Below are 114325 nucleotides of genomic sequence, written 5' to 3'. Positions count from 1 at the left end.
GCCGAGATGCAGGCTGATCTCATCGGCGAACGGCTGATTGCCGAGCTCTCCACTCCCTATCCCTTTGAGGGGCAGTCGCTACACATCGGTGCCAGCGTCGGCATCACCCTGTTCCCGGGGCGGGATCAGTCGGTCGATGATCTGCTCAAGCAGGCCGATACCGCCATGTATCAGGCCAAGTCGGCTGGACGGCGAACCCTGCGCTTTTTCGACAGCTCGATGCAGTTGCAGGCCGATCGCCGCCTGCTTATCAACAATGAGCTGCGCTCGGCCCTCGATAACAATGAGTTGCTGCTTTATTACCAGCCGCAGCAGATGGTCGAGGGGGGGGAGCTCATCGGCGTTGAGGCGCTGCTGCGCTGGCAATCGCCAGGACGGGGGATGATCTCGCCGGCCGAGTTCATCCCGATCGCCGAGGAGACCGATCTCATCGTCGACATCGGCTACTGGGTTCTGTTGCAAGCCTGCCACCAGTTTGTGGCCTGGCAGGAGGCCGGGCTGCACATTCCGCAACTGTCGGTCAACGTGAGTGCCAAGCAGTTCCATGCGCCTGATTTTGTGGAGCGGGTATACGAGGCGCTGGCGATCACCGGCATGGAGCCCACCTGTCTTAATCTGGAGATCACCGAGTCGGTGGTGCTGGGTCATGCCGAAGACACCATCCAGAAGATGGCGGAGCTCAAGGCGCTGGGCATCAGCTTTGCCATCGATGACTTTGGGGCGGGCTACTCGTCACTCAGTTACCTCAAGCGCCTGCCGGCCGACGAGCTCAAGATCGATCGCTCCTTCATCCAAGACATCCCCCACGATGCGGACAACATGGCGATCGTCGAGGCGGTGCTGGCGATGGCCCGCCACATGGGATTTAGCGTGACGGCGGAAGGGGTGGAGTCGCGCCAGCAGTTGGCCTTTTTGCAGGCGCAGGGGTGTAACTTCTATCAGGGGTTCCTGGCCTCCAAGCCGTTACCGGAGGCCAACCTCAGGCACTATGTTGGCCGCCTTGCCGAGCGGCGTGCGGCGCTGCTCGATACCTAATGCGAAATCTGTTCATCCCAAGTCAGGGAGTTGGATAGAATAATGCGACCTTTTACGTTTGTTGGTGGCAGCAGGATGCTGTCGCCCCTGCCGGAGTGCTCTCGTTGAAAGCTGTGGTCGCCTTTACGCTCTGTGTCCTGGCCTTGCCGGCCCTGGGTCAAACTCTGGAGCAGTCGCTGTATCGTCAAGCGCACGATGCGGTGCGTGCCAATGACATGGATCGCTTCTACCAATTGCGCTCCCGTCTGACTCACTACCCGCTGCTGCCCTATCTCGACTACTACCGCTTGGCGTTTCGTCCCGGTCAGGCCGATTACGGCGAAGTGACCGGTTTTATCCGCCAGCACGGGGATACTCCCCAATCCAATCGGCTCGAGCGCAGCTACCTGCAATATCTGGCCGATAGCGGCCAGTGGAGCACCTTCCTGCATTTCTATCCCAAGGAGCCGAGCTCGACTGGGCTGCGCTGCCTGCATTACGAGGCCAAGTATCACACCGGGCAGCGCAATGAGGCGCTGCGCGCCGCAGGCCAGATCTGGATGAGCGGTGAGTCACGTCCCGATGCCTGTGACAGCCTGTTCAAGCTCTGGCAACAGGCGGGGCTGCGCAGTACCGACAAGGTGTGGCAGCGCATGACCCTGGCCTTTGCCGAGGGGAACGGCAACCTGATCCGCCATCTGATGCCGGCGCTGGGCAGCAGCCAGGGGGATGGACAGTTGCTGCTCGACACCTTCGAGCGCCCCGCCAAGGTCAGCAATCCGGCCAGCTATGGCAGCGCTGGCAAGGGGCGCCAGGCACTGCTGCTCGGCCTGACCCGCTATGCCAATGAGGATGCGGAGCGGGCTATCTCGCTGCTGACCGATTATCGCAGCCGTTATCACTTGAGCGCGGCCGAGACGGCGCCGGTTGAGCGGGCTGCCGCCCGCCGATTGCTGCTCGATCGCGCCCTGTTCCAACGCGATTGGGTCGATGCGACGGTGCGCCGGCTCAAAGAGCCTGAGCTGCTCGAGCTGCGCGCCCGCTTGGCGCTGTGGGAGCTCAACTGGGCCCAGCTCGGTGAGTGGGTCAAGTTGATGCCGATGGAGCTGCAAAAGAGCGACCGCTGGCGTTATTGGCAGGCGCGCGCATTGGCCGAGCGGGGCCAGCAGCAGCCGGCCCATGCTCTGTTCCAGGAGACCGCCAACCTGCGCGGCTTTTATGGCTTCATGGCGGCGCAGCGCATCGGGGTGCCCTACCGGCTCAAAAATGAGCAGGTGGGGGCCGTGCCGGCTTGGCCATCGGCGGTGAAGCAGTGGCCTTTCCTGGCCCGGGTGCGCGAACTCAAGGCGATGCAGGATCTCACCGGGGCGCGCGCCGAGTGGGTGCACAACCTCGATCGCAGCAGCTATCAACAGAAACTCACCTTCGCCGCCCTGGCCGAACAGCAGGGGTGGCATGACCTTGGCATTCTGGCCACCATCCGCGCCGAGGCGTGGGACGCGCTCGATCTGCGCTTCCCCATGCCGCTGCGGCCCACCTTTGACCGGGTGGCGCGCGAACACGGCATGGAGTCGACCCTGCTCTACGCCATCTCGCGTCAGGAGAGCGCCATGTATCCGCTGGCCCAGTCGCCGGTCGGCGCACGCGGTCTGATGCAACTGATGCCGGCTACCGCCCGCCACACCGCTGGCAAGGTGGGTTACCCCTATCGCAATGAGCAGCAGCTGTTTGATCCCGAGGTGAACATTCAGCTCGGCAGCGCCTACTTGAGGGGGCTGCTCGACAACTACAACGGCAACCGGGTCTTTGCCGCCGCCGCCTACAATGCGGGGCCGGGACGGGTCGCCCGCTGGCGGGCCCAGAGTTCGGGCAAGCCTATCGATGTGTGGGTGGAGGGGATCCCGTTTCGGGAGACCCGCAACTATGTGCAGAATGTGCTCTCGTTCAATCTGATCTATCAACACAAGAGCAACCGGGCACCCCAGCTGTTTAGCCAGCAGGAATTGCAAGGACGATATTGAGCAAGAGACGCTCTGGGGGCAGTAAGAAGCGACGGATCAAGCCGCGAGCATGTTCTGATAATCATTTTTTCAGTGCATTCATGGCGTTGAGATGATCTTGACCAGACTTGTCGCTGCCGGTTCAGGTATACTGGCCCCCATGACGGATCCCAGATAAGGATTTGAGTGTGGCAACGATCAAAGATGTTTCCCGATTGGCCAATGTGTCGATCTCGACCGTATCCCGGGTTATCAACAACACGGCTCAGGTGGCGCCAGAGAAGCGAGAAGCTGTGCTGGCCGCCATGAAGGAGCTGAATTTCCGTCCCAACAGCTTTGCCCAGGCGCTGGTGAGCAAACGTTCCAATTGCGTCGGCGTGCTGGTGGGCGATCTCTGTGGTGGCCCCTTCTTCGCCCAGATGATGCGCGGTGTGGAGCGGGTGGTGGATGCCAGCAACAAGTTCACCATCGTCATGTCCGGCAACCATGAAGAGGATCGTGAGCGCCATGCCATTCAGGCGCTGCAACAGCGGCAGTGTGATGCGCTGATCCTGCACAGCAAGGCGTTGCCGGATGAAGAGTTGGCCGAGTTGGCCGCCGGCGACACCCCGGTGGTGTTCATCAACCGCCTGATCCCTGGCGTTGAGGATCGCTGCGTCTGGTTCGATAACCGGGCCGGCATCATGACCGCCTGCCAGCATCTGATCGACAAGGGGCATCGCCGTATCGCCTTCATCACCTCGGATGACGAGATCTTCGTCGATGGTCAGCAGCGGATGCGCGGCTATCGCGAGACCCTGGCCAACGCGGGCATCGACTATGACGAGGCGCTGGTGGGCAAGGGGTATGCCGACGAGCAAGGGGGCTATGTCGCCATGGCCTCGCTGCTGGAGCGGGGAGTCGACTTCACCGCCGTGCTGGGGTTCAACGATGGTATGGTGGCCGGCGCCATCTCCTGCCTGCTGGAGCATGGCTACCAGATCCCGAGCCAGGTATCGGTGGTCGGGTTCGATGATATTCCCTATGCCCGCTACACCTACCCCAAGCTGACCACCGTCAGGTATCCCATCGAAGAGATGGGCGAGCGCGCCGCCGATTTGGCCATGGCATTGCTTGATGGGCGTGGTGAGGAGCGGCTTGAGCGCAAGTTTGAGCCAGAACTCATCGTGCGCGAATCGGTCGCCTGATCCGAAGGCGCTTTCGGGCGCCTTATTTCTGCGCTTAAATTTGAAAGCGATTTCAGAAATCATTTTCAAACGTGATCGGCTTCAAAGCTTTTTATAGGCAGGGGCTCTAGGATAGGCTCCACGAATTAGGAGCTTGTGCTCCCGATTTTCCCGCTGTGGGAAGTATCTGGATGTCCAGCTATTTCCTTCGTTACTTTCGACGGTCATCATGGATGACCGTTTTTTTTTGCCTGGAGTCAGAGATGGGACGTATTGGCATCGTGGGGGCCGGCTGGCTGGGGGAGCCCCTGGCGCACACCTTGCTGGCGCGGGGAGAGACGGTGGTGGCAACCACGACCGACCCCAGCAAACAGGCCAGGCTGGCCGGGGAGGGGATAGAGACCCACCTGCTGCACGCCGATGAGGCGGGCGCATGGCCGCTCGGCCAGTGCGATTCCCTGGTTATTACCCTGCCTCCGAGCCGGGTGGCCGATTACCCGCAGGCGATCGCCCGCCTGTGCGCGCAGGCGCGCCAGCATGGGGTGACGCGGCTACTGCTCATCGGGGCCACCTCGGTCTATCGCCCTGGGCAGAGCGAGGAGGACGCGCCTGCCGGCGAGGGGGAGCGGGCTTTGCGTCTGCTGCGTGCCGAACAGGCGGCGCGGGGGAGTGGCATAGCGCAGGTGGTGGTGCTGCGCGCGGCTGGGCTCTATGGGCCAGGACGCCATCCCGGCCGTTTCCTCGCCGGGCGCGAATGTCATGGCGGCGCCCAGGCCGTGAATCTGGTGCACCTCGATGATGTGGTGGCGGCCTGCATACTGCTGCTTGAGTCCACGGCGCGCCGATTTGCCTATGTAGTGAGCGCCCCGGTCCATCCTTGCCGCGCGGACTTCTATGAGCAGGCGGCCCGGGTGCTGGGCCTTGCGCCGCCACGTTTCGTTGCGCCACAGGGGGAGTACCTGCCGTTGAGCGGAAAGGCACTGTGCGATGAGCTCGGTTTTGTGTATCGCTGGCCGGATCCGCAGGCTTGGCTTGGGTACGATGCGGTTTGCCAAGGGGGCTAGCGGCCTCTATCATGCCGCCCATCCATCCTAGCGGAGCAGTAAGAATGGTTGATGCAGTACGATACCCGGACGGCGATCTGCTGTTGCGGACCCTGGCCATGCCGGCCGACACCAATGCCAACGGCGATATCTTCGGCGGTTGGATCATGTCCCAGATGGATATAGGGGGCGGTATTTTGGCCAAGGAGCTGGCGCGGGGGCGGATCTGCACCGTCTCGATAGAAGGGATGACCTTCCACCACCCCATCAAGGTCGGCGACGTGGTCTGCTGTTATGGGCGCTGCCAGCGTATTGGTCGCAGCTCGATGCAGATCAAGCTGGAGGTGTGGGTCAAGCCGGTGCTGCGCGAGAACGAGGCGCAGCGCTACTGCGTCACCGAAGGGGTCTTCAACTATGTGGCCATCGACGAGCTGGGGCGCCCGCGGGCTGTGCCGCAGGCCGTCGCCTAGAGGGGATGGGCGCTGATGATGGAGATCGCTTCATCGAACCCGCCCTTTTGCCGTATCATGAGCTCCAGCATCTGCTCTGAGCCGATGCAGCGCTGCTGATCAAACAGACAGAGATCGCCCTGAACGTCACGCATGATGAGATAGGGCAGAGTCAGCTCGATATGCTGGTTGATGCCATATCGGTTGAGATAGTGAATCCGGTAGTGGTAGGCCATGGGGCATCTCCCTGTGCTGTCACAAAGCTATGAGCCTAGCCGTTTTTTTGCCCTCTTCCTGCCCATGGCGGGCAGAAAGAACAGAGATGGTTGTCCGCTAATGAAAAAAAGCTATCGCATCGTAGGAACGTCCCTGCTCGCTCTGGGGCTGGTGGGGTGTTTTGAGGTGCCCGAGCAGGGCTACTTCGTGACTGCAACCGGGGTCGTGGATGGCGTTGAGTGCGCCCGTCCTCCCTTGGTGGCGTTGGCGAACCGGGCGCTGCCGCAAGAGTTCAGCCTCACGGTGTGGAACCTGTTCAAGGGGCAGCGCAAGGATTGGCTGGAGGGGATGGATCGCTTCGTCAAGGAGCGGGATCTGGTGCTGCTGCAAGAGACGCGCACCAGCCCTGAGCTGTTGCAGTGGCTGCGCCAGGATAACTACGAGTGGCAGCAGTTGCAGGCCTTCACCCAGGGCAGCAGTTCGTTCGGGGTGATGACGGCCTCCAAGACGCCCCAAGCGTTCGTCTGTGGCGTGCGCTCACCCGAGCCCTTCATCCGTATCCCCAAGTCGGGGCTGGTCAGCCTCTATCCGCTACAGGGAGACCCTGACGGAGTCATGGTGATCAACCTGCACGCGGTGAACTTCGAGCTCGGCATGGCCGGTTTTCGCGAGCAACTGCGCGAGCTGACCGCGCTGGTGCACCAGCATCAGGGGCCGGTGATCCTGGCCGGTGACTTCAATACCTGGAGTGACAAGCGTCAGCGCTGGGTAGATGATCTGGTGAGCGATCTCTCCCTTAGCGAGGCCATTCCTGTGCCGGATCTGCGCCGTACCGCCTTTGGCCGCCCGCTCGATCACCTCTATTACCGCAACCTCGATCTGGTCGAGGTGAGCGCCCCGCAGACCACGGCGTCGGATCACAACCCGATCCTGGCGCGCTTTCGGGCGCAGAAGCTGACCCCCTGAGGGGCATCATCCATTCGCACATAAAAAAAGCCGACGCATTGCGTCGGCTTTTTGCATCAGATGACCTTAGGCGGTCACGGCCTCGGCCTGCTCGCTCACCGGTGCCGGGGTGCGGATCAGGTAGTCAAAGGCGCTCAGGGCGGCGGTGGCGCCGGAGCCCATGGAGATGATGATCTGCTTGTAGGGGGCCGTGGTGGCGTCCCCTGCGGCAAACACGCCCGGCATAGAGGTGGTGCCCTTGGCATCGATCTCAATCTCACCGAAGCGGGTCAGGGTGACGTCGGTGCCCTTGAGGAACTCGGTGTTGGGCACCAAGCCAATCTGGACGAAGATACCGGCCAGTTCGACCTGCTTGATGTCGCCCGTGGTGCGATCTTCGTAAGTCAGTCCGGTCACCTTGTTGCCATCCCCCAGTACCTCGGTGGTACGGGCGCTCATGATGATGTCGACGTTGGGCAGGGAGCGGGCCTTCTGTTGCAACACCTCGTCGGCGCGCAGGGTATCGGCGAACTCCAGCACGGTGACGTGCTCGACGATACCGGCCAAGTCGATGGCCGCCTCGATACCGGAGTTACCGCCACCCACCACGGCCACTCGCTTGCCCTTGAAGAAGGGACCGTCGCAATGGGGGCAATACGCCACGCCCTTGGTGCGGTACTCCACTTCGCCCGGCACGTTCAGATCGCGCCAGCGGGCACCGGTGGCCAGGATCACCGAACGGCTCTTGAGGGTGGCACCGGAGGCCAGATCCACCTCGACGTAGTCGCCCTTCTTCACGGTAGCGGCACGCTGCTCGGTGATGATATCAACGCCATACTGCTTGACGTGCTGCTCGAGGCTGGCAGCCAGCTTGGGGCCCTCGGTATAGGGTACGGAGATGAAGTTCTCAATGCCCATGGTATCCATCACTTGGCCCCCGAAACGTTCGGCCAGAATGGCGGTACGGATCCCCTTGCGGGCGGCGTAGACGGCCGCAGCAGCACCGGCCGGGCCACCGCCCACTACCAGCACGTCATAGGGCTCGCGCTCGCTCAGCTCGGCTGCTTTACGCTCGGCGGCGCCGCTGTCGACCTTGGCGAGGATCTCTTCCAACGTGATGCGCCCTTGGCTGAACGGCTGACCGTTCAGGTAGACGTTCGGCACGGCCATGATCTGGCGCTCGTTAACCTCATCTTGGAACAGGGCGCCGTCGATCATCACGTGGCTGATGTTCGGGTTGAGGGTCGCCATCAGGTTCAGGGCCTGCACCACGTCCGGGCAGTTGTGGCAGGAGAGCGAGATATAGGTCTCGAAGTGGAACTCACCCTTGAGGTTCTTGATCTGCTCCAGCACGGCCGGATCGGTCTTGGAGGGGTGACCGCCGTTTTGCAGCAGGGCCAGCACCAGTGAGGTGAACTCATGACCCATGGGAATGCCGGCAAAGTGAACGCGCGGCGCCTGCCCTTGGGGGGCGATGCTCATGGAAGGCTTGCGATCGGCATTACCCTGGGTCAGGGAAATTTTGGGCGACATCTCGCTGATCTCGCGGGCCAGGGCCTGCAGTTCGGCGGACTTGTCGCTGTCGTTGCCGGACACGCTGATCTCAATCGGATGGACTATGTACTGCAGATAGGTGTTCAGCTGTTGCTTGAGGTTGGTATCCAACATCTTCAAAGTTCCTTATATCAAGATTCAGTGAGCCGGAAATGGAACCGGCCCATATTCGGGCCGGTCACATGGGATGCAGGGAGACTTAAATCTTGCCTACCAGATCCAGGGACGGGGCCAGAGTGGCTTCGCCTTCCTTCCACTTGGCCGGGCAAACTTCACCCGGGTGGGAGGCAACGTACTGGGCAGCCTTGACCTTGCGCAGCAGCTCCAGAGCGTCACGGCCGATACCGCCGGCGTTGATTTCAACGATCTGGATGACACCTTGCGGGTCGATGACGAAGGTACCACGGTCAGCCAGGCCGGCCTCTTCGATCATCACGCCGAAGTTGCGGGTGATGGCGCCGGTCGGGTCACCGATCATCGGATACTGGATCTTCTGGATGGTGTCAGAAGTGTCGTGCCAGGCCTTGTGGGTGAAGTGAGTGTCGGTAGAGACGGAGTAGATCTCGACGCCCAGCTTCTGGAATTCAGCGTAGTTGTCGGCGAGATCGCCCAGCTCGGTCGGGCAGACGAAGGTGAAGTCAGCCGGGTAGAAGAAGACGACGGACCACTTGCCCTTCAGGTCGGCATCAGAGACGTCGATGAACTTGCCATTGTGGTAGGCGGTGGCGTTGAACGGCTTGATTTCGGTGTTGATGTAGGTGGACATTCGCGATGCTCCTTGGTCAATGTCTCTCGGTGATTTCTGCTCTTGGTTGGCATTGCTGCCTAACTGGTTGTCACTATAGCGACTTCAGATAATCGATTAAAGCGCTAAAACTCTATCGATTAAATCAGTTTTTTAGATTAACCCATCATGCGTGTATGCAGTATGAATGAATCAAGGCCTCTTATACCCCTGTCCAGCCAGAGACTCAACCGGATGAGAGGGGAGCGCTCGTTTTCCGTGAGTCAGTCGGCTAGCGAGCCTCCTCAGCCCGGCGAATGGTGTGAAAGCCGTAGTAGACTCGCCCCGCCGTGGTGAGCAAACACAGGGCGCCAAAGCCCCAGGCGAGCGGGGCAAAACCAGCCGGCCACAGGCACATGGCGGCGAACAGGGCCATGGTCTCGCTCCCCTCCGTCAGCCCCCCCAGGTAGTAGAGCGACTTGTTGCGATAGACCGGGCTCTGTAGCCCATATCTGGCCGCCATGACGGCGAAGGCGAGAAAACTGGCCCCCGTGCCCATGAAGCAAAACAGCAGGAAGGCCGCTGGCAGGGCGTTGTTGACCGGATCGGCGAGGGCAAACCCCAGTACCACGGCGGCGTAGAAGATAAAGTCGCAGACGATGTCGAGAAAGCCACCGCTGTCGCTGCCGCCACTAAGTCGCGCCAGGGCGCCATCGAGCCCGTCACACAGGCGGTTGAGGGCGATCAGCAGCAGCGCCGCCCCATAACAGCCGAAGGCCAGCAGGGGCACGGCCAGCAGGCCGATGGCAAAACCGGCCAGGGTGAGCTGGTTGGGCGAGAGGTGGCACCGGGCCAGTGGCGCGGCCAGGGCCGCCAGCGGGCGGCGTACCAGAGGGATGAGGTGGCGATCAAACATGGGGGCTCTCGGGGGTGAGGTTCACTATCTCGCCCGGTGCATCGGCTGGATCATGGGTCACCAGCAGCACTGGGATGGTGCGGGTCTGGGTAAATACCCAGTCGCGAAACACGGCGCGCAGGGGGTGATCGAGGCGGGAGAAGGGCTCGTCGAGCAGCAGGGCGCGCGGGCGGGCCAGCAGGGTGCGCAGCAGGCTTACCCGGGCGCGCTGGCCGCCGGAGAGCTGATGGGGCAGGCGGGCCCCCAGCTCTCCGAGCTGGGCGCTGGCCAGGGCATGGGCGACCGCGGCGCGGCGCTCGGCCTGCGGGCCGGCCGGCACGGCGAACAGTAGGTTCTCGGCCACATTCAGGTGACCAAACAGCAGATCATCTTGAAACAAGATGCCGATCCCGCGCGCCTCGATAGGCTGGTGGCGCAGTGGCTGCCCCGCAAGGCTCAGACTGCCCTCCCAGGTGAGGGGGGCATGGCGCGGTGCCTGTTCCCGGTGCGGCAGCGCCCCCATGATGGCGCCGAGCAGGCTGCTCTTGCCGCAGCCGCTGGGCCCCATCAGGGTCAGCGGCGCCCCAGGGAGAACATCAAGGTCGGGCACCCGTAGCAGAGGGTGGGCCCCCTGATAGAGGGTGACAGCGTGGAGAGTCAGCATGAGGATCGCTCCAGGGGGTTGAGGCGCCGTGGCAGCCAGATGGCCACGGCGAAGGCGGCCAGCGGTATCGCCAGTTGCAACAGGCCGTAGAGACCGGCCAGACGGCGGTCGAGGCCGCTCCCGATGGTGACCGCCTCGGTGGTGAGGGTCACCACCCGACCGCCACCCAACAATAGGGTGGGCAGGTATTGGGCCAGGCTCACCGCCACCCCGACCGCCAGCGCCGCCAGCAGGGGGCGTGCCAGCAGGGGCAGCTTGATGCGCCACCAGGCCCGAATGGGCGAGGCGCCGAGGCTGCGGGCGGCGATCAGCAGCCGCTCATCGAAGGCCCGCCAGGGGCCGCGCAACGTGAGGTAGAGATAGGGAAAGACATACAGCAGTTGCCCCCACACCACCCACAGCAGGCTCGGCTCGGCGCCAAACTGCGCCAGGGCACGCTCCAATCCGAGCAGTAGGCTGGCCTGGGGCAGCAGCAGCGGCAGGCAGAGCAGCCACAGAGGCCAGATAGGCGAGGCGCGCCCTGTTTCCAGCAGCAGCAAGGCCCAGAGGGCACCAAGCAGGGTTACCAGCAGGGCGATGGTAGCGGTGACGCCGAGCAGGGGCAGGGCGCTGGGCAGCGCCTCGTGCCATTGGCTCAGGGTGAACTCGGTGGGCCACAGAGCGGGAAAGCGCCAGCGCCGGGTCAGTGACCAGAGCAGCAGGGCCAGCAGTACCAAGGCGTTGAGGGCGATCAGGAGGTTGACCAAGGCGCCGGGCCAGCCGCGATGACGGGCAGGGCGGCGCCGGCCATCGAGCTGGCGGGCGCGCAGCCCCCGGCAGCAGAGCCACTCGATGGCGCGCAGCAGCGCCAGCACGAGCAGGCTGAGGGCGAGCAGCAGCAGGGCTCCTAGGTGAGCCAGCGGGTGCAGGGCGAGATCGGCATCCTGGCTCCACAGCCAGATGCGCTGGGCCAGCACGGGCGGTGCATCGGGGCCGAGCAGCAGCGGCAGATCGACCACCCCGCAGCCATAGGCGGCGATGGCAAGCAGGGGCAGCCGGAGGCGCGGCCACAGGGCCGGCAGCAGCAGGCGCCACCACAGTTGGGCCGGGGCGTAACCCAGGCTCTGGCCCAGGGTCAGTTGGGCCATCACCTCATGGCGGCGCAGGGCGGCCAGCGCCATCAGTAGCAGGAAGGGGAGCTCCTTGGCCAGCAGCGCCAGCAGCAGCCCCATGCCGAGGGGATCGCGCAGGGTCTGCCAGTCCGGCGGCAAAGACCAGCCGAGCAGGGCCGCCGGCAGGCGCAATAGCCAGCCGGAGGGGGTGAGCAGAAACGCCAGCCCCACGGCAAAGGCCACATGGGGCAGGGCCAGCAGGGGGGAGAGGGCCCGCTCGAGGCGGCGCAATGCCGGCTGCTGCCAGCCGTGGGCCAGCAGGGCGAAGGTGAGCAGCAGCACCAGCAGGGTGGAGAGCAGCGCCAGCGCGGCGCTGAGCCAGAGCGAGTGCCACAGGCTTGGCACCGCCAGCAATTGCTGCCAGAGCCCCTTATCCAGGGCCAGCGGCAGCAGGGCACCGAGGCCGGCCAGCAGGGGCAGGCCGAGCAAGAGTAGGGTCACGGCATGGGCGGTGGCGCGCAACATGGTCAGGGGCCGTAGCGACGCAGCCATTCGGCCTCAAGGCGGGTCTGCCAGCTAGGGTGTGGCTCGGATTGGGCCGGGAAGCGCAGTGAGGGGGGAGTCCCGGCCGGCAGGGCGTTTTGGCGCAAGACGCTGGGATCGCCCCAGATCTCGGGATCTGCCTTACGCGCCTGGGCCTCGGGGCTTAGCAGGAAGTTCACCACCACCATGGCCCCCTCGCGGGCGCGGGCGTTGAAGGGAATGGCCAGAAAGTGGGCGTTGGTGAGGGCTCCTTTTTCCATCGCCACGGCCTGCACCGAGGGGGGCAGGGCACCGCTGTGCACCGCAAAGGCAGCCTCCTGCGGGTTGAAGCTGATGGCCATGTCGAGCTCGCCGTCATCGAGCAGTTGCCGGGTCTCGGCGGCGCCGGTGGGAAAGAGCTTGCCGGCGCGCCACAGGGCCGGGTGCAGGGCATCGAGCCATGCCCATAGCGGCGCGCTCAGGCGGGCAAAGGTGGCCGCATCGGCCGGCTGGTAGAGGGGGGCTGAGGTGGGCGTGAGCTCGAGCAGGATCTGCTTGAGAAAGCTCGAGCCGTGAAACTGGGGCGGTTTGGGATAGGTAAAGCGGCCGGGATGGGCCTTGGCCCACTCAAGCAGCGCCGCCGCATCACGGGGGGGATGAGGTACCCGGTCGCGGTCAACCATCAGGTTGAGCTGGCCTATGCCCCAGGGGGCCTCGAGCCCCTCCACCGGCACGGTAAAATCCTCGTGCACCGGCAAGGCCGTATCGACCAGCGCCATGTTGGGCAGTTCGGCACTAAACGGCGCCCCCAGCAAGTGCTGCGCCTTCATCGACTTGAAGTTCTCGCCGTTGACCCAGAGCAGGTCGATGCTGCCCCCTTGCTCCTTGCCGGCGCGGCGCTGGGTTTGCAGAGCCGCAATGCTGGGGGCGATGTCGGCCACCTTGACCGGTACCAGGGTGACCTCGAAGCGGCGTTTGAGCTCGGTGGCCGCCCAGCCGAGGTAGCGGTTGACCTCCTGGCTGCCGCCCCAGGCATGCAGGTAGACCTGCTGGCCGCGCGCCGCGCGCAGGGTCTGCTGCCAGGACGGATCGGCCTCGGTCACGGCCAGGGCAGGCAGGGTGAGCAGGGTGAGCAGCAGGGCGCTGAGCCGTCTGTGCATGGTCATGCCTCCGGGTGGGACGGCGCGCCGCGGCGCCAACGGTGAAAACGGCCGGCCAGCGTCAGCAGGCGGGCCGATGTGTGGGTGCGGCGCCACAGGCCCGCCACCTGCCGGTTGCCCTCCATCCGCGTTGGGTAGGGGTGGACAGTGGCGAGGATCTGGTTAAGCCCGAGCCCGTGTTGCAGGGCCAGGGTGAAGGGGACGATGCGCTCGGCGGCCTCGGCCCCTATCAGGGTGGCGCCGAGCAGCCGATCGCTGCCGGGGACGGTGAGCACCTCGACAAAGCCGTGTGGCTCGCCATCGCACAGCGCCCGATCGAGCTCGGCGAAGGCAAAGCGGGTGCGCTCGAACGGGACGCCTCGGGCGGCAGCCTCCATGGTGGTGAGCCCGACCCGCGCCAGCTGCGGCTCGGTGTAGATGGCATGGGGGATGGCGCGATAATCGATGCGCAGGGGATAGAGATCGCCAAACAGGGCGTTGAGGGCGGCATAGCTCCCTTGATGAGCCGCCGCGTGGGTCAGTTGATAGGGGCCGGCCACATCGCCAACGGCCAGCACAGAGGGGAGCGAAGTGGTGAGCGTCTCATCGACTTGGATGAACCCTTGCTCGGTCAGGGCCACGCCCAGTGCCTCAAGCCCCAGCCCCTCCACGTTGGGTTGGCGCCCCAGCGTCAGCAGCAGCCGATCCCCGGTAATGGTGTGGCGCCGCTCCCCTTGCCGCAGGGTGAGGGTGATGCCGGTTTCCTCCTGCGTGGCCGCCAGACATTCGGCGCCGAGCATCAGGGTGACGCCGCAGTGGCCTAGCTGCTCTGCCAGCAAGGTGCTGGCATCGGGCTCTTCGCACGGCAGCAGCCGCTCGGCCTGTTCAATGAGCGTGACCGGTACCCCGAGCAGGGCGAAGGCTTGGGCCAGCTCGCAGCCGGCGGCGCCACCGCCGAGGATCAGCAGGTGTGCCGGAGGCTGGCGCAGTGACCAGAGGGTGTCTGAAGTCAGATAGTCAACCTTATCGAGCCCCGCTATCGCCGGCACCCGGGGCCGGGCGCCGGTGGCGATGACGATGCGCCGGGCGCTCAAGCGCTGGGTGCCGACCTCCACCTGCCAGGGGGAGGTGAGGCGGGCACGCCCTTGGATGCACTCCACGCCGAGGGCGCGGTAGCGCTCGAGTGAATCGTGAGGCGCCACTTGGCTTATCACCTGCTGCACTCGCTCCATCACGGCGGCAAAGTTGCACTGGGCATCGGCGCGAAAGCCCAGCTCGGCGACGCGGCGCAGCTCAAGGCCAACGCGGGCCGAGCGAAGCAGCGCCTTGGAAGGAACGCAGCCGTGGTGGAGGCAATCCCCCCCCATCTGTGCGGCCTCGATGAGCGCGACGCGGGCCTTGGCCTGCGCCCCGATATAGCTGGTGACTAGCCCCCCTGCGCCGGCGCCGATCACCAACAGGTTGTAGTCAAAGCGGCGCGGCTTGCCCCAGCGCCTAGCAAGACGCAGGGCCGTCAGACGGCGCGCCAGGGCTCGTCCCAGCCAGGGCAGGGCACCGAGCAAGCAGAGCGCTCCAATTAGCCCGGGCGTGAGCACCTGGCCTGTGCTCGCCAAGGCCGCCAGCTCGCGCCCCGCCAGCACATAGACCAAGGTGGCCGGCAGCATGCCAAGCTGGCTCACCCAGGCATAGGTGCGCAGGGGCATGCGGGTCAGCCCCATCAATAGGTTCACCAGAAAGAAGGGAAAGAGCGGCACTAGGCGCAGGGTCAGCAGGTAGTGTACGCCCTGGGCGTCGAGCCCTTTGTCGATGGCGGCCAGAGGCTTGGCAAAGCGCCGGGCTACCCAGCCGCGCAGCAAGAAGCGGGCGCACAGGAAGGCAAGACAGGCGCCGAGTGTGCTGGCAAACGAGACCAGCAACAGCCCCCACGCCACCCCGAACAGGGCGCTGCCCGCCAGGGTGAGCAGGGTGGCGCCGGGCAGCGAGAGGGCGGTACTGGCTACATAGAGCAGGAAATAGGCCAGCGCTGCCTGAATGAAGTGGGCATCGACCCAGCCTTGCAGCTCTTTTTGATGGTGCTGCAAGGTGGCGAGATGGAGCCACTGGCCCAGATCGAAGGCGAGATAGCCACCCACCATGACCAGCAGCAGGGCCAATAGCAGCAGGCGCTTCACCGCGGCGGCTCCTGGCGCTCTGGCTGTACCGGTAGCTGACAAAAGCCCTGGGGCGGCACATCCAGCGCCGCATTGAACTTGGCCGACAGGTTTTGAAAGGCGATCAGCCCGGTCAGCTCGACGATGCCATCGTCATCAAACCACTGGCGCAGGCGTGCCGCCTGCTCATCGCTCACCCCGTCGAGACCAGTCATCGCCTCGGTGTAGTCGAGCACGGCTCGCTCGCGCTCATCGAACAGGGGGGAGTCGCGCCACTGGGCCAGCGCCTCGACCTTGGCACTCGAGCCGGCCCGCTGAGTCAGGGTCATGGCGTTGATGTCGACGCAAAAGCGGCACCAGTTGAGCTGGGAGACCCGCACCGTCACCAAGGAGCGCAACACCGGATCGATGGGGGAGCGGCGCCGGTTGATGACGCCGTAGAGGGTGGCGACGGCGGCGAACAGGCGCGGTGAGCGCCCCCAGCACTTGCCTGGGATCAACACCTGGCCGTAGTTGCGTTTTTGCAGCCAGAAGAAGGGGCGGATGAACCAGGCGTACTCCCGATCCGGTTTGAGTTCGATGCGCATGGTCGCTCCTAATGGCGTGTGGTGGCGGCCGCTGGGGCCTCTTTGGCCAGCTCGCGGGCCAGCTCCTGCATGAAATCCACGACTCGCTCCCGGTTAACACCGAGATCCGAGCGCCCGACCCGGGAGGCCGAGCGCAGGTCGACCCGCACCTCACGGCCGATACGCAGGCGCAGGGCAATGTCATCTTCAAAGCCAAACCAGGGGCTGGTGGCCACGGCCTGTAGGCCGTCTGGGGTGCGAATGGTGCGCCAGCCCTTAGCCTGCATCAGGCGTTCGGCACTGCCGATCACCTCTTCGGGTAAGGCGCTGGTGTAGAGGGGGCCGGGGTTGTCGGCCAATCCTTTGAGCGGCCCCTCGCTGACCGGCAAATCTTGGCTTGAGCGCAGCTGCTTGGCCCAGATGAGGGCGGGGGGATCTTGCGGATCGGTGCTGATGTCGTTGTGGGGCGGCGCACTGATGGCTTTGGTGAGAAACCAGAGCAGGGGGAGTAGCGGCAGCGCTCCGAACAGGGCGCTCTTTTTGTGGCGGCGCCAGGGCAGGCGCAGTAGCAGAAACAGGCCGCACAAGCTACCTGCGGCACAACTTAGAAAACCCATCCACCAAGGCCAGATGGCAAAACGGGTCAGCAGGGGGCCGGCCAGCATCAGAGTCCATGAGAGGAGAGGAAGCAACAGGGAGGACACGGGAAAACCTTGTTTGCACAAAGTGTTAAGAATAACGCGCTGGGCGAGGGGAGAACAGGGTTTCACGTCCAATCGGGGTGAGAAACGCCGGCTGGAGCCGGCGTTGTGACCATCATTGACCGGAGAAGACCCCTTGCGTTGCCGCCAGACTGACCCGCCCCGAGCTCTCGAGCCAGCTCTTGACCCGCTTGGCATCGGCGATCCGAGCATCTGTGGTATCGGCATTGAGCAGCACCATGATCACCGGCTCATGGCGCACCTTGGTCTCCATCACCAGACAGCGTCCCGCCTCGCGAATGTAACCTGTCTTGGAGACGTTGAGATCCCACAGCCCCTCGCGTACCAGACGGTTGGAGTTGCGATAGTGGAGCTGGCGCTTGCCGGCGTTGACCAGGCTCTGCTCGTCGGTCGAATATTGGCGGATCAGCGGATAGCTGGAGGCGGCGGCCACCATCTTGGCCAGATCGTGGGCCGTGGAGACATTGCGCGGGGTGAGCCCCGTGCTGTCGTGGAAGCGAGTGTTCCACATGCCGAGCATTCTCGCCTTGGCGTTCATCGCCTCGATGAAGGCGCGTCTTCCCCCCGGGTAGTGGCGGGCCAGGGCCGAGGCGGCTCGGTTTTCCGAAGACATCAAGGCCAGGTGCAGCATCTGGGCACGGCTCAACCGGGTGCCGAGCGCCAGCCGGGAGCCGGTGCCCTTGAGTCGATCCACATCGGCATCGCCAATGGTGAGGGTCTCGTTCAATCGCAGGCCCGCATCCAGCACCACCATGGCCGTCATCAGCTTGGTGATGGAGGCGATCGGCATCACCCGATCCGCATTGCGTTCGGAGAGCACCTCGCCGGTGCGGTGATTGGCGACCACAAACGAGGCCGAATTAAGGGCCGGCTGCTGGTCGCGATGTTGCAGCCACTGTCCCCCTGCTGCGTTGGCGGTGACGGGCAGGGCGCCGATAGGGAGCAGTGCTGCTCCTAACAACCAGGAAAGAAGAGTTCGCTTCATGATGTCAGTTACACGAATGGCCAAGAGAGCTGGTTTAGTTATAAGTCGATTACTGTCGTATCACAATGGTACTTGCTTGTGATTGTGCTGCAAGTGTGATCTTGGGTGATGGGGGCAGCCAGGTACGGCGCAGCGCGGGGATGATGCCACCACAGGGCAGTCGGGGTCTAGCAACAATGCTTGGTCGCGGTGAGAAACAAAAAGGGCAAGGCGGATGCCTTGCCCTTGGCAGGAGAAGATCAGCCTGGATCGCCGACAAACAGGGTGAGAGTTTGCCCGGGTTGCAGATGGTTACGACGATCAAGTTGATTCCAGCGCACCACGTCCACCACGGCGACCTGGAACTTGGCTGCAATGGAGGAGAGAGAGTCTCCACGCCGCACCTGATAGCTGACCGAGCTCGAGGAGGCCGTTGCGCTCTTGCCTGAGACGATCAGACGAGAGCCCGGTTTAATCGTGGCCTTGGCCGAAAGGCCGTTCCACTTGAGCAGGCTCTGCTGGCTGATGCCGTGCTTGCGGCTGATGCTCCAGAGGGTGTCACCACTCTTGACTGTGTATTGAGCCACATTGGTGGCGGGGCGGCTACGTTTGGCTACGGCCGGCTCGGCATCGGTAAAGGCCTGGCCGCTACTCACGCCGCTACCGGGAATACGCAGTGACTGACCGGTACGCAGGGCATGACCACTGAGGTTGTTGGCCATCTTCAGCTCATTCACGCTGACGCCGTGGCGGCTGGCAATGAGAGAGAGGGTATCACCGCGGTTCACCCGGTAGTCGCGTCCGGTCACCCGGTTATTGCGGGGCAGGTCAGCCAGGGCCAGCTCCAGCGCATCGGCATACTCCACCGGCACCAGGAGGCGATGGGGGCCGCTTGGGGAGGTGACGCCGCGAACCAGCGCTGGATTGAGCTCCTTGAGCTGGCTGGCTCGCACCCCGGCCAGGTTGGCGGCCGTGGCGATATCGAGTTGCCCCTCGATCTCAACGGCCCTGAGCTTGGGCTCGTTGGCGAGCGCAGGCATGCTGACGCCGTACTGATCCATGTTACTGATCACATCGGCCATGGCCAGGATCTTGGGCACGTATTGCAGGGTTTCGCGCGGTAAATCCAGCGACCAGTAGTCGGTGGGGCGCCCCCGCTTTTGGTTGCGGACGATGGCATTGCGTACCCGACCTTCGCCTGCGTTATAGGCAGCCATGGTATTGAGCCAGTCGCCATCGAAGAAGCGGTTGAGGTACTCAAGGTAATCGAGAGCGGCGCGGGTGGAGGCCAGCACGTCTTTGCGTCCGTCATACCAGCGATCGTGACGCAGGCCGAAGTTGCGGCCCGTCTGTGGCACAAACTGCCACAAGCCGACGGCATTGCTGCGTGAGCGGGCGGTCGGATCGAACATGCTCTCGATCATGGGGATGGTCACCAGCTCCATTGGCAGCCCGCGCCGTTCAATCTCCTCGACCATCAGGTAGAGGTAGGGTTCAGCACGGCTGGCAATGGTCGCCATATGGCTATCACTGCGCAGAATGGCGGCGCGTTGTCGTCGCACGCGATCGTTGTCGGGCACATCCAGCTGCATATCGTTGCTGATACGCACCCACAGATCGTCGCTCTCCTCTGCCGCATCCAGCTGATCGTCGCCGAACAGGGAGGGAGCAGGGTGACGTTTGTGCGCTTTTTTATTGACTTGGGGGGACTTACTCGGCTCGATTGCCGCTAGCGCCCGGTCATCCTGATGGCTCAGGTTTTGGCAGCCACTGAGAAACAGCGCCGCCAATAAGGCCGTTCGAACCTTCATCACTCACAGGTCATCCAATGGAAAAACAGCCGCAATAGTAAGCGGCTATCGCCTCGTGATCAAGGTTTGTTCAAAAAACATCCTTCCAAAGGCGTAGTGTATGGAACACTTTTTGCGGAGTATCTAGTTGAGATAACGCGTGTTTTTCAGCAGAAAATCGCACTGAGTCGAGGTGGCACCGCAGGAACACGTTCACGTCCCGCTCCCGCCCCAGCGTGGTGGGCAGGCTGGGCAGGCCTTGCTGGCGCAACTTGCTGATCTCTTTGATGATCTCGGCAATCTTCCGGTTCTGTGGTTCGACCGCATGGGCAAACCTCAGGTTGGAGAGGGTGTATTCGTGAGCCGGGTAGACGCGAGTCTCGTCTGGCAATGCCAGCAGGCGTTGCAGGGAGCCATACATCTCCTCTGCGCTGCCTTCGAACAGGCGGCCACATCCTGCTGAAAAAAGCGTGTCGCCGCAGAACAACATGCCGCCCCCATGATAGGCCACATGGCCCCGGGTGTGTCCCGGCACATGCAGCACCGACAGGGTCAGGTCATGCCAGCGGATCTGATCCCCCTCTTCGACACGGGTGCCATCAAAGTGCAGTTGTGTCTCGTGGCGTGGCTGATAGAGGCGGGCGTTGGGGTAGGCGGTCAGGAGTTCGGTGACCCCGCCAGTATGATCCTGATGGTGGTGAGTCAGCAAAATGGCATCGAGCGTCAACCCCAGTGAATCGAGGCGCTCCAGCACCGGGCCGGCACTGCCAGGGTCGACCACAAGGCAGTGTTTTTCTTGCCGAATCAACCAGATATAGTTGTCTTGAAAGGCCGGGATGGTCAGTACTGAGTACATAGGTTGGCTTCTCTTTGGGCTGGGTATCTTATATAAAGGAGGAAAGCTCCTCTGCGGAAGTATGCCCATTATGCCGTTGCGTCGCAGCGAACCTCAAATCAGGAGTCCAGCCAGCTGGCACGAGTTGCCAATGGGAGACTGGATCGCCGGCGAGCTGCAACATCGTCTCGATGTCTGGTGTCCGCACCTGTTCGGTTATCACCTGCTCAAGCTTGGAGCGTTAAGCGGGGAGCTCTCCTGCACCATGTCGACCATCCGCCACCAGTTGGTGGTGGCGCCGGAGGGGCGCCTTGCGACAGTGCGGGCCGATCTGGATGCCCTGCCGATCCGCTGCGGCAGTGTCGATGCCTGCCTGCTGGCGCACACTCTGGATTTCAGTCGCGATCCGCATCAGGTGCTGCGCGAAGTGGAGCGGGTGCTGACCGATGATGGCTGGGTCATTATCAGCGGCAGTAATCCCCTGAGCCTGCTCGGCATGGGACGTTCCATGCCCTGGTTGCGACGCCGTCTGCCCTGGTCGGGGCGTATGTTTACGCCGCGGCGCATCATCGACTGGCTGAAGTTGCTGGGGTTCGAGGTGATGTTTGACGAACGCTTCGGCTATGGATGGGGCGGCGGTGGTGGCTGGTGGTACGAGAGCCTGGGACATGACTACTGCCGCCACCTGGCCTCGACGTATATCATCGCCGCCCGCAAGCGACGGGCTCCCCTGCTGCCTATCCAAAAACGCTGGGCGCTGCCCCGCTCGTTGGCCACGCCGGGCATGGCCAGGGTGTTTGAGGATCAGGGGCGATAGCCGCTGTCTTCAATCAATGCCGTGCCACTGGCGGCATCACGGGCCAGCTCATCGCAGCGCTCGTTCTCCGGGTGACCCGAGTGACCCTTGACCCACAACCACTCGACCTGATGACGTGCCACCTCGGCATCGAGCTGTTTCCACAGATCCACGTTCTTCACGGGCTCCTTGCTGGCGGTGAGCCACCCTTTGCGCTTCCAGCCGGTGATCCACTGGGTGATCCCCTGGCGTACATATTGACTGTCGGTCGTCAGGCGGACCTGGCAAGGCTCGCTTAGGGTGCGCAAGCCGACAATGGCGGCCATCAGCTCCATGCGGTTGTTGGTGGTGAGGCGAAATCCACCGGCGAGCTCCTTGCGGTGCTGGCCGTAAATGAGGACTGCACCATAACCACCGGGACCTGGGTTGCCGAGGCAGGAACCATCCGTATACAAATCAATCTGTTTTAGCATGCACATTGGGGTAAACTGGGAAAAATCAGAGTTTGACACAGATTGCACCATGAACACACCCCAAGCCAGCCGCCAGATCATCCTCGATACCGAAACTACGGGTATGAATATGAGCGGCGGACCTCACTATCTGAACCACCGCATCATCGAAATCGGCTGCGTTGAGGTCATCAACCGCAAGCTGACCGGCAACCACTTCCACGTCTATATCAAGCCGGATCGGATGGTGGATCCCGAAGCCATCCAGGTTCACGGCATTACCGATGAGTTTTTGCGCGACAAGCCGTCGTTTGACAAGATCGCCGATGACTTCATCGAGTACATCCGTGGTGCCGAGCTCATCGCCCACAACGCCCCCTTTGACGTGGGCTTCATGGATTACGAGTTCAGCAAGCTAGGGCTGACCCTCAAGACGACCGATATCTGCACCGTTACCGATACCCTGGTGATGGCCCGCGAGCTCTTCCCTGGCAAGCGCAACAACTTGGATGTGTTGTGCGATCGCTACGGTATCGACAACTCTCACCGTACCCTGCACGGGGCCTTGCTCGATGCGGAGATCCTGGCCGACGTCTATCTGATGATGACCGGTGGCCAGACCAAGTTGAATCTGGCCACCGAGAGTGCCGAGGCCAACAATGCCTCTATGGACACGGGGATCCGCCGGCTGGCGGCCGATCGCCCCCCTCTCAAGGTGCTGCGTGCCGAGGGGGAGGTACTGACCGCCCACGAGGCGCGTCTCGATCTGGTACAGAAGAAGGGCGGCAGCTGCCTGTGGCGCCAATAAGGAAGAGTCTCATGCAAGGAATGCTGCGGCACTGTGTGCCAGTGATGGTGGGGGCGGCCGCGCTGCTCTCGGGCTCGGTTGGGGCGGCAGACAGTGTTGGCGCGGCGGATGTGCCCTTGCTGGCCAACCGTTTTCGCATCGACTATGGGGTGAAGGAGGTGACCTTCATCATCCACCGCAAGCCGGATTCGGCGCCCGTAGTGCTGGTGCAGCCCGATGGCAGCAAGCTCTACAGCATCCGCCATCCGGCCGGACAGGTGGGGTGGCAGGTCACTCCCCGGGCCGATCTCATCACCATTCGCGATCCCATGCCGGGCCCCTGGCAGGCGATTGGCGATACCGATCCTGACAACCGGATCCGCCTGCTGACCGACGTGCAGCTGGCCTATGATCCCATTCCCCTGCGCCTCTACCAGAACGAGGTGGTCAAGCTGACCAGCCGTCTGGTGATCGAGGGGGCCATCAGCCGCGATCCCGCCTATCTGGACAACCTGGCGATGACGGCGCGGTTACAGCGTTTCCATGAGGGGCAGGGAAGCGATGGCGAGCCCCTTGAGGATATCGAGATCGGCCGCTACCTCGACGATGGCAAGGGGCTCGACGAGGTGCCGCATGACGGTGTGTTGACGGCGGAGACGACGTTGCTGGCTCCTCCCGGCAAATATCGCGCCGTGATCACCACAGGCAACGAGATCTTCACCCGGGCTCGTCATCAGGAGATCCTGCTCTATCCCCTGCCGTTTCGTTATGAGTTGTTGGCGCCGAGTGAGGGGCAGCCTCCCAAGCTGACCTTCATCATCGATAAAGAGGAGCTCGATCCTGCCAGCGTGGTGCTGGCCGGCGTGCTCACTGACAGCACAGGCCACCCGCTTTCATTTCGCGGCAATGCCGTCAACGCGACCATGACGGTGACCCTGCCGCTGCCGAGTGCGGTGGGGCAGTACCGGGTGAGTGGCACCCTTTATGGCACCAGCGTGAGCGGGCGAGAGGTTCGCATTACCCTGCCGGAGAAGAGTTTCAACATCTATCCGCCGCCACCGCCTCCCGAGCCCGTGGTCAGCCAGAGCCTGCCGGCCCCGGCGCCCGTTGCCGAGCCGGAGGCCAGCTCATGGTGGCCATGGGTGGCGGGGGGCGTAGCGGTACTGCTTACGTTGGCGGCGGCGGCCGGTATGCTGGTGTTGCAAAAACGCAAGGCATTGCGCCGGGCCCTGGCGGCCCAGCAGGAGGGCAAGGCATCCGCCAAGGCCCCTGCTACCGAGGTCGATCTGAACCAGATGGAGCAGTAAAACAGAAAGGAGCCCGAGGGCTCCTTTTTACATGGTGCTGCGTTTGCCGCTCAATGGTCGCCCAGGTAGTGGTCGCGATATTGGTCGCGAATGGCGAGGAAGTCGTCGAGGTGCGCCATCATGAGATCGACCAGGGTCGGGTCGAAATGGTGGCCACGCTCCTTGCTGATGAGGGCGAGCACCTGGTCGAGCGGCCACGCCTTCTTGTAGCAGCGATCCGATCCTAAGGCATCGAACACGTCGGCGAGTGCCACGATGCGCCCTTCCAAGGGAATGCTCTCACCGACGAGGCCGCGCGGATAGCCGGAGCCGTCCCACTTCTCATGGTGATAACCGGCGATGGTGGCGCCGATCTGGAACAGCTCGAGCTGGCTGCCCGAGAGCATGTCCTGACCGAGCTGGGCGTGGGTCTTCATGATCTCCCACTCCTCCGGGGTGAGCTTGCCCGGCTTGTGCAGGATGGAGTCGGGAATGCCCACCTTGCCGATGTCATGCAGGGGGGAGGCGCGCTTGATGAGTTCGCAGCGATCCTCTTCCATGCCGAGCAGTTGGCAGAACAGCTCGGTGTAGAGGGCCACCCGTTTGACGTGCAGGCCCGACTCTTTGGAGCGGGTCTCCACCAGCTCGCCGATGCGGTAGATGATCTCGCGCTGGTTGTCGGCGATCACCTCGTTGAGCCGGATGTTCTCCAGCGCCACTATGATGTTTTCGGTAAACAGGCTGAGCAGGCCGGTGTCGACCTCGCTCAGGTGCTGGTTTCCCTCGACATGGAACAGCAGGTGGTGACGGCTGTTCTTGCAGTAGAGCACCAGCTCCTTTTGGCCATAGATATTGCTTTGTGCCTGCATGGCTTGCTGGACAATGGGCGGGGCAAGGGCGAGATCGACGCTATCGGGTAAGGCATCGAGCGTCTGCAACTGGTTATCCTGCACCTCATACGCGCTCTGCTTGAGATCGTAGAGCACCGAATCTTCCAGATTGAGCAGGGCACTGAGCTGCTCGCGCGCCCCCTCGATGAAGGTACGCAGCGCGCGTTTTTCGAAGATGCCGCGCGAGGCTTCGATCACCTTCTGCAGGCCACGCCGGTTGCGCTCAAGGGTTCGAATGTCGCGATAGGAGCGCAGGCTGGCCCGCAGCAGGGTCCGCAGCTTCTGCGAGGTGAGTTCGGTCTTGTCTTTGTAGTCGTTGATGTCGAAGTTGCTGACCACATCGTCTTCCGGCGCCTGACCGGGCTGACCGGTGCGCAGCACGATGCGCACCATGTTGTTTTGCAGCGTCTCGCGCACGAAGCGCACCACCTCGAGACCGGCGTTGTCGGTCTCCATCACTACATCGAGCAGCAGCAGGGCGATGTCACCTTGTTGCTCCATCAGGCTCATGGCCTCACGGGCGCTGTAGGCGTGCAGCAGATCCAGTCCCTTGCCGTCGAACTCGAACTGGGAGAGGGTGACGCGGGTGACGCGGTGCACTTCGGGCTCATCGTCGACGATCAGCACTTTCCAGTAGCGTCTGGGTTCGTCGGCGGGGGTTGCCTCGTCATCAATGATCAGGATGTCGTCATCCATATGCCAATCCTGTTGGGCCTCTCTGGTAACAATACCGGTTTACCCAAGCTTAGGAAACTTGCAGGGATATAAAAAAGCAAAAAATGCTGGTACATCAATGAACAACGCCTCCCGAAGGAGGCGTTCCATATCACAACATCAGGCGGCGTGGTGCAGGCTGGCACTCTGATAGAGCGTTTTATCCGCCGCCAGCGCCGAGGGCTCGAAGTCATCGACGTTGATGGTGCGAAGTCGCCCTTGCTCGGCCCGGCGCAGTTGCTCCGCTTCGGCCTGGGTGAGCACGCCGGCCGCCACTCCCTCGTCGGCCACCTGATCCAGCGCCATGAAGGGGCGGCGCACGCCTGCGGCCTTGCACACCTTGTCAAACAGCGGCTCGGCGGCGAGCACGTCGTCGAGCGCTTGCTCGAGCAGGCCGAAGGGGTTGCCCTCTTCGCGGGTGAGGTACTGCCCCTGGGCCAGACGGCTGCGGGTGGCGTTCGGGCTTTGCAGCAGGCGGGCGACCTGGCTGTCGAGCTTGTCGCAAGGCTTTTGCATGTCACGGCCAAGCGGCAGCACGACCAGGCGCAGGGCCAGCCCCAGCCAGCGGTTGGGGAAGTTGCGCAGCAGCTCGTCGATGGCCAGCTGGGCCTTGTAGAGGGCATCTTGCACCGACCAGTGCAGCAGCGGCAGATCCTCTTTCAAGCGCCCCTCGTCGTTGAAGCGCTTGAGGGCGGCCGAGGCCAGGTAGAGCTGGCTCAACACGTCACCCAGGCGCGCCGAGATGCGCTCCTTGCGCTTGAGTTCGCCACCCAGCGTGCCCATGGCCACGTCCGAGAGGAAGGCCAGGTTGGCCGACAGACGGCTGAGCTGCTGGTAGTAGCGGCGGGTCTCGTCCTTGAACGGGGCCTTGGCAAAGCGGGCGCCGGTCAGCCCCAGCCAGAAGCTGCGCAACTTGTTGCTGATGGCAAAGCCGACGTGACGGAACAGGGCCTGGTCGAAGTCTTTGAGCCCCTGCTCGGCATCCGGGTGGCCGGCGGCCAGCATTTCGGCCAGCACGTACGGGTGGCAGCGGATCGCCCCCTGGCCGTAGATGATCATGCTACGGGTCAGGATGTTGGCCCCTTCCACCGTGATGGCGATGGGGGAGCCCTGGTAGGCGCGCGCCAGGTAGTTGTTCGGCCCCATGCAGATGGCCTTGCCGCCGTGGATGTCCATGGCATCGATGACGCACTTCTGGGCCCGGTCGGTGAGGTGGTACTTGACGATGGCGGAGATGACCGACGGCTTCTCGCCGAGATCGATGCCGGCCACGGTCAGATCGGCGGCGGCCCCCATGATGTAGGCGTTGCCGCCGATGCGGGCGAGTGGCTCCTCGATCCCCTCCATCTTACCGATAGGCAGTTTGAACTGGCGACGGATCCGGCTGTAGGCGCCGGTGGCCAGGGCCAGCATCTTGACGCCGCCTGTGCTGTTGGAGGGCAGGGTGATGCCGCGTCCGACCGACAGGCACTCGACCAGCATGCGCCAGCCCTGACCAGCCATGGCCGGGCCACCGATGATGAAATCGAGCGGGACGAACACCTCCTTGCCGCGGGTCGGGCCGTTTTGGAACGGCACGTTGAGCGGGAAGTGGCGGCGGCCGATCTCAACCCCCTTGATGTGGGTCGGGATGAGGGCGCAGGTGATGCCGAGCTCCTCCTCGTCACCGAGCAGGTGATCCGGGTCGCGCAGTTTGAAGGCCAGCCCCAGCACGGTGGCGATGGGGGCCAGCGTGATGTAGCGCTTGTTCCAGGTCAGGCGCATGCCGAGCACTTCCTTGCCTTCCCACTCCCCCTTGCAGACCACGCCGATGTCGGGGATGGCGCCGGCATCCGAGCCCGCCTCCGGGCTGGTGAGGGCGAAACAGGGGATCTCCTTGCCAAGGGCCAGGCGCGGCAGGTAGTGATCCTTTTGCGCCTCGGTGCCGTAGTGTTGCAGCAGCTCGCCCGGGCCGAGGGAGTTGGGCACCCCGACGGTGGAGGCGAGCACGGCGCTGGCGCCGCACAGCTTTTGCAGCACGCAGGACTGGGCGTAGGCCGAGAACTCCAGACCCCCGTACTGCTTCTTGATGATCATGGCGAAGAACTTGTTGTCTTTGAGGTACTGCCACACCTCGGGGGAGAGATCCGCGCGCTGGTGGGTCACTTCCCAGTCGTCGACCATGCGGCACACGGTCTCGACCGGGCCGTCGAGGAAGGCCTGCTCCTCGGCGGTCAGGGTATTGACCGGCACCGAGTGCAGCTTCTTCCAGTTCGGGTTGCCGGCGAACAGCTCGGCCTCCCACCAGGTGGTCCCCGCTTCGATGGCCTCTTTCTCGGTGCGCGACATCTCCGGCATGATCGATTTATAGAGCTTGAAGAGAGGGCGCGAGAGGTAGTGGCGGCGCAGCTCGATCAGGTTGAGCGGCAGCGCGACGGCGGCAAACAGCAGCCAGAGCGGCCAGGGCAGGTGGCCGAACAGGGCGCCGATCAGCATGGCGCCAAACAGCATCAGGGTGGACATCAAGAGAGGGACGCGCTGGTATATCACGTATCCGGCGACAAGCAGGACCCAGAGCAGGGTAAGGGTCGTGGTCATTGTGTGCTCCTTGCAGGCTAGGGTTACGAGTCAACGACTCATCCAGAGGTCTGACCTGTTGGTCATGGCACCGTTGTAAACGATACGTATCCGGTTATCAAGTTGTTTACATTTGTGGTCGCGCCGAATGTGATCTGGCAGGCAGCGATGGGGGCAATCGTCGGTGCGAGGGGCGACGCGCACGGCACGCTTGTGCGACAATGCCCCGTCTTTGCCCGATGGCTGAAAACAAGAAGAGAGCAACCCATGTACCAAGAGCTGATCCGCAGTGAACTGACCGAAGCCGCAGACGTGCTGCAGAAATTTCTCTCCGACGAGCAGAACATCCAGAACATTGAGGCCGCCGCCAAGTTGCTGGCTGCCTCCTTCAAGCAAGAGGGTAAGGTGCTCTCGTGCGGTAATGGTGGCTCCCACTGCGATGCCATGCATTTCGCCGAGGAGCTGACCGGCCGCTATCGCGAGAACCGTCCCGGCTACGCCGGCATTGCCATCTCCGATCCGAGCCACCTCTCCTGCGTCTCCAACGACTTTGGCTATGACTATGTCTTCTCCCGTTATGTGGAAGCGGTCGGCCGCCGTGGCGACGTGCTGCTCGGGATCTCCACCAGCGGCAACTCGGGCAACATTCTCAAGGCCATCGAGGCGGCCCATGCCAAGGGCATGAAGGTGATCGCCCTGACCGGCAAGGATGGCGGCAAGATGGCGGGGCTGGCGGACGTCGAGATCCGGGTGCCGCACTTTGGTTATGCCGACCGTATTCAGGAGGTGCACATCAAGGTGATCCACATTCTGATCCAGCTGGTCGAGAAGGAGATGGCCAAGTAATTGGCCCATCTGGCAGGAGAGGACGATGTGTGAATTGCTTGGCATGAGTGCCAATGTTCCGACCGACATCTGCTTCAGTTTTACCGGCCTGATGCTGCGCGGGGGCAAGACCGGCCCCCATCGCGACGGGTGGGGGATCACCTTCTATGAGGGGCGCGGTTTTCGTACCTTCAAAGATCCCCAGCCGAGTGCCGAGTCGCACATCGCGCGGCTGGTGCAGGAGTATCCCATCAAGAGCCGCGCCGTGGTGAGCCACATCCGGCAGGCCAACCGTGGCACCGTTTCGCTGGAAAACACCCACCCCTTCACCCGTGAGCTGTGGGGACGCTATTGGACCTTTGCCCACAACGGTCAGCTGACCGGCTGGAAGAAGCTCCCGACCGGTCGCCACCGCCCGGTCGGGCAGACCGACAGCGAGCACGCCTTCTGCTGGCTGCTCGATCAGCTTGAGCAAAAATACCGGCGCCAACCGACCAACTGGCCGGCCATGTTTCGCTATTTGGCGGGGTTGTGCCAGCAGCTGCGCGGGCTCGGGGTGTTCAACATGCTGCTCTCGGACGGGGAGTACGTGATGACGTTTTGCTCCAACAACCTGCACTGGTTGACCCGGCGTGCCCCGTTTGGTGAGGCCACCTTGCTCGATGACGAGGTCTCCATCGACTTCCAGCGCGAGACGACGGCCAACGACGTGGTGACGGTGATCGCCACCCGGCCGCTGACCGGCAACGAAGAGTGGCAGGCGATGCAGCCCGGTGAGCATATGCTGTTTCGCCTCGGTGAGCGGATCGCCGGCGGCGTGGCTTAGGTGGGAATGAGTGGTTAGGGATGAAAACGTAAGAAGGGAGGCCACGGCCTCCCTTCTTTATGTCATCGACGCAAGTCGCTATTCGTCGGCATAGCCGGCCGGACCGAGCGGCTCGCCGTCCATCAGCGCCTTGTCTTGCATCATCACCAGGCGACCCATGCAGAACCAGCTCACCACCAGCGGGTAGATGGCGTGCTCCTGCACCTGCACCCGGGCAGCCACCTCCGCTTCCGTGTCCCCCTCGAAGATGGGGACGCGGGCTTGCAGCACCACAGGCCCACCGTCGAGCTCTTCGGTGACGAAGTGGACGCTGGCGCCGTGCTCGGACTCACCGGCCTCGATGGCGCGGCGGTGGGTGTGCAGCCCTTGGAACTTGGGCAGCAGGGAGGGGTGGATGTTGAGCATGCGACCGTGGAAACGGGCGATGAAGGCAGGGGAGAGGATGCGCATGAAACCCGCCATCACGATAAGATCGGGGCGGTAGCCCTCGACCAGATCGCCCAAGGCGGCGTCATATGCGGCCCTGTCGGCAAAGCCGGCGGCCTCCAGCACCTCGGTGGCGCAGCCCGCCGCGCGGGCACGGGTGAGGCCATAGGCCTCGCCCTTATTGCTCACCACGGCCACCACCTCGCCGGCGACACGCCCCTCCTGGCAGGCATCAAGGATGGCCTGCAGGTTGCTGCCGTTGCCGGAGATCAGCACCAGGATGCGTTTCATCGGATGACGACCTGCTCCTCACCGGCGGGTTGGTCGGCGATGTGGCCGATCAGCCAAGCCTGCTCGCCTTCGCCATTGAGCAGCGCCAGCGCCTTCTCCACTTCGCTCTGGGGCAGGGCGATGATCATGCCGACACCACAGTTGAAGGTGCGATACATCTCGTGGCGGGTGACGTTGCCGGCCTCTTGCAGCCAGCTAAATACCGCCGGCCACTGCCAGCTCTGCTCGTCGACGATGGCCTGGGTCTGCTCGGGCAGCACGCGCGGGATGTTCTCCCAGAAGCCGCCGCCAGTGATGTGGGAGAGCGCGTGGATCTCGCACTCCTTGAGCAGCTTGAGCACCGGCTTGACGTAGATGCGGGTCGGCTCGAGCAGGGCGTTGGCCAGGGTGGTGTTCCCCAGGGATTGCTGTACGTCGGCCTTGGAGACTTCCAGGATCTTGCGAATGAGGGAGAAGCCGTTGGAGTGCGGGCCGCTCGAGGCCAGGGCGATCAGGGCATCACCGGCCTTGACCTTGCTGCCGTCGATGATGTCGCTCTTTTCGACGACGCCGACACAGAAACCGGCGATGTCATAATCCTCCCCTTCGTACATGCCCGGCATCTCGGCGGTTTCACCACCGACCAGGGCACAGCCAGACTGCTCGCAGCCGGCGCCGATCCCGGTGACCACGGCCGCCGCGGTATCCACGTCCAGCTTGCCGGTGGCGTAGTAGTCGAGGAAGAAGAGGGGCTCTGCACCCTGCACGATCAGATCGTTGACACACATGGCCACCAGATCGATACCCACGGTGTCGTGCTTTTTCAGGTCGATGGCCAGGCGCAGCTTGGTGCCCACCCCATCGGTTCCGGAAACCAGCACCGGCTCCTTGTAACCGGCCGGAATTTGACACAAGGCACCAAAGCCGCCGAGACCACCCAGGACTTCCGGACGACGTGTGCGCTTGGCCACGCCCTTGATGCGATCGACCAGCGCATTGCCGGCATCGATGTCCACGCCTGCATCCTTGTAGCTCAGTGAGGTTTTGTCAGTCACGAGTATTCCCCGTCATGTGGTGATAGTGGAGGGTAAAAGTCGGGGCGTATTCTACCAGCGCGGGCGGGAAACAAGAAGGAAATCGTTTGCGCATTTTTGCGCAAAACTGCTCTACAATCGCGGGGTTTTAGGGTACTATTCCGCGATTTTTTTGCGCGGCAGTTCGAGGAGATAATAATGAGAGTCGTTGAAGCCAAACATCCCCTGATCAAACACAAACTCGGTCTGATGCGCGAAGGGGACATCAGCACCAAGCGCTTCCGTGAACTGGCCAAGGAAGTGGGCAGCCTGCTCACTTACGAGGCAACCGCCGATTTCGAAACCGAGAAAGTTACCATCAACGGCTGGAACGGGCCAGTGGAAATTGACCAGATCAAGGGCAAGAAGGTCACGGTCGTGCCGATCCTGCGCGCCGGTCTTGGCATGATGGATGGCGTGCTCGAACACATGCCGAGCGCCCGCGTCAGCGTGGTGGGGATCTACCGCGATGAGGAGACCCTCAAGCCGGTGCCCTATTTCGAGAAGATCGTCAGCAACATCGAGGAGCGTCTGGCCCTGGTCATCGACCCCATGCTGGCCACCGGTGGCTCGATGATCGCCACCATCGATCTGCTCAAGAAGAAGGGCTGCCAGTCCATCAAGGTGCTGGTACTGGTCGCGGCTCCGGAGGGGATCAAGGCCCTCGAAGCGGTTCACCCGGATGTGGAGCTTTACTGCGCCGCCATCGATCAGGGGCTCAACGAGAAGGGCTACATCGTGCCTGGCCTCGGTGATGCCGGCGACAAGATCTTCGGCACCAAATAAGCCAAACCTTGTTTCAAAAGAAGCCGGCCCTGTGCCGGCTTCTCGTTTTCTGGGCACGATGAGCGCCTCTGCCTTGCCGCTCACGCGGGCTTGCCGCTACCATGGCCTCTCCTCATGGCCTGAATCGAGACCTCTCCTATGCGACACATTCCCCTTGCCGCCTTGCTGCTCAGCGTGCTTTCCACGGCTGCCAGTGCCGTTCAGATCGCCGATCTCTATCAGGGCAGGGCCCCCGCGACGGGAGCGCCGGAGGCTTTGCAGACCCAGGCGCTGGGACAGGTGCTGACCAAGCTGACCGGTCAGCGGGAACTGCTGGCTAAGCCCGAGATCCAGGGGGCCATCGGTAAGGTGAGCGACTATGTGCGCCGCTATGAGTACCAGGGGGAGGGGGCCGAGAAACAAATGCGGGTGGAGTTTGACCCGAGCCGGGTGAACCAGCTCGCGACCCGCAGCCAGCTGGCGATTCTCGGCAGCTCGCGGCCACAGATCGCCGTCTGGCTGGTGATCGACGACAGCCAGCGTCGCATGGTCGGGGATCAGTCCCAAGATGGCTGGGCCCAGGAGCTCAAGGAGAGCAGTGGGCCGTTGGCGCTGCCGCTGGTGCTGCCGATCATGGATCTCGATGACAACAGTGCGGTCAGCGTCACCGACGTGTTGGGGCGCTTTATCGAGCCGGTGGCGCGTGCCAGTGCCCGCTACGGCGCCGAGATGGTGCTGCTGGGTCGCCTGACGGCGCAGGATGAGACCTGGACTCTGGAGTGGAACCTCTACGGTAGCCGCGATGGTCAGCAGAGCGAGCTGAACAAGGGCACCTTTAGTGGCGGTCAGGCCGAGGTGAGCGAGCAGCTCACCAGCGAACTGGCGCGCTGGCTGGTGGCGCATTACGGCGTCAAGGTGGGCGGCGAGCGGCAATCGATCCCGCTACAGGTCGATGGACTCGGCGATCTGGGCGACATGGCCAAGGTGCAGTCGCTGCTGCGCGGCGTGGCCAACGTGGCGGCGGTTGAGGTGGCCAGCATCGAAGGGGAGAGTGTGGTGCTGCGGGTCGATTTCTTCGGCTCGGCCGAGCAGCTTGGCAAGGGGCTCTCACTCGAGTCGCGTCTGAGCGAACTGGAGAGCAAACCCGAGGGATTGCACTACCGCTGGCAGCCGAACTGAGCATCACCATGACCGCCGGGCGGTTCTCTCCGGGCCGCCAGGATGATACACTGGCGGCCAAGTCTCATCGACAAAGCACGCAGAGTGAAACAACCGGCCCAGCTATCTCTTGCCGTACAACTTCCGGATGACGAAACCTTCGTCAGTTTCTATCCCGGTCACAATGCCCACCTGATCACGGCCCTGAAGAACGCGGCCATCGGTCAGGGCTCCCCCTTTATCTATTTCTGGGGCCCCAAGGGGACCGGCCGTTCTCACCTGCTGCACGCCACCTGTGCCGAGGTCAACGCCCGCGACGCGGCCGCCGCCTATCTTCCTCTCGATCAGTTCGACACGCTCGACCCCAGCATGCTGGAGTCCTTGGAGAGCCTGCCGCTGGTTTGTCTCGACAACCTCGAGGCGATCGCCGGCAATGCCCAGTGGGAGCGGGCGCTGTTCGACTTTTACAATCGCTGGCGTGAGAAGGGGCAGCCTGGCTCGCTGGTGGTGACGAGCAGCAGTGCGCCACGCAAGCTGGGCCTGCAACTGCCGGATCTCGCCTCCCGCCTCGACTGGGGGATCAACTTTCATCTGGACGAGCTCGATGACGAGGGCAAGCTCAGCGCCCTGCAACTGCGCGCCGAGCTGCGCGGCTTCAAGCTCCCCATCGACGTGGGCCGCTTCCTGCTCAACCGCCTCTCGCGCGACATGCGCACCCTCTTGGCCACCCTCAACCAGCTCGATAACGCCTCGTTCCGGGCCAAGCGCAAGCTCACCATTCCCTTTGTGAAAGAGACGCTCGAGCTCTAGCGGCAAGGCTTTCTTGCTCAACCCCAAGCGCGGCAAAAACAAACCCCGGCACCAGGCCGGGGTTTTTTATTGCGCTCACACCGCGATCAGTGGAACTGATCTTCTTCGGTCGAGCCGGTCAGCGCGGTCACTGAGGATTGGCCGCCCTGGATGACGGTGGTCACCTTGTCAAAGTAACCGGTGCCGACCTCCTGCTGGTGCGCCACGAAGGTGTAGCCCCGCTTAGCGGCGGCAAACTCCGGCTCCTGCACCATCTCGACGTAGTGCTTCATCCCCTCGCCACGGGCGTACTGGTAAGCCAGCTCATACATGTGGAACCACATGTTGTGAATGCCCGCCAGGGTGATGAACTGGTACTTGTAGCCCATGTCGGAGAGCTCCTGCTGGAAGCGGGCGATGGTGGCGTCGTCCAGATTCTTCTTCCAGTTAAAGCTCGGGGAGCAGTTGTAGGCCAGGATGCGATCCGGGAACTTGGCCTTGATGGCTTCGGCAAACTTGCGCGCCTCGTCCAGATCGGGCTTGGCGGTTTCGCACCACACCATGTCGGCGTAGGGGGCGTAGGCCAGACCGCGGGCAATCGCCTGATCGATGCCGGCACGCACCTTGTAAAAGCCCTCGGCGGTGCGCTCCCCGGTCAGGAAGTCCGCATCATAGGGGTCTGCATTCGTGGTCAGCAGATCGGCGGCGTTGGCGTCGGTACGGGCGATCACCAAGGTGGTGGTGCCGCAGACGTCGGCGGCCAGACGGGCGGCGATGAGCTTTTGCACTGCCTCCTGGGTCGGCACCAGCACCTTACCGCCCATGTGGCCGCACTTCTTGACCGACGCCAGCTGATCTTCGAAGTGGACGCCGGCAGCGCCCGCCTCAATCATCCCCTTCATCAGCTCGAAGGCGTTCAGCACGCCGCCGAAACCGGCTTCGGCATCGGCCACGATCGGCAGGAAGTAGTCGATGAAGCCCTCATCCTGCGGGCCCACCTTGTTGGCCCACTGAATTTGGTCGGCGCGGGCGAACGAGTTGTTGATGCGCTCCACCACCGACGGCACCGAGTTGGCCGGGTAGAGGGACTGATCCGGATACATGGTGGAGGACAAGTTGTTGTCCGCCGCCACCTGCCAGCCGGAGAGGTAGATGGCCTCAATACCGGCCTTGGCCTGCTGCACCGCCTGGCCGCCGGTCAGGGCGCCGAGGCAGTTGACGTAACCTTTCTTGGCATCGCCGTGGATGAGATCCCACAGCTTGTCGGCACCGCGCTGGGCCAGGGTATACACCGGCTGGAGGCTGCCGCGCAGGTTTACCACATCCTCGGCACTGTAGCCGCGTTTGATCCCTTTCCAGCGGGGATTTTCCGCCCACTCTTTCTCAATCGCCTGGATCTGCTGTTCACGGGTCAGAGCCATATCAGTTCCCTCTCTCATGGATTTCACGTTCCGTTTGACTTGTTATGGGGCCGTTGCCGGCCCGGATTTCACAGCCGCTCGTAACCGGGCAGCGTCAGAAAATCGACGAGGGTGTCGGCGCAGGTGATCTCGTCCATCAGACGCGCCGCCTCGGCAAAGCGCCCTGCCTGCCAGCGGGCCTCACCCACTTCTTCCTTCACCACCTCCTGCTCCTCGGCCAGCATCTGGCGAAACAGCGCCTTGGTGACCACCTGGCCGTTTGACAGGGGCTTGCCATGGCGGATCCACTGCCAGATGGAGGTGCGGGAGATCTCGGCGGTGGCGGCATCTTCCATCAGGCCGTAGATGGGCACACAACCGTTACCGCCGATCCAGGCCTCCAGGTATTGCAGGGCGACCCGGATGTTGGTGCGCATGCCGGCCTCGGTGCGCTCCCCCTCGCAGGGGGCCAGCAGATCGGCGGCGGTGATGGGGGCATCTTGCTCGCGCAGTACGCCAATCTGGTTCTTGGCGCCGGCCGGAATGGCGGCATTGAACACCGCCATGGCGGTGTCGGCCAGGCCAGGGTGGGCCACCCAGGTGCCGTCGTGGCCATTGCTCGCTTCCCGCTCCTTATCCGCCTTGACCTTGGCAAACACCTGCTCGTTGACCGTCGGATCCTTGGCCGGGATAAAGGCCGCCATGCCGCCCATCGCCAGCGCACCGCGCTGGTGGCAGGTCTTGATCAGCAGCCGTGAGTAAGCGCTCAGGAACGGCTTGTCCATGGTGACCACTTGGCGATCAGGCAGGACGCGATCCGGGTGGTTCTTGAGCGTCTTGATGTAGCTGAAGATGTAGTCCCAGCGGCCGCAGTTCAGCGCCACGATGTGATCCTTCATCTGGTAGAGCAGCTCATCCATTTCAAACACCGCCGGCAGGGTTTCGATCAGCACGGTGGCCTTGATGGTGCCGCGGGGCAGGGCGAAGCGGTCCTCGGTCCAGGCGAACACCTCGCTCCACCAACGCCCTTCCAGATGGCTTTGCAGCTTGGGCACGTAGAAGTAGGGGCCGGAGCCCTTGGCCAGCAGCGCCTTGTGGTTGTGCAGGAAATAGAGGGCGAAGTCGAGCAGGCCTCCCGGGATGGGCTTGCCATCGAAGGTGACGTGCTTTTCCGGCAGGTGCAGGCCGCGCACCCGGCAGATGAGCACCGCCGGGTTGGGGTTGAGACGGTACTCTTTCCCCTCCGGGCTGGTGTAGGCAATCGTGCCGTTCACCGCATCGCGCAGGTTGATCTGTCCCTCGATCACCTTGTCCCAGGCGGGGGCGAGGGAGTCCTCGAAGTCGGCCATGAAGACTTTTACGTTGGCGTTGAGGGCATTGATGACCATCTTGCGTTCGACCGGGCCGGTGATCTCGACGCGGCGATCTTGCAGATCGGCGGGAATGCCGCGGATGGTCCAGTCACCGGCACGAATGTGGGCGGTTTCGGGCAGAAAATCGGGCAGCTCGCCACCGTCGATACGGGCGGCGCGGGCCACGCGCTGGCCCAGCAGCTCATCACGCTGGGGAGCGAAGCGCTCCACCAGCTCGGCGACCAGCTGCACGGCTTCCGGGGTGAGGATCTGTGCGTACTCGGGACGCATCTGGCCCGTGATGGCCAGGCGCTGACTGCAGTGGGTCTGGGCGGGTGCCGACATGGATACACTCCTTGAATCTTACATTTCGAACAAATTCACTACGACTTTAGTCGTTCCCTGTTCTTGTTGAGCCCTGCAAAGAGGCTGCTCGTGTCGCTAGTCACGGTGCGAGAAAAGTCCCTGAGCGTCAATAGATTTTTTAAAACATCCGTTTTGCATCTTTATATAAACTATTGTTTTTAAACGATTAAATAAAAGTGAGTTATTGCTCTATGCAGATGAATATGCTTGATGCTTAAAACGAGGGCAGCGCCTCGCATCGTCAGGGGGGAGTAAAGCGGTAATGTAATTTATTACGTAATTTACTTTCAGTTTCATGGGGTGCAAGAAGGAATCCCGAGTTCACTCCAAGGTTGTGAAAAGGGGGCGGGTGAAGGGGGCTTTCAAAAAAGGAAACCGCTGGCAACCGCATGAAATGACTGGGGTTGGACAGCCTGTTTCAAACGCAGCCATGCCATGGTCTCCCGAGCGGTGCTGTGATGGGGGCGGTCATGGGGTGAAGGTCAGCGACGTTGGTTTATATCAGGTCGGGAGCTGAATATGGGGCGCGGTTGTTCGCCTTATTTGGAATTTTGTGCTGATTAATGTTGCGTTTTTGATGCAAAATGTTTTTTTGCAATTTGGAGGGAAATGGCCACCCAAATGGCGGCCCAGCGCGCGCGGCACAGACAAAAAAGCCTCCCAAACGGGAGGCTCTTATCGGCGAAACGAACTTAGCGTGCCAGGTTTTCCGGCAGGTGTTCACGGATCTTGGCCAGCATCTGCTTCACGACGCGCGGGTTACCGACCACCAGGTTGCCGGACTGCTCGTAGTTATGGCCGCCCACGAAGTCGGTCACGATGGCGCCGGCCTCTTTGGCCAGCAGCTCACCGGCTGCGGTATCCCAGGGCTTGAGGCCCATCTCCCAGAAGCCATCGATACGGCCGGCGGCTACATAGGCGAGATCCAGAGCGGCAGAGCCGGCACGGCGAATGTCGGCGCACTCGACAAACAGGGCCTGGAACATCTTCAGATAGGGCTCGATCTGGTGCTTTTGCTTGAACGGAAAACCGGTGGCCAGGATAGTGCCCGCCAGATCTTTTGCCTTACCGGTACGGATACGGTAGCCGTTGAGCTGGGCGCCGGAGCCACGGGTCGCGGTGAACAGTTCATCACGAATGGGATCGTAGACGACGGCCTGCTCGGTGCGGCCCTTCACGCGCAGGGCGATGGAGATGGCGTAGTGGGGGATGCCTTTGACGAAGTTAGTCGTGCCATCCAGTGGGTCGATGATCCATTGATAGTCCGGGTTGGTACCGGCGATTTCACCACTCTCCTCGGCCACGATGCTGTGCTCGGGGTAGGATTTTTTGATGGTGTGAATGATGGCTGCCTCGGCCTCGCGATCAACGTTGGTCACGAAATCGTTGCTCCCCTTTTGGATGGCCTCGATGTTATCGGGCTGGGAGAGCGATTTGACAATAACTTGACCTGCGTTGCGCGCAGCGCGCACAGCGATATTCAGCATCGGATGCATATGGATTCACCACTGGATGTTAAAGAACGGGGATTTTGCGGACGCAGAATAATAGCCGAAGGCGGTGGTGATCTCAAAGAGAAATTCGTGGCGTGCTCAATTATTGTCGGTGTGATCGCGCGTGCCGGCATGATGGGGACTTGTCATCGGCGAGAGGCTGAGTAAAGGTGAAGGCTTGGCCCTACTTCGCTGGCCCACCCTTTTGGGGGGCGGGCTCTGCGGGTGGCGGCTTTATCATCAGCCTCTGCCGGAAGGGCCTGGCGCCATGCTCCGCTTCCGGCAGCCGGACCGACACGACCGAACCCTTTAGCAAGGAGTCTTCATGATTGACCTCTATACTGCTGCGACCCCGAATGGCTTCAAAGTGAGCATCGCTCTTGAAGAGCTGGGGCTGCCCTATAACGTCATCCCGCTCGATCTCTCGGCGCTTGAGCAAAAAAAGCCCGAGTTTCTGGCCATCAACCCCAATGGCCGCATTCCTGCCATCGTCGACAGGGACAACGATGACTTCGCTGTGTTCGAATCCGGCGCCATCCTCATCTATCTGGCCGAGAAGAGCGGCAAACTGCTGCCACAGGATCCCAAGCGCTGCTCCCAGGCGTTGCAGTGGCTGATGTTCCAGATGGGGGGGGTGGGCCCCATGATGGGACAGGCCAACGTCTTCTATCGCTACTTTCCCGAGAAGATCCCGGCCGCCATCGAGCGTTACCAAAAGGAGGGGCGGCGCCTGTTCGAGGTGCTTGACGGCCATCTGGCCCATCACGAGTACCTGGCCGATGAGTTCAGCATCGCCGACATCGCCACCTGGCCCTGGGTGCGGATCCATGACTGGAGTGGTATCAGCATTGAGGGGTTAGTGCATCTGCAAGCCTGGATGGCGCGCATGGCCGCGCGTCCGGCCTGTCAGCGCGGCATTACGATTCCGCCCAAGAAGGAGGATGCCGCGAGTCTGGTGAGTGCGGCGCAGAAGATGGTCACCCGCTAGCGCGACCGATATCGCTGTAACGCCGTGACCCGCTGTTTTTGCTGATATTTCATCCATTCATTAGTAAAACTAGGGAATGGTGATGATAAAGATTCGTTCGTTATCTGTGACCTGAATCACTAACATAGCCAGTGCCATCCGGGCGCTTCCGGATGGCAAGTTCCTTGCGGCCCCGCCCGCATCGCTCCTTCTTATCGTGGATCTGCTCCCCGCTCACTACCGTCGGGGTGGCTGGCTTTTGTCTGTCAGGTCGAATATGCAACGCAACGGTTTTTATGCTCTCTACCTCATCACCATTCTGATGGTGGCGGTGGGTCAGATGACCCAGACCCTCTATGTGCCCTCCATCGGACACATGGCACAGGAATTTCTGGTTCAACCGGGCACATTACAGGCTGTCATGGCCTGCTATCTGATCCCCTATGGCCTCTCCCAGTTCATTTATGGGCCGCTCTCCGATCGCATCGGTCGCCGCCCGGTACTCATCATCGGCATGCTGGTGTTTCTGGCCGGTACCCTGACGATCCAGTTGGTACCGACGCTGCTGGCCCTGCTGGTAGGCAGCGCCATCCAGGGGGCGGGCACCGGAGCCAGTGGCGCCATGAGCCGCACCGTGATGCGCGATCGCTACAGCGGCGCCGAGCTCAACCGGGCCAACAGCCTGGTGAGCATGGGGGTGATCTTCTCACCGCTGTTGGCGCCGGTGGTCGGTGGCTGGCTGACCGAGCTAGTTAACTGGCGCGCCGGCTACTGGTTTTTGTTTGTCTTCGGCGCCCTGACCACGGCTGCCATCATGCTCTGGTTTGCGGAAACCCTGCCCCCCGAGCGGCGTCAGCCCCAGCGAGTGAGCACGGCCTATCGCCATGTGCTTGGCAATGCCCGGTTCCAAGGTAATCTGGTGTGCCTCATCGCCACCTTCGCTGGACTGGCGGCGTTCGAGGCCGCAGCCGGGGTCATCATGGGTAAGGATCTGCACCTCGATGCGCATACCATCAGCGTGCTGTTTGTCTTGCCGCTGCCCGGCTATCTGTTCGGGGCCTGGCTCTCGGCCCGCCTCAGCTTCCGGCTGAGCGCAGGATCACTGATGCGCCTCGGGATTGCCTTCCTGGCGCTGGGAAGCGGCACTATCCTGGTGCCCGGTCTGCTCGGTCATGTCAGTGCCGCCGCCTTGATTGCGGGGGCAACACTCTATTTCATCGGCAGTGGCATCCTCTATCCGACCGCGACCAGCTGCGCGATTGAGCCCTTTCCGGGGCAGGCTGGCACCGCTGGCGCGATTCTCGGGGGGATGCAAAACCTGGGGGCGGGCCTGGTGACCCTGCTGGCGGCCGCTCTTCCCATGCACGGCCAGCTGACGCTCGGCGTCATCATGAGTCTGATGGTGCTGCTGGTGATGGCCAGCTTCGTCTGGCTGCGGCGAGGCCATGCTCCCCATCAGCAGATGGCCTGAGGCCGGATGAGGTAAAAAGACCCGCACTGTGCGGGTCTTTTTGTCCGTGGGGGTCGTTTGCGCTGACCAAAAAAGAAGAAGGCCTGTCATCAAGACAGGCCTTCTGTAGAGTACCCCGGAGGTGCCGTTGCCGGTTTGGGCCCTTGAACCGTAGGTCCAAGGCGGAATCCTGGCCTGGCCGCAGGCTTCTCGGTCGGGCCGAGCTTGCACAAATAACCAGATTGCAGGATTCCTGTAGGTGTTAATATCGGCTCGGGGACATCAACCGACTGACAAACACCCCAGGGATTTAAACGTTGGACGACTCGCTCTCTTCGCCACTGTCGCCGTAGCGACCATGTTCAACCAAGGCTGCCTCTATGGTCTGTTGCAGCATCTTGATCCGCTTGTCCATGGTCTCAGAGTATTGATGGTTCTTCTCTTTTTCAAGACAAAGCTCATGGCAGAAGTTGAGAGCCGCCATGATGGCCAGCTGTTCGTTGCTGGAAACCCGCGAGCGTTGGCGCAGATCGGACAACTTTTCGGTGAGCTGGACGGCGGCCGCTTGTAAGGCATCCTGTTGTCCGGCGGGGCAGGAAACCTTGTAGGGGCGCCCCAGAATCACGATTTCAACGGCCTCAATACTCATGCCTTCCTCGACTGCGCAGGTACCGTACAGGTACCCCGGTCCGCTTGGATAACTGGGCGGGACTATATAGCGCAGAGTGTGAAGTTTCAAGGCCTTGCTGGCTCTGACCCCGGTCGGGTGATAGGATCTTCGGCACAAATGCTGCAACTTTGAGCGATACGAGATGAAAGAGGCAAATGGCGTAAGTTATGAGGCGCTGGTGGCGCTTTTCGAGCAACACGATCTGATGGCCAGCGCGGTCGAGGCCCACGCTGTGGTCTGCGGCCTGGTGTGCGGTGGCTGCTCGCTCGACGGCAAGACCTGGGTGCCCCATCTCAACGATCTCATCAACGACGGGTTTGGCCTGCCGGCACCGGTGCGCCAGATGATGACCGCACTCTATGAAGAGGTGGTGGCTCGTCTGATGGCTTCCAAGGGCGTTGAGCTGCTGCTGCCCTCCGACGAGGCGCCCCTCGATGAGCGCATCGATGCCCTGGTGGAGTGGTCCCAAGCCTTCCTGGCCGGTTTTGGCGTGGTCCAGCAGGAGCTGGGCAAGGCGTCCGAAGAGTTGCAGGAGATGATCCGCGATATCGCCAACATTACTCAGGTCTCCGGTGAGCTGGATCAGGAAGATGAAGAGAACGAAGCGGCCTTCCTGGTGCTCTATGAACATGTCAAGCTCGGCGTCATGATGGCGTTCGAGGAGTGCGGCAAGCGCCCCGCAACCCCGAGTCAGGCGCCGACGCTGCACTGATCCGAGCGCATTTTTTGCCACCCGGCTCTCGGCCGGGAGGAGAGGGGGCGTGCTAGCATGCCCCTCATTGTTTCCAACAGCAGCCAGCGTGGTACTTTGCATGTCTGCCCATCACTACGACATCGCCATCGTCGGCGGCGGCATGAGTGGCGCCTGTCTCGCCCTCGCCCTGTCGCGCCTCTCGCTTACGGTGGCCCTGATTGAGGCGACGCCGCCCGATTCATCCCGTCATCCCGCCTTCGATGCCCGCGCCATTGCCTTGTCGGCCGGCTCGGTACAGGCGCTGGAGCGCCACGGGATCTGGCCCTCCCTGGCCCCCTTGTGCGAGCCCATCACCCACATCCATGTCTCGGACGCGGGCCACCTCGGCCAGGCACATCTGAGTGCCGCCGAATATCACCTGCCGGCACTGGGCCAGGTGATCGAGCTCTCCGGCGCCGGCCTGGCATTGCAGGCGCGGCTCGCCAGCGCCCCCGGCATCACCCTCTATTGCCCGATGAGCCTGAAGGCGGTGCAGCCGGAAGAGGCCCGCGTCAACCTGACGCTGAGCGATGGGCGTTCACTGACGGCGGGGTTGCTGGTGGCGGCCGACGGCGGCCACTCCTTCGTGCGCGAGGCGCTGAAGATCCCCGCCGAGCGCCACGACTTTGGCCAGAGCGCGGTGATTGCCACGGTCAAGACGGCAGAGGCGCCCGGCGGCAGGGCTTTCGAGCGCTTCACCGCCGGCGGCCCGCTGGCCCTGCTGCCGATGCAGGAGGGGCTCTCCTCCCTGGTGTGGAGCGTGCCACGGGCGCAGGCCGACGCTTTGGCCGCCCTGCCGGATGGCGCGTTTCTGGCCGCCTTGCAGCGCGCCTTTGGGTGGCGCCTCGGACGCATCGAGCAGACCGGCGTGCGCCATGTCTACCCGCTCATCATGACCCAGGTCTCCTGGCCGGTGGCGCAGCGTACCGTCTTACTGGGGAATGCTGCTCACCTGCTGCACCCCATCGCAGGGCAGGGCTTCAACCTCGGTATGCGTGACATCGATGTGCTGGTGCGCACCGTGGCAGAGGCGTTGGCGGCAGGGGACGATCCCGGCAGCCATGCGGTACTGTGCCGTTACTGGCAGCAGCGTAGGGACGATCAGGCGCGCACCGTCTGGCTCACCAGTTCGCTGGCCCAGCTCTTTTCCAATGACGATCTCCCCCTGGTGGCCGGGCGCAACCTGATCTTGACCCTGATGGGGCGCTGCCAGGCCCTCAAGGCGCCGCTGGCACGGCAAACCCTCGGGTTTGGCTCCCTCTGACTTACGACTTCCGAGACAAGGAATCCCCATGCAGACATTCGATCTCATCATCAACGGCGGCGGCATGGTCGGCCTGGCACTGGCGGGCGCCCTCAAGGAGAGCGGGCTGCGTATCGCCATCATAGAGGGGCAGCTCCCCTCGGCCGAGTTTGGCCCGCTGGCCGATAACCGGGTCAGTGCCTTAAGTCTGGCCAGCCAGCGGTTGCTGGAGCGGCTGCACGCCTGGCAGGGGATCGCTGCGCGTCGCCTGCAAGCCTATCGCCAGATGGAGGTGTGGGAGAAAGACAGCTTCGGGCGCATCAATTTTGATGCCGCCGAGCTGCGTCGCCCGGATCTCGGCCATATCGTCGAGAACCGGGTGATCCAGTTGGCCCTGCTTGAGGCGCTGGAGGGGGCGGACAACATCACCCTGATCACCCCGGCACGGGCCAGCTCGCTACAGGTGGGGGCATCTGGCGCCGTACTGCTGCTCGACGATGGTCGGGTTCTGTGTGGCAAGCTGGTGGTGGCGGCCGATGGCGCCCACTCCTGGCTGCGCCGGCAGGCCGATATTCCCCTGACCAGCTGGGACTACGGCCATCACGCCCTGGTGGCGACGGTGCGTTGCCAGGAGCCGCACGGGGCGGTGGCGCGTCAGATCTTCACCCCCGAAGGGCCGCTCGCTTTCCTGCCCTTGTGGGACGAGCACACCTGCTCCATCGTCTGGTCACTGCCGCCGGCCCGTGCCGAGCGGCTGATGGCCTGTGACGCGGCGCAATTTAACCGCGCCCTGACGGCGGCCTTCGACGGCCGGCTGGGGTTGTGCGAGGTGCAGGGCGAGCGCAGCGCCATTGCGCTGACCGCCCGTTTCGCCCGCGACTTTGCCCGTGAGCGGGTGGCGCTGATAGGGGATGCGGCCCACACCATTCACCCGCTGGCGGGGCAGGGGGTCAACCTCGGTCTGCTCGATGCCGCCGCGCTGGCCGAGCAGATCTTGGCCGTGCTGGCGCGAGGGGGGGATATCGGCCGGCTCGAGAGCCTGCGCCCTTACGAGCGTTGGCGCAAGACCGAGGCCGCCCGCATGCTGGCGGCGATGGAGGGGCTTAAGCGTCTGTTTGCCGGTCAGCATCCGCTCAAGAAGCTGATCCGCGGTGTGGGGTTGCTGGCCACCGACCGGGCGACCCCGCTCAAGGCGCACTTCATCCTGGCGGCGATGGGGCTGGAGGGGGAGTTACCCGCCCTGGTCAGGGATGAAAAAATCTAATAAAACAGGCGAAAAGACCAAAAAAAACTAATGTGGGGAGGCTGTCAGGCTCATCGAGCCGGCAGCCTTTTGTTTTACAAGTGACGCAAACGTTTTTAAATAAAATGTGACGAAGCAGTGAAATCTGGTTTTTCATGTTGCAAAAGGTCGGTGAAATCTGGTTTTCTCACTATCGATAGCGTCGTGCAACAAGCTGACGCGAGGGCCATGGATTAGTTTTTTTTGAGAATGGCTCGGTTCTACCGGATCCTGCCTTGGCCTATAATCCGCCCCATTCAAGGATCCGGCCCCTCCGGCATGCCGCCTCAGGGGAGTGGCCCATCCCGCCCACAGGGCGGAGCGCAAGGAAAAGTGAGATGACCCAGAAAACCGTTCTGCATCCCAAGCATCTGGAAGCCGGGGCCAAGATGGTCGACTTTCACGGCTGGGAGATGCCCATCAACTACGGCTCCCAGATTGAGGAGCACCATGCGGTGCGCCAACATGCCGGCATGTTCGATGTCTCCCACATGACCATCGTCGATCTGCATGGCGAACGGGTCAAAGCCTTCCTGCAATACCTGCTGGCTAACGATGTGGCCAAGCTGACCGACGCCGGCAAGGCCCTCTACAGCGGCATGCTCACCCCGGAGGGGGGGGTCATCGATGACCTCATCGTCTATTACCTGACCGATACCTTCTATCGCCTGGTGGTCAACTCGGCCACCCGCGACAAGGATCTCGCCTGGATCAACCGCCACGCGGCCGACTTCGCCGTGACCGTCACTGAGCGCCCGGAGCTGGCGATGATCGCGGTGCAGGGGCCCGAGGCCAAGCTCAAGGTGGCGACCCTATTAAGCCCGATGCAGCGCGCCACTATCGTCGGCATGAAGCCCTTCTATGGCGTGCAGGCGGGCGATCTCTTCATCGCCACCACAGGGTACACCGGTGAAGAGGGCTATGAAATCGTGCTGCCCGAGGCCAAGGCGGGTGAGCTGTGGCAGGCTCTGCTGGATGCGGGGGTCGCCCCGTGCGGTTTGGGGGCGCGCGACACCCTGCGCCTCGAGGCGGGGATGAACCTCTACGGTCAGGACATGGACGAGTTGGTCTCGCCGCTTGCCGCCAACATGGCCTGGACCATCGCCTGGGAGCCGAAGGAACGCGATTTCATCGGCCGCGCCGCGCTCGAGGCCCAGCAGGCCGCCGCCGATCAGCCCAAGCTGGTGGGGCTGGTGATGGAAGAGAAGGGGGTGCTGCGCGCCGGCATGCCGGTGACCTTCACCGGTGCCAACGGCGAGCTGCGCGAGGGGGTGATCACCTCCGGCACCTTCTCGCCGACCCTGGGGCTCTCCATCGCCCTGGCCCGCGTTCCGCGCGATATCGGGAAGAGCGCCCAGGTTGAAGTTCGCAAGAAATGGGTGACCGTTGCCGTCACTAAACCGGCCTTTGTGCGCAACGGCCAGAAAATCATCTGATTCAAGAGAATGAAGGAAGCAGCAAAATGAGCCATATCCCGAGCGAATTGAAGTATGCCACCTCCCACGAGTGGATCCGCGTCGAGGCCAACGGTGAGGCCGTGGTCGGCATTACCGAACACGCCCAGGAGCTGTTGGGTGACATGGTCTTCGTCGATCTGCCCGAGCTGGGCAAGCAGGTGAGCGCCGGTGATGACTGCGCCGTGGCCGAATCGGTCAAGGCCGCCTCCGACATCTACTCCCCGGTGAGCGGCGAAATCATCGCCATCAACGAGGAGCTGGAGGGCAGTCCCGAGCTGGTCAATGCCGACCCTTACGGCGCCGGCTGGTTGTTCCGCATCAAGCTCGACGACGCCGGCGAGCTGGCCAACCTGCTCGATGCTGACGGCTACCAGAACGTGGTGGACGAAGAGTGATGACCCTTGAGGCCCTGCCAGTGCGGGGCCTTTTTATATCTTGCGGTGCTGCCCATCCCGCACCCGGCCTGCCACGCAAAACACGAACATGAGTGACACCGCGCTGCCTGTGGCAGTGGCGGCGGCAATAACAAGGAAGAGAAGGCAAATGACCCAATCGCTGTTTGAACTCGAGCAAAAGAGTGACTTTATCCGTCGCCACATAGGCCCGGGCGAGGAGGAGCTGCGCGCCCTGCTGGCCGAGGTGGGGGCCGAGAGCCTGGATGATCTCATCGCCCAGACCGTGCCGGCGGCCATCCGCCGCCCGGCCCCACTGGGGATCGGCGCCCCCATGACCGAGGTCGAGGCCCTGGCCAAGCTCAGGGGCTATGCCGCCCAGAACCGGATTGCCAAGAGCTACATCGGCATGGGTTACCACGACACCCACGTGCCCCACGTGATCCTGCGCAACGTGCTGGAGAACCCCGGCTGGTACACCGCCTACACCCCCTATCAGCCGGAGCTGGCCCAGGGGCGGCTCGAGGCGCTGCTCAACTTCCAGCAGATGACCCTGGACTTGACCGGCATGGATCTGGCGAGCGCCTCCCTGCTCGATGAGGCCACCGCCGCCGCTGAGGCGATGGCGCTGGCCAAACGCACCGCCAAGTCCAAGTCCACCCTCTTTTTTGTGGCTGATGACGTGCACCCGCAGGTGATCGACGTGGTGCGCGAGCGCGCCAGCCACTTTGGTTTCGAGGTGGTGGTCGGCCCGGCCGAGCAGGCCTGCGCCGAAGCGGTGTTCGGTGCTCTGTTCCAGTACCCTGGCTCCACGGGTCAGGTGCGTGATCTGCGAGATCTCATCGCCGCTGTCCAGGCCCAGAGCGGGCTGGCCTGCGTCAGTGCCGACATCCTGTCGCTGTTGCTGCTCAAATCCCCCGGCGAGCTGGGGGCCGACGTGGTGCTGGGCTCGGCCCAGCGCTTCGGCGTGCCGATGGGCTACGGTGGCCCGCACGCGGCCTTCTTTGCCACCCGCGATGCCTATAAGCGCTCGATGCCGGGCCGCATCATCGGGGTTTCTAAGGATGCCAGGGGCAAGGTGGCCCTGCGCATGGCGATGCAGACCCGCGAGCAGCACATTCGCCGCGAGAAGGCCAACTCCAACATCTGCACCACCCAGGTGCTGCTGGCCAACATGGCGAGCTTCTACGCCGTCTATCACGGCCCGGCCGGGCTCAAGACCATCGCCGAGCGGGTGCACCGCCTGACCACCATCCTGGCGCTTGGCCTGCAAAGCAAGGGGATCAGCCTGGCGCACGACAGCTGGTTCGATACCCTGACCATCCGCACCACCGACAAGGCGGCCCTGCTGGCGCGCGCCGAGTCGCTTGGCATCAACCTGCGCCGCGATCTCGACGGGGCGGTCGGGGTCTCCCTGTCGGAAACCACGACCCGCGCTGACGTGGCCGAGCTGTTTGAGCTGTTCCTGGGGGCCGGCCATGGTCTGGAGGTGGCGGCGCTCGATCAGGCGGCCCAGGGGCATCACGCCATCGCGCAGGAGCTGCGGCGCAGCGATAGCGTGCTGACCCACGAGGTATTCAACCGCTATCACTCGGAAACCGAGATGCTGCGCTACATCCACCGCCTTGAGGCCAAGGATCTGGCGCTCAACTACGCCATGATTTCCCTGGGCTCTTGCACCATGAAGCTCAACGCCACCGCCGAGATGATCCCGGTGACCTGGCCCGAGTTTGGCAAGCTACACCCGTTTGCACCGCTCGAGCAGGCCAAGGGTTACCAGCTGCTGCTGGCCGATCTGGAGAGCTGGCTGGTGAAGGTCACCGGGTATGACGCGGTCTGCATGCAGCCCAACTCGGGCGCTCAGGGGGAATACGCGGGTCTTTTGGCCATCAAGAAGTATCACGAGTCGAGAGGCGAGGGGCACCGCGACATCTGCCTCATCCCGGCTTCGGCCCACGGTACCAACCCGGCCTCGGCCCAGATGGCCGGCCTCAAGGTGATCGTCACCGCCTGCGACAAGGCGGGTAACGTGGATCTCGACGATCTGCGTGCCAAGGCGGCCGAGGCAGGGGAGCGGCTCTCCTGCCTGATGGTGACCTACCCCTCCACCCACGGTGTGTATGAGGAGACCATCAAGGAGGTGTGCGACATCGTGCACCAGCACGGTGGCCAGGTGTATCTGGACGGGGCCAACATGAATGCCCAGGTGGGGATCACCGCGCCCGGTTTCATCGGGGCTGACGTGTCGCACCTCAACTTGCACAAGACCTTTGCCATTCCCCATGGCGGTGGCGGCCCGGGCATGGGGCCGATCGGCGTCAAGCAGCACCTGGCGCCGTTTGTGGCTGGCCACAGCGTGATCAAGACCGACAAGTCCAGTCGCGACAACGGCGCCGTCTCGGCCGCCCCGTTTGGCTCGGCCAGCATCCTGCCCATTAGCTGGATGTATATCGCCATGCTGGGGGACGAGGGGCTCAAGAAAGCGACCCAGGTGGCTATCCTCAACGCCAATTACTTGGCCAAGAAGCTTGGCGATGCCTTCCCCGTGCTCTACAGCGGGCGCAACGGCCGGGTGGCCCATGAGTGTATCTTGGATATCCGCCCGCTCAAGGAAGCCTCCGGCATCAGCGAGATGGACGTGGCCAAGCGGCTGATGGATTACGGCTTCCACGCGCCGACCATGAGCTTCCCGGTGGCGGGCACCCTGATGGTCGAGCCGACCGAGTCGGAGTCCAAGCGCGAACTGGATCGCTTCATCGAGGCGATGACGGCCATCCGCGCCGAGATTGCCAAGGTGGAGGAGGGGCGCTGGTCATTGCAAGACAATCCGCTGGTGCATGCCCCGCACACCCAGGATGACGTGATGGACGAGGAGTGGCGCCGCGCCTATACCCGGGCCGAGGCGGTATTCCCGACGCCGGCGGTGCGTAGCGCCAAACTCTGGCCGACCGTGAATCGCATCGACGATGTTTATGGCGATCGCAATCTTTTCTGCAGTTGTGTGCCACTTGACGACTATCGATGAGGTCTCAGTGGCCAATAGTAGAGGGCGCCCCGAGGGGCGCTCTCTTTTTGAGTCCGACGTTATTGACAGGCCGTCAAAAATTCAGGTGTGGCTCACAGAAAAAAGGCGGTAAAAGACGCCCCAAATCTGTACGGAAACTACGCAATTGAATCCTTACCACCATGATAGGATTAGTCTTACCTTCACAAGCAGTATAAAATCTGTCGTCCCAAGGAAGACGGGGGGCGTGGGTCATTTGACGCATGTCAAATCGCTGTTTACAGCACGGGGAACAATGAACTGGTTTCATCAGGAGCTTCTATGAAGCAAAGCCAGTCGGACAATCAGGTTAGCGTCAGCACGTTGGAAGCTGTAATCCAAGGGCGGTAGCCTTGTCTTTATGTTCTTTTTTGTTGTTTATTTGTTCAATTTGGTCTGTGTCTGCATGAAGATTCTTGTTACTGGTGGTGCTGGCTTCATCGGCTCAGCCGTCATTCGGCACATTATCCGCACGACGGATGACTCTGTGGTGAATGTGGATAAGCTAACCTATGCCGCAAACCTTGCTGCGTTGGAAGAGGCGGCTAGCGACCCTCGTTATGCCTTCGAGCAGGTGGATATTTGTGATCATGCTGAGATGAGTCGCGTGTTGCACCAGCATCAGCCGGATGCTGTGATGCACTTGGCGGCGGAAAGCCACGTCGATCGCTCTATCTCTGGACCTGCCAGTTTCATTCAGACCAACATTGTTGGAACTTATACCTTGCTCGAAGCTGTACGTACTTACTGGGCAAGTCTTGATGAAACGAAACAGAGTGCTTTTCGTTTTCTGCACGTGTCGACCGATGAAGTCTATGGTGATTTACCGCATCCTGATGATGCACCTGCTGGAACTGAACTGCCCAAGTTTACCGAAGAGAGCAACTACAACCCCAGTAGCCCCTACTCAGCATCTAAAGCGGCCAGCGATCATCTGGTTAAAGCATGGCACCGGACTTATGGGATACCGGTATTGATCTCTCATTGCTCGAACAATTACGGGCCATATCAACATCCGGAAAAGCTGATTCCGATGGTGATCAAGAATGCACTGGAAGGAAAACCGATCCCTGTTTATGGCAAGGGAAACCAGATTCGGGACTGGCTTTATGTTGAAGACCATGCCACCGCGCTTTACCGGCTCGTGGAGAAAGGAACGGTCGGCGAAACCTACAATATTGGTGGTCGTAATGAGGTGAAGAATCTCGAGCTGGTTAATATGATCTGCAATCAACTTGATCAACTTGTTCCGAAAAAAACATCCTATAAAAATCAAATAGTCCATGTAACAGATCGCCCTGGTCATGATCTCCGTTACTCGATCAACACAGAAAAAATCGTGTCGGAATTAAAATGGTTGCCGCGACAAGATTTTGTCTCTCTGGTATATAAGACGACGGTTGAATGTGTGGGTGACATTACAGATAGTAATTGACGACCTGATAAAATCACATATTGGTATATAAGATGAAAAACAACATATTATCTCTTATCGGAAGAAACAAAGACCTGTTTGTTGATGATATAAGCAGGAATGAGAAAGAGTTATCTGATATTGTCAGCCAGTCACGTTTTCTTGTATTGGGTGGGGCTGGTTCCATTGGACAGGCGGTAACCAAGGAAATTTTTAAAAGAAAACCTCTCAAGTTACATGTAGTTGATATCAGCGAAAACAATATGGTTGAGCTGGTGCGCGATATTCGCAGCTCATTTGGCTATATTGATGGTGATTTTCAAACTTTCGCATTGGACATCGGTTCTGTTGAGTATGACGCCTTCATCAAGGCTGACGGGGCCTACGATTATGTGCTGAACCTATCGGCGCTAAAGCATGTCCGCAGCGAGAAAGATCCCTTCACACTGATGCGGATGATTGATGTCAATGTATTTAATACAGATAAGACAATTGCCCAGTCAATCGCCGCCGGGGTCAAGAAGTATTTCTGTGTATCGACCGATAAGGCAGCTAACCCGGTGAATATGATGGGGGCTTCCAAGCGTATCATGGAGATGTTTCTGATGCGCCGCAGTGAACAGATTGCCATTTCTACTGCCCGTTTTGCCAACGTCGCATTCTCTGACGGCTCATTGCTGCATGGTTTTAATCAGCGTCTACAAAAACGCCAGCCTATTGTTGCACCAAACGACATCAAGCGTTACTTCGTGACGCCTCAGGAATCGGGTGAACTATGCCTGATGTCGTGCATTTTTGGTGAAAACAGGGATATTTTTTTCCCGAAGTTGAGTGAGGCCCTCCACCTCATTACATTTGCCGAGATAGCGGTAAAATATCTTGAACAGCAGGGCTATAAACCTTACCTGTGCCAGGATGAAGATGAAGCAAGGGCCATGATGGCCACTTTACCTGAGCAGGGTATGTGGCCATGCCTCTTCACTGAAAGCGACACAACTGGGGAGAAGGACTTTGAAGAGTTCTTCACCGAGAATGAAGTCTTGGATATGGCACGTTTTGAAAATTTGGGGGTTATAAAAAATGAACCTACCTATCAAAATGATCTGCTTGAGCACTTTGAACAGACCATTAAGTTGATGAAAGATACCCGCCAATGGGAAAAGAAAGAGATTGTCGAGCTGTTCTTCACTATGATCCCTGACTTTGGCCATAAAGAAACTGGCAAATACCTAGATAGCAAGATGTAAGGAGTCGGTGTGCATACTCAATTAATTCGCTTCATCCGCGATACCTATAAAACCGATGATTTCATTCCATTGCATGCTCCTACCTTTGCCGGCAATGAACGCAAGTATGTTCTTGATACTTTGGACAGCACGTTTGTATCCAGTGTCGGCGCTTATGTAGAGCGGTTTGAGCAACAGATTGCCGATTTCACCGGAGCTGGACGCGCCGTAGCAACCATGAATGGAACGGCAGCTCTGCATATTGCGCTCTATATGGCAGGCGTTAAAGCGGGTGATCTGGTGATCACTCAACCGTTGACCTTTGTTGCGACCTGCAACGCCCTGCATCATATGGGGGCTGAGCCCGTCTTTGTCGATGTTTCCCGGCAGAGCCTGGGCCTGTGTCCTGTCGCGCTGGCTGATTGGCTGGCTGCCAATGCCCAACGTACCGAAAGCGGTTGTGTGCACAAGGCAAGTGGCCGTCCTCTGCGCGCCGTTGTACCGATGCACACCTTCGGGCACCCGGTAGAGCTGGATGAGCTGCAGGCCGTCTGCCGGGAGTGGAACATCGCCTTGGTGGAGGATGCGGCCGAGAGTCTCGGCTCTTTCTACAAGGGCAAACACACAGGTACCATCAGTGATTTTGCGGCCCTGAGCTTCAATGGTAACAAGATCATCACGACCGGAGGTGGTGGCATGGTGCTGTGTCGCGATGCCCAGCAAGGCGCTCGTGCCAAGCACATCACCACCACGGCCAAGGTGCCCCATCCGTTTGAGTTCTATCACGACGAACCTGGCTTCAACTATCGTATGCCCAACCTGAATGCAGCGCTGGGTTGTGGGCAGATGGAAACATTGTCCCGTTTTCTCGAGCAAAAGCGGGCGCTGGCCATGCACTATGCCGAGTTCTTCCAAGATCAGCCGTGCCAATTTGTTACCGAGCCTTCCTATGGACGTTCCAATTACTGGCTCAATGCGATTGTCTGTGAAGATCAAACCCAGCGGGATACGCTGTTGACCGAGCTAAACAAGGCAGGGGTCATGACACGTCCGGTCTGGAAACTGATGCACCGGCTGCCCATGTTCGCTCATGCCTTACGTGGAGAGCTGGGTAATGCCGAATGGCTCGAGGCCCATCTTATTAATCTGCCCAGTTCGCCAGCCGAGGTTTGAGCATGGCTAAAACCATCGCGGTTTTTACCGGTACCCGGGCGGAATACGGGCTGCTCTATTGGTTGATGAAAGACATAGAGGCTGATCCTGATCTGACGCTCAAGCTGATTGTATCTGGCACTCACCTCTCGCCCGAATTTGGCTTGACCTACCAGCAGATTGAGCAAGATGGCTTCAAGATTGATGAGCGTGTCGAGATGTTGCTCTCGTCCGATTCATCGGTCGGGGTGGTCAAGAGTATGGGGGTGGCTCTGCTGGGGTTGGCCGACGCACTGAGCCGGCTGCAACCCGATGTGCTGGTTATTCTGGGAGATCGCTTCGAAGCTCTGGCTGCCGCCCAAGCCGCAATGCTGCTGCGTATTCCGGTTGCACATCTGCATGGCGGTGAGATTACCGAAGGGGCCTATGACGATGCTATTAGGCACGCCATCACCAAGCTGAGTTATCTGCATTTCACCGCAGCGGAACCTTATCGGCAGCGGGTCATCCAGTTGGGAGAAGCACCGGAGCGGGTATTCAATGTGGGGGCCGTTGGCCTGGATCATATCGTCAAAACCCCTCTCTACTCGATGAGTGAACTGCAAGCATCGCTGGGGTTTGAACTCTCCTCGCCGTTTTTTGTGGTGACCTATCATCCGGTCACCCTCGCCGATGAGCCGGCAGAAGAGAGTTTTATGGCCTTGCTGGCTGCACTCGATCGCTTTCCCGAGCATCAAGTGATACTGACTTACCCCAATGCTGACGACGGTGGCAGGGCAATTATCCCGCTGCTGGAGCAATATGCGGCAGCGTATCCAAAGCGGGTGTTAGCCATTCCCTCGCTGGGGTACAAACGCTATCTGAGTGCGGTTAAGCACAGTGCTGCCGTGATCGGCAACTCCTCGAGTGGCATTATTGAAGTGCCTTCGCTGGGGGTTCCTACGATCAACATCGGGCAACGACAGCAGGGGCGGCTGGCCGCGCAGAGCGTATTTCACTGTGATGCAAAGAGTGAGGCTATAACCCAAGCCGTCAATTGCGCATTGTGCCCGATGGACAAACAGGCCTTTATCAATCCGTATGGTGCCGGAGATGCCAGCAGCCAGATCGTGGCTCAACTAAAGGCGCTCACCCATCAAGCTATTAAACACTTCTACGATCTCGACAGGAGCCCGTCGCCATGATCCGTATCATCGCCGAAGCTGGCGTTAACCATAATGGTGATGAAACACTCGCCTTGGCACTGATCGATGCTGCCCATCGTGCGGGCGCTGATGTGGTCAAGTTTCAGACTTTTAAGGCAGCCAATTTGGTCACCCGGCAAGCCAAGCAAGCGGCCTATCAGGCTGCCAATACAGGTAAGGAAGAGAGCCAGCTTGCCATGCTCTCCCGCCTCGAGCTCTCGTTCGATGCTCATCTTCGCCTGATCGCCCATTGCAAGTCCCTCGGCATCGAGTTTCTGTCTACCGCCTTCGATACCGAGAGTCTGGACTTCCTGGTGAACCGGTTGAAGTTGCAAACACTGAAGATCCCGTCCGGAGAACTGACCAATGCTCCCTTCGTACTGGCCCATGCCCGCACTGGCTGCGAGTTGATCGTCTCGACCGGCATGGCCACATTGGCAGAAGTGGAAGCGGCTCTGGGGGTCATCGCCTTCGGTTTGACGGCACCGCTTGATGCTCAACCGGGGGAGGCTGCCTTCATGGCTGCCTATGCCAGCGAGGCTGGCCAGGCTGCCCTTGCCAGCAAGGTGACCCTGCTGCATTGCACGACCGAATATCCGGCGCCCATGGCCGATATCAACCTCAAAGCCATGGATACTCTGGCTCATGCCTTCCGGTTACCGGTTGGTTATTCGGATCACAGCCAGGGTATCACCATCCCTGTCGCTGCGGTGGCCCGTGGCGCCTGCCTTATCGAGAAGCACTTCACTCTGGATCGCACCATGGAGGGGCCTGATCACAAGGCTTCTCTTGAGCCTGGTGAGCTGGCTGCCATGGTTCGTGGGGTGCGCGATGTTGAATTGGCATTGGGTGATGGTATCAAGGGTCCGCGTCCTAGCGAGATCAAAAACAAGGAAATTGCTCGCAAGAGCTTGGTTGCGGCCTGCGATATTGAGCCAGGTACTCCGCTCAGTGCAGAGAACCTAGCGATTAAACGCCCCGGAGATGGCATGAGCCCCTATGCCTACTGGCAGCTTCTGGGACAACCTGCGAAGCGTGCCTATCAGGCAGGTGAACCTATCCGTGAATAAACCGGTTATCGTCCTGGGGGCGGGCGGGCATGCCTCTGTGCTGGTCGATATTCTGCGTAGTCAGGGGCGCTCCCCCATCGCCTTGGTTGCACCAGCTTCGGGTGTCGTGCGGGCTGCACTGGCAGATATTCCCTTCTGGCACGATGAAGAGAGCATCTTGACATATAGCCCGGATGAGGTGGTGCTGGTCAATGGTATTGGATCCCTGCCGGGCAACCTGCTGCGTGCCGAGCTGTTTGCCCGTTATCAAGCTCTGGGCTATCGGTTTGCCCGTGTTATCTCACCATGTGCCATGGTGTCGGATTACGCCGAGCTAGCCGAGGGGGTTCAGGTGATGGCGGGCGCCATTATTCAGGCGGGAACCCGGATAGGTCTGAACACTATCGTCAATACCGGTGCCATCGTGGATCACGACTGCCAGATCGGGGTAGATAACCATATTGCCCCGGGTTCTGTGTTATCCGGTGGAGTGCTTACTGGAGCCCGAGTGCATGTGGGGACGGGTGCTGCGATCATCCAGGGGATCGTGATTGGTGATGATGCGGTCGTCGGGGCTGGAGCCACAGTGACTCGTTCTCTGGAAGCGGCACAGATTGCATACGTTGCTAGGGGTAGCGTGCTGCCTATCAAGCAGTAGAGGATAGATTGAATGAGCAAAAATTGGGAAAAAGTAGTGTTGTCCACCGAACATACGGTGCGTGATGCGCTGACGGTGATTAATGCTGCTGCACTGAGGGTCTGCCTCGTGGTAGATGAAAAGCAGCATTTGCTCGGGGTCGTGACCGATGGCGATGTTCGCCGCGCCATCCTGAACAATGTCTCCCTGACGCAAAGCGTCACGGCCGTGATGAACCCCACCCCCATTACTGTCTCGGCCAAACTGACCCGTGCGCAGTTGCTGGAAACCATGCGTGAGCGCAGTATTCTTTCCCTGCCGGTGGTCGACGATGCTGGCAGGCTGATTGGGCTGGAAACCTGGGAGCAGGCGGCAAAAGCGCCGAGCTATGACAATCCCGTCTTCATCATGGCGGGGGGGTTTGGTACCCGTCTGCGCCCGCTCACCGACAACTGCCCTAAGCCCATGCTCAAGGTGGGGGACAAACCCATACTGGAGACCTTGCTCAGCCAGTTCCTCAAGGCGGGGTTCAAGAACATCTACATCTCCACCCACTATATGCCCGAGCAGATCACCGGCTATTTTGGCGATGGCTCAGCTTGGGGTGCCAATATTCGCTACGTCTATGAAGATACCCCTCTGGGAACCGGCGGCGCTTTGGGTCTGCTGCCCGCCGACATCCCTGCCCTGCCGCTTATCATGATTAATGGCGACGTGCTTACCACAGTGGATTTCAATCGCCTGCTCGATTTTCATGTGGAAAACGGTGCTGATGCCACCATGTGTGTGCGTGAATATGATTACCAAATTCCTTACGGCGTCATCACGGGTGAGGGAAACAAGATCACCAGCATGATTGAAAAGCCGGTCCATCATTTCTTTGTCAATGCCGGAATTTATGTCGTTGGCCCCCATATCGTCCAATCTGTGCAGAAAGGTGAGCGTGTCGATATGCCGACACTGCTTGAACGACACATGCAGGCAGACAAGCAAGTATTGATGTTCCCTATCCATGAATACTGGCTGGATATCGGTCGCATGGAAGACTTTCATCGTGCTCAATCGGATATATCTTCACTGGGGCTGCACTCATAATGGAACGTATTGCTGTCGTTGGCCTCGGTAATATCTCGGTTCGTCACAGAAGAAATTTAAAGCACCTTTATCCATCCGCTTCCATCTATGCCATGTCAGCCAGTGGTCAGGCTGCCGCAGCGGATATCAATGATTGTGATGCACTTGTCTCTTCAGTAGAGGAACTTATCCAGCATCGCATTGAGTTTGCGATCATCGCGTCCCCTGCGACATTGCATGCTGCCCATGCCATCCCTCTGATAAAAGCGGGCATTCCAGTTCTGATTGAAAAACCCCTGGCGGCATCACTTGCCGATTGTGAGGCCATTCAGGTTGCCAGCCATGAGCACAATACTCCAGTGGCTGTCGGATATTGCCTTCGTTATTTACCGTCGGCCATGCTCATGAAAGATCTGTTGACTGAGCAGAAAGTGGGCCGTTGCTACCATGTCCAGGTTGAAACCGGGCAATACCTGCCTGATTGGCGCCCCAGCAAAGATTTTCGACACAGTGTATCTGCTCGTGCAGAGCTGGGGGGAGGGGTATTGCTGGAGCTCAGTCACGAGTTCGATTATATCCAGTGGCTGTTTGGTCCACTTCAAGTAAAATATGCAAGCTTGTCTTCTTCCGAAGAGCTTGGCCTGTCGGTTGAGGACATGGCCGATATCATTCTTGGCGACAAAACTGGCGCCATTGCCACTGTTCATCTGGATTTTCTCCAACGAAAAGCACATCGCAAATGCCGCGTAATTGGCAGTGAAGGTACGCTGGAATGGGACCTGATTCAAAATTCGGTCTCATTGAGCTCGGCCAACGGTACTGAGGTCATTCATTGTGAGCCCGACTGGGATAAAAACCAGATGTACCTCGGCATGATTGCCGATTTTGTCAATCTTATTCAGGGTGCCAAGCATCACTGCATCTCTATCGATGACGCCACACGAACGGTTGCACTGATCGAAGCAATCAAAGCGTACTCTCATCATCGATAACACGTAACCGGATCTCGAATCAGATGAAAAATTTTGCGTTCATTTTCGCCCGGGGCGGCTCAAAAGGGTTGCCAGGAAAAAACATTCGTCCATTGGCGGGAAAACCTTTGTTGCAATATTCCATAGATACGGCGCTGGCATCACCATCGATTAGCCAGGTGTTTGTTTCTACGGATGATGCTGCCATTGCTAGCGTTGCAATCTCATCCGGCGCGGTGGTTATCGAGCGCCCATCCGAATTGGCGACAGATACCAGCCCGGAGTGGCTGTCTTGGCGACATGCCATTGAATGGACGACCGAGCATTATGGGGCATTCGATGGCTTCATCAGCTTGCCAGCAACCAGTCCGCTGCGCAGTGTGAGTGATGTTGAAGCAGCCATTGCCAAACGTCGTGAGCAGAATGCCGATATCTGTATCTCCGTCACGCCAGCCAACCGCAGTCCCTATTTCAACATGGTAAAGGAAACGGTGGATGGCTGGGTCGAGTTGGTCAATAAACCGACGGGCGATGTTGCTCGACGTCAGGATGCGCCTCCGGTTTTTGATATCACGACCGTGGTATATGCGACGACACCTGCCTTTGTGCTTGAACACTACGGGCTGTTCTCGGGGAAAGTCACCAGCATCGAAGTGCCGAAAGAGCGAGCTGTCGATATTGACGATATTTACGACTTCAAACTGGCAGAAGCTATCGTAGGAGAGCAGAAATAATGGAACATCTGTTGAACGAAAAACGCATTCTGGTGGCCGGTGCTGGCGGCTTGCTGGGCTCTCGTCTGGTGCCTGCCATTCTTGCCCAGGGCGGCAAAGTTATCGCGGCAGATATCAATGTCGATGCCACGGCCCAGCGTCTTGCCACTCAGGGGGTGGATACGGCAGACGACAATCTGACGTTGATACAACTGGATGTGACCAGTGAGGAAAGCCTCAAGGCATTTTTTGCACAACAAGAATATATGGATGGTGCTGTCAACACGACTTATCCGAGAAACAAAACCTATGGCGCACATTTTTTTGATGTGTCCCTTGCCAGTTTCAATGAAAATATTTCACTCCATCTTGGCAGTGCTTTCCTATTTACCCAGCAATGTGCTTCTTATTTCAAAGCCCATGAAACAGCCTTTTCATTAGTCAATATTTCATCCATATATGGTGTTGTTGCACCTAAGTTTGATATTTACAACAATACTAAAATGACCATGCCGGTCGAGTATGCGGCGATCAAATCCGCGATACAGCACTTGAGCAAGTATGCGGTAGCATATGTCAATGACAGCCGTTTCAGGGTGAACAACGTGAGCCCGGGTGGCATATTTGATCATCAGCCAGATGCGTTTTGCCAAGCATATAAGAGCCACACCCATGGTGCAGGCATGCTGGATGTATCGGAGATCATCGGCAGCATTATGTTCCTGTTGTCAGATCAGGCCAAGTATGTGACTGGGCAAAATATCATAGTAGATGATGGTTTTTCGCTATGAGAAGAATAATAGAAAGATTGAAATTTCTTTGGTCGGCCCCTCGGTTAGGGCCTGACATGCCCCTGACTTATTTCCTCTTCTTTTCAAGGCGACTGGCCCATAAAATTTGCATGCGCAAATTTTCATATTTTGGGGAGGGAGCTGATTTTCGTCTTGGTGCTTATGCGATTGAAACCAGCAGGATTTCCTTGGGAAAAAATGTCGTCATAAGACCAGGTACTATGCTTTTTGCATCCCCTCAATCAGACTTATCTATCCAGATATCAATCGAAGAAAATGCAATGCTGGGGTCCGGGGTTCATATCTATGTGTCCAATCATGCATTTAATGACGTCACCAAGCCTATTATTCAGCAGGGGCATCAGGATGTTAAGCCGGTCAGTATTGGCAAAGGTGCCTGGATTGGCGCAAACGCTATTATTCTTCCTGGTGTAAGTATTGGCGAAAACAGTGTCGTTGGGGCGGGCAGTGTGGTTACTCGCTCTATTCCTCCACGTGTCGTTGCCTGCGGTAACCCCGCGAAAATCGTGAAACGGCTGGATGACGAGGCATGTTGAAACTAACAGGGTTGCTGAGAAACTCAACGATTTATTTGGCCTCGAATATATTAAATGCCTTAGTCCCGTTCCTGTTACTGCCCATATTGACGCGCTATCTGACCCCTGATGAATACGGTCAGATAGCCATGTTTCAGACACTGATCACGGGGCTGGCCGCATTGACAGGGCTAAATGCAGTAGGAGCTGCCAACCGCAAATTCTATGACAAGCACGATGCTTCTGCCCTGGCCCTGTTCAATGGCACCTGCCTGCATATCCTGCTGCTCAGCTCATTGACCCTCTGGGTTGTCTGCTTCTTTTTGTCGGCAGAGCTCAGTCAATGGCTGAATATACCCACCTCATGGGTGTATTTTGCTCTTGTTATTTCAAGTGCCAATTTCATTATTCAGTTCAGATTGGGACAGTGGCAAATCAGGGAGAGGGCCGTTTCTTTCGGCGTCATGCAAGTCAGCCAAAGTGTCCTTGTACTGATATTGTCGTTGGCGTTGATTATCGGGTTTCAGCAGGGCGCCGCAGGACGTGTTGATGCGCTGATGGCTACCAGTGTCGTGTATGCAGGATTAGGGCTGCTGTTGCTCTATCGGGATCGCTTGCTGCTTTTATTGCCCCTGAAGAAGGCGTTTTTCAAAGAGGCGCTTTCTTTTGGAATTCCTCTGGTTCCACATGTATTTGGTATTTTTTTGTTGAGTTCGGTGGACAGGTTCTTCATCAATCAGGAATTGGGCGTGGCAGAGGCTGGTATCTATATGCTTGCTGTGCAGCTTAGCCTGGGAATGGCAGTCGTATTCGATGCAATTAATAAAGCATTGGTTCCATGGTTATTCCGAATTTTAGCAGATAAAGATCCACTGCGATTGGCTAAAGTAGTTAAGTTAACATATTTATTTTTTATTGTTGTCCTCTTTTTAGGTATTCTTTCATTTCTTATTGGGCCTTGGGTTATCTCATGGGTCGCAGGAGAAGAATATCAACGAGCTAGTTCTGTTATTGGTTGGTTATGTCTTGGACAGGCATTCAGTGGAATGTATTTAATGGTGACAAACTATATATTCTATGCAAGGAAAACAGGGAGGTTATCTGTAGCTACGATTTCGTGTGGGATATTGAACATATTGCTAATGTATTTCCTTATAAAATGGTTAGGGATCACTGGGGCTGCTATCGCATATTCATTTTCAATGTTGTTACGTTTTCTTATTACTTGGTTTATTGCATCGAGAGTTATTGAATTGCCATGGGGTTTGTTTTTTTACAGAGGCTATAGGGAAACTTGATATGATTTATAGTTTTTTTCTTAAAACATACTCCATTTCAAGAAATAAACAGATTGAAAATATTTGTGTTATAGACAATATTCATGGTCTGATGACATATATTTTTTATATGCCTACATCGATTGATTCTACCGTTTTCATCGTTTCAGATGGAGTACCTGAAAAGGTATGCAAGAAGTTAAAATATTATGTAAAAGTACCATCATTTAAAAATCATAATAAAGCCTTGGCTATTTTAATGCGAGTGGCAATGTTTTTTTGTTGCCATATTGCTGTGTGGTTGTTTTTTAAGAAAAATAACTATAAATATGTCGGGCATGATCATTTGTTTTTTTCCAGTCCATTTTTAATAAATGGATTTATCCTTATTGAGGATGGCTTAGCTAATTACGTTAAAAATAGCGAAAGAAAAAATAGCTTATATAATACAACAAGACAATTGTTTGGATACCAACCATGTTTTGGATACGATAAACGAATCAAAAAAATAATATTAACAGGGCTCGATATTACGCCTTTAGAGTTACAAGATAAGGCTGAAATCATCAATATCGCATCTAACTGGTGTAATATGGGACAATCGATAAGAAATATGGTTTATGATATATTCAATTACGAGTATGTTAACTTGAGTGATAGTGTAGTGATATTGACTCAACCGTTATCAGAGAATCAAATTATATCAGAAGACAAAAAAATAAAAATATATAAAGATATTGTGAATAAATATATCAATGAAGTTGATGGTGTAAATATAGTATTTAAACCTCATCCTAGAGAACAGACAAATTATAAAAATTATTTTGATTGTGAAGTCCTACCCAACGAGACACCCTTTCAAATAATTCTTTTAAACTCTACACCTAAAGTTATTGCGACATTATTCTCATCTGTTGCTTATGGAATTGAAGGCATAAGAGTCGATATGTTTGGTACGAGTCATTTAGAGGAAGTAGCAGAAAAAGTAGGTATTTATTATGGAAATGTTTGTCTATAAAAAATCTAGCCTACTAGATATCGTTGTATTGGTTTTTATTAATTCATATATATTGGCACAGGCCACAGATAATAAAAGTGCTTTGTTATTTTCTGTATGCTCAATTTTGTTTGCTGCAATATTTCCATTTATAATTTATAAGAAGTGTAAAGTAGTAAACAAAAGTAGTATAATAACTATTTTTTGTGTGGCTTTTTATATCGTTTTATTCATCATGGCAAATGACAACTTGCCTAAGGAACGATTGGTCTTTTATGGAATACTTTCATTGTCCAGCCTTATCCTTGCATATCATGCTGGGAGAGAATTCTTTAACATCCAAAAAGTTATAAATATACAATTAGGACTGGTGTTTTTTTTATTGCTGAGTTTTAAGGTTTACGCAATATTAAACACTATGCCTCTATATGCAGCAGTAAGTATATGGTTGAAAGGGTTTAGTTATAATTATATTTCAGCACATATAATTATTTTGTTAGCTTTGAAAATAGTAATTGATACACTAAAGAATGAACGTGTAGGTTTTAGAGTGTTACTTATTTCAAGCATTGCGTTTTATTTTTGTGTAGAGTTATATGGTCGTTCAGGAATATTTTTCTCATTTTTAATTCTAGTTGCAGTCGCTATTAATTTCATGCGAGATAGAGGGCTGGTTGTTGTTATTTTTAGCTCTTTTTTATTAGTCGTTTTTATTGTTATCTTATGGCTGAATGTTGATATAATTATTGATCTTTTGAATGAAACAAAATTTAAAGAAGGGGTGGATTCACCACGATCATTAATGTTGGATGAATATTTTAGTAATTTTGATCTATATAGTTTTGTTTTTGGTAAAAATCTTCATGATACCGTGTTAATTAAATCTTTTAATTTCAATCCTCATAATTCATATTTAAATGGTCATGTTGCATTTGGAGTTATAGGCGTTATATTTAACGTGGTAATATTATGCATGATACTTGCTGTATCCATAAAGCGTAGTGCACTTATTATATTTATGATTATGGTTATTTTAGGTCGTGCATTCTTTGATGTTTTAATATTCCCAGGAATATTCGATTTTATCATTTATGGGATCTTTTTCCTCATCTTTAATAAAAGATCATTCCAATCTACAGCGTTGCTACCAGAGAAGAGATGTTAATATGTATGATTATCTGATTGTGGGATCGGGTTTATTTGGGGCTGTCTTTGCTCATCAAGCAAAACTACAAGGTCGGAAGGTTAAAGTTATTGAACGAAGAGATCATATTGGTGGTAATGTTTATTGTGAAAATATAGAGGGCATTAATGTACATAAATATGGCGCCCATATTTTCCATACCAATGACAAAGTTATTTGGGATTATGTTAATCAGTTTGTCGAGTTTAATCGTTATACAAACACGCCAATGGCCTTATCAAAGGGGAAATTATATAACCTTCCTTTTAATATGAATACATTTAATCAGCTGTGGGGAGTTAAGACGCCTGCTGAAGCCAAAGAAATGATATTTAGGCAAAGTAAAGAGTTTTCAGGTAAAGAGCCAAGTAATTTAGAGGAACAAGCAATATCCCTTGTCGGGCGGGATGTGTTCGAAACGCTAATAAAAGAATATACAGAAAAACAGTGGGGGCGTGATTGTAAGGATCTGCCTGCCTTTATAATAAAGAGACTTCCTCTTCGTTATACTTTTGATAATAATTATTTCAATGATAAATATCAAGGCATACCGATAGGAGGTTATAACAAATTAATTGAAAATTTACTTGATGGCATTGAGGTTGAGACTGGGGTCGATTATCTTGATGACAGAGATAAATGGAATTCATTAGCGAAAAAAATTGTATATACTGGTCCAATAGATCGCTTTTTTAATTATTCTTTAGGAAAGCTAGATTATCGTTCGTTAAGATTCGAACACCAGCTCCTAGAATTGGATAATTACCAGGGGAATGCAGTTGTAAACTATATAGATAAAAAGTATGAGTTTACAAGAATAATTGAACATAAGCATTTTGAGTTTGGTAAGCAAGAAAAAACAGTGATAACAAGAGAGTATCCAAAAGAGTTTGAAGAAGGGGATGAATATTATTACCCAGTTAACGATAAAAAAAATAACTCATTATATATAGGATACAAATCCTTAAGAGAAAATTGTGTAAATGTGATTTTTGGGGGGCGTTTGGCTGAATACAAATATTATGATATGCACCAAGTTATAGCCTCTGCATTGAATATTGCTGAGAAGGAACTTATCAATGAATAAAAGTGATGTTGTCGTTATCGTTGTCACTTACAACAGAAAAGAACTGCTTGTAGTAACCATAGATGCATTGCTTAAGCAAACATTTCAGCCTAAGAAAATAATTATTGTTGATAATAATAGCTCAGATGGTACAGAGGTATTCGTAAAATCATTAGTAAATAAGCATTCTCATATTGTATACCATAATACTGGGGATAACTTAGGTGGTGCGGGTGGCTTCCATTATGGATTTAACGTGGCGGCTAAATATCATTACGACTATTTATGGTTAATGGATGATGATTTAGAGCCTTCCGTTGATTGCCTTCAAACTATGCTCGCCTTACAGCATGAAGGCATCATACAGCCAATTAGATTCAACTTAGATGGGTCATGTGCCGAGCTATCACCAATTAAATATGATCTTGATAGTGTCTTTAGGCTTAATCCCAAAAACTCTTGTGTTCTTGATGTATATAATCCAGAGTGCTCTGATGATTACATTGAAATTGAGGGTATACCATTTGAAGGGCCATTAATATCTAGAAGTGTTGTTGAAAAAATTGGCATGCCGAATCCTGATTTTTTTATTTTTTATGACGATCTTGATTATGCAATTAGGGCTAGAAATGCTGGATTTACTATAAAGTGCTCAACTAAAGCTAAGGCAACTAGATTATTAGTTAACAATCAAACTAATGATCTTAGGTCATGGAAAGGGTATTTTATGTTAAGAAATCTATTTTATATACACTATCAATATGGCAGTAATGCTTTTGTTAAGTTCAAGCCGTTTGTCATTGCGTGTGGATATCTTTTAAGATGCTTACTGGTTGGTGATTTTAAACAATGCAAAATCACATGGAATGCTTTTTTAGATTCATTTGCATTAAAAAATTCCAGTTTATATAAGCCAAAATCTAAATAAATTTAGACTAGATATAGTGAGACTATCAAAAATCATCAATTAAATTTTAAACTATATGTGCTGAGTTTTTATTAACTGTTATTATTGAGCATTTTACTCGGATGGTAGAGTCATATTGATATAATATATATTTGAAGCATTCGCTCCTCATTGAATATAAAACATTATTATATAAATTTGTACTGACGCTATGAGTTCTATTGTTTTTTGTTCTAGTTTTACTTTTTATTTTTGTTGAGGATGGTTGTAAAAATATACATTATACTATATGCCGTTGCGCGACGTAGATTGAGTTAAATATCATTTCTTGCAAATAAATTAACCACAGCGAAATGTCAGTGGGATATATGTTGGCACAAGTTGTTGTTAAGTTTGCCAGATAGTTTGTATCATTGGCTCAGCTATGTCGTCATCGCGTTGAAAAAATGAATTCGCGAGTAGAATTAGAAAACTATGTATTTTTTGACATTTATTTCGATCTCTGGGGGTAACTTTGTCTTTTCAACGCCGTCACTCACGCTGGTATGAGCGTGTGTTATTCAGCCCTCCTACCTTGTTCGTCTTCGGGGCCTTGCTGGCGGTCTGCCTGCCGGCTATAGAGCGCTGGGGCCTGGAGTTTTGGCATCATCTTGATGCTGTCCGGATCAATACTCTGAGCGGTGCCTTCGTGGCGTTTCTGCTGACAGGGATCGTACTGCACCGTTTCCTACGCTATCCGGGGGCCAGCCCGGTGGCCTACATGATCCCCACGGTGACCACCCTCTATGGTGCCCTTGTCGGGGTTCTTTTCTTTCTGCGCCTGCCTTATAGCCGTCAGGTGTTGTTCGAATCATATCTGGTGGCCTTGCTCTGCTGCTGGCTGGTCTACTTTATTGGCCGTCGCTACCGAACGCCCAAGTATGCGCTACTGCCTTTTGGCGCTTATCAATCGCTGCTCAAGCATGAGGGGGTCGAGTGGCGTCTGCTGGATAAACCCGATCTCGGAGCCGTTCGTTATGATGCCGTGGTTGCAGATCTTCGGGATGAAAAACTGGAAGGGGAGTGGGAGCGCTTTCTGGCGCGCTGTGCCCTGGCCCATATCCCTGTCTATCACATTAAGCAGATCAGCGAGACCCTGACCGGGCGTGTGAAGATCGATCATCTGCACGAGAATCAGCTCGGCTCTTTATTGCCATCGCCTGTCTATGCCTTCATCAAGCGGGGTATGGATATTCTGGCGGCACTGATTGCTATCCCGCTGTTCTCTCCCTTGATGCTGGCGACTGCGATCCTCATCAAGCTGGAAAGTCCGGGCCCTGTAATGTTCCTGCAAAATCGGGTAGGGAAAGGCAATCAAGATTTCTGTATCTATAAGTTTCGCAGCATGTGCAAGGACTCAGAAAAGGCTGGCGCCCAGTTTGCCCAAGATGGCGACATGCGCGTCACCCGGGTAGGGAGGGTGATCCGCAAGCTGCGTATCGATGAATTACCGCAGTTTTTCAATGTGCTTAAAGGGGATATGAGCCTGATTGGGCCAAGGCCTGAACAGCGCACCTTCGTCGATCAGTTCGAACGGGAGATCCCTTTTTATATGTACCGCCATATCGTGCGGCCCGGGATCAGCGGTTGGGCGCAGGTGGTGCATGGTTATGCTGCTGATGCCGACGATACTCGCATCAAGATCGAGCACGATTTTTACTACATCAAGCACTTCTCTCTCTGGCTGGATGTGCTCATTGTGTTTAAAACCATTCGAACTATTCTGACCGGGTTTGGGGCACGTTAATGCTCAAGATCTTGTTATTGGGCAATGGTCAGTTGGCAAGAGCACTCATTGAGTGCTCTTGCCATTTTCCTGTTCAGATAACTCAGGTCACTACTGCACAATGCCGTTTGGAGGATACAAAGGGAATACGTTCTTTTGTTATAAAAGAGAAGCCTGATGTTATTATTAATGCTGCTGCCTTCACGAAAGTGGAGTTAGCGGAGTCTCAACCTGACCTGGCATGGTTGATTAATGCAGCTGCAGTAGATGGTCTAGCAAAACTGGCATCTGAATACGATATTTTGTTAGTTCATATTTCTACTGATTATGTTTTTGGTGGTCAAGGGATAATTCCTTGGTGTGAAGAAGACCAGACTGCGCCTCTCAATGTATATGGAAAAACTAAACGGAGCGGTGAAGTTGCCATCATGGGGCAGTGTGAAAAATATCTGTTATTTCGAACCAGTTGGTTACACAGTCCATGGCGTCGTAATTTCATAAAATCCATGCTCACCTTGGGTATGAACAAAGAGCACCTTTCTGTTGTTTGCGATCAGATTGGGGCTCCGACGTCGGCTTGCATGCTTGCTAAGGCTATATTGCATGCGGTTGTAGTAACAAGTCATAAGCCTGAGTTAAGTGGGTTGTATCATGTCGCTGCTCAAGGAGAGACCTCTTGGTATGATTTAGCAAAATACTGTTTCTCTGTTGCAGGCAGTATGGGGATGGTATTTAAGGTTAAATCAATTGAGCCTGTGTTATCAGATGATTATCCTTCGATGGTACTGCGCCCACTCAATTCCAGGCTTAATACTAAAAAATTTTCACGCTATTTTTGGATGGAATTTCCTGCATGGCAAGATGATGTATCAGCGACGTTGAGCTCGCTCCTCCGTCAGCCTGAGCATAGATGAGTGTTGTAATGAGTGAGAATAATAAAATCCAAGATGTTATTTTAATATCCAGATCTCGCTACTGCGATAGTCGTGGCTATTTTAATGAGTTATCAAAACAGGACTGCACGTTCGCCGAGTACTCATTTGTACAGACCAATCACAGCCGTTCGCTACAAGGAACGTTGCGTGGTTTGCATTACCAGATAGGGAAACCACAAGGGAAACTGGTGCACGTTATTACCGGTCGTATCTTTGATGTGGCGGTGGATCTTCGCCCTGATTCTCCAACCTTTGGCCAATGGGTGGGGGAGTACCTCTGTGAAGAGCGTGCTGATTCACTGTGGATCCCCCCCGGTTTTGCCCACGGTTTTTATGTCTTGAGCCCGCAGGCAGACATTGTCTATGAATGCACAGCGCATTACAGCCAACCAGATGAACGAGCGATTCGCTGGGACGACCCAATGCTGGCAATTGACTGGCCCTTGTTAGAGAATGTGCCGCTGCGTCTCTCAGACAAGGATGATAATGCCCCTTTGTGGGATGAGAGCGCGTTTGATACTAACGACGATGCTAAATGAGAAGTCTATGAATAAAAATGAGATCAACTCCATGGGTGGCCAACTGCCGAGCGGGTGGACGGTGAGTGATGACGATTCGCTTGATCTGCGTGAGCTTTGTATGGCGTTGTGGCAGCGCAAATGGTTGATTGTTGCAACCACGTCGCTATTTGCAGTTGTCGGTATCGTCTATGCCCTGTTAGCGCCTCAGGTTTGGTCAACCAAAGCGGTTATCGATCTGCCGCAATCAAAAGAGCTGGCATCGCTCAATCGTCTAAAGCTCCAGGCTGACTTGGTTGGTTTATCTGGCATTCCCTCTGAGCAAGAGGTGTTTAATGATTTCGTGCAACGTTTCAATGCCTATGACCGTCGTCGTGATTTCTTACTGGCCAGCGACCTCTTCGCGCAGGAAGTCAAAGAGCAGGCTCTGGATACCAAGGGGCAACGTCGCTGGGTCAGAAAATGGGCCGAGTTGATCCAGGCTGAGCCGGTTGACAAGAAAAAAGAGTTGCCTGGTATTGCGTTGTCACTTTCTGCTGATACGGCGGAAAACTCGCTGCAGATGACGCAAGGCTATATTAACTATGTCGTTGAGCAACAACGAGAAAGTTTAATTGAAGAGCTAAAAGCGTCGCAGGAGCATATGCTCGACTCCTTGGAAACCCAGCTCAAGATGGTGAAAGAAGACGCCACTTTGGCTCTGAAGCGCGATGTTGCCAATACCGAGTTGAGTGCTGAGGTGGCGCGTGCGGCAGGGGTCTCGACTCCCCTTGAGAATTATGCCGACAACGATCGGTTTGCCATCATGCTGGGCACCAAAGGTTTGGAGGCGCGCCTGAAGGTGCTCAAATCAATCGATCTCACAGTCTATCAGCCCAAGCTGGCCGAACTGCAGAGCAAAATTGATCGCCTCAAGGCCCTTAAGTTGGATGATCTGCATTTTCAACCCTTTATCTATCTGGATGCCCCGGAAGAGCCGCTGACTCGCGACAAGCCCAAACGCCCCCTTGTGGTGGTACTTGCCACCTTGCTCGGTGGCATGCTGGGAATTGGTATCGTATTGATCCAGCACGCCTTTCGCAGACCAAAGATGGCGTAAAATGCGGTAATGTATATGAGGAGGCTTTAGCCTCCTTTTTCATATCTGCTCAAGGGGTAAACATGAAAGCCAGCGTGGCGTTTTGGGGGGGATGGGGTCTCTGGTGTCTCGGGCTGATGCATTTTTTTATGCACAATCCGGGGGGCTCTGCACTCTATCTGCCTTTTAATGCATGGGCATGGGTCTTTTTAAGTCTCATGTTGGGGATGGGGCTGTGGCATGCAACGCAAAATAGTGCATTACGCTACTCTCGCCTGAATGCTTACTGGGCGCTGTGCGCCATGCTGTTGTTGCTCCCTTTTTTCTGGTCCGATAGCCCAATCCGCGATTATGCCGTGCCGAGAATGTTGGGGGTGATTGGGGGAGGGGGGCTGCTCTTTTCTCTGTATCAATGGGGTTGGTCTTGCCAGGATCGGCGCCGCTTGCTCTTCGTGCTGCTTGGCGCGGTGACGGTAGAGATGCTCCTGGGATTGGTGCAGTTTTACCTGTTATCTCCGGGCAACTGGCTTGGTTATGACACCCGGGCTAATCGCCCTTATGGCATTTTCCAGCAGCCCAATGTGATGGCCAGTTTCATGGCCACTGGTCTTGCGTTGGCGCTGTGGCTGGATTCTCCGAGCGCATCGCGTTTAACCCGGCTCTGGCTGGGGGGCGTGATGGTGGGAACCTCTTTGCTGCTGATCGTGCTGCAATCGAGGGTGGGCCAGTTAGGAGGGGCGTTGCTCCTGCTCCTGTTGCTCCCTTACTTGCGCCATGAGCGAAGAGTTTGTCGCTCGTTGTTGCCCGTCATCCTGGGGGGCGTATTGGGCGGTATTTCCCTTTACTGGGGGGAGGGGATGCATCGCGGACTGGAGGCCTACCAATCGGGGGGAATGCGTTCGATTTACTGGCCCTATGCGTGGCACCTCATTTTGGAAAGGCCGCTCTCTGGCTGGGGATTTGGCTCATTTGAGGTGACGTTCCTTCAGCAATATATGGCCGACAAGGCACTCTATCCTGCAATGCCTCAGATTGAGTACAACCTCGATCACCCCCATAACGAGCTGCTTTATTGGGGCGTCGAGGGGGGATTGCTGCCCATGCTGGGGATCATTGGCATGGGATTGCTACTGCTGTGGCGCCTGCGCAGTCAACGGTGGTCGAAACGGCTGGCGCTGTTGGCGCTGGTGACACCGATAGCACTGCATACCCAGACCGAGTACCCCTTCTATCACTCGATTGCTCACTGGATCGTCTTCCTGACCCTCATCTGGTACATCGATGAAGAGTGTGAAATGGCCGACAAGCCGCAGATCCGCGTGATTGCCTACCCCCATACCCTGCTGCTGCGATTTCTTGCTCTTGGCATTCCCCTCGTCGTGGTGCCTTTCATGCTGACTGCGTTGCACACGGCCTGGGTGGTGACCAAGTATGAGCGCGGTGGTTATAAACAGCCCGAGCTATTGCTCCAGATCATCAATCCGGTGGCCTGGCTGAATCGGGTGGAGTTTGATGTCAATTCGGTGCGTTTTGGCGCGGCCATGCAACGTCGAGATCTCGCCGAGCTGCGGGCCTATGTCCAATGGGGCAGTGAGTTTGTTCGGCACACGCCGCGCTCAGCCATCTATGGCAACATGGTGACGGCGCTGCGGATACTGGGGGAAAAGACCCAGGCCGAGCAACTCAGGCGCGATGCGCTGCTGCTCTATCCGCAGGATGCATCGCTGCTGGGGGCGGCGAGTGTGGCATCAGGCGCTGTCAGGCAAGAGAAGAGATGATCTCCAGCCCCTTCGGATTTTGCTATCATGCGCTCCTTCTCCAGCGCTATCGCCGCGCTGCCGGTGGGTTAACACCGGCCGGGGGCACGCTCTTCGCTCAGTGAGACGCGATGATGGGCGTGGCCATGGCGGCGCAGGAGCGGGCAATAAATGTCATTGAAGGTGTTGAGATGAAAATTGCAGTGGTGGGTACTGGGTATGTTGGGCTGTCAAATGCCATGTTGCTGGCGCAGCACCATGAGGTCGTGGCGCTCGACATCGTCGCCGACAAGATAGAGATGCTCAACCATGGGCAGTCGCCGATCGCGGATAAGGAGATCGAATCCTTTCTGGCCAAGGGGATGGCGAACTTCAGCGCCACCCTCGACAAGGAGCAGGCCTATCGGGGGGCGGAGTTTGTCATCATCGCCACCCCGACCGATTACGATCCCGAGACCAACTACTTCAATACCCGCTCGGTGGAGTCCGTGGTGCGCGATGTGATGGCCATCAATCCTGCCGCCGTCATGGTCATTAAGTCGACCATCCCGGTCGGTTATACCCAACGCCTCAAGGAGGAGACGGGGTGTGACAATCTCATCTTCTCGCCCGAATTCCTGCGCGAGGGGCGTGCCCTCTACGACAACCTGTACCCGTCGCGCATCATAGTCGGGGAACGTTCGGCGCGGGCGCAGCGCTTTGCCAGCCTGCTGGTCGAGGGGGCACACAAAGCGGATATCCCCGTTCTGTTCACCGATAGCACCGAGGCGGAAGCGATCAAGCTGTTTGCCAATACTTATCTGGCGATGCGGGTGGCTTTTTTCAACGAGCTCGATACCTATGCCCAGAGCAACGGGCTGGACAGCCGTCAGATCATCGATGGGGTCGGGCTGGATCCGCGCATTGGCAATCACTACAACAACCCCTCGTTTGGCTATGGGGGCTACTGCCTGCCCAAAGACACCAAGCAGTTGCTGGCCAACTATGCCAGCGTGCCCAACAACCTCATCCGGGCCATTGTCGATGCCAACACCACGCGCAAGGACTTCATCGCCGAGTCGGTGGTGCGGCGCAACCCAAAAACCGTCGGTATCTATCGTCTGGTGATGAAGGCTGGCTCTGATAACTTCCGAGCCTCGGCCATCCAGGGGATCATGAAGCGGATCAAGGCGAAGGGAATTGAAGTGGTGGTCTATGAGCCGGTGCTAAACGAGCCGCATTTCTTCAACTCGAAAGTGATCGACTCACTTGAGGAGTTCAAGGCCCTTTCGGATGTGATCCTCTCCAACCGGATGAGCGAAGAGCTGAGTGATGTCGCCGACAAGGTCTACACCAGGGATCTTTTTGGCAACGACTGATGTGGTCTGTGGGATGCAAAGGGGCGCTTGGCGCCCCTTTTTGTTGCCCGATTGTGCGAAGAGTGGCCAAGCAGCAGGGCGGGAGGCGATAAATCTCACAGCCTGCCGGATCGGGCGTGGCTCCTGGCGCTGATCCTGTTTAGGATGGGGCCAGGTTCGACTGAGATGGACAAATAACAATGGAACAAAAATTGAGTCTGCTGGAAGCGCGGGTGATCGGTTGCCTGATGGAGAAGGAGGTCTCGACGCCGGATCAATATCCGCTTTCGCTCAATGCGCTGGTCAATGCATGTAACCAGAAGAGCAACCGTGAACCGGTTCTCTCCTTGGTGGAGCGGGAAGTGCAGTCGGTGCTGGATCTGCTCATCGCCCGGCATTTGGTGAGCAACGTGGCGGGGTTTAACGCCCGGGTGGCTCGCTACCAGCATCGTTTCTGTAATACCGAATTTGGTGATCTGCGTTTTTCTTCGGCCGAGTTCGCGGTGATCTGCGAGCTGTTGCTACGCGGCGCCCAGACCCCAGGGGAGCTGCGTGCGCGCTGTGCCCGTCTGCACAATTTCAGCGATGTCACCCAGGTAGAAAACGCACTGCAGGCACTGGTCGAGAAAGGGCCCTACGTAGTCAAACTGCCGCGAGAGCCTGGCAAGCGGGAGTCTCGCTACGCCCAGCTCTTCACCGGTGAGCCTGAGATCAGTCCTCATCAGGAGGAGGATCGCCTCGTGCAGTTGGAGGCAGAGAATCAGGCTTTGCGTGAAGAAAATCAGCAGCTTAAGGAGCGATTGGCCCACTATGAGTCGATCTAAAAGCGGGGCCAATGGCCCCGTTTTCGTCGGTGTCATTTTTTTGGCGTAAAGCCTTGTCCCTCTTTGTCGCAGCGTTTAGACTTTCCGACAATATCTGTCGTACAGTTGGTGCAGGAAAGGACTGATGCTGGATCTTTCAATTCTGTTGGTGGATGGGTGTGCTGAGCGTCGTGCCCGGCTGGGTGGGCTGCTCTCCTTCATGGGGGTCGCCTGGCAGCAGGTCGATGAGGAGGATCTCGATGTGGCGCTCGAGTCGGCACCCCTGCAAGGGGTGATCGCCGGCAGTCTGCAACAGGAACTTGGCTCCTTATTGGCGCGTCACCCGCGGCTGCCTTTTCTCTCTTTGTGTGAAGGGGAGTGGCAGAGCAGCAACTTCATCGGCACCGTCGCCGAGCCTTTTGATTACGATAACCTGATGCGCAGCCTGCACTTTGTGCAGGCTTTCTGCTCACTGCACCCGCGGGAAAAGCAGCACGACAAGGGGCAGACCCTGCTCAAACTGCTGGTGGGCAAGGGGCGCGGCATTCAGGAGGTGCGTCGCCTCATCAGTCAGGTGGCTGACACCGATGCCAATGTGCTGATCCTCGGTGAGTCGGGAACCGGCAAGGAGGTGGTGGCGCGCGCCATCCATGAACTCTCTTCGCGCTGCAAGGGGCCGTTTGTGCCTATCAACTGTGGTGCCATACCGGCCGAGTTGCTCGAAAGCGAGCTGTTTGGCCATGAGAAGGGGGCCTTCACCGGCGCCATCGCCGCCCGTCGCGGTCGCTTTGAGCTGGCCCAGGGGGGCACCCTGTTTCTCGATGAGATAGGTGACATGCCGCTGCCGATGCAGGTCAAGTTGCTGCGGGTGTTGCAGGAGCGTCTGTTCGAGCGGGTTGGCGGGGGCAAGCCCATTGAGGCCGATGTGCGCATCATCGCCGCGACCCACCGGGATCTCGAGACGATGATCCGCCAGCAGACCTTCCGCGAGGATCTTTACTATCGCCTCAACGTTTTTCCCATCGAGACGCCTCCGCTGCGTGAGCGGGCCGACGATATTCCGCTGCTGCTGCAGGAGCTGCTGGCCCGCCACAGCGAGCAGCACAAGGCGTGGATCCGCTTGACCCAGCGCGCCACCGAATCCCTGATGCAGTACCAGTGGGGGGGCAATGTGCGTGAACTTGCCAACTTACTGGAGCGACTGCTTATCCTCTACCCCAATCGCATCGTCGATGTGGCCGATCTGCCGGTTCGCTACCGCATGCTGCCCGCTGAAGGATGGAGCGATGAGCAGGCCGAGTGGGCCGAACGTGAAGCGCTCTCTGCCATCTTCCAGGAGCCGCCCCAGCTTGAAATGCCAGCGCCAACCGGGATGGGGATGCAGCTGCCGCAGGAGGGGCTCAATCTCAAGGACATGCTGGCCGAGCTGGAGGTTGAGTTGATCCGTCAGGCGTTGGAGGTACAAGAAGGGGTGGTCGCCCGCGCCGCCGATATGCTGGGCATGCGTCGTACCACCCTGGTCGAGAAGATGAAGAAATATGGCATGAGCAAGGAGTGTTAGGGTCAAATAATTGACCTGTCATGGCATAACCTTTTGTTTTATATCTGAATTATTTGTGGCACGTTAATTGAATAACCTGACTCATCCCATGCTAGTGAGTCAGGTTATTGTCTATGTGCCACCAGCCTTCCCATGAAACCTCCCTGGCCTATCGCCAACTGGATGCCATCTTTGCCGCCCTGCCAACCGGGGTGCTGGTGCTCGATGAGAGTGGTGTGATCCGGCGTGCCAATCCGGCGGCGGTCAGCCTGCTCGGTGAGCCGCTGCAAGGGGAGCGGTGGCGCCAGGTGATCGTGCGCTGTTTCAGCCCGCGCGCCGACGATGGTCACGAGATCTCGCTGCACGATGGCCGCCGAGTGCAGCTCTCGACCCAGCCGCTCGAGGATCAGCCGGGGCAACTGGTGTTCATCAACGATCTGACCGAGACCCGTCGCCTGCAAGATCGCCTCAACCACATGAAACGGCTGTCGGCACTCGGCAACATGGCCGCCTCGCTGGCCCATCAGATCCGCACCCCGCTCTCAGCCGCCATGCTCTATGCCGCCAACCTCGGCAACCGCACCTTAAAGCCCGAATCACGCAGCCAGTTCCAGCAAAAACTGATGCAGCGGTTGCAAGATCTCGAGCAGCAGGTCAGCGATGTGCTGCTGTTTGCCCGTAGCGGTGAGGCTCAGGTGGTCAGCGCCGTGTCACTCGATACCCTATTGACCCAGGCGCAATCTGCGGCAGAGGTGTTCTGTGAGCAGCATGCCTGCCGGCTCACCATCGAGATACCGCCAGAACCGCTGTGGCTGATGGCCAATGCCAACGCCCTGATTGGCGCCGTGAGCAATCTTATCGCCAATGGTCAGCAGGCCGGTGCTACCGAGATCAGCGTCAGTGCCCACCGTCAGGGTGAGCGGGTGATGCTGCGCATCATCGACAACGGCCGTGGCATGACGGCAACCCAGCAGGCCCGGATTTTTGAACCCTTTTTCACCACGCGTAGCCAAGGCACGGGACTCGGTCTGGCGGTGGTGCACTCGGTGGTGCACTCCCATCAGGGCGAGGTCAGCGTTGCCTCTGCGCCGGGTGAGGGGAGTTGTTTTACCCTTTCTCTGCCGCTGCACATGCCGGCGGCCGAACGTGTTGGAGGTGTGGCATGAGTCAGGCAAGGATCCTGGTGGTGGAAGATGACGATGGGCTGCGTGAGGCCTTGCTCGATACCCTGCTGCTCGGCGGCTATGAGTGCCGTGAGGCCGACAGCGGTGAGCGGGCGCTGGTGCAGCTCTCGCGCCAACCCTTTGACATGGTGATCTCCGACATTCAGATGGGGGGGATGGATGGCCTAACCCTGTTGCAGACCATTCGTCAGCAGTTTCCACAAACTCCGGTACTGCTGATGACCGCCTACGCCAACATCGACGGGGCGGTGCGTGCGATGCGAGAAGGCGCCATCGACTACCTCTCCAAGCCCTTCTCGCCCGAGGTGCTGCTCAACCAGGTGAGCCGCTATGTGCCGGCGCAGCGGGTGGAGAAGCGCGCCGTGGTGTATGGCGATGCGCGTAGCGCCGAGCTGTTCCAGCTGGCCGCCAGGGTGGCGCGCAGCGATGCCACCGTGATGATCAGCGGGCCGAGCGGCAGCGGCAAGGAGGTGCTGGCTCGCTACATCCATGATCAGTCGAGCCGCGCCGAGCAGCCCTTCGTGGCCATCAACTGCGCCGCCATTCCCGAGAACATGCTGGAGGCCACCCTTTTTGGCTATGAGAAGGGGGCCTACACGGGGGCCGTGCAGGGGTGCCCCGGCAAGTTCGAGCAGGCCCAGGGGGGCACCCTGCTGCTCGATGAGATCACCGAGATGGATCTCGCCTTGCAGGCCAAGCTGCTGCGGGTGCTGCAGGAGCGTGAGGTGGAGCGGCTGGGGAGTCGCAAAACCATCGCGCTTGATGTGCGGGTCATCGCGACCAGCAACCGGGATCTCAAGCGGGCGGTGCAAGATGGGCTGTTTCGCGAGGATCTCTACTACCGGCTTAATGTCTTTCCATTGCGCTGGGGGGCCCTGTGCGAGCGGCCCGGCGATATCCTGCCGCTGGCGCGCCATCTGCTGGCCCTGCATGCGGCGCAGGCGGCCCTGCCGCTGCCCCGCTTCACGGCACACGCGGAGGAGCGGCTGCTTGACTACGGCTGGCCCGGCAACGTGCGCGAACTGGCGAACGTGGTGCAGCGCGCCCTGATCCTCTGCGATGGAGAGTGCATTGCCGAGGCGGATCTCATCTTGGAGGACGAGGAGCCTGGCTGCGAGGAGGATGACGAGGGGCGCACTCCGGGGCTGGAGCGGCTTGGCAACGAGCTCAAGCAGCAGGAGCACCAGATCATCCTCGATACCCTGCAACTGTGTCAGGGCAGTCGCAAGGCGGTGGCGGAGAGGCTCGGGATCAGCCCGCGCACCCTGCGCTACAAGCTGGCCAAGATGCGTGAGGCGGGGATCGATATGCCCGCCTGAGGTGGCTCTTGGGCCACGGCCTGCCTTATCATGTCCTCCTCGATGTCGGCCCGCGCGGGTGGGCCATAGGAGCGACCATGATCACCAACAGCAAACTCGAAGGGCTGCTCAACCAGCTGCTCGAATCCCACGCCATCAAGGACTACTGCCCTAATGGCCTGCAGGTGGAAGGACGCCACCGTATTCGTCATGTGGTCACCGGGGTGACCGCCTGCCAGGCACTGCTCGACCGGGCGGTCGAGCTGGAGGCCGACGCCATCTTGGTGCACCACGGCTACTTCTGGAACGGGGAAAATGCGGTGCTCAAGGGCATGAAGCAGCGCCGCCTCAAGACCCTGCTGACCCACGATATCAATCTGTTCGCCTATCACTTGCCGCTGGATATTCACCCCGAGCTTGGCAATAACGCTCAGCTGGCGCAGCGACTTGGCGTGCGCCTGACCCGTGGCCTGGAGCCGTGGAACAGCCGCAGCGTGGCCATGGTGGGCAAGCTGGATACGCCGCTCAGCGGCGCCGAGCTGGCTGCTCGCATCGAGGCAAGCCTGGGACGACCCCCTCTGCATTGTGGGGAGAGCGGGCCGGCTGAGATCCGCTCGGTGGCGCTGTGTACCGGGGGCGGCCAAAGCTACATCAACCTGGCGGCAGAGCAGGGGATCGATGCCTTCATCACCGGTGAGGCCTCCGAGCAGACCATTCACACGGCGCGAGAGATGGGGCTGCATTTTTATGCCGCCGGCCATCATGCGACCGAACGCTATGGGGTCAAGGCATTGGGAGAGTGGTTGCAGCAGGCCCATGGCCTGACGGTGACCTTTGTCGATATCGACAATCCGGTATAAAAAAATACCAGGGTAGACACACTACCCTGGTTCTTCGCAGCAGCCATACCGGCAGGAAAGGGATTGCAACTATCAACCATTGAATGTTAATCAATGGTTTCCTGTTTGTGTTTGATTGGTCTTGGTAAAATGGCAGGAATGGTCAATAAGTCGATGCCTGTCACGTTTTCCCTTCACCTTACGAGAGGAGCAAGATGGAACTGCTCAATCGGAATACCTTGCGCCAACTGGAGGCCGATATCGGTAGCGACATGCTGCCCATGGTCATCGGTGTGTTTCTTGACGAGGTAGGGCAACAAAGGGCGCAATTAGTGCCCTTGCTGCAACAGCAGTCATGGGAGGCGCTGGGGCGGCTTGCCCATAGCCTGAAATCATCGTGCGGCAGTTATGGCGCCGAAGTGAGCCAACAGCAGGCGGCCCGCCTGGAGCAGGCGTGCCGCGAGGGTGATACACCGGCCGTGATGGAGGCGTTGGTGGCGCAGCTTGAGGCGTCGCTTGGCGACGTGCTTGGCGAGTTAGCCAACTTGCGGCAGTGAGCCTTGCAGTTCGAGCAGCAGCTGCTCCAGGACCAGGCAGAGACGTTCCCTGTCGTGGCGATGGGGCAGGGTGGGCTCACCCAATTCGCAATTGATAAGGCGGCATGGCACCTTGGCATCGGATGCTGCGGAAGGGGCCAGTACGGCGTCCACTCTTCCTTTGCCCAACTGGGCTTCTAACCAGCGACACTGTTCGGCGAGATCAAGTTGCCCGGCTGGCCCCGGCTCGGGAACCAGATTGGCGATGAAGACCAGCGGAGCGTGGCTGCGGCCGATGGCGTCGCACAGCTCGGGCAGCAGCAACGGGGGCAGCACCGACGTGAAGAAACTGCCGGGGCCGAGCAGGATCAGATCGGCCTGCTGCAAGGCGTCGATCGCCTCGGCGATGGCCGGTACCGGGGGGTGCAAAAACAGGTTTGTTGGTGGGGTATCCAGTTGATCTACCGATAGTTCGCCTATGATATGGTTGCCGCATGGGGTGCGAGCGCACAGATCGGTGGGGTACTCCGACATCGGCAGCAGTTGTGGCTCAATGTGCAGCATATCCCGGATAAGGCCGATGGCATCGAGTGGACGCACGCTGAGCTGATCGAGTGCCAGCAGCATCAGATTGCCGAGATTGTGGCCGGTCAGTTCACCGGGCCCACTGAAGCGGTACTCAAACAGGCGGCTGCCGGTGCTGGGCTCGGTAACCAGTTGATTGAGACAGTTGCGCAGATCTCCCCAAGCGATGCAGGATTGACTCTGACGCAGCCGACCGGTGGAGCCCCCATTGTCGGTTGTGGTGACGATCCCGCTTAAGCGAGAGCCGAGAAACGAGAGGGCCGACAAAACCCGGCCCATGCCGTGGCCACCCCCCAGTGTCACCACCCGGTTCAGCTGAGAGAGGGCGGCGGGGCGCCGTGGCTGCCCGCGGGCAAGAAGATGAAGATGATGGTCAGGTGCAGTCTGCATGAGTACAACTCAAATGAAGTTCATCACGGCACAGTCACACTGTGCCTCCACCGCTGACGCGGCTCAGGAGATCATCAGCGATTTATTAGAGCATACGGCCTCCCTGCCGTCTCTGTTGTTGGTCTATTTTTCTGCGCTTCACTCCTCAGAGATACTACAAAACCGCCTGTCTCTGGCATTTCCTGACGTACCCATGCTGGGTTGTAGTTCATGTCGCGCCGTGCAGACCGGGCAGGACGAGGGGGCGCCGGTTGCGGTCGCGGCCTTTTACGATTCGCGGGGCGCCTATGGGGTCGCGGGCTCGATGGAGCCCGATGCTCATCAACTGCTCAAGGAGGCCATGCGGCGTTGCGACCGTCCTGGCGAGTTGCCACACATGGTGTTGCTGCACGCAAGCCCTGGTCTGGAAGAGACCCTACTGGCCCAGATCGATGCCGAGTTGGGCCATAGCGTGCCGGTGATTGGTGGCTCGGCGGCCGATGAGGCGGTGCAGGGACAATGGCAGCTCTGCTGGAGTGATGGCGCCATGGGGGAGGGGGCGGCGCTGGCCGTGCTGTACCCCGATTGTGAGCTCGCCTTTCAGTTTCACTCCGGCTACATGCCAACTCGCAATCACGCCGTCGTGACCGAGGCTGAGGGGCGCGAGGTGATCAGCCTCGATGGGCGTCCGGCCGCCGATCTCTATCAGGAGTGGCTGGGGATATCGCTCCCCAATGGCCCGATCCTGCGTGAGACCACCCTGGCCCCGCTGGCACGGGTGGTGGGGGCCATGTATGAGGTTCCCTACTACAAACTCTCCCATCCCGAGTCGATTACCAAGCGCCGTGGTTTGCGTCTGTTCACCCGCATTGAGCAGGGGGAGACCCTCTGGTTGATGCAGGGCAGCGCCGAGGGGCTGTTACAGCGCAGTTTGCTGGCAGCCAGGGTCGAGCCTGCCTATGGCATGCCATCAAGCCTTGAGCCGTTTGGTGCCCTGGTGGTGTTCTGCGCCGGCTGCCGGCTGGCGCTTTCGGAGCGCCTTGACGAGTTATCGCTGCAATTTCGTCAGCGGCTGGGTGGGATCCCCTACGTCATGCCATTCACTTTCGGGGAGCAGGGGCGTTTGCCGCAAGGGGAGATCACCCACGGTAACTTAATGATTTCCAGCGTGATCTTCTGCAACGGGGAGCGCCTGAATGACCAATGAGCAGGAGGGGCACAGTCTGGAGTCACTGGGGGCCCGATTACAGTCGACCCTGGCCGAATTGGCTCGCAGTCAGGGGCGCGAGGCCCACTATCGGCACGAATCGGATACGCTGCTGCGTGGCATCGCAACGCTGGCCGAGGCAAAGACCCTCGATGAGGTGCTGCTCGGTCTTATCAAGGTGCTGCAACCCTTCATCGGCTTTGAGGCGGCCTTGGTGGTCGGCTCCCAGCCGCAGCGCGGTACCACGCTGCTTTGTAGTTGCAACGAGGTGCAGCCCTATCAATGGCCATGGGGACGGGCCTTCGAACGGGCGCTGGCAGGGGAGACCCTGATCCTCTATGAGCCGGCGTTATTGCCCGATTTTGCTCCCGTTGCTCACTCCCCCCTGTGGCGTAGCGTATTGCTGACCGGCCTCAAGGCCCCCGGATTTAGCGGTGTGCTGGTGTGCCGTCACAGCCAGCAGCGGGGGCTGGATCTCGACAGCAAGACGGCGCTGCAACGCTGTCGGCCGCTGATCTCTCAAGCGCTGGTCAACCTCGCCTACCGGGCTCGGCTCGAGCAGCAGGTGGAACTACGGACCGAGGCGCTGCATGCCAGTGAGCAGCGCTTTCGCCATTTTGCAGCCATGGCGTCCGACTGGTTCTGGGAGTGTGATGAGCGCTTTTGTATCAGCTATGTCTCGGCGCCGGATCGGGCCAATGGTGAGCTGAGCCAGCGTCTGCTCGGACGCAGTCTGCTGACGCTCGAATGGTTGCAACTCCATGATACGGAAGACTTTCGTCCTGCTTTATGTGCTCAGCAGCCCCTGCGCCGGTTGCGTACTGCGGTGCGCCGACGCGGTGAACTGCTGTGGCTGGAGGTCAATGCTGACCCCTGCTTCTCGAGTGATGGGGCCTTTACCGGTTATCACGGCACGGCGCGCGACATTGGCGATCTGATCCGCCGTGAGCAGGAGCTGGCCAAGGCGCGCGATCTGGCTCAGGCCGCCAGCCAGGCCAAGTCGCGTTTTCTGGCCATGATCACCCATGAGCTGCGTTCCCCTATGAATGCCGTGTTAGGGACGCTGGATCTGCTGCAACACGCGCCGCTCGAGGAGCAGCAACACGCCTTGCTGGGTCATGCCACCCATGCGGCTCGCATGTTGCAAACGGTCATCGACGATGTGCTCGATTATTCCAAGATTGAGTCGGGGACGCTCTCATTGCGTCGTGAGCCTTTCAGCCCGGCCACACTCTGCCAGGCCCTGCTTGAGCCTCTCTATCCGGAGGCGCAGCGGCGTGGTCTGCAATTGGTGCTGCAATTGGACTCCGACGTGCCTGAAATCCTGCTCGGGGATCCGGTGCGCCTCTCCCAGATCATCGGCAACCTGCTTGGCAATGCCATGAAGTTCACCCCCGACGGTGAGGTGCGGCTGCATCTCGGTTGGTCGTCCCAGTTGTTGATCGAAGTGTATGACAGCGGCATTGGCATCACGCCAGTGGATCTGGAGCGGGTGTTTGAACCCTTTGTCCAGGGGGACAGCTCGGCCACCCGCAGCTTCTCGGGGGCCGGCCTCGGGCTCGCCATCTGTCGGCGCCTCACGACCCTGATGGGCGGTGAGATTGGGGCCGACAGCGAGCAGGAGAAGGGGAGCCGCTTTTGGTGCCGCCTGCCGCTTTCGCTCCCCCAGAGCCCGCTGAAGGCACCACAGAGCAAGCCGCTGCGAGCGCCCATGCCCCTTTCGGTGCTGGTGGTGGATGACAGCGAGGTCAATCGCATGGTGGTGTCACTCATGTTGCAGCGGCTGGTTCAGGAGGTGCAGGAGTGCGCTAGCGCCGAAGCGGCATTGGCTCTTGTGATGAGCCGGGCTCCGGATCTGATCCTGATGGATCTGCGCATGCCGCAGATCGACGGGCTGGAGGCCACTCGCCGTCTGCGTGGGTTGGGGTATACGGGATGCATCGTGGCGCTGACCGCCAATGCCATGCCAGAAGATCGCGAACAGGCGCTGGCTGCCGGTATGGATGACTTCATGGCCAAACCCATCAGCCTCGCCCGGCTGCAAGAGTGTTGCGAGCGACACTTCCCCCAGTGCGCAGGATAAAAAAAAGGCCAACCGGGGAGGTTGACCAATTCTTCAGCATAACTGAAGAGAGCACGGGATAAATCGGGTTGTTCCTACTTGCATGAAAAAGTCATGCCAACTTTTTTTGTCCCTTTTCCCGCCTTGTTTGTCGTTTTTATGAGCGATTCATTGCATTGTGGTAGCGTGTCTTTGTCGCAAATTGCGATGCTTTGCATTCTGCGAGACGATTCTTACGTGACGATCAGCTTGTGCAGAAAGTGGCGGGCCGCTTCACTGCTCTGCTTGGCGATCAGCCCTTGCTTCTCTTGCACCGGCATCGGCAGGATCTCAAGCCAGCGCTGGCACAACCAGGCTGCATCGTCATAGCGCTTGTCCGGGTAAAGCTCATCGAGCTCGGGGTATTGGGCGAACACATCGCGCAGGCGGGTCGCCAACACGGCATCGCTGTCATCCGAGTGGCACTGGGGCCAGTTGGGCAGCAGCTCGACATCGGCCCGCTTGAGCTGCCCCCCCTCTTCGTGCAGCTGGTGGATATAGAAGCGCTCCAGCCCCTGCACCGTAATACCGAGCAGGCCATCGTTGAGGGTGTAGAAGTCGATCACCTTGACCCGGGTGCCGATGGGCAGGATCCGCCCCGATTGGCCGGTCACTGTGCTCTCTTCCATTACGATGCCAAACCCTTGATCCTCGATGAAGGACTCCTTGAGCATCTCCAGGTGACGCTGCTCAAACAGACGCAGCGGCAGCTTGCCGCCCGGTAGGATGTGGGAAGGCAAGGGAAACAGGGCGAGTGATTGCTGTGTCATGTTTCATCCTCCGGTCTGGAACTGACTCAAACGGACTTGTGCAGCACTCGTGCCAACTCATGAAAAACGGGCCCGCAGGCCCGTTTATGTCACATCCATCATGCTCAATGACGCTGTTCAAGGTACATCACAGCCGCTTCCACCCGGCTCTGTGCCTGGAGTTTCTTCAGCAGGCTCTTAACGTGTACCTTCACGGTTCCTTCCGAGATATGCAGGGCCGAGGCCACCTGCTTGTTGGAGAGGCCCTTTGCAATTTCACGCAGGATTTGCATTTCGCGACGCGTCAGGCTCTCGAGCTTCTCTTGCAGATGATCCAGCTCGTAGAGGTTTTCCAGATAGGGGCGCAGCGGCTCGCTCAAGATCTGCTTGCCACTCATCACCTCTTCGAGCTGGGCCAACAGCATCTCGGGCTCGGTATCCTTGAGCAGGTAACCATCGGCGCCGGCCTTGAGCAGTGCCACCACATCCTGGCGGGCATCGGAGACGGTGAGGATCACCACTCTTGAGGTGATCTCTTCCTCACGCAGTGCCCGCAGGGTATCGAGCCCGGACAGCCCCTTCATGTTGAGATCGAGCAGGATCAAGTCCGGCTCGGACACCTTGGCCTGGGCAATTGCATCCGCGCCGTTGGCAGCTTCGCCGACGACCTCGAAGTTCTCTTCCAGGGCCAGCAGCTGCACTATGCCCTTGCGCATCAGAGGGTGGTCATCAACGACCAGAATGGAATATTTGACGTCGTCCATCAGGCTTCTCTTGTCTGGGTTGTCGGAAAAATGAGGTGCACCCTGGTTCCCTGGGGGCGGTGATCGCCGATGCTGAGCCGGCCGTGCAGCTTGCTGGCCCGCTCGTTCATGATGCTCAGGCCGTAGTGGTTGACGGCCGAGCGGGAGGCGCCTATGCCCACCCCGTCATCGGTAACCTGAACCTCGATAGTACCATCAGGAAGTGTCTGACAGCTAACATCAATCACTTGCGCATTGGCATGCTTGATGGCATTGAGCACGGCTTCACGGATCAGCTGCAAGATATGGATGTGCTGGCCCGCCTCCAGATCGCTGCTCGACAGGCGGTAATCGAGCCGGATGGTCGCCGATGTCTGAGGGGTCAGCTGCTCGAGCATGACGCCGATGGCCTCGCCGAGATCGGCCTCGGCGATGGAGAGGCGGAAGGTGCCGAGCAGTTCGCGCAGCTGGGTGTAGGCGTTGCCGAGCCCCTCGTCGATCTGCTGCATCACCTGGGCGGTGCGTTCGGTCTGCCCTTTGGCAAATGCGCGCTTGAGCAGGGCCGACTGGATCTTGAGATAAGAGAGGGCCTGCGCCAGTGAGTCGTGCAGCTCACGGGCGATGACGGCGCGCTCTTCCATCAGCAGCAGGCGCTGCTGTTGCAGCAGGGTCTGATCCTTGTGCAGCACCTGGGCGAGCAGCATGGCGAAGTTCTTCATCAGGCGCTGGTCGATCGGGGCATCGCTGATGAGCTCGAGGCAACCATACTCCTGCTCGTCCATCTGTAACGGGAACCGCTCCCGTGCCGGCGTCTCTTCGGGCCAGCCGCTGCGCCCGGTGAGGTAGGTGGGAATGGTGTTGTGTTCAAAACGGGTCAGGCGGATATGGGCGATGTGCTGGTGGGCTGCGGCTCGGTCCAGCAGCTTGATCAAGGTGCGTGAGCTGAGGGGGGCCTCGTGCAACTGCTGGGCCGTGCTGTAGAGAAACGACAGGGTGTCATTGGCCTGTTGCAGCTTGGCGGTCTTTTCCTCGACTTTGTGCTCCAGATCGCGATAGAGCTTGTCGAGCTCGCTCGCCATGGTGGCAAAGGCGCCGGAGAGCTCTCCCAGCTCGTTGGGGGAGCGCGGGGGGAGTTGCAGCAGAAAGTTGCGCTGCTCGACCTGGCGGGCGCAGGCGACCAGCTGATTGAGGGGGGCGACCACCTCGCGCCGGGTGAAGCGCACGGTAAACCAAGCGATGACGATGATGGCAAGCAGGCCAAGCCCCTCGGCGATGGCCAGCATACGCACCTTGAACTCGACGTGAAATTGCATCTGATTGACGAAGTCATCGATGGCGGTGACAAACCGCTCTGTGTTGTCGGAGTAGCGCTCGGGGGTGTCATGCTCGATGTGGCTGCGCATCAGGCGCCACTGGCTGAGCACTTCCCCATAGGTACGGCGCAATGAGGCGGGGGTGATCCAGCGCTGGGTCTCCTGCAACTCTTCGGCATTGAGGGTCTCTTCGAATTGCGCGAGACGATCGCGTACCGGCTTGCCCTGGCTTATCTCGTACGCCATGCGGTAGGCCTGCATCCGCAGCGAGCCTGACAGATTGATCGCCTTGGCATCGGGCACCGAGTAAAAGAGGGTGATCATGGCCACCAAAGAGATGAGGCTCGCCATAAACAAGATGAGCAGCATGGCGCGGCCGATGGCACTGCTCACCGAGGTAACCTGAAACCATTTTTTCATCGGGATCTCGATTCAATCTGCCGGGGAACTACCCCTTTGGGAACGTGGGCATTGTAACTTAACCTGTGCTAGCATCCGCAAATTCATTGAACTCCGAGCCACCTTGCCTACGTCGGCAGATAGGGGAGGGTGGCCGACAGCTTAGCGCTGTAAGGGTCAGGGAAGAAATGACCTGGCCTCCCGTATTTGGAAAGGTGTTTATGTCGCTGCTTGAAGACGGCCATGCCCGTCGCTTTCACTATCTGCGTCTCTCGGTGACCGATGTGTGCAACTTTCGCTGCACCTACTGTCTGCCGGACGGCTACCGCCCCGAAGGGCGCAAATCCTTTCTTGATCAAGCGGAGATAGCCAGAGTCGTTCGCGCTTTTGCTGCCATGGGCACCCGCAAGGTGCGCCTGACTGGTGGGGAGCCCTCCCTGCGCCGCGATTTTACCGACATCATCCGCATCGTGGCGGCAACGCCCGGCATTGAACAGGTGGCCATGACCACCAACGGTTATCGCCTGCGCGAGCGGGCGGCCGAATGGCGCGAGGCCGGATTGACCAACCTGAACGTCAGTGTGGACAGTCTGGATGCCCGTCAGTTTCACCGCATCACCGGAGAAGACAAGCTGACCGAGGTGATGGCTGGGATTGATGCGGCGCTGGCCGCCGGGTTTGCGCGGGTCAAAGTCAACGCCGTGTTGCTCAAGGGGCTCAATGACCATGAACTGTCGACCTTTCTCGACTGGATCAAGACACGCCCCATCGAGCTGCGTTTCATCGAGCTAATGCAAACCGGTGAGATGGACGCGTTGTTCACCCGCCACCATGCCAGTGGGGAAGCCATCAAGGGGCAACTGTTGGCGGCGGGGTGGGTGCAGCAACTGCGGGCTATCGATGCCGGGCCTGCCCAGGTGTTCCATCATCCCGACTATCTCGGTGGCATCGGCCTCATCATGCCCTATAGCAAGGATTTTTGTGCCGGCTGCAACCGGTTGCGAGTCTCCTCGGTCGGTAAGCTGCACTTGTGCCTGTTTGGTGACGACGGAGTGGCGCTGCGCGATCTGTTAGCGGCCGACGAGCAACAAGAGGCACTGATGGAGCGGGTTCACATGGTGCTTGGTCACAAGTTGGCCAGCCATCGTCTGCATCAGGGTAACAGCGGTACAACTCCCCATCTGGCGTCGCTAGGTGGTTGATTCTTTGCGAGAAGAATTATCAATTGGCGTTTAATTTACCCCTAAGGGGTATAAGCAATGCCTATTTCGCTTGATCCAACGCAAGGTTCCCCCCTATTTATCCCGCCGGTGGTATATGAGACCTTTTTCTCTGCCTGCACTATACCCTTAACAAAAATATGTGCATCCAGAAGCACAATTTCTGTCCCCTCAGGGGACACATTGGGGCCAGTGAGGAAGAGTCATGTCACAGGGAGTCGATCCAACCCGACGTGCATTGCTGCGCGGACGATTTCGACCACAGGCAAAGGTATTGCCCCTGCCATGGGCGCTGCCGTGGACACAATTTAGCGCCGGCTGCACGCGTTGTGATGGCTGCATCAAGGCCTGCCCCGAACAGATCATCGTGCGGGGCGAGGGGGGATTCCCCACCCTGGATTTCACCCGTGGTGAATGCACGTTCTGTGGCCAGTGCGTTGATGCCTGCAATGAGCCTCTTTTTCTCCCCCGCACTCTCTCTCCCTGGTCGCTTAAAGCCCATATAGGTAGCGGTTGCCTCGCCTTTGGCAAGGTATTCTGCCAATCCTGCCAGGATGCCTGCGAGCTGCGCGCCATCCGTTTTCGACCCGTGGCGGGCGGCATTCCCACTCCGAGTATTGAACCTGCCGACTGCACCGGATGCGGTGCCTGTGTGGCGGGTTGTCCGACCCAGGCCATTACGGTGGCCGATCCCCGTGAGGAGCGACCCTGATGACTCAGGAGAAGCACGACGAATACCACGTCTCCAGTCTGCTGGTGCTGACCCAACCCACCCGACGTCATGAGGTGGCCGGTCAAGTGGCTACACTGGTGGGTGCCGAGGTGCACGCCGTCAGTGACGAGGGCAAGCTGGTGGTAACCCTGGAGGGGGCCCGCCAGAGGGAGATCATTGAAGCCATCGATGCGATCAACGCCATACCAGGTGTGATTTCGGCGGCCCTGATCTACCACCAATTTGACGAACAAAAACCATGTGAGGATCTGTCATGAAGCTGAGCCGACGTGACTTTATGAAGGCCAATGCGGTGGCGGCAGCCGCTGCTGCGGCCGGGATCAGTGCCCCGAGTCTGGCGGCCAACCTGATCACCAGCACCGACAAGACCGCCATCAAGTGGGACAAGGCGCCGTGCCGCTTCTGCGGCACCGGTTGCTCGGTGCTTGTGGGCACCCAGGAGGGTCGCGTCGTCGCCACCCAGGGCGATCCGGATGCCCCGGTCAACCGTGGCCTCAACTGCATCAAGGGGTACTTTCTCTCCAAGATCATGTACGGCCAGGATCGCCTGACCCAACCCATGCTGCGGATGAAGAACGGCCAGTATGATAAGGAAGGGGAGTTCGCCCCCATCAGCTGGGATCAGGCCTTCGACATCATGGCCGAGAAGTTCAAGGCCACCCTGAAAGAGAAGGGGCCGACCGCAGTGGGCATGTTCGGCTCGGGTCAGTGGACCGTGTGGGAAGGCTATGCCGCCGCCAAGCTGTTCAAGGCGGGCCTGCGCACCAACAACCTCGATCCCAACGCCCGTCACTGCATGGCCTCGGCCGTGGTCGGCTTCATGCGCACCTTCGGTATGGATGAGCCCATGGGCTGCTACGACGATATCGAGCAGGCCGATGCCTTCGTGCTGTGGGGCTCCAACATGGCCGAGATGCACCCCATCCTCTGGTCGCGTATCTCCGATCGCCGCCTCTCCAACCCGAACGTGCAAGTGCACGTACTCTCGACCTTTGAGCACCGCAGCTTCGAGCTGGCCGATAACGCCCTGGTCTTCACCCCGCAAAGTGATTTGGCGATCCTCAACTACATCGCCAACTACATCATCAAGAACGACAAGGTGAACTGGGACTTCGTCAACAAGCACACCCAGTTCAAGAAAGGGGTCACCGACATCGGCTATGGCCTGCGTCCGACCCACCCCTTGCAGCAAAAGGCCAAGAATCCCGACAGCGGCGACTCCACTCCGATGACGTTTGAGGAGTTTGCCAAGTTTGTGGCCGACTACGACGTCGAGAAGGTCTCCAAGCTCTCCGGCGTGCCGGTCGATCGGCTCGAGAAACTGGCCAAAATCTATGCCGACCCGAATGCCAAGGTGGTCTCCTACTGGACCATGGGCTTTAACCAGCACACCCGCGGCGTCTGGGCCAACAACCTCTGCTACAACATCCACCTGCTGACCGGCAAGATCTCCCAGCCGGGATCTGGCCCCTTCTCCCTGACCGGCCAGCCGTCGGCCTGCGGCACCGCCCGCGAAGTGGGCACCTTTGCCCACCGCCTGCCGGCCGACATGGTGGTGACTGACCCTGCCCATCGCGCCATCGCCGAGAAGCTGTGGCAACTGCCCGAGGGAACCATCCCCGAGCAGGTGGGCTATCACGCCGTGCTGCAAGATCGCATGCTCAAAGATGGCAAGCTCAATGCCTACTGGGTGATGTGCAACAACAACATGCAGGCCGGCCCCAATATCAATGAGGAGCGTCTGCCTGGCTATCGCGATCCGCGTAACTTCATCGTGGTCTCCGACCCTTACCCGACCGTGACCGCTCAGGCGGCCGACCTGATCCTGCCCACCGCCATGTGGGTGGAGAAGGAAGGGGCGTACGGCAACGCCGAGCGTCGCACCCAGTTCTGGCATCAGCAGGTGAAGGCGCCGGGCGAGGCGAAATCGGATCTGTGGCAGCTGATGGAGTTCGCCAAGCGTTTCACCGTGGAAGAGGTGTGGCCGGCCGAGCTTATCGCCAAGAATCCTGCGCTCAAGGGCAAGACCCTGTTTGACGTGCTCTACGCCAACGGCGTGGTCAACAAGTTCAAGAAAGAGGAGTGCAAGGGGGCGCTGAACGAAGAGTCCGAACACTTCGGCTTCTACGTGCAAAAGGGCCTGTTCGAGGAGTACGCCAGCTTCGGCCGTGGTCATGGTCACGATCTGGCGCCGTTCGATCAGTACCATGAGGCGCGCGGCCTGCGCTGGCCCGTGGTGGACGGCAAAGAGACCCTGTGGCGCTATCGCGAAGGGTATGACCCCTACGTCAAGAGTGGTGAAGAGGTGCGCTTCTATGGCCGCCCCGATGGTAAGGCGATCATCTTCGCGCTGCCCTACGAGCCGGCGGCCGAAGAGCCGGATGCCGAGTTCGACTTGTGGCTCTCCACCGGTCGCGTACTCGAGCACTGGCACACCGGCACCATGACCCGCCGCGTGCCCGAGCTGTACCGCTCCTTCCCCGATGCGGTGTTGTTCATGCACCCGGACGACGCCAAGGCGCGCAATCTGCGTCGTGGTGATGAGGTGAAGGTGATCTCCCGCCGTGGCGAGGTGAAGACTCGCATCGAGACCCGTGGCCGTAACAAGCCGCCCAAGGGATTGGTGTTCATGCCCTTCTTCGACGCCAGTCAGCTGGTCAACAAGGTCACCCTGGATGCCACCGATCCGCTCTCGAAAGAGACGGATTTCAAGAAGTGTGCCGTCAAGGTGATGAAGGCCTGAGCATGAGGAGAGCAGTGGCATGAGCAGAGCGGTCAGTCGGCGACAGTTTCTCGGTGAGATGGCCAAAGGGGCATGCGGGGTGGGGCTGCTTGGCCTTGGCCTCGGCGCCCTGGCACGCCAGCAGGCCGAGGCATTGCCGGCCCAGGCTCTGCGCCCGCCCGGAGCTCTGATCGAGGATGAGTTTCTCGGTGCCTGCGTGCGCTGTGGTCTCTGTGTCGAGGCCTGCCCGTATGACACCCTGAAACTCGCCCGCTGGTTCGAGCCGGTGACCACGGGCACCCCTTGGTTTTCGGCCCGCAAGGTGCCGTGCGAGATGTGTGACGACATTCCCTGCGTGGTCGCCTGTCCGAGCGGAGCCCTCGATCCGGCTCTGACCGAGATCGACGACGCGCGCATGGGGGTGGCGGTGCTCATCGACCACGAGACCTGCCTCAACGCGCTCGGTTTGCGCTGCGATGTCTGCTATCGGGTCTGCCCGCTCATCGATCAGGCGATCACCCTCGATCTGCAGCACAACGCCCGTACCGGCAAGCACGCCATCTTTTTGCCCACGGTGCACAGCGATGTCTGCACCGGCTGCGGCAAGTGCGAGCATGCCTGCGTGCTGGAAGAGGCGGCCATCAAGGTGTTGCCGCGTCAGCTGGCCAAAGGGGAGCTGGGGCATCACTACCGGCTCGGTTGGGAAGAGAAAGCCAAGGCGGGCAAGGCGCTGATCGATGAGCCGCTGACCCTGCCCGTACGCAAACCGGAGGGGTTATGAGCAAGGCCATGAGTAAAGCCAGCCGCATTCCCGGCCGCGAAGCGAGCCAGAAGCTGGGGTGGTGGCATGCCCACCGTTTCCTGCTGCTGCGGCGTTTGACCCAGCTGTCGGTGATGGGCTTGTTCCTGCTGGGGCCACTGGCCGGGATCTGGGTGCTCAAAGGCAATCTGTCGAGCTCTGAGCTGCTCGGTGCGGTGCCGCTCACCGATCCCCTGGTGCTGCTACAGACCCTGGCCACCGGCCACTGGCCACTGAATGCGCTGCTCATCGGCAGCGCCATCGTGTTGCTGGGGTACTGGCTGGTCGGGGGGCGGGTGTTCTGCTCCTGGGTCTGCCCGGTGAACCTCATCACCGATGCGGCCGCCTGGCTGCGGATGCGCCTTGGCCTGCGTGCCGGCAGTACGCTCTCCCGGGCGACCCGCTACTGGCTGCTGGCCATGGTGCTGGTGCTGCCAGTGGCGACGGGGTTGCTGGTGTGGGAGTGGGTCAACCCGGTTCCGCTTGTGCTGCGTGGCTTGCTGTTTGGCATGGGGGCGGGGTGGACGCTGTTGCTGGCGCTGCTGCTGTTCGATCTGTTCGTGGTGGAGCGGGGCTGGTGTGGCCACCTCTGTCCGGTGGGGGCCTTCTGGGCCCTGGTCAACCGGGTTGGATTTATCAAGATCTCTGCCAGCGGCCGCGACCGCTGCAGCAACTGTATGGACTGTTATGCCGTCTGCCCCGAGCGGCCGATCCTCAAAGGGCCGGTACATGGTGCCAGACGCGGGCATGGGCCGCTCATCGCCGCCCAGGAGTGCCTCAACTGCGGCCGCTGCATCGATGTGTGCGCGGAGCAGGTTTTCACCCTTTCGGTCGGATTTGCCGTCAAGGCAGACAACATGTCGGAGAAACAACAATGAAAAAGCTGATTGGAGCAATGCTGGCCTGCCTGCTGGCGGGGGGGCTGATGGCTGCTGAAACCCCGGATTTCAATACCGATACCGGTGGACTCAAGTCGGAGCGGGGCATCACGGATCTGGGTAGCGAGGATAATCCTGCGCCGCTCAAGAATTTTCGTAAGGATGGTGACGCCTATGCGCGTCAGTACATGCACCAGCCGCCGATGATCCCCCATGACACCCGCAACTATGAGGTCGACAGCAAGGTCAACAAGTGCCTGGCCTGCCACAGCTTTAAGAACGCCGCCGCCATGAAGGCCCCCAAGATCAGCCCGACCCATTTTGAAACCCGTGACGGCGTGACCCTGGGCGAGGTCTCCCCGCGCCGTTACTTCTGCCTGCAGTGCCACGTGCCCCAGGTGGATGCCAAGCCGCTGGTGGATAACACCTTTAAGCCGGTCGAATCCCTGAACTGAGGAGCCTGAAACGATGAAACTGCCCGGTTTTGTTCAGCGATTGTGGGTGACCTTCAAATCTCCCTCCAAGGCGGCGCTGTGGGTGATCCTGCTGCTTGGCTTCTTTGGTGGTGTCATCTTCTGGGGGGGCTTTAACACCGCCATGGAGGCCTCCAACACCGAGGCCTTCTGCACCGGTTGCCACGAAATGCGTGACAACGTGTTCCAGGAGTACCGCGACACCATCCACTATGCCAACCGCTCCGGTGTGCGCGCCAGTTGCCCGGATTGCCACGTGCCCCATGAGTGGACCTACAAGATCATCCGCAAGGTGCAGGCCTCCAAGGAGTTGTGGGGCAAGCTCACCGGCAAGGTGGACACCCGCGAGAAGTTCGAATCGCATCGGCGCGAGATGGCCGAGCGGGAGTGGAAGCGGATGAAGGACACCGACTCGCGCGAGTGCCGCAACTGCCACAACTTCGAGTACATGGACTTCTCCTTGCAAGGGCAGCGGGCGGCCAAGATGCATGCCACCAATCTGGCCAATGGTCAGAGCACCTGCATCGACTGCCATAAGGGGATTGCCCACCAGTTGCCGGAGATGTCCGGCGTGCCTGGGTTCTAACGCGCAGCGCACTGTGTCACCACAGAGGGCGACGGGTAACCGGCGCCCTCTGTTTTTGTGAGTCATAACAGACAGATAAGATACCTGTTGTGACAGACACTTAGGGATAGGTCTGATACACTTTCGCGGCCCCGCCGCCATGAGCCAGTGGCCAAGGCAGGGCTTGTCCGTATTCATTTCTCCGGGAGCAAACCGGATCTCAGTAAGGAGCCGCCATGGCCAGGTGTGCCGCGCCCTTTCGCCCTCTCTCTATCGCCGTGCTGACGGTGACCGATTCCCGTACCCTGGAGCAAGACAGCTCCGGAGACTATCTGGCTGACGTCGTGCACGCTGCCGGCCATCGTCTGGCCGAGCGGGCCCTGCTACCGAACGATCGCTACCGGCTGCGCGCCCTGGTGTCGGCCTGGATCGCCGATCCCGCCATCGAGGCGGTCGTCATCAACGGCGGCACCGGTTTTTATGACCACAACCAGACACCGGAGGCGATCGCCGTGCTGTTCGATCGCCCGGTCGAGGGGTTTGGCGAGCTGTTTCGCCACCTCTCGTTTGCCGAGCTCGGCTCGGCCAGCGTGCAAAGCCGCGCCATTGCGGGGATGGCCAATCGCACGGCCATCTTCTGTCTGCCGGGCTCGACCGGCGCCTGCCGTCTCGGTTGGGAGCAGCTGATTGCCCCCCAGCTCGACGCCTCGACCCGTCCCTGCAACTTCGTGAGCCACCTAGGCAAGGAGTCTCAATGAGTGCCGAACTGACCCACCTCAACGCCCGTGGCGAAGCCCACATGGTGGACGTCACCACCAAGGCCGTGACCGAGCGCGAAGCCCGCGCCGAGGCCTTCATCGCCATGGCGCCAGCGACCCTGGCACTGATCCTCTCGGGGGAACACCATAAGGGCGATGTGTTCGCGACCGCCCGCATCGCCGGGGTCATGGCGGCCAAGAAAACCGCCGATCTCATCCCCCTGTGCCACCCGCTGGCGCTGACCAAGGTCGAGGTGGAGATCACTCCCGAGCCGGCCCACAGCCGGGTTCGTATCGAAACCCTGTGCAAGCTCGCGGGCAAGACCGGGGTCGAGATGGAGGCGCTGACCGCGGCGTCGGTGACGGCGCTGACCATCTATGACATGTGCAAGGCGGTGCAAAAGGACATGGTCATCGGCCCGGTGCGGCTGCTGGAAAAGCGGGGCGGCAAGTCCGGCCACTTCCAGGCGGATATGAACCCCGATCAACACAATGCAGGAGAGGCCTCATGATCCAGGTGCTGTTTTTTGCTCAGGTGCGCGAGCTGGTGGGGTGTGACGCGCTGGCCATGCCAGATGAGTACACCAGCGCCGAGGCGCTGCGCGCCGCACTGGCCGAGCGCGGCGACAAGTGGGCGCTTGCCCTTGAGCCCGGCAAGCTGCTGGTGGCGGTCAACCAGACCCTGGTGCCGCTCGATACCCCCATCAAGGGGGGCGATGAGGTGGCCTTCTTCCCGCCGGTGACGGGGGGATGAGCATGGAGCCCCTCATCGTGGTGCAGCGCGAGGATTTCAGCCTCGCCGCCGAATATGAGCGCCTGGCCGCGCGCCGTGACAGCGGCGCCATCGTCACGTTTGTGGGCAAGGTGCGCGACTTCAACCAGGGGGAGCAGGTGGCCGGCTTGTCGCTGGAGCACTACCCCGGCATGACCGAGAAGGCGCTGGCCGCCATCGTGCGCGAGGCCGAAGTGCGCTGGCCACTGCAAGCGTGCACCCTGATCCACCGGGTGGGCGATCTGCTGCTCGGGGATCAAATTGTGCTGGTGGCGGTCAGCTCGGCCCACCGCGAGGCGGCTTTCGCCGCTTGCCACTTCATCATGGATTACTTGAAAACCCGGGCCCCTTTCTGGAAGCGTGAGCTCAGCCACGACGGTCGTCGTTACTGGGTCGAGGCCAAAGAGAGCGACAACGAGGCCGCCGCCCGCTGGCAGGAGTAGCCCTGTGTGGGCGTGAAGGAGAGAAAACGCATGGGACGTCGATATGGATGGGGGCTGGCCCTGCTGCTGGTGATGCCGGCGGTACAGGCCGACGACATCAAGGTGGCGGTGGCGGCCAACTTCAAGGGCACCCTTGGCAAGATTGCCGAGGCGTTCCAGGCCGAGACCGGCCACTCGGTCACCATCAGCTCGGCCGCCACTGGTGTGCTCTACACCCAGATCCGCCACGGCGCGCCGTTCGATCTCTTTCTCTCGGCCGATGCGGCCACGCCGCAAAAGCTGGAAAAAGAGGGTAAGGGGCTGGGGCGCTTTACCTATGCCTACGGCAAGCTGGGACTGTGGCGCAGGGGAGGGCCGGCCCCCGACGAGGCGGCCCTGCGCGCCTGGCGCGGCAATCTGGCCATCGCCAATGCCCGCACTGCCCCCTATGGGGCCGCCGCCATGGCCACCTTGGCGCACCTTAAGATCGCCCCCCAACAGTTTCGGGTGCTGACCGGCAGCAACATCGGCCAGACCTGGCAGTTTGTCGAGAGCGGCAACGCCGAGTATGGCTTCGTCGCCTGGGCCAATCTGGTCGAGGCGGGCAAGAGTGCCGAGGCGTGGGAGGTGCCTGCGGCCTTCTACCCCCCCATCGAGCAGCAGGGGGTGGTGCTCAAGCCGGGCCCGGCGACCGAGGCGCTGGTGGCCTGGTTACAAGGTGAGAAGGGTCATGCCCTCATCGCCGCCGCCGGTTACGGCCTGCCGGCCCGCTGACACATGCCCAGCGCTGCCGATCTGCTCGCCATCGGGCTGACATTGAAACTCGCCGCCTGTACCACCGGGCTCTTGCTGCTGCTCTCGCCACCGCTTGCTTGGTGGCTGGCGCGCAGCCGTCACTGGGCCCGCCCCGTGGTGGAGGCGCTGGTGGCGCTGCCACTGGTGTTGCCGCCCACCGTGCTGGGCTTTTACCTGCTGCTCGCCTTCTCGCCTGACACCGGTCTTGGGCAGGGGTGGCAGCGCCTGTTTGACAGCCAGCTGGCGTTTAGCTTCAGCGGGCTGCTCATCGCCTCGCTCATCTATTCGCTCCCCTTCGTGGTGCAGCCGCTCACCTCGGCCTTCGTCAATCTGGGGGATCGCGAGCTGGAAGCCGCCGCCACTCTGGGGCTCGGCCCGGTCGAGCGCTTCATGCGCATCGTGCTGCCGATGACGCTACCGAGTTTTGTGATGGCGGCAGCACTGGGGTTTGCCCACACCCTGGGAGAATTTGGCGTGGTACTGATGATAGGCGGCAACATACCGGGGGAGACCCAGGTGCTCTCCATTGCCCTGTTTGATCACGTCGAGGCGCAAGATTACGGCAACGCCCACCTGCTGGCGGCCGGTCTGCTCGGCGTGGCCATGACGGTGCTCGTTCTGGTGTATGGCGTGTTGCAGCGCCGCCAGCGGAGGCTGCTGGCATGCTGAGTCTCTCGCTGCAACGCCACTTTGGCAGTTGGGATCTCGACTGCTCCCTCGTCTGGCGCGGGGAGGGGATCTGCGGCCTGTTCGGCCCCTCCGGCAGCGGCAAGAGCACCTTGCTGCGCGCCATCGCCGGACTGGATCGGCGCGCGGGCGATCGCCTCACCTGGCGCGGGGCCGAGCTGGGCCCGCTTCCCCCTGAGCGGCGCGCCATCGGTCTGGTGTTTCAGGATGCGCGCCTGTTTAGCCATCTGACGGTGCGCGGCAACCTGCTGCTGGCCGCCGGCAAGGGGCGTGGCCGCTGGCCGATGGAGGCGCTGGCCGAGCGCCTTGGCTTTCGCGAGCTGCTGGATAAGCCGGCGCCGGCCCTCTCCGGCGGTCAGCGCCAGCGGGTGGCCCTGGCTCGGGCGCTGCTTGCCGAGCCGACCCTGCTGCTGCTCGATGAGCCCTTCTCGGCCCTCGATCGGCGCAGCCGCTTGCACCTTATCCACGAGCTGCAACAGCTGCAACGCGAGAGCGATCTGCCCATGCTCTATGTGACTCACGCCATGGAGGAGGTGAGCATGCTGTGCGACGAGCTGATCCTGATCGAGGAGGGGCGGGCGCTGGCGCAAGGGGGGCCGGATGCGCTGTTTGCCAGGCTCGATCTGCCGCTCGCGGCGCGCGACGATGGCGGGGTGATCCTCTGTGCCACGCTCAAACACTGGTGCCCAGAGGAGCAGATGGCCGAGCTCGATGTCGATGGCCAGTCCCTGTTTGTCACCATGCCGCTGCCCCCGGATGCGCCCGGCCCTGTACGCATCAAGGTGGCGGCGCGCGACGTGGTGATCGCCACCCGCCCCATCGAGGGCTCGAGCCTCTCCAACTGCCTCACGACCCGACTGCGCGAGGAGCGCGAGGGGCTGCCGGGTCAGAGCCTGTTGCAGCTCGGCCTCGGCCAGCAGATACTGCTGGCGCGGATCACCCGCCGCTCGAGCCTGCGACTGGCGCTCGAGGGCGGGCAGGAACTCTTTGCCTATATCAAGGCCGTCAGTCTGTTGGGGGAGGCGTAATGCGCCGCAAACGCAAGGAGAGCCGGGTCAAGGGGCTCTATCAGCGCAGCGCGGGGGAGGGCCCGCTGCTGCTGTTTTTGCACGGGCTCGGTTCATCGAGCCTCGATTGGCAGGCTCAGCTTGAGTACTTTTCGCCTCACTACCGGGCGGTGGCACTCGATCTGCGCGGTCACGGTCTGAACGTGCAGGAGGGGGCGCTCGATGTCCCCTCACTGGCCGATGATGTGGTGCATTGGCTTGACGATCAGCCGGGGCAGGTGGTCATCGTCGGCCTCTCGCTGGGGGCCATGGTGGCGCTCGAGGTGGCGCTGGCGCGCCCCTCGCGCATCGAAGGCATGATGCTGATCAATGGCTTTGCCGAGTTTTCCCTCGACAATGAGGCCGATCGGGCGCGTTTTGCCCAGCGCCTCAAGTGGTTGCGCTGGGTCGGCATGTGGCCGCTCGCTTGGTGGCTCGGGCGCGAGCTGTTTCCCCTGCCCGAGCAGGGGGCGCTGCGTCACACCTTCCGCCAGCGTTTTCGGCGCAACCGCAAGCGGGTCTACCGGGCGCTGCTCGAGGCGCTGCCCGGTTGGAGCGTGCGGGCGCGCCTCTCCGGCCTGACCATGCCGGTGGCGCTGGTGTCGAGCACGGTGGATTACCTGCCGCTGGCCAGCCGGGTGGCGCAGTTTGCCTCCTTGCCCGATGGCCGGATCTTCACCCCCGAGGGGCGCCATGCCTGGCCAGCGGAAGATCCGGCGGCCTGCAACCAGCTGCTGGAGCGGTTTCTGACCGACATCCACTACTACTGATGAGACGATGAGGGAGTCAAAACGGCGATGAACGAGCGTCTGTTGACCGGCGTGCTGGTCCTGACCCTGGGGGCCTGCGCCCAGCAGAGTGTGGCCCTGCATCAACAGGGGGGCAGCACCCGGCTGGCCATGAATGAGGGCCCCGTGCTGGATCTTGGGGCGCACTGCGACGGCGGGGTGAAGGTGCAGGCGCACAGCACCCCGGCCGACGGCCTGCTCACCCTGGTGAGCCTTGGCCAATATCACCCTTCCCCCGAGGTGCAGTGCCGCGAGCGCTGAGCCTGCCCCAGCAACGAAGAGCCCGGCGATGCCGGGCTCTTTTTTTGCTCACGGTTTTGCGCCGTGCGTCAGGGGGCCTCGCCGCAGCAGGGGCAGTCGGCGCGTCTTGGCAGGCGCAGGGGGCGAAATTGCCCCGAGAGGCCGTCGATGAGCAGCATGCGGTGGGTGAGCGGCTCGCCGCAGCCGGCCAGGATCTTGATGGCCTCGAGTGCCTGCACGCTGCCGACCAGACCGACCACGGGGGCCAGCACCCCGGCCTCGACGCAGGTGAGGGCCTGCTCGCCGAACAGCTGGCTCAGGCACTCGTAGCAGGGCTCCCCCTCGTGCCAGAGAAAGCTGCACACCTGCCCCTCGAAGCGGATGGCGGCCCCGCTCACCAGCGGCACACGATGGGCGCGGGCGCGGCGGTTGAGCAGGTTGCGGGTGGTCAGGTTGTCGCTGCAATCGAGAATGAGGTGATGGCTGGGCAGCAGGGCATCGAGCAGCGCCGCATCGGCCTGCGCCTGGGTCGCCTCGACCGTCAGATAGGGGTTGAGGGCGCGCAGGGCGGTGGCGGCAGAGGTCACCTTGGGCTGGCCGAGGCGGGCATCGCAGTGCAGCACCTGGCGCTGTAGGTTGGAGCGCTCCACCACGTCGAAATCCACCAAGGTGAGGTGCCCCACACCGGCCACCGCCAGGTATTGGGCGGCGGCGCAGCCGAGACCGCCGGCGCCGATCACCAGCACCCTGGCCTGCTTGAGCGCCTCTTGCCCTTCGAAATCAAACGACTTGAGGATGATCTGGCGGTTGTAGCGCAGCAGCTCGTCGTCCGAGAGGATGTCGCTCACAGCAGCAGGCTCCCGAACGGCTCGACCGTCACCGTCTCGCCGGCCTCAACCCGGCCGCGCTCGCGCTCCAGCACTATGTAGCAGTTGGCGCGGGTCAGGGAGCTAAAGACGCCCGAGTCCTGGGAGCCGGTGCTGCGCACCACCAGACCGCTGGCGGTGCTCTCGAGGATGCCGCGCTGGAAATCGAGGCGCCCCGGCGCCTTCTTGAGGGGCTCGGCGGCGGTGGCCGCAAGGCGCAGCGGAGGGCGCACGCTCTCGCCGGCCAGCACGGCCAGGGCCGGGCGCACCAGCTGATCGAAGGTGACCAGGGCCGAGACCGGGTTGCCCGGCAGGCCGAAGAAGCGGGTATGGCCGAGGTGGCCGAAGGCAAACGGCTTGCCCGGCTTGATGGCGAGCTTCCAGAAGTCGATTTCGCCGAGCTCTTCGAGCAGCTGCTTGGTGTAGTCGGCCTCGCCGACCGAGACCCCGCCCGAGGTGATCAGGGCATCGGCCTCCTGCTGGGCGCGCAGGAAGGCGGCGCGCAGGGCGTCCGGGACGTCGGGGATGATGCCAAGATCGAGCACCTCGACCTGCAACCGCTCGAGCATGGCGCGCACCCCGTAGCGGTTGGAGTCGTAGATCTCGCCGTGGGCCAGCGGCGTGCCGACCGGCTTGAGTTCATCGCCGGTGCTGAGCAGGGCCACCTTCAGGCGGCGGCGCACGGTGACGGTGGCGATACCGAGGGAGGCAAGCAGCGGCAGCTCGCGCGCGGTGAGGCGCAGGCCGGCGGCGAGCACGGTGGCGCCTTGGGCGATATCCTCGCCGCGGCGGCGCACATGCTGCCCCGGCTGCGCCTTGACCAGAAAGCGCACCCGGTTGCCGTCGGCCTCGGTCTCCTCCTGCATCACCACGCTGTCGGCCCCTTCCGGCAGGGCGGCGCCGGTCATGATGCGCACGCAGTGGCCCGCCTCGCAGGCCGCGCCATAGGCCCCCTCGCAGCCAAGCGGGTGGCCGGCCAGGGCGCGCCCTTGCAGTTGCAGGGTGTCTGTGGCCGCCAGATCGCCGCTGCGCAGGGCATAGCCATCCATCGCCGAGTTGTCGAAGGGGGGCACGTCCATGGGGGAGACGATGGGCTCGGCCAGCACCCGGCCGAGGGCCTGGCCAATGGGCAGCGACTCGGTGCCGGCAACCGGGGAGAGGGCGGCCAGCATGGCGCGCAGGGCATCGTCCAGGGGACGCAGTGAGGAATGACCCATGGGGCCTCCTTGTAGACAGGCACGGGAAAGGGGGAATTATCCCAAAAAAGGGGGCCGATGGGCAGGCTATCGTAGGAGGTAGCCTGCAATCTCCTTGCAATATCCGGCGCTTGCGCTTTTACTAGGCAGCCGGTAGAACCCCCAATCCGTAGAGAGTGAACCATGAGTGATCTGAGCCCACAAGCCCGTCTGGTCCGCGATGCCCTGGTGGCCCAGGGTCTTGAGACCCCGCTGGCCCCCAATGGTCTGAGCCGTGACGAGAAGCGCGAACGGATCGAGGCGCACATGCGCGCCATCATGGAGACGCTCGAGCTGGATCTGCGGGACGACAGCCTGGCCGAGACGCCGCACCGCATCGCCAAGATGTACGTGGGGGAGATCTTCGCCGGGCTCGATTACGCCAGCTTTCCTAAGGTGACGGTGATCGAGAACAAGATGCAGGTGGACGAGATGATCATGGTGCGTGACATCACCCTGACCAGCACCTGCGAGCACCATTTTGTGACCATCGACGGCTTCGCCCACGTGGCCTACATTCCGCGCGGCAAGGTGATCGGCCTCTCCAAGATCAACCGCATCGTGCAGTTCTTCGCCCGTCGCCCGCAGGTGCAGGAGCGCCTCACCCAGCAGGTGCTGCTGGCATTGCAGACCCTGCTCGGCACCCAGGATGTGGCCATCAGCATCACCGCCACCCACTACTGCGTGAAGGCGCGCGGGGTGCAAGATGCCACCTCGGCCACCACCACCACCTCTTTGGGCGGGGTGTTCAAGACCCAACCCGATACCCGGGCCGAGTTTCTCGGCGGCCTGCGCGCCGCACGCTGAGCCTGACCGCCATGAAAAAGCCCCGCACTGCGGGGCTTTTTGTTGGGGCGGATCGCTTAGCTGAGCCCGATGATGTCGCCATGCTCGTCGATGTCGATGTGGCGATAACCGGGCAGGCTGCCGAGCCCCGGCATGGTCATCACCGGGCCGCACAATACATAGATGAAGCCGGCACCGGTGCAGGCGACCAACGCCTCCACCGGCAGGACGAAGCCGGTCGGTACCCCCTTGAGGGCCGGATCATGGCTGATCGAAAGCGGCGTCTTGGCCATGCACAGTGAGAGGTGATCGAGCCCCTGCTGGCTCAGCATCTCCAGCTGGGCCTTCGCGGTGTCGCTCAGGTGCACACCGCTCGCCCCATAACCGCGCTCGGCCAGGGTGGTGAGCTTGTCGCGCAAAGGCAGGGCCGAGGGGTAGAGCCAGCGCGGAGCCGAGCCCTGGATGGCGGCCTCGATCACGGCGTCGGCCAGGGTGGTGGCGCCCGCGCCCCCCTTGGCGAAGGCCTCGCTGAGGGCGGCTGAGCGGGCTCCGGCCAGACAGGCCTGGGTCATCACCCAGTTGAGCTCCTCGTCGCCATCTTCCGGGAAGCGGTTGAGGGCCACCACCACCGGCATGCCGTAGCGGCGGGCATTGCCGATGTGCCAGCGCAGGTTCTCCATCCCCAGCTCCAGCAGCTGCTGGTTGGGGGCGGTCAGTTCAGCGGGAGGGCGCTGGCCTGGGGCAAAATCGAAGGCGCCGCTGTTGGCCTTGATGCCGCGCAGGGTGGCGACCAGCACCACGCAGGCCGGTTGCAGGCCGCTCTGGCGCGCCTTGATGTGGAAGAACTTCTCAAGCCCCATGTCGGTGCCAAAGCCCGCCTCGGTCACCACGTAGTCGGCGTGACGCAGGGCGATGCGATCGGCGATCACCGAGGAGTTACCGTGGGCAATGTTGGCAAAGGGGCCGGCATGCACCAGCACCGGGGTCTGCTCGCTGGTCTGCATCAACGTCGGGGCGATCGCCTGTTTGAGGAGGGCGGTCATGGCGCCGGCCACCTCCAGATCTTCGGCGGTGATCGGGGAGCCGTCGACCGCCTCAGCCAGCCGGACTCGGCCGATGCGGGCACGCAGATCATGCAGATCGCTGGCCAGGGCCAGGATGGCCATCAGCTCGGAGGCGGCGGTGATGATGAAGCGTCCCTGCCGCTCGACCGCCGTCTCGTCGCCCAGCCCCAGCGTGACCCGGCGCAGGGCGCGGTCGTTCATGTCGACCACCCGTGGCCAGAGAATATGGCCGATGTTGAGGCGCGGCAGGCCGGTTTGCGCGGTGAAGTCATCACCGAGCTTGCGCTCATGGTAGAGGCGAGCATCCAGGGCGGCGGCGGCCAGGTTGTGGGCGGCGCCGACCGCGTGAATGTCGCCGGTCAGGTGCAGGTTCATCGCCTCCATCGGCACCACCTGGGCATGGCCGCCCCCAGCGGCGCCCCCCTTGACCCCGAACACGGGGCCGAGGCTCGGCTGGCGCACGCAGGCGATCGACGAGGCCCCGCGCCGGTTGAGGCCCATGGAGAGCCCCAGCGTGGTCACCGTCTTGCCCTCCCCGAACGGGGTCGGGGTGATGGCGCTGACCAGGATCAACTTGCCGCGCTCGGCCTTCGGCTCGCGCAGCAGGGCCGGGTCGATCTTGGCCATGTGGCGACCGTAGGGGTGAACAAAGCGAGAGGGGATGTCGAGACGCACGGCCAGCGCATCTGCTTCCAGCAGGGTGCTGTGGCGGGAGAGGGCGATATCGCTTAGCATCGGACTCCTTGTTGGATCTGCGTTCCAGAATGAAATATGGATGGTTTGCGAGCGCCTAGTGTATCACCTGGGGGAACTCCGTGAGTGACAATATATTATCCAAGGATGAGGGGGGCGCCACCGTCCTCATCGAGCTCGATCTCAACGCCCTCTACCACCCTCCCAAGGCGCCGCTGACGGCGCTCTCCTTGTTGGGGGCGCTGGCCCCCCTGTTCGGTTTTGGCTGGCAGGCGCTGACCCAGGACAGGGAGAGCCACTTGCGGGCCGAGCTACGCCGGCGGATCCGCAAGGAGCGCACCGATCTGGCCAACCTCACCCTGACGCTGCAACTGGCGGCCCTGCTCGAGTGCCACCGGCTGCGTATCCACCTGCCTGCGCCGGTACCGGCCGACCTGCTGGCGCAGCTTCGTCACCGGCTGCCGGGGTGGCAGTTGGCCGGTGAGGAGAGGGTGCTGAGTGCGCAGTGGGTCGGCGCTTCCTCGTCAGCCCCGGCTCAGCCGGCGCCCTGATCCCAGTAGTGGGGGGCGGCAAAGCGCTGCTCGATGAAGTCGATAAACAGACGCACCTTGGCCGAGACGAAGCGGCGGTGCGGGTAGATGGCGCACAGTGGCATCGGTTCGGGTTGCCACGCGCCGAGCACGGGCACCAGCTCGCCACGGCGCAGTGGCTCGCCGACGATGAAGCTGGGTTGCAATATGATCCCCATGCCGTCGATGGCCGCCCGGGTCAGGGCGACGCCGTTGTTGGTGCGTAGCGGCCCCTTTGGTTTGAGCAGCACCCGCTCCTCACCACGGCGCAGCACCCACTCGGGCTGGCTCAGTCCATAGACGAGGCAGTCGTGCTGGCGCAGATCCTCCGGGGTAAGGGGCGTGCCGTGGCGCGCCAGATAGGTCGGGCTGGCGCACAGCAAAATTCGCATCATGGCCAGCGGCCGCGCCACCAGTGAGGAGTCGGGCAGATGACCGATGCGCAGCGCCAGATCGAACCCCTCTTCCACCAGTGCCACCCGCCGATCGCTGTAGTCGATGTCGAGGTTCAGATCCGGGTAGCGAGCACGAAATTCGGGCAGGATGGGGGAGAGGTGCAGATAGCCAAAGTCCATCGGCACCGAGAGGCGCAAAGTGCCTTGCGGCTGCTGGCTGTGGCGGGTCAGCTGGCTGTGGGTCTCTTCCAGCTCGGCCAGCAGGGCCACGCAGCGCTGGTAGTAGAAGTGGCCGGCCTCGGTCGGGGTGACCCGGCGGGTGGTACGCGAAAGCAGCCGGGTCGAGAGCGACTCTTCGAGCTGCTGCATCAGCTTGGAGGTCATGGCCACCGAGATGCCGAGCTGGGCGGCTGCCTTGGTAAAGCTCTGGCTCTCGACCACCTTGACGAAGGTACGCATCGCCGAGAACTGCTCCATTATTGACCTCTGGTTGATAATTGACCCATAGATCGCAAGATTATCACACTCAGAGCTGGGTGGGGGATGAGGGGGGCCATTTTGCCGATGGGATCACAATGGGGGCTTGTTTGGCTCTATTGTGATGGGGCATCCGGCGTGATGCGGGGCCGCGCAGGTGTTGATATATCGCTCACTGCCCCCCCGATGGTGATTGTGGGTCACCCCGGTTTTCGCTAAAACGGGATCTCCCGCGCCAGCTCCATGTGGAGAGCACTGGCCCACCGTTCGTATCAAGGAGGCTGGCGTTGCATCATATCGGCGTTGAGCACCGCTTCTTTCATCATTTCACCGCCGAGGGGACGACCCCGGATCTCTGCATCCTGCTGGTGACCCACCTGCTACCGGATCGGCCGCTCTTTATCGAGACGCTGGCGCAGATCGGCCGTATCGGCGCCATCTTGCCCAAGCCTAAGTCGATCCATGCCGACACCCTGGCCTGGGTGGCGCGCCAGTACCCCATCATCGAGCTGGATCGCCGCTGGACCGCCTCGCCGGGGGATGTGCTGGCGCGTGTGCTGCCGCTGCTGCGGCCCCATGAGCGGCTGCTCATTCTCGACATCGGCGGTTACTTTGCCACGACGCTGGCGGCGCTGCACCGCGCCTTGGGGGAGCGCTTCCTCGGGGTGGTGGAGATGACCGAGAATGGCCACCAGCGTTATGAGGCGCAGGCTGCCCCGCAGGTGCCTGTGCTGTCGGTGGCGCGCAGTTTTCTCAAGCAGGCCGAGGATGTGCAGATTGGCCTGAGCGTGGTCTATTCGGCCGAATCCTTGGCGCGCAGCCTCAATCGCACCTTTAACGCTTGCCAGGCGGCCCTGTTTGGTTATGGCAAGGTGGGCCACAGCATCGCTGCCGAGCTGCGCCGGCGCAACCTCTGGCTCGATCTGGTGGAGACCTGCCCGCTGCGCCAGGTCGAGGCGCTCTCCCACGGTTTTCACCTCGCCGACAAGGCCAGTGCGCTGGCCCGGGCCGAGCTGCTGATCTGCGCGACCGGCAACGGCGCTCTCTCCAGTGCCGATCTGTTGCTGCTGCAAGATGGCGCCATGCTGGCCTCGGTCACCTCGGCCGACGATGAGTTTGCCTTCACCCTGGCCGAGCTGGGCTGGCCGAGTCAGGAGATTTGCCATCGGGTGTTGCGCCTTGCTCGCCCCGATGGCACCTTCATCTACCTGCTCAATCGCGGGGAAGCGGTCAACTTCGTCCACGGCGCCGTGATCGGGGAATATGTCTATCTAGTGCTGGCCGAGATCATCGAGGGGGTCAGGCTGCTGGCGACCCGCCAACGAGCGGGTGGGCTGCATGAGCTGCCCACCGCGGTGATGCGCGACATAGCGCGGCTCTGGCTGGCCGACTTTCATGGAGTTAAGGGATGAAACCGAGAATCGAGATCCGTTATTGCACCCTGTGCCGCTGGATGCTGCGCGCCGCTTGGCTGGCCCAGGAGCTGCTTTCCACCTTTGACGGCGAGCTGGGCGAGGTGGCGCTGGTGCCGGCCAGCAAGGGGGAGTTTCGCATCCTGGTCGACGGGGTATTGGTGTGGGATAGGGTGACGGACAACGGCTTTCCCGAGGCCAAGGAGATCAAGCAGCGGGTGCGCGATGTCATCGCCCCGGAGCGGGATCTGGGGCACAGCGATCGCCGGCCCCAGTAAGTGTTATTGAACTTGAGTCTTCGGCCACGGCAGCAGGTCGAGCGCCCGGTAACACCAGCCCAGCAGGGGGGTATGAAACAGCCAGGCCGCCACCAGCAGGGTCAGCGGCAGGGCGCCACACAGGATGTCGCTCAACCAGTGGGCGCCGCTGAGCAGGCGCGGGGTGGCGAGCACGGCCAGCAGTGGCAGCAGCCAGACCAGCTGACGGCGCTCAAAGCGGTAGCAGGCAAAGAGCGCGAAGGTCAGAAAACCGATGCCGTGATCGCTTGGAAAGGAGCCGGAGGAGGCGTCCTTGGTGTGCAGATCGGGCACCAGAGTGGTCACCCGCAGCGCCATCTCGTGCACTAGGGTGGGGCTGGGACGCTCCACCGGCAGCAGCTTACCGAGCGCCACTTGCAGCGAGAAGCTGCCGGCCATCAGCAGGATCAGCAGCAGCAGGTAGTGACGCTCCCCCCTGTGGGTCTGCCGGGCATGTTGCAGCACCAGCAGCCCCATGGTGAGGGCGATGGCGCCATCCACCCAGCGCTGGTTGGCGCGAGCCACCAGATAGGCCCAGCTCGGGTGGCGCAACCACTCATTGGTCAGGTGAAACAGGGCCTCGTCGATGCCTTGCCAGGCGCCCAGCCACCAGCTGGTGAACAGGAGCAGGGCCAGCAACTGATAGCCCCCCCACAGACGAAAATTCCAATGTGATGCCATGCAATCCTCTCTTTATTGGTCGATGGACACTCTTTTCGGTGCGTGATCGGCGTAAAAGAGAAAATTCTAGTGATTGACATCACAATAACAATCGCCTTGCGGGGACAAAATCTTTAGCAATTGTTACAGCCGCGCCGCCGCCCCTTCCTGGTGCGGGGTGATGTAGCGCTGCCGCTTGCTCACTTTGAGGTGGGCCAGGCTGACCCACACCAGGCCGTCGATGCAGTGGCCAAACGCCGGATCGACCCCGAAGTCGAGAAACTGCACGCCGCCCGGCTCGCACAGATCCGCGTACTGTTTGTAAAGAGGGGGGATGGCGCAACCGAGGTTGCCCAACTGCGCCTTGAGCTCGGCCAGTGCCTGACGGTACTGGGGCGCGGGCAGGGGGCTCGGCTGTGCCCGTGGATAGGGGCGATAGGAGCGGGCCAGTACCTCGTCGGCACCGAAGTGGCGCTCGAAAAAGTGGACCAGCAGCGCGCGCGCCGCCTCGGGCAGGGTGCCCGAGATGGAGACGGGGCCGTAGAGGTAGCGGTACTCGGGGTGACGGGCCAGCACGGCGCCGATGCCGTACCAGAGGTAGTCCAGACCGCGCTTGCCCCAGTAGGCGGGCTGGATAAAGCTGCGGCCCAGCTCCACCGCCTGCTCGAGCCGCCCGTGCATGGCCGGGGTGAAGGCAAACAGGGTGTGGCCGTAGAGGCCGGCTTCGCCCAGCTCGCGCAGGGTCTCGCCGACCGGGGCGAAGCGGTAGGCGCCGACCACCTCGAGGGCGGCCGGGTCCCACAGCAGCAGATGGCGGTAGTGATCGTCAAAGCCATCCAGATCGCGGCGCTTGCCGGTACCTTCTCCCACCGCCCGAAAGGCGATCTCGCGCAGCCTTCCCAGTTCGCGCAGCACGCAGCTGTGCGCCTCTCCCTGGCGGCGGTAGAGGCGGATCTGCTGGCCATCCGGGGTCAGGCCGAGCAGCTCGCAGCGCTCGATCGCCTGCTTGAGGCGGCTGCGCTCCTCGGGCAGGGCGATGGGGGATTCGGTCGCCAGCCGCGGCATTTTACCGCGGCCGATGCGGTAGAGATCGCTGCGCACCAGGCGGGCGGCCAGCGCCGGCGCTAGGCTGTCGAGTTGGGTCGGCGCCAGCCGCCGGCCAACGGTGACGGTCAACTGTTGGCCGCGCTGGCGGAACATCTCATCGACCAGCAGCAGGCCGGAGAGGGGGCGTGAAAGCCAGGAGCTGAGATAAAAGCGTGGGCTGTTGCGCCCGGCCAGGTGCAGGGGCACCAGCGGGGCTCGGGTGCGCCGGGCCAGCTTGATAAAGCCGCTGCTCCATTGGCCGTCGCGCACCCCCTTGGGGCCGAGGCGGGAGACTTCGCCGGCGGGGAAGATGATGAGCGCCCCCTCCTGCTCCAGATGCTCCCCCATGGCGCGCAGCGCCTCGCGCGGGGTCTTGCCACCCAGGTTGTCGACCGGCAGCAGCAGCGGGCGCAGCGGGGGAATGGCCCACAGCAGCCGGTTGGCGACGATCTTCACGTCCGGGCGCAGCCGCCCCAGCAGGCGCAGCAGGGCCAGCCCGTCGAGGGAGCCGATCGGATGGTTGGCCACGACGATGACCCGGCCCCGGCTGGGCAGGTTCTCGAGCTGGGCCTCGCTCACCCTGACATCGAACTCGAGGTGGCTCAGCGCCTGCTCGACAAAATCCATGCCGCGCAGGTGCGGGTAGTCGGCGGCGAAGCGCTGGAACTCATCTTCGTGCAGCAGATGGCGCAGCAGCGGGCGCAGCAGGCTGGGGAGCGGAGCGGTGGGGAAGTGTTCGCTCAGCAGGGCATCGACACTGAACATGGGACAACTCCTTGGTGTTGTCCCGAGAGGATCGCCCCTCCCTATGACAGGGAGGGGTCAGGGGGATGACGCTTTGGTGTCAATCCTGGCGCCAGGCGGCGGTCAGGCGCACCAGCTCGACCAGCGTCTGCACCGCCTTCTCCATGGAGGGGACGGGGATGAACTCGTGCTTGCCGTGGAAGTTGTGGCCGCCGGTGAAGAGGTTGGGGCAGGGCAGCCCCATGAAGGAGAGGCGGGCGCCGTCGGTGCCGCCGCGGATCGGGGTGATCTTGGGCTGCACGTCGGCGGCGATCATCGCCTGGCGGGCCAGCTCGACGATGTGCATGTGCGGCGCTATCTGGCTCTTCATGTTGTAGTAGTTGTCGCTGATGGTCAGTTCGATGCGGGCCTCGTGATAGCGGCGGCGCAGCTCGGTCACCCGCTCCTCCAGCAGGGCCTTGCGGGCGGCAAAGCCCGCCTCATCGAAGTCGCGGATCAGGTAGTGCAGGGTGGTCTCCTCGACCGTGCCCTGGCTGCTGACCAGGTGGAAGAAGCCCTCATAGCCCTCGGTGCACTCCGGCGTCTCGTCGGCCGGCAGGAAGGTGTGGAACTGGGCGGCCAGGGTCTGGCTGTTGAGCAGGGTGTCCTTGGCGCTGCCCGGGTGCACGTTGTTGCCGATAAAGCGCACCGTGGCGCTGGCGGCGTTGAAGTTCTCGTATTCGAGCTCGCCGAGCGGGCCGCCATCGACCGTGTAGGCCCAGCGCGCCTGGAAGCGATCGAGCGGGAAATGGTCGGCGCCGCGGCCGATCTCCTCATCCGGCGTGAAGCCGAGCCACAGATCGCCGCGCGGGGTCTCGGGGTGGGCCAGCAAGGTTTCGACACAGGTGATGATCTCGGCGATCCCCGCCTTGTCATCGGCCCCGAGCAAGGTGGTGCCGTCGGTGGTGATGAGATCTTGCCCCAGGTAGTGCTTAAGGCAGCGGAACTGGCGCAGGGAGAGCACCTCATCCCCCTTGCCAAGGCAGATGTCGCCGCCTTGGTAGTTCTCGACCAGCTGCGGGCGAACTTCGCGCGCCTCGTAGTCGGCGGTGTCCATGTGGGCGATGAGGCCGATGGCGGGCGCCTGCGGCTGATTGCCGGGCAGAAGTGCGGTCAGGTAACCGTTGTCGTCGAGCACCACCTCGGCCAGCCCGAGCGCCTTGAGCTCGGCATGCAGCGCCCGGGCAAATTCCAGCTGGCCGGGGCTGCTTGGGCAGCTGTTCTGACTCGCATCGGAGCGGGTGTGAAAGGAGACATAGTGAAGAAAACGATCGACGACTCGGCTCATGGCATGGCTCTGCTCAATACAACGAAGCAGTCATTATGCGGAGCCGATCACGGAAAAACCTTGTTCCAGAACAGGGTTTGTGAAGGCAATCCTCATCTTGGGTAACAAGCAGGTAACGATTGACCGGCATGACCACGGGGGTGTTTTTTGCGCCCGCGCCTATTTTTTTGGCGCCGCTTGCTGGTATGGTCGGGACTCACCCTATGTTGCGGCAAGGAGCCATCCATGGAACACGTAGCCCTCTATCAGCAGTGGCAGGAGAACCAGCTTGACGAAGTGGCGGCCTTGACGCTGCTGCGCTGGGTCGAGGAGTGGTGTGCCAGCGCCCCCGAGCACCGGCTCAATGACCAGGGTAGCTTGCTCACCGTCGATCTCTACTGGCCCGCGCGCAGCGACAAGCCGCTGCTTCAGGTCGACGGTTTTGGTCGCATCTGGTTCTATCACGACCGGCTCGGCAGCGATGGGTTGTTGCGGGCGCTGGAGGGCCATTTTGGCGATGTGTTCGGCGAGCTGGAGCCGGGGCCAGTGAGCTGTTTGAGACCTAAATTCTGGCAGGGGGCATTGCCCGAACTTTCGCAGCTTCTCAAACAGCATCTTTGACGGTTTTTTTGATTGTCACCGCCCCTTCGGTGTGTGTAAACTCCGCGCCGATCTTGCGTCGCGCCCGTGTGCGCCCGAGGTCAAGCGCCTTTTAGGGCGAGGCATGCAGAAACGCCAGACACTGCAGGGGTTTTGGTTTCTTTAATACCGGTTGGGAGCCGGTATCAGGGAGAACAGCAGTCACGCAATGACATCACCTGACCGAATGAGCGACGCGGCTCAACACTCTTCCCTTGTCATGGGCGGTCAATGGTGTCTGGCAGTACTGCAGTGCGGTGTCGCTAACCCGTTTGCAAACGTGAACGGGTGCCTCGTCCCCTCTCTGGAAACCCCCCTCGTCGATGGCTCTGCGGCCAACCGGATGAGTCGGCAGCGTGGCAACAGCTGTCGCCATCAAAGCGTCGCGGAATACTGATTTAAGTATCCCCCGCATACCGTTGAGCTTGATGTAAAGCCACAAGCCCCACATCAAGACTCGTTACTTCCCAAAATCCACCAGGCAGCCTTGGCTTGCCGCAAATGGTCTGGATGTGATCGAGGGTAACGAAGGCGGCTCACGCCGCTCATTAGCGAGGCATAGCCCATGACTAACTGGTCCAGCAAGGACTCTCTCAAGGTCTACAACGTCCCCTACTGGGGAGCCGGTTTCTTCGGCATCAATGAAGAGGGGCACGTCACCGTCGCTCCGGACAAGTCCCGTCCTGACGCCAAGATCGTCATCTCCGATGCCATCGAGCAGCTGCGTCAAGCCGGCTTGACCACCCCCGTGCTCCTGCGCTTCCCCGACATCCTCAAGAGTCGGGTCGATGCCCTGTTCAACGCCTTTGGTCAGGCCATCGAGAAGTCGGGTTACGAGGGTGACTACCTGTGTGTTTACCCCATCAAGGTGAACCAGCAGCGTCGCGTTATCGAGACCATCAGCTCCGCCTACACCGACAAGCCGCGCCTTGGCCTGGAGGCCGGCTCCAAGCCAGAGCTGCTGGCGGTGCTCTCCCATCATCACGAGCAGGGCTCGGTGATCGTCTGCAATGGCTACAAGGATCGCGAGTACGTGCGCCATGCACTGCTCGGCAACCTGATGGGCCACAAGGTGGTGATCGTCGTTGAGAAGCCCTCCGAGCTGGATCTGGTGCTGGACGAATCCAAGCGTCTCAACATCCGTCCGCACATCGGCGTGCGTGCCAAGCTGGCCTCCACCGGCTCGGGCATGTGGGAGTCAAGCGGTGGGGCCATGTCCAAGTTCGGCCTGAGCGCGACCCAGATCCTCAACCTCATCGAGAAGCTGCGCAGCGTCGGCAAGCTCGATTGCCTCGAGCTGCTGCACTTCCACCTGGGCTCCCAAATCGCCAACATCCGCGATATTCAGGGCGGGGTGCGCGAGTGTGGCCGCTTCTATGCTGAACTGCGCCGTCTGGGCGCCAACGTCAGCATCGTCGACGTCGGTGGCGGCCTTGGTGTGGACTACGAGGGCACCCGCTCGCAGAGTCACTGCTCGGCCAACTACAGCCTGTCTGAGTACGCCAACAACGTGGTGTGGGGCATCGGCGACGTGTGCCGCGAGTTTGACTTGCCGCACCCGACCATCATCAGCGAGTCGGGCCGGGCCCTGACCGCGCACCACGCCGTGCTGGTCACCAATGTGATCGGGGCCGAAGGGGTGAAGATGAACGAGATCGGCGCTCCGGGCGAGGATGAGCCGACCATCTTGCAGAACATGTGGCAGAGCTGGCTGGATCTGCATGAGGACGATCCCTCCCTGCTGGAGATCTTCCACGACTCCCAGGCCGATCTGGCGGACGTCAACGTCCAGTACACCATGGGGCTGCTCAACCTCGAGCAGCGCGCCTGGGCCGAGAGCCTGCGTCAGAACATCAGCTTGGCCATCAAGGAGCGCCTCAACCCGGTCAACCGTAACCACCGGGATCTGGCCGACCAGTTGAGCGAGCAGCTGGCGGACAAGTGCTTCGTCAACTTCTCCCTGTTCCAGTCCCTGCCGGATGCCTGGGGGATTGGCCAGGTGTTCCCGGTGCTGCCGCTGGCCGGTCTCGATCGCCCGCTCACCCGTCGCGGCATC

General features: G+C 60.0%; 108 protein-coding genes, 1 other RNA gene and 1 riboswitch (2 of these 110 running past the window's edge). Of the genes, 75 read left to right on the top strand and 34 right to left on the bottom strand.

The window, feature by feature from the left end; all coding sequences use genetic code 11:
• From FE240_RS10325 to yciA, 5 genes are all read left to right on the top strand, one after another.
• On the top strand, positions 1–1035 hold the 3' end of the coding sequence (locus FE240_RS10325; protein ID WP_449696244.1) for a putative bifunctional diguanylate cyclase/phosphodiesterase. Its footprint begins 1557 nt before the window's first position; 1035 of the gene's 2592 nt are visible here — the last part of the coding sequence; its start codon lies beyond the left edge, outside the window; it ends in the stop codon at positions 1033–1035.
• 104 nt (positions 1036–1139) lie between these two features.
• Positions 1140–3035 (top strand): transglycosylase SLT domain-containing protein, encoded by a 1896-nt coding sequence (locus FE240_RS10320; protein ID WP_404800020.1) that lies wholly within the window; start codon positions 1140–1142, stop codon positions 3033–3035.
• A 167-nt stretch (positions 3036–3202) separates the two neighbouring features.
• Positions 3203–4201: a LacI family DNA-binding transcriptional regulator gene (locus tag FE240_RS10315; RefSeq protein WP_193000720.1), complete on the top strand. Its 999-nt coding sequence runs from the start codon at positions 3203–3205 to the stop codon at positions 4199–4201.
• A 242-nt stretch (positions 4202–4443) separates the two neighbouring features.
• Positions 4444–5244, top strand: a complete 801-nt coding sequence (locus FE240_RS10310) for an NAD(P)H-binding protein (protein WP_193000718.1) — start codon at positions 4444–4446, stop codon at positions 5242–5244.
• A gap of 44 nt (positions 5245–5288) precedes the next feature.
• Positions 5289–5693, top strand: coding sequence for an acyl-CoA thioester hydrolase YciA (yciA, locus tag FE240_RS10305; RefSeq protein WP_042044718.1), 405 nt, complete (start codon positions 5289–5291; stop codon positions 5691–5693).
• On the opposite strand, the gene FE240_RS10300 is transcribed toward yciA, so the two are convergent.
• The gene (locus FE240_RS10300; protein WP_042044719.1) at positions 5690–5908 is read right to left on the bottom strand and encodes a hypothetical protein; all 219 of its coding nucleotides are present in this window, start codon (positions 5906–5908) and stop codon (positions 5690–5692) included. The two genes, yciA and FE240_RS10300, sit on opposite strands and share 4 nt — an antisense overlap.
• Positions 5909–6008: 100 nt before the next feature.
• Here FE240_RS10300 and FE240_RS10295 point away from each other — a divergent pair, with 100 nt between their 5' ends.
• The gene (locus FE240_RS10295; protein WP_193000716.1) at positions 6009–6854 is read left to right on the top strand and encodes an endonuclease/exonuclease/phosphatase family protein; all 846 of its coding nucleotides are present in this window, start codon (positions 6009–6011) and stop codon (positions 6852–6854) included.
• Positions 6855–6920: 66 nt separating this feature from the next.
• Here the strand turns inward: FE240_RS10295 and ahpF are convergent, their stop codons facing one another.
• The 12 genes from ahpF to gloB form a co-directional block, all read right to left on the bottom strand.
• The gene (gene ahpF, locus FE240_RS10290) at positions 6921–8501 is read right to left on the bottom strand and encodes an alkyl hydroperoxide reductase subunit F (RefSeq protein WP_193000714.1); all 1581 of its coding nucleotides are present in this window, start codon (positions 8499–8501) and stop codon (positions 6921–6923) included.
• Between the two features lie 85 nt (positions 8502–8586).
• Positions 8587–9153: an alkyl hydroperoxide reductase subunit C gene (ahpC, locus tag FE240_RS10285; protein WP_193000712.1), complete on the bottom strand. Its 567-nt coding sequence runs from the start codon at positions 9151–9153 to the stop codon at positions 8587–8589.
• Positions 9154–9403: 250 nt separating this feature from the next.
• Complete coding sequence (locus tag FE240_RS10280; protein WP_193000710.1) at positions 9404–10027, bottom strand: CDP-alcohol phosphatidyltransferase family protein; 624 nt, start codon at positions 10025–10027, stop codon at positions 9404–9406.
• A complete protein-coding gene (locus FE240_RS10275; protein ID WP_193000708.1) occupies positions 10020–10670 on the bottom strand; it encodes an ATP-binding cassette domain-containing protein in 651 nt (216 codons plus the stop codon). The genes FE240_RS10280 and FE240_RS10275 overlap by 8 nt, the downstream gene beginning before the upstream one ends.
• Positions 10664–12313: an ABC transporter permease subunit gene (locus FE240_RS10270; RefSeq protein WP_193000706.1), complete on the bottom strand. Its 1650-nt coding sequence runs from the start codon at positions 12311–12313 to the stop codon at positions 10664–10666. Before FE240_RS10270 ends, FE240_RS10275 begins: the two co-directional genes overlap by 7 nt.
• Entirely contained in the window at positions 12289–13443 is a 1155-nt protein-coding gene (locus FE240_RS10265; RefSeq protein WP_193000704.1) for an ABC transporter substrate-binding protein, read from the bottom strand. The genes FE240_RS10270 and FE240_RS10265 overlap by 25 nt, the downstream gene beginning before the upstream one ends.
• A 2-nt stretch (positions 13444–13445) precedes the next feature.
• Positions 13446–15557 (bottom strand): FAD-dependent oxidoreductase, encoded by a 2112-nt coding sequence (locus FE240_RS10260; protein ID WP_193004524.1) that lies wholly within the window; start codon positions 15555–15557, stop codon positions 13446–13448.
• Between the two features lie 32 nt (positions 15558–15589).
• Positions 15590–16159 carry a carboxymuconolactone decarboxylase family protein gene (locus FE240_RS10255; RefSeq protein ID WP_193000702.1) on the bottom strand — a complete coding sequence of 190 codons (570 nt, stop codon included), beginning with the start codon at positions 16157–16159 and terminating at the stop codon, positions 15590–15592.
• A gap of 8 nt (positions 16160–16167) precedes the next feature.
• Positions 16168–16803, bottom strand: a complete 636-nt coding sequence (locus FE240_RS10250; protein ID WP_042044731.1) for a DUF1499 domain-containing protein — start codon at positions 16801–16803, stop codon at positions 16168–16170.
• Positions 16804–16954: 151 nt separating this feature from the next.
• Positions 16955–17848 (bottom strand): D-alanyl-D-alanine endopeptidase, encoded by an 894-nt coding sequence (gene pbpG / locus FE240_RS10245; protein ID WP_193004523.1) that lies wholly within the window; start codon positions 17846–17848, stop codon positions 16955–16957.
• Positions 17849–18084: 236 nt separating this feature from the next.
• A complete protein-coding gene (locus FE240_RS10240) occupies positions 18085–19635 on the bottom strand; it encodes a lytic transglycosylase (protein ID WP_193004522.1) in 1551 nt (516 codons plus the stop codon).
• 70 nt (positions 19636–19705) lie between these two features.
• A complete protein-coding gene (gloB, locus tag FE240_RS10235) occupies positions 19706–20470 on the bottom strand; it encodes a hydroxyacylglutathione hydrolase (RefSeq protein WP_042044733.1) in 765 nt (254 codons plus the stop codon).
• A gap of 70 nt (positions 20471–20540) precedes the next feature.
• Between gloB and FE240_RS10230 the strand changes: the two genes are divergently transcribed.
• Complete coding sequence (locus tag FE240_RS10230; protein WP_193004521.1) at positions 20541–21266, top strand: class I SAM-dependent methyltransferase; 726 nt, start codon at positions 20541–20543, stop codon at positions 21264–21266.
• Here FE240_RS10230 and rnhA read toward each other — a convergent pair.
• Positions 21254–21718: a ribonuclease HI gene (rnhA, locus tag FE240_RS10225; protein ID WP_193000700.1), complete on the bottom strand. Its 465-nt coding sequence runs from the start codon at positions 21716–21718 to the stop codon at positions 21254–21256. The genes FE240_RS10230 and rnhA overlap by 13 nt on opposite strands.
• Positions 21719–21767: 49 nt before the next feature.
• Here rnhA and dnaQ point away from each other — a divergent pair, with 49 nt between their 5' ends.
• Together dnaQ and FE240_RS10215 are read left to right on the top strand one after the other, a co-directional pair.
• Positions 21768–22505, top strand: a complete 738-nt coding sequence (gene dnaQ / locus FE240_RS10220; protein WP_193000698.1) for a DNA polymerase III subunit epsilon — start codon at positions 21768–21770, stop codon at positions 22503–22505.
• 11 nt (positions 22506–22516) lie between these two features.
• Complete coding sequence (locus FE240_RS10215) at positions 22517–23791, top strand: TIGR03503 family protein (RefSeq protein ID WP_226798785.1); 1275 nt, start codon at positions 22517–22519, stop codon at positions 23789–23791.
• 50 nt (positions 23792–23841) lie between these two features.
• Here FE240_RS10215 and FE240_RS10210 read toward each other — a convergent pair whose 3' ends face one another.
• Both FE240_RS10210 and fadE read right to left on the bottom strand, forming a co-directional pair.
• On the bottom strand, positions 23842–25356 hold the full coding sequence (locus tag FE240_RS10210; RefSeq protein ID WP_042044736.1) for an HD domain-containing phosphohydrolase: 1515 nt from the start codon (positions 25354–25356) through the stop codon (positions 23842–23844).
• 138 nt (positions 25357–25494) lie between these two features.
• The gene (gene fadE / locus FE240_RS10205) at positions 25495–27951 is read right to left on the bottom strand and encodes an acyl-CoA dehydrogenase FadE (RefSeq protein ID WP_193000696.1); all 2457 of its coding nucleotides are present in this window, start codon (positions 27949–27951) and stop codon (positions 25495–25497) included.
• 246 nt (positions 27952–28197) lie between these two features.
• On the opposite strand from fadE, the gene lpcA reads away from it, so the two are divergent.
• Positions 28198–28776, top strand: a complete 579-nt coding sequence (gene lpcA, locus FE240_RS10200) for a D-sedoheptulose 7-phosphate isomerase (RefSeq protein ID WP_042044739.1) — start codon at positions 28198–28200, stop codon at positions 28774–28776.
• 25 nt (positions 28777–28801) lie between these two features.
• Positions 28802–29581: a class II glutamine amidotransferase gene (locus FE240_RS10195; RefSeq protein ID WP_042044740.1), complete on the top strand. Its 780-nt coding sequence runs from the start codon at positions 28802–28804 to the stop codon at positions 29579–29581.
• A gap of 78 nt (positions 29582–29659) precedes the next feature.
• Here the strand turns inward: FE240_RS10195 and purN are convergent, their stop codons facing one another.
• Together purN and purM are read right to left on the bottom strand one after the other, a co-directional pair.
• A complete protein-coding gene (purN, locus tag FE240_RS10190; RefSeq protein WP_193000694.1) occupies positions 29660–30298 on the bottom strand; it encodes a phosphoribosylglycinamide formyltransferase in 639 nt (212 codons plus the stop codon).
• Positions 30295–31332 carry a phosphoribosylformylglycinamidine cyclo-ligase gene (gene purM / locus FE240_RS10185; RefSeq protein WP_042044742.1) on the bottom strand — a complete coding sequence of 346 codons (1038 nt, stop codon included), beginning with the start codon at positions 31330–31332 and terminating at the stop codon, positions 30295–30297. The genes purN and purM overlap by 4 nt, the downstream gene beginning before the upstream one ends.
• Before the next feature lie 177 nt (positions 31333–31509).
• Here purM and upp point away from each other — a divergent pair, with 177 nt between their 5' ends.
• The 3 genes from upp (at position 31510) to hda (ending at position 34083) form a co-directional block, all read left to right on the top strand.
• On the top strand, positions 31510–32136 hold the full coding sequence (gene upp, locus FE240_RS10180; protein ID WP_042044743.1) for a uracil phosphoribosyltransferase: 627 nt from the start codon (positions 31510–31512) through the stop codon (positions 32134–32136).
• 138 nt (positions 32137–32274) lie between these two features.
• The gene (locus FE240_RS10175; protein ID WP_193000692.1) at positions 32275–33294 is read left to right on the top strand and encodes a DUF2066 domain-containing protein; all 1020 of its coding nucleotides are present in this window, start codon (positions 32275–32277) and stop codon (positions 33292–33294) included.
• Positions 33295–33378: 84 nt separating this feature from the next.
• Positions 33379–34083, top strand: coding sequence for a DnaA inactivator Hda (gene hda, locus FE240_RS10170; protein WP_084214660.1), 705 nt, complete (start codon positions 33379–33381; stop codon positions 34081–34083).
• An 86-nt stretch (positions 34084–34169) separates the two neighbouring features.
• Here hda and aceA read toward each other — a convergent pair whose 3' ends face one another.
• The 3 genes from aceA to suhB all read right to left on the bottom strand — a co-directional run bounded on the left by aceA (position 34170) and on the right by suhB (position 38676).
• A complete protein-coding gene (gene aceA / locus FE240_RS10165; protein ID WP_193000691.1) occupies positions 34170–35483 on the bottom strand; it encodes an isocitrate lyase in 1314 nt (437 codons plus the stop codon).
• A gap of 68 nt (positions 35484–35551) precedes the next feature.
• Complete coding sequence (aceB, locus tag FE240_RS10160; protein WP_193000689.1) at positions 35552–37159, bottom strand: malate synthase A; 1608 nt, start codon at positions 37157–37159, stop codon at positions 35552–35554.
• Positions 37160–37872: 713 nt separating this feature from the next.
• Positions 37873–38676, bottom strand: coding sequence for an inositol-1-monophosphatase (suhB, locus tag FE240_RS10155; RefSeq protein WP_042044748.1), 804 nt, complete (start codon positions 38674–38676; stop codon positions 37873–37875).
• Between the two features lie 322 nt (positions 38677–38998).
• Between suhB and FE240_RS10150 the strand changes: the two genes are divergently transcribed.
• Both FE240_RS10150 and emrD read left to right on the top strand, forming a co-directional pair.
• Positions 38999–39661 carry a glutathione S-transferase family protein gene (locus tag FE240_RS10150; protein WP_193000687.1) on the top strand — a complete coding sequence of 221 codons (663 nt, stop codon included), beginning with the start codon at positions 38999–39001 and terminating at the stop codon, positions 39659–39661.
• A 256-nt stretch (positions 39662–39917) separates the two neighbouring features.
• Complete coding sequence (emrD, locus tag FE240_RS10145) at positions 39918–41111, top strand: multidrug efflux MFS transporter EmrD (RefSeq protein ID WP_042044752.1); 1194 nt, start codon at positions 39918–39920, stop codon at positions 41109–41111.
• A 108-nt stretch (positions 41112–41219) separates the two neighbouring features.
• On the opposite strand, the gene ssrS is transcribed toward emrD, so the two are convergent.
• A non-coding RNA gene (gene ssrS / locus FE240_RS10140) (6S RNA) lies at positions 41220–41402 on the bottom strand.
• Positions 41401–41739: a cell division protein ZapA gene (gene zapA / locus FE240_RS10135; protein WP_042044754.1), complete on the bottom strand. Its 339-nt coding sequence runs from the start codon at positions 41737–41739 to the stop codon at positions 41401–41403. The genes ssrS and zapA overlap by 2 nt, the downstream gene beginning before the upstream one ends.
• A gap of 163 nt (positions 41740–41902) precedes the next feature.
• Between zapA and FE240_RS10130 the strand changes: the two genes are divergently transcribed.
• The 34 genes from FE240_RS10130 (at position 41903) to FE240_RS09965 (ending at position 79698) form a co-directional block, all read left to right on the top strand.
• Positions 41903–42472, top strand: coding sequence for a UPF0149 family protein (locus tag FE240_RS10130; protein WP_042044755.1), 570 nt, complete (start codon positions 41903–41905; stop codon positions 42470–42472).
• Positions 42473–42572: 100 nt separating this feature from the next.
• The gene (ubiH, locus tag FE240_RS10125) at positions 42573–43757 is read left to right on the top strand and encodes a 2-octaprenyl-6-methoxyphenyl hydroxylase (protein WP_193000685.1); all 1185 of its coding nucleotides are present in this window, start codon (positions 42573–42575) and stop codon (positions 43755–43757) included.
• A gap of 22 nt (positions 43758–43779) precedes the next feature.
• Positions 43780–45000, top strand: coding sequence for an FAD-dependent 2-octaprenylphenol hydroxylase (locus FE240_RS10120; RefSeq protein ID WP_193004519.1), 1221 nt, complete (start codon positions 43780–43782; stop codon positions 44998–45000).
• Between the two features lie 356 nt (positions 45001–45356).
• Positions 45357–46454 (top strand): glycine cleavage system aminomethyltransferase GcvT, encoded by a 1098-nt coding sequence (gene gcvT, locus FE240_RS10115; protein ID WP_193000683.1) that lies wholly within the window; start codon positions 45357–45359, stop codon positions 46452–46454.
• Positions 46455–46480: 26 nt separating this feature from the next.
• Positions 46481–46870: a glycine cleavage system protein GcvH gene (gene gcvH, locus FE240_RS10110; protein ID WP_193000681.1), complete on the top strand. Its 390-nt coding sequence runs from the start codon at positions 46481–46483 to the stop codon at positions 46868–46870.
• Between the two features lie 148 nt (positions 46871–47018).
• Entirely contained in the window at positions 47019–49892 is a 2874-nt protein-coding gene (gcvP, locus tag FE240_RS10105; protein WP_193000679.1) for an aminomethyl-transferring glycine dehydrogenase, read from the top strand.
• A 424-nt stretch (positions 49893–50316) separates the two neighbouring features.
• Complete coding sequence (gene rfbB / locus FE240_RS10100) at positions 50317–51345, top strand: dTDP-glucose 4,6-dehydratase (RefSeq protein ID WP_193000677.1); 1029 nt, start codon at positions 50317–50319, stop codon at positions 51343–51345.
• A 32-nt stretch (positions 51346–51377) separates the two neighbouring features.
• Positions 51378–52571, top strand: a complete 1194-nt coding sequence (locus FE240_RS10095; RefSeq protein ID WP_193000675.1) for a UDP-N-acetylglucosamine 4,6-dehydratase — start codon at positions 51378–51380, stop codon at positions 52569–52571.
• Between the two features lie 9 nt (positions 52572–52580).
• Positions 52581–53723 (top strand): LegC family aminotransferase, encoded by a 1143-nt coding sequence (locus FE240_RS10090; RefSeq protein WP_193000673.1) that lies wholly within the window; start codon positions 52581–52583, stop codon positions 53721–53723.
• Positions 53724–53725: 2 nt separating this feature from the next.
• Positions 53726–54886, top strand: coding sequence for a UDP-N-acetylglucosamine 2-epimerase (gene neuC / locus FE240_RS10085; protein ID WP_193000671.1), 1161 nt, complete (start codon positions 53726–53728; stop codon positions 54884–54886).
• Entirely contained in the window at positions 54883–55956 is a 1074-nt protein-coding gene (gene neuB, locus FE240_RS10080; RefSeq protein WP_193000669.1) for an N-acetylneuraminate synthase, read from the top strand. Before neuC ends, neuB begins: the two co-directional genes overlap by 4 nt.
• Positions 55949–56593 (top strand): acetyltransferase, encoded by a 645-nt coding sequence (locus FE240_RS10075; protein WP_193000667.1) that lies wholly within the window; start codon positions 55949–55951, stop codon positions 56591–56593. Before neuB ends, FE240_RS10075 begins: the two co-directional genes overlap by 8 nt.
• A 12-nt stretch (positions 56594–56605) precedes the next feature.
• Positions 56606–57667, top strand: coding sequence for a nucleotidyltransferase family protein (locus FE240_RS10070; RefSeq protein WP_193000665.1), 1062 nt, complete (start codon positions 56606–56608; stop codon positions 57665–57667).
• On the top strand, positions 57667–58638 hold the full coding sequence (locus FE240_RS10065; protein ID WP_193000663.1) for a Gfo/Idh/MocA family protein: 972 nt from the start codon (positions 57667–57669) through the stop codon (positions 58636–58638). Before FE240_RS10070 ends, FE240_RS10065 begins: the two co-directional genes overlap by 1 nt.
• 23 nt (positions 58639–58661) lie before the next feature.
• Positions 58662–59351 (top strand): acylneuraminate cytidylyltransferase family protein, encoded by a 690-nt coding sequence (locus FE240_RS10060; protein WP_193000661.1) that lies wholly within the window; start codon positions 58662–58664, stop codon positions 59349–59351.
• Complete coding sequence (locus tag FE240_RS10055; RefSeq protein WP_193000659.1) at positions 59351–60121, top strand: oxidoreductase; 771 nt, start codon at positions 59351–59353, stop codon at positions 60119–60121. Before FE240_RS10060 ends, FE240_RS10055 begins: the two co-directional genes overlap by 1 nt.
• 56 nt (positions 60122–60177) lie before the next feature.
• Positions 60178–60678, top strand: a complete 501-nt coding sequence (locus FE240_RS10050; RefSeq protein WP_226798784.1) for an acyltransferase — start codon at positions 60178–60180, stop codon at positions 60676–60678.
• Positions 60672–61955 (top strand): lipopolysaccharide biosynthesis protein, encoded by a 1284-nt coding sequence (locus FE240_RS10045; RefSeq protein ID WP_193000655.1) that lies wholly within the window; start codon positions 60672–60674, stop codon positions 61953–61955. The genes FE240_RS10050 and FE240_RS10045 overlap by 7 nt, the downstream gene beginning before the upstream one ends.
• 1 nt (position 61956) lies before the next feature.
• Positions 61957–62952 (top strand): glycosyltransferase family 52, encoded by a 996-nt coding sequence (locus FE240_RS10040; protein WP_193000653.1) that lies wholly within the window; start codon positions 61957–61959, stop codon positions 62950–62952.
• The gene (locus FE240_RS10035) at positions 62933–64096 is read left to right on the top strand and encodes a hypothetical protein (protein WP_193000651.1); all 1164 of its coding nucleotides are present in this window, start codon (positions 62933–62935) and stop codon (positions 64094–64096) included. Before FE240_RS10040 ends, FE240_RS10035 begins: the two co-directional genes overlap by 20 nt.
• A 1-nt stretch (position 64097) precedes the next feature.
• Complete coding sequence (gene glf / locus FE240_RS10030) at positions 64098–65201, top strand: UDP-galactopyranose mutase (RefSeq protein WP_193000649.1); 1104 nt, start codon at positions 64098–64100, stop codon at positions 65199–65201.
• Positions 65194–66108, top strand: coding sequence for a glycosyltransferase family 2 protein (locus tag FE240_RS10025; protein WP_193000647.1), 915 nt, complete (start codon positions 65194–65196; stop codon positions 66106–66108). The genes glf and FE240_RS10025 overlap by 8 nt, the downstream gene beginning before the upstream one ends.
• A gap of 532 nt (positions 66109–66640) precedes the next feature.
• Positions 66641–67873 carry a sugar transferase gene (locus tag FE240_RS10020; protein ID WP_226798783.1) on the top strand — a complete coding sequence of 411 codons (1233 nt, stop codon included), beginning with the start codon at positions 66641–66643 and terminating at the stop codon, positions 67871–67873.
• Entirely contained in the window at positions 67873–68766 is an 894-nt protein-coding gene (gene rfbD, locus FE240_RS10015; RefSeq protein WP_193000643.1) for a dTDP-4-dehydrorhamnose reductase, read from the top strand. The genes FE240_RS10020 and rfbD overlap by 1 nt, the downstream gene beginning before the upstream one ends.
• Positions 68767–68774: 8 nt before the next feature.
• Complete coding sequence (gene rfbC / locus FE240_RS10010; RefSeq protein WP_404800019.1) at positions 68775–69326, top strand: dTDP-4-dehydrorhamnose 3,5-epimerase; 552 nt, start codon at positions 68775–68777, stop codon at positions 69324–69326.
• Positions 69327–69333: 7 nt separating this feature from the next.
• On the top strand, positions 69334–70404 hold the full coding sequence (locus FE240_RS10005; RefSeq protein WP_193000639.1) for an LPS O-antigen chain length determinant protein WzzB: 1071 nt from the start codon (positions 69334–69336) through the stop codon (positions 70402–70404).
• Positions 70405–70466: 62 nt separating this feature from the next.
• The gene (locus FE240_RS10000) at positions 70467–72161 is read left to right on the top strand and encodes a PglL family O-oligosaccharyltransferase (protein ID WP_193000637.1); all 1695 of its coding nucleotides are present in this window, start codon (positions 70467–70469) and stop codon (positions 72159–72161) included.
• Between the two features lie 170 nt (positions 72162–72331).
• Positions 72332–73498, top strand: coding sequence for a nucleotide sugar dehydrogenase (locus FE240_RS09995; protein ID WP_193000635.1), 1167 nt, complete (start codon positions 72332–72334; stop codon positions 73496–73498).
• 179 nt (positions 73499–73677) lie between these two features.
• Positions 73678–74301, top strand: coding sequence for a YceH family protein (locus FE240_RS09990; protein ID WP_042044790.1), 624 nt, complete (start codon positions 73678–73680; stop codon positions 74299–74301).
• Positions 74302–74425: 124 nt separating this feature from the next.
• Positions 74426–75841, top strand: coding sequence for a sigma-54 dependent transcriptional regulator (locus tag FE240_RS09985; protein ID WP_193000633.1), 1416 nt, complete (start codon positions 74426–74428; stop codon positions 75839–75841).
• Between the two features lie 113 nt (positions 75842–75954).
• A complete protein-coding gene (locus FE240_RS09980) occupies positions 75955–76986 on the top strand; it encodes a sensor histidine kinase (RefSeq protein ID WP_193000631.1) in 1032 nt (343 codons plus the stop codon).
• Positions 76983–78323 carry a sigma-54-dependent transcriptional regulator gene (locus tag FE240_RS09975; protein WP_193000629.1) on the top strand — a complete coding sequence of 447 codons (1341 nt, stop codon included), beginning with the start codon at positions 76983–76985 and terminating at the stop codon, positions 78321–78323. Before FE240_RS09980 ends, FE240_RS09975 begins: the two co-directional genes overlap by 4 nt.
• 77 nt (positions 78324–78400) lie before the next feature.
• The gene (locus FE240_RS09970; RefSeq protein WP_084214666.1) at positions 78401–79162 is read left to right on the top strand and encodes a Nif3-like dinuclear metal center hexameric protein; all 762 of its coding nucleotides are present in this window, start codon (positions 78401–78403) and stop codon (positions 79160–79162) included.
• A 194-nt stretch (positions 79163–79356) separates the two neighbouring features.
• Positions 79357–79698, top strand: a complete 342-nt coding sequence (locus FE240_RS09965) for an Hpt domain-containing protein (protein ID WP_042044794.1) — start codon at positions 79357–79359, stop codon at positions 79696–79698.
• Here FE240_RS09965 and FE240_RS09960 read toward each other — a convergent pair.
• Entirely contained in the window at positions 79678–80541 is an 864-nt protein-coding gene (locus tag FE240_RS09960; protein ID WP_264293204.1) for a gluconeogenesis factor YvcK family protein, read from the bottom strand. The genes FE240_RS09965 and FE240_RS09960 overlap by 21 nt on opposite strands.
• Positions 80542–80665: 124 nt before the next feature.
• Between FE240_RS09960 and FE240_RS09955 the strand changes: the two genes are divergently transcribed.
• Together FE240_RS09955 and FE240_RS09950 are read left to right on the top strand one after the other, a co-directional pair.
• A complete protein-coding gene (locus tag FE240_RS09955; RefSeq protein ID WP_193004518.1) occupies positions 80666–81838 on the top strand; it encodes an FIST signal transduction protein in 1173 nt (390 codons plus the stop codon).
• Positions 81828–83921, top strand: a complete 2094-nt coding sequence (locus tag FE240_RS09950) for an ATP-binding protein (protein WP_193000625.1) — start codon at positions 81828–81830, stop codon at positions 83919–83921. Before FE240_RS09955 ends, FE240_RS09950 begins: the two co-directional genes overlap by 11 nt.
• Positions 83922–84133: 212 nt before the next feature.
• Here FE240_RS09950 and FE240_RS09945 read toward each other — a convergent pair whose 3' ends face one another.
• From FE240_RS09945 to narQ, 3 genes are all read right to left on the bottom strand, one after another.
• Positions 84134–84709: an LON peptidase substrate-binding domain-containing protein gene (locus FE240_RS09945; protein WP_042044797.1), complete on the bottom strand. Its 576-nt coding sequence runs from the start codon at positions 84707–84709 to the stop codon at positions 84134–84136.
• A 104-nt stretch (positions 84710–84813) separates the two neighbouring features.
• Entirely contained in the window at positions 84814–85452 is a 639-nt protein-coding gene (gene narL / locus FE240_RS09940) for a two-component system response regulator NarL (protein WP_042044798.1), read from the bottom strand.
• On the bottom strand, positions 85452–87164 hold the full coding sequence (gene narQ, locus FE240_RS09935) for a nitrate/nitrite two-component system sensor histidine kinase NarQ (protein ID WP_193000623.1): 1713 nt from the start codon (positions 87162–87164) through the stop codon (positions 85452–85454). Before narQ ends, narL begins: the two co-directional genes overlap by 1 nt.
• Before the next feature lie 79 nt (positions 87165–87243).
• Positions 87244–87377: riboswitch (molybdenum cofactor riboswitch) on the top strand.
• Between narQ and moaA the strand changes: the two genes are divergently transcribed.
• From moaA to FE240_RS09850, 17 genes are all read left to right on the top strand, one after another.
• A complete protein-coding gene (gene moaA / locus FE240_RS09930; protein WP_193000621.1) occupies positions 87365–88345 on the top strand; it encodes a GTP 3',8-cyclase MoaA in 981 nt (326 codons plus the stop codon). It overlaps the preceding riboswitch by 13 nt.
• 292 nt (positions 88346–88637) lie before the next feature.
• Positions 88638–89075, top strand: coding sequence for a ferredoxin-type protein NapF (gene napF, locus FE240_RS09925; protein ID WP_264293140.1), 438 nt, complete (start codon positions 88638–88640; stop codon positions 89073–89075).
• On the top strand, positions 89075–89353 hold the full coding sequence (locus FE240_RS09920) for a chaperone NapD (protein ID WP_042044802.1): 279 nt from the start codon (positions 89075–89077) through the stop codon (positions 89351–89353). The genes napF and FE240_RS09920 overlap by 1 nt, the downstream gene beginning before the upstream one ends.
• Positions 89350–91839: a nitrate reductase catalytic subunit NapA gene (gene napA / locus FE240_RS09915; RefSeq protein WP_042044803.1), complete on the top strand. Its 2490-nt coding sequence runs from the start codon at positions 89350–89352 to the stop codon at positions 91837–91839. Before FE240_RS09920 ends, napA begins: the two co-directional genes overlap by 4 nt.
• A gap of 19 nt (positions 91840–91858) precedes the next feature.
• Positions 91859–92599 carry a ferredoxin-type protein NapG gene (gene napG, locus FE240_RS09910; RefSeq protein WP_193000617.1) on the top strand — a complete coding sequence of 247 codons (741 nt, stop codon included), beginning with the start codon at positions 91859–91861 and terminating at the stop codon, positions 92597–92599.
• Complete coding sequence (gene napH / locus FE240_RS09905; protein ID WP_226798782.1) at positions 92596–93495, top strand: quinol dehydrogenase ferredoxin subunit NapH; 900 nt, start codon at positions 92596–92598, stop codon at positions 93493–93495. The genes napG and napH overlap by 4 nt, the downstream gene beginning before the upstream one ends.
• Entirely contained in the window at positions 93492–93950 is a 459-nt protein-coding gene (locus FE240_RS09900) for a nitrate reductase cytochrome c-type subunit (RefSeq protein WP_042044805.1), read from the top strand. The genes napH and FE240_RS09900 overlap by 4 nt, the downstream gene beginning before the upstream one ends.
• A gap of 13 nt (positions 93951–93963) precedes the next feature.
• Positions 93964–94554: a cytochrome c3 family protein gene (locus FE240_RS09895; protein ID WP_193000615.1), complete on the top strand. Its 591-nt coding sequence runs from the start codon at positions 93964–93966 to the stop codon at positions 94552–94554.
• A gap of 215 nt (positions 94555–94769) precedes the next feature.
• The gene (gene moaB / locus FE240_RS09890) at positions 94770–95291 is read left to right on the top strand and encodes a molybdenum cofactor biosynthesis protein B (RefSeq protein WP_193000613.1); all 522 of its coding nucleotides are present in this window, start codon (positions 94770–94772) and stop codon (positions 95289–95291) included.
• Complete coding sequence (moaC, locus tag FE240_RS09885; RefSeq protein WP_042044810.1) at positions 95288–95803, top strand: cyclic pyranopterin monophosphate synthase MoaC; 516 nt, start codon at positions 95288–95290, stop codon at positions 95801–95803. Before moaB ends, moaC begins: the two co-directional genes overlap by 4 nt.
• The gene (gene moaD / locus FE240_RS09880; protein WP_042044811.1) at positions 95800–96045 is read left to right on the top strand and encodes a molybdopterin synthase sulfur carrier subunit; all 246 of its coding nucleotides are present in this window, start codon (positions 95800–95802) and stop codon (positions 96043–96045) included. Before moaC ends, moaD begins: the two co-directional genes overlap by 4 nt.
• 2 nt (positions 96046–96047) lie before the next feature.
• Positions 96048–96506 (top strand): molybdopterin synthase catalytic subunit MoaE, encoded by a 459-nt coding sequence (moaE, locus tag FE240_RS09875; RefSeq protein WP_193004517.1) that lies wholly within the window; start codon positions 96048–96050, stop codon positions 96504–96506.
• Between the two features lie 30 nt (positions 96507–96536).
• Positions 96537–97259 carry a molybdate ABC transporter substrate-binding protein gene (gene modA / locus FE240_RS09870; protein WP_042044813.1) on the top strand — a complete coding sequence of 241 codons (723 nt, stop codon included), beginning with the start codon at positions 96537–96539 and terminating at the stop codon, positions 97257–97259.
• A 3-nt stretch (positions 97260–97262) separates the two neighbouring features.
• Positions 97263–97949 carry a molybdate ABC transporter permease subunit gene (gene modB, locus FE240_RS09865; RefSeq protein WP_193000611.1) on the top strand — a complete coding sequence of 229 codons (687 nt, stop codon included), beginning with the start codon at positions 97263–97265 and terminating at the stop codon, positions 97947–97949.
• Positions 97943–98995: a molybdenum ABC transporter ATP-binding protein gene (gene modC / locus FE240_RS09860; RefSeq protein ID WP_193000609.1), complete on the top strand. Its 1053-nt coding sequence runs from the start codon at positions 97943–97945 to the stop codon at positions 98993–98995. The genes modB and modC overlap by 7 nt, the downstream gene beginning before the upstream one ends.
• On the top strand, positions 98995–99783 hold the full coding sequence (locus tag FE240_RS09855; RefSeq protein WP_193000607.1) for an alpha/beta fold hydrolase: 789 nt from the start codon (positions 98995–98997) through the stop codon (positions 99781–99783). Before modC ends, FE240_RS09855 begins: the two co-directional genes overlap by 1 nt.
• Before the next feature lie 27 nt (positions 99784–99810).
• Positions 99811–100062 carry a hypothetical protein gene (locus FE240_RS09850; RefSeq protein ID WP_193000605.1) on the top strand — a complete coding sequence of 84 codons (252 nt, stop codon included), beginning with the start codon at positions 99811–99813 and terminating at the stop codon, positions 100060–100062.
• Positions 100063–100130: 68 nt separating this feature from the next.
• On the opposite strand, the gene FE240_RS09845 is transcribed toward FE240_RS09850, so the two are convergent.
• Together FE240_RS09845 and moeA are read right to left on the bottom strand one after the other, a co-directional pair.
• Positions 100131–100889 (bottom strand): molybdopterin-synthase adenylyltransferase MoeB, encoded by a 759-nt coding sequence (locus FE240_RS09845; RefSeq protein ID WP_193000603.1) that lies wholly within the window; start codon positions 100887–100889, stop codon positions 100131–100133.
• Complete coding sequence (moeA, locus tag FE240_RS09840) at positions 100886–102124, bottom strand: molybdopterin molybdotransferase MoeA (protein ID WP_193000601.1); 1239 nt, start codon at positions 102122–102124, stop codon at positions 100886–100888. The genes FE240_RS09845 and moeA overlap by 4 nt, the downstream gene beginning before the upstream one ends.
• Before the next feature lie 162 nt (positions 102125–102286).
• Between moeA and folE the strand changes: the two genes are divergently transcribed.
• Complete coding sequence (folE, locus tag FE240_RS09835; RefSeq protein WP_042044821.1) at positions 102287–102949, top strand: GTP cyclohydrolase I FolE; 663 nt, start codon at positions 102287–102289, stop codon at positions 102947–102949.
• 56 nt (positions 102950–103005) lie between these two features.
• Here the strand turns inward: folE and FE240_RS09830 are convergent, their stop codons facing one another.
• Complete coding sequence (locus FE240_RS09830; RefSeq protein ID WP_193000599.1) at positions 103006–104727, bottom strand: formate--tetrahydrofolate ligase; 1722 nt, start codon at positions 104725–104727, stop codon at positions 103006–103008.
• Between the two features lie 80 nt (positions 104728–104807).
• Here FE240_RS09830 and FE240_RS09825 point away from each other — a divergent pair, with 80 nt between their 5' ends.
• On the top strand, positions 104808–105236 hold the full coding sequence (locus FE240_RS09825) for a hypothetical protein (protein ID WP_193000597.1): 429 nt from the start codon (positions 104808–104810) through the stop codon (positions 105234–105236).
• Here the strand turns inward: FE240_RS09825 and FE240_RS09820 are convergent.
• Positions 105221–106126 carry a LysR family transcriptional regulator gene (locus FE240_RS09820; protein WP_042044825.1) on the bottom strand — a complete coding sequence of 302 codons (906 nt, stop codon included), beginning with the start codon at positions 106124–106126 and terminating at the stop codon, positions 105221–105223. The genes FE240_RS09825 and FE240_RS09820 overlap by 16 nt on opposite strands.
• Before the next feature lie 287 nt (positions 106127–106413).
• Between FE240_RS09820 and FE240_RS09815 the strand changes: the two genes are divergently transcribed.
• Both FE240_RS09815 and FE240_RS09810 read left to right on the top strand, forming a co-directional pair.
• Positions 106414–107538 (top strand): Rossmann-fold NAD(P)-binding domain-containing protein, encoded by a 1125-nt coding sequence (locus tag FE240_RS09815; protein ID WP_193000595.1) that lies wholly within the window; start codon positions 106414–106416, stop codon positions 107536–107538.
• Positions 107535–107816: a SelT/SelW/SelH family protein gene (locus tag FE240_RS09810; RefSeq protein ID WP_042044827.1), complete on the top strand. Its 282-nt coding sequence runs from the start codon at positions 107535–107537 to the stop codon at positions 107814–107816. The genes FE240_RS09815 and FE240_RS09810 overlap by 4 nt, the downstream gene beginning before the upstream one ends.
• A gap of 3 nt (positions 107817–107819) precedes the next feature.
• Here FE240_RS09810 and FE240_RS09805 read toward each other — a convergent pair whose 3' ends face one another.
• The 3 genes from FE240_RS09805 to pepT all read right to left on the bottom strand — a co-directional run bounded on the left by FE240_RS09805 (position 107820) and on the right by pepT (position 111651).
• Complete coding sequence (locus FE240_RS09805; RefSeq protein WP_052449395.1) at positions 107820–108515, bottom strand: phosphatase PAP2 family protein; 696 nt, start codon at positions 108513–108515, stop codon at positions 107820–107822.
• A 123-nt stretch (positions 108516–108638) separates the two neighbouring features.
• The gene (locus FE240_RS09800) at positions 108639–110345 is read right to left on the bottom strand and encodes a lysophospholipid acyltransferase family protein (RefSeq protein ID WP_193000593.1); all 1707 of its coding nucleotides are present in this window, start codon (positions 110343–110345) and stop codon (positions 108639–108641) included.
• A 79-nt stretch (positions 110346–110424) separates the two neighbouring features.
• Positions 110425–111651 (bottom strand): peptidase T, encoded by a 1227-nt coding sequence (gene pepT / locus FE240_RS09795; RefSeq protein ID WP_193000591.1) that lies wholly within the window; start codon positions 111649–111651, stop codon positions 110425–110427.
• 225 nt (positions 111652–111876) lie between these two features.
• Here pepT and FE240_RS09790 point away from each other — a divergent pair, with 225 nt between their 5' ends.
• Both FE240_RS09790 and speA read left to right on the top strand, forming a co-directional pair.
• A complete protein-coding gene (locus FE240_RS09790) occupies positions 111877–112251 on the top strand; it encodes a hypothetical protein (RefSeq protein WP_193000589.1) in 375 nt (124 codons plus the stop codon).
• Between the two features lie 583 nt (positions 112252–112834).
• Positions 112835–114325: the 5' portion of a biosynthetic arginine decarboxylase gene (gene speA, locus FE240_RS09785; RefSeq protein ID WP_193000587.1), read on the top strand. The gene runs 411 nt beyond the window's last position; only the first 1491 of its 1902 coding nucleotides appear in the window; its start codon is at positions 112835–112837; the stop codon falls past the right edge of the window.

It is taken from the genome of Aeromonas simiae (assembly GCF_014892695.1).
In the GTDB taxonomy this organism is placed as follows: domain Bacteria; phylum Pseudomonadota; class Gammaproteobacteria; order Enterobacterales; family Aeromonadaceae; genus Aeromonas; species Aeromonas simiae.
The sequence above is the reverse complement of the archived record's forward strand: the minus strand, read 5'-3'. Positions and strand labels throughout refer to the sequence as shown.

Coding starts and splice junctions, on each gene's coding strand:
- FE240_RS10310 (WP_193000718.1), top strand. CDS start 4,444: ATGGGACGTATTGGCATCGTGGGGGCCGGCTGGCTGGGGGAGCCCCTG.
- yciA (WP_042044718.1), top strand. CDS start 5,289: ATGGTTGATGCAGTACGATACCCGGACGGCGATCTGCTGTTGCGGACC.
- FE240_RS10300 (WP_042044719.1), bottom strand. CDS start 5,908: ATGGCCTACCACTACCGGATTCACTATCTCAACCGATATGGCATCAAC.
- FE240_RS10295 (WP_193000716.1), top strand. CDS start 6,009: ATGAAAAAAAGCTATCGCATCGTAGGAACGTCCCTGCTCGCTCTGGGG.
- ahpF (WP_193000714.1), bottom strand. CDS start 8,501: ATGTTGGATACCAACCTCAAGCAACAGCTGAACACCTATCTGCAGTAC.
- ahpC (WP_193000712.1), bottom strand. CDS start 9,153: ATGTCCACCTACATCAACACCGAAATCAAGCCGTTCAACGCCACCGCC.
- FE240_RS10280 (WP_193000710.1), bottom strand. CDS start 10,027: ATGTTTGATCGCCACCTCATCCCTCTGGTACGCCGCCCGCTGGCGGCC.
- FE240_RS10275 (WP_193000708.1), bottom strand. CDS start 10,670: ATGCTGACTCTCCACGCTGTCACCCTCTATCAGGGGGCCCACCCTCTG.
- FE240_RS10270 (WP_193000706.1), bottom strand. CDS start 12,313: ATGGCTGCGTCGCTACGGCCCCTGACCATGTTGCGCGCCACCGCCCAT.
- FE240_RS10265 (WP_193000704.1), bottom strand. CDS start 13,443: ATGCACAGACGGCTCAGCGCCCTGCTGCTCACCCTGCTCACCCTGCCT.
- FE240_RS10260 (WP_193004524.1), bottom strand. CDS start 15,557: ATGGTGGGTGGCTATCTCGCCTTCGATCTGGGCCAGTGGCTCCATCTC.
- FE240_RS10255 (WP_193000702.1), bottom strand. CDS start 16,159: ATGCGCATCGAACTCAAACCGGATCGGGAGTACGCCTGGTTCATCCGC.
- FE240_RS10250 (WP_042044731.1), bottom strand. CDS start 16,803: ATGCTGGCCGGCCCCCTGCTGACCCGTTTTGCCATCTGGCCTTGGTGG.
- FE240_RS10240 (WP_193004522.1), bottom strand. CDS start 19,635: ATGAAGGTTCGAACGGCCTTATTGGCGGCGCTGTTTCTCAGTGGCTGC.
- gloB (WP_042044733.1), bottom strand. CDS start 20,470: ATGTACTCAGTACTGACCATCCCGGCCTTTCAAGACAACTATATCTGG.
- FE240_RS10230 (WP_193004521.1), top strand. CDS start 20,541: ATGCCGTTGCGTCGCAGCGAACCTCAAATCAGGAGTCCAGCCAGCTGG.
- rnhA (WP_193000700.1), bottom strand. CDS start 21,718: ATGCTAAAACAGATTGATTTGTATACGGATGGTTCCTGCCTCGGCAAC.
- dnaQ (WP_193000698.1), top strand. CDS start 21,768: ATGAACACACCCCAAGCCAGCCGCCAGATCATCCTCGATACCGAAACT.
- FE240_RS10215 (WP_226798785.1), top strand. CDS start 22,517: ATGCAAGGAATGCTGCGGCACTGTGTGCCAGTGATGGTGGGGGCGGCC.
- FE240_RS10210 (WP_042044736.1), bottom strand. CDS start 25,356: ATGGATGACGACATCCTGATCATTGATGACGAGGCAACCCCCGCCGAC.
- fadE (WP_193000696.1), bottom strand. CDS start 27,951: ATGACCACGACCCTTACCCTGCTCTGGGTCCTGCTTGTCGCCGGATAC.
- lpcA (WP_042044739.1), top strand. CDS start 28,198: ATGTACCAAGAGCTGATCCGCAGTGAACTGACCGAAGCCGCAGACGTG.
- FE240_RS10195 (WP_042044740.1), top strand. CDS start 28,802: ATGTGTGAATTGCTTGGCATGAGTGCCAATGTTCCGACCGACATCTGC.
- purN (WP_193000694.1), bottom strand. CDS start 30,298: ATGAAACGCATCCTGGTGCTGATCTCCGGCAACGGCAGCAACCTGCAG.
- upp (WP_042044743.1), top strand. CDS start 31,510: ATGAGAGTCGTTGAAGCCAAACATCCCCTGATCAAACACAAACTCGGT.
- FE240_RS10175 (WP_193000692.1), top strand. CDS start 32,275: ATGCGACACATTCCCCTTGCCGCCTTGCTGCTCAGCGTGCTTTCCACG.
- aceA (WP_193000691.1), bottom strand. CDS start 35,483: ATGGCTCTGACCCGTGAACAGCAGATCCAGGCGATTGAGAAAGAGTGG.
- aceB (WP_193000689.1), bottom strand. CDS start 37,159: ATGTCGGCACCCGCCCAGACCCACTGCAGTCAGCGCCTGGCCATCACG.
- suhB (WP_042044748.1), bottom strand. CDS start 38,676: ATGCATCCGATGCTGAATATCGCTGTGCGCGCTGCGCGCAACGCAGGT.
- FE240_RS10150 (WP_193000687.1), top strand. CDS start 38,999: ATGATTGACCTCTATACTGCTGCGACCCCGAATGGCTTCAAAGTGAGC.
- emrD (WP_042044752.1), top strand. CDS start 39,918: ATGCAACGCAACGGTTTTTATGCTCTCTACCTCATCACCATTCTGATG.
- zapA (WP_042044754.1), bottom strand. CDS start 41,739: ATGAGTATTGAGGCCGTTGAAATCGTGATTCTGGGGCGCCCCTACAAG.
- FE240_RS10130 (WP_042044755.1), top strand. CDS start 41,903: ATGAAAGAGGCAAATGGCGTAAGTTATGAGGCGCTGGTGGCGCTTTTC.
- ubiH (WP_193000685.1), top strand. CDS start 42,573: ATGTCTGCCCATCACTACGACATCGCCATCGTCGGCGGCGGCATGAGT.
- gcvT (WP_193000683.1), top strand. CDS start 45,357: ATGACCCAGAAAACCGTTCTGCATCCCAAGCATCTGGAAGCCGGGGCC.
- gcvH (WP_193000681.1), top strand. CDS start 46,481: ATGAGCCATATCCCGAGCGAATTGAAGTATGCCACCTCCCACGAGTGG.
- gcvP (WP_193000679.1), top strand. CDS start 47,019: ATGACCCAATCGCTGTTTGAACTCGAGCAAAAGAGTGACTTTATCCGT.
- rfbB (WP_193000677.1), top strand. CDS start 50,317: ATGAAGATTCTTGTTACTGGTGGTGCTGGCTTCATCGGCTCAGCCGTC.
- FE240_RS10095 (WP_193000675.1), top strand. CDS start 51,378: ATGAAAAACAACATATTATCTCTTATCGGAAGAAACAAAGACCTGTTT.
- neuC (WP_193000671.1), top strand. CDS start 53,726: ATGGCTAAAACCATCGCGGTTTTTACCGGTACCCGGGCGGAATACGGG.
- neuB (WP_193000669.1), top strand. CDS start 54,883: ATGATCCGTATCATCGCCGAAGCTGGCGTTAACCATAATGGTGATGAA.
- FE240_RS10070 (WP_193000665.1), top strand. CDS start 56,606: ATGAGCAAAAATTGGGAAAAAGTAGTGTTGTCCACCGAACATACGGTG.
- FE240_RS10065 (WP_193000663.1), top strand. CDS start 57,667: ATGGAACGTATTGCTGTCGTTGGCCTCGGTAATATCTCGGTTCGTCAC.
- FE240_RS10060 (WP_193000661.1), top strand. CDS start 58,662: ATGAAAAATTTTGCGTTCATTTTCGCCCGGGGCGGCTCAAAAGGGTTG.
- FE240_RS10055 (WP_193000659.1), top strand. CDS start 59,351: ATGGAACATCTGTTGAACGAAAAACGCATTCTGGTGGCCGGTGCTGGC.
- FE240_RS10050 (WP_226798784.1), top strand. CDS start 60,178: ATGCCCCTGACTTATTTCCTCTTCTTTTCAAGGCGACTGGCCCATAAA.
- FE240_RS10045 (WP_193000655.1), top strand. CDS start 60,672: ATGTTGAAACTAACAGGGTTGCTGAGAAACTCAACGATTTATTTGGCC.
- FE240_RS10040 (WP_193000653.1), top strand. CDS start 61,957: ATGATTTATAGTTTTTTTCTTAAAACATACTCCATTTCAAGAAATAAA.
- FE240_RS10035 (WP_193000651.1), top strand. CDS start 62,933: ATGGAAATGTTTGTCTATAAAAAATCTAGCCTACTAGATATCGTTGTA.
- glf (WP_193000649.1), top strand. CDS start 64,098: ATGTATGATTATCTGATTGTGGGATCGGGTTTATTTGGGGCTGTCTTT.
- FE240_RS10025 (WP_193000647.1), top strand. CDS start 65,194: ATGAATAAAAGTGATGTTGTCGTTATCGTTGTCACTTACAACAGAAAA.
- rfbD (WP_193000643.1), top strand. CDS start 67,873: ATGCTCAAGATCTTGTTATTGGGCAATGGTCAGTTGGCAAGAGCACTC.
- rfbC (WP_404800019.1), top strand. CDS start 68,775: ATGAGTGAGAATAATAAAATCCAAGATGTTATTTTAATATCCAGATCT.
- FE240_RS10005 (WP_193000639.1), top strand. CDS start 69,334: ATGAATAAAAATGAGATCAACTCCATGGGTGGCCAACTGCCGAGCGGG.
- FE240_RS10000 (WP_193000637.1), top strand. CDS start 70,467: ATGAAAGCCAGCGTGGCGTTTTGGGGGGGATGGGGTCTCTGGTGTCTC.
- FE240_RS09995 (WP_193000635.1), top strand. CDS start 72,332: ATGAAAATTGCAGTGGTGGGTACTGGGTATGTTGGGCTGTCAAATGCC.
- FE240_RS09990 (WP_042044790.1), top strand. CDS start 73,678: ATGGAACAAAAATTGAGTCTGCTGGAAGCGCGGGTGATCGGTTGCCTG.
- FE240_RS09985 (WP_193000633.1), top strand. CDS start 74,426: ATGCTGGATCTTTCAATTCTGTTGGTGGATGGGTGTGCTGAGCGTCGT.
- FE240_RS09980 (WP_193000631.1), top strand. CDS start 75,955: ATGTGCCACCAGCCTTCCCATGAAACCTCCCTGGCCTATCGCCAACTG.
- FE240_RS09975 (WP_193000629.1), top strand. CDS start 76,983: ATGAGTCAGGCAAGGATCCTGGTGGTGGAAGATGACGATGGGCTGCGT.
- FE240_RS09970 (WP_084214666.1), top strand. CDS start 78,401: ATGATCACCAACAGCAAACTCGAAGGGCTGCTCAACCAGCTGCTCGAA.
- FE240_RS09965 (WP_042044794.1), top strand. CDS start 79,357: ATGGAACTGCTCAATCGGAATACCTTGCGCCAACTGGAGGCCGATATC.
- FE240_RS09960 (WP_264293204.1), bottom strand. CDS start 80,541: ATGGGCCGGGTTTTGTCGGCCCTCTCGTTTCTCGGCTCTCGCTTAAGC.
- FE240_RS09955 (WP_193004518.1), top strand. CDS start 80,666: ATGAAGTTCATCACGGCACAGTCACACTGTGCCTCCACCGCTGACGCG.
- FE240_RS09950 (WP_193000625.1), top strand. CDS start 81,828: ATGACCAATGAGCAGGAGGGGCACAGTCTGGAGTCACTGGGGGCCCGA.
- FE240_RS09945 (WP_042044797.1), bottom strand. CDS start 84,709: ATGACACAGCAATCACTCGCCCTGTTTCCCTTGCCTTCCCACATCCTA.
- narL (WP_042044798.1), bottom strand. CDS start 85,452: ATGGACGACGTCAAATATTCCATTCTGGTCGTTGATGACCACCCTCTG.
- narQ (WP_193000623.1), bottom strand. CDS start 87,164: ATGAAAAAATGGTTTCAGGTTACCTCGGTGAGCAGTGCCATCGGCCGC.
- moaA (WP_193000621.1), top strand. CDS start 87,365: ATGTCGCTGCTTGAAGACGGCCATGCCCGTCGCTTTCACTATCTGCGT.
- FE240_RS09920 (WP_042044802.1), top strand. CDS start 89,075: ATGACTCAGGAGAAGCACGACGAATACCACGTCTCCAGTCTGCTGGTG.
- napA (WP_042044803.1), top strand. CDS start 89,350: ATGAAGCTGAGCCGACGTGACTTTATGAAGGCCAATGCGGTGGCGGCA.
- napG (WP_193000617.1), top strand. CDS start 91,859: ATGAGCAGAGCGGTCAGTCGGCGACAGTTTCTCGGTGAGATGGCCAAA.
- napH (WP_226798782.1), top strand. CDS start 92,596: ATGAGCAAGGCCATGAGTAAAGCCAGCCGCATTCCCGGCCGCGAAGCG.
- FE240_RS09900 (WP_042044805.1), top strand. CDS start 93,492: ATGAAAAAGCTGATTGGAGCAATGCTGGCCTGCCTGCTGGCGGGGGGG.
- FE240_RS09895 (WP_193000615.1), top strand. CDS start 93,964: ATGAAACTGCCCGGTTTTGTTCAGCGATTGTGGGTGACCTTCAAATCT.
- moaB (WP_193000613.1), top strand. CDS start 94,770: ATGGCCAGGTGTGCCGCGCCCTTTCGCCCTCTCTCTATCGCCGTGCTG.
- moaC (WP_042044810.1), top strand. CDS start 95,288: ATGAGTGCCGAACTGACCCACCTCAACGCCCGTGGCGAAGCCCACATG.
- moaD (WP_042044811.1), top strand. CDS start 95,800: ATGATCCAGGTGCTGTTTTTTGCTCAGGTGCGCGAGCTGGTGGGGTGT.
- moaE (WP_193004517.1), top strand. CDS start 96,048: ATGGAGCCCCTCATCGTGGTGCAGCGCGAGGATTTCAGCCTCGCCGCC.
- modA (WP_042044813.1), top strand. CDS start 96,537: ATGGGACGTCGATATGGATGGGGGCTGGCCCTGCTGCTGGTGATGCCG.
- modB (WP_193000611.1), top strand. CDS start 97,263: ATGCCCAGCGCTGCCGATCTGCTCGCCATCGGGCTGACATTGAAACTC.
- modC (WP_193000609.1), top strand. CDS start 97,943: ATGCTGAGTCTCTCGCTGCAACGCCACTTTGGCAGTTGGGATCTCGAC.
- FE240_RS09855 (WP_193000607.1), top strand. CDS start 98,995: ATGCGCCGCAAACGCAAGGAGAGCCGGGTCAAGGGGCTCTATCAGCGC.
- FE240_RS09850 (WP_193000605.1), top strand. CDS start 99,811: ATGAACGAGCGTCTGTTGACCGGCGTGCTGGTCCTGACCCTGGGGGCC.
- moeA (WP_193000601.1), bottom strand. CDS start 102,124: ATGGGTCATTCCTCACTGCGTCCCCTGGACGATGCCCTGCGCGCCATG.
- folE (WP_042044821.1), top strand. CDS start 102,287: ATGAGTGATCTGAGCCCACAAGCCCGTCTGGTCCGCGATGCCCTGGTG.
- FE240_RS09830 (WP_193000599.1), bottom strand. CDS start 104,727: ATGCTAAGCGATATCGCCCTCTCCCGCCACAGCACCCTGCTGGAAGCA.
- FE240_RS09820 (WP_042044825.1), bottom strand. CDS start 106,126: ATGGAGCAGTTCTCGGCGATGCGTACCTTCGTCAAGGTGGTCGAGAGC.
- FE240_RS09810 (WP_042044827.1), top strand. CDS start 107,535: ATGAAACCGAGAATCGAGATCCGTTATTGCACCCTGTGCCGCTGGATG.
- FE240_RS09805 (WP_052449395.1), bottom strand. CDS start 108,515: ATGGCATCACATTGGAATTTTCGTCTGTGGGGGGGCTATCAGTTGCTG.
- FE240_RS09800 (WP_193000593.1), bottom strand. CDS start 110,345: ATGTTCAGTGTCGATGCCCTGCTGAGCGAACACTTCCCCACCGCTCCG.
- pepT (WP_193000591.1), bottom strand. CDS start 111,651: ATGAGCCGAGTCGTCGATCGTTTTCTTCACTATGTCTCCTTTCACACC.
- FE240_RS09790 (WP_193000589.1), top strand. CDS start 111,877: ATGGAACACGTAGCCCTCTATCAGCAGTGGCAGGAGAACCAGCTTGAC.